Annotated in this window: 94 protein-coding genes (1 of these 94 running past the window's edge); 35 read left to right on the top strand and 59 right to left on the bottom strand. The window is 45.1% G+C overall.

Features of this window, described 5'->3' with window-relative positions:
* From BZA03_RS18350 to BZA03_RS18325, 6 genes are all read right to left on the bottom strand, one after another.
* Positions 1-1,636: the 5' portion of a cellulose biosynthesis cyclic di-GMP-binding regulatory protein BcsB gene (locus tag BZA03_RS18350; protein ID WP_049588724.1), read on the bottom strand. 641 nt of this gene lie to the left of the window's left edge; only the first 1,636 of its 2,277 coding nucleotides appear in the window; its start codon is at positions 1,634-1,636; its stop codon lies beyond the left edge, outside the window.
* Positions 1,633-3,858, bottom strand: coding sequence for a UDP-forming cellulose synthase catalytic subunit (bcsA, locus tag BZA03_RS18345; RefSeq protein WP_014950751.1), 2,226 nt, complete (start codon positions 3,856-3,858; stop codon positions 1,633-1,635). Before bcsA ends, BZA03_RS18350 begins: the two co-directional genes overlap by 4 nt.
* Positions 3,836-4,408 (bottom strand): hypothetical protein, encoded by a 573-nt coding sequence (locus BZA03_RS18340; protein ID WP_014950752.1) that lies wholly within the window; start codon positions 4,406-4,408, stop codon positions 3,836-3,838. The genes bcsA and BZA03_RS18340 overlap by 23 nt, the downstream gene beginning before the upstream one ends.
* Positions 4,409-4,702: 294 nt before the next feature.
* The gene (locus BZA03_RS18335; protein ID WP_014977436.1) at positions 4,703-5,191 is read right to left on the bottom strand and encodes a YgjV family protein; all 489 of its coding nucleotides are present in this window, start codon (positions 5,189-5,191) and stop codon (positions 4,703-4,705) included.
* 13 nt (positions 5,192-5,204) lie between these two features.
* Positions 5,205-6,023 carry a tRNA1(Val) (adenine(37)-N6)-methyltransferase gene (locus BZA03_RS18330; protein ID WP_110289523.1) on the bottom strand — a complete coding sequence of 273 codons (819 nt, stop codon included), beginning with the start codon at positions 6,021-6,023 and terminating at the stop codon, positions 5,205-5,207.
* A 140-nt stretch (positions 6,024-6,163) separates the two neighbouring features.
* Complete coding sequence (locus BZA03_RS18325) at positions 6,164-6,787, bottom strand: NAD(P)H-binding protein (protein ID WP_014950755.1); 624 nt, start codon at positions 6,785-6,787, stop codon at positions 6,164-6,166.
* Between the two features lie 70 nt (positions 6,788-6,857).
* Here BZA03_RS18325 and BZA03_RS18320 point away from each other — a divergent pair, with 70 nt between their 5' ends.
* Positions 6,858-9,071, top strand: a complete 2,214-nt coding sequence (locus tag BZA03_RS18320) for a S9 family peptidase (protein ID WP_110289522.1) — start codon at positions 6,858-6,860, stop codon at positions 9,069-9,071.
* A 231-nt stretch (positions 9,072-9,302) separates the two neighbouring features.
* On the opposite strand, the gene BZA03_RS18315 is transcribed toward BZA03_RS18320, so the two are convergent.
* On the bottom strand, positions 9,303-9,677 hold the full coding sequence (locus BZA03_RS18315; RefSeq protein ID WP_110289521.1) for a PH domain-containing protein: 375 nt from the start codon (positions 9,675-9,677) through the stop codon (positions 9,303-9,305).
* Positions 9,678-9,688: 11 nt separating this feature from the next.
* The gene (locus BZA03_RS18310; protein ID WP_110289520.1) at positions 9,689-12,667 is read right to left on the bottom strand and encodes a bifunctional diguanylate cyclase/phosphodiesterase; all 2,979 of its coding nucleotides are present in this window, start codon (positions 12,665-12,667) and stop codon (positions 9,689-9,691) included.
* Positions 12,668-12,861: 194 nt separating this feature from the next.
* Between BZA03_RS18310 and BZA03_RS18305 the strand changes: the two genes are divergently transcribed.
* From BZA03_RS18305 to BZA03_RS18290, 4 genes are all read left to right on the top strand, one after another.
* Positions 12,862-13,902, top strand: a complete 1,041-nt coding sequence (locus tag BZA03_RS18305; RefSeq protein ID WP_110289519.1) for a serine/threonine dehydratase — start codon at positions 12,862-12,864, stop codon at positions 13,900-13,902.
* A 97-nt stretch (positions 13,903-13,999) separates the two neighbouring features.
* Positions 14,000-15,700 (top strand): amidohydrolase, encoded by a 1,701-nt coding sequence (locus BZA03_RS18300; RefSeq protein WP_110289518.1) that lies wholly within the window; start codon positions 14,000-14,002, stop codon positions 15,698-15,700.
* Positions 15,697-17,094 carry an APC family permease gene (locus tag BZA03_RS18295; protein ID WP_110289517.1) on the top strand — a complete coding sequence of 466 codons (1,398 nt, stop codon included), beginning with the start codon at positions 15,697-15,699 and terminating at the stop codon, positions 17,092-17,094. The genes BZA03_RS18300 and BZA03_RS18295 overlap by 4 nt, the downstream gene beginning before the upstream one ends.
* Before the next feature lie 3 nt (positions 17,095-17,097).
* Complete coding sequence (locus BZA03_RS18290) at positions 17,098-17,739, top strand: MBL fold metallo-hydrolase (protein WP_110289516.1); 642 nt, start codon at positions 17,098-17,100, stop codon at positions 17,737-17,739.
* A 146-nt stretch (positions 17,740-17,885) separates the two neighbouring features.
* On the opposite strand, the gene BZA03_RS18285 is transcribed toward BZA03_RS18290, so the two are convergent.
* Positions 17,886-18,401 carry a lactoylglutathione lyase family protein gene (locus BZA03_RS18285; RefSeq protein WP_014950763.1) on the bottom strand — a complete coding sequence of 172 codons (516 nt, stop codon included), beginning with the start codon at positions 18,399-18,401 and terminating at the stop codon, positions 17,886-17,888.
* A gap of 166 nt (positions 18,402-18,567) precedes the next feature.
* Here BZA03_RS18285 and BZA03_RS18280 point away from each other — a divergent pair, with 166 nt between their 5' ends.
* Positions 18,568-19,632, top strand: a complete 1,065-nt coding sequence (locus BZA03_RS18280; RefSeq protein WP_110289515.1) for a LysR family transcriptional regulator — start codon at positions 18,568-18,570, stop codon at positions 19,630-19,632.
* 198 nt (positions 19,633-19,830) lie between these two features.
* On the opposite strand, the gene BZA03_RS18275 is transcribed toward BZA03_RS18280, so the two are convergent.
* Positions 19,831-20,664, bottom strand: a complete 834-nt coding sequence (locus tag BZA03_RS18275; RefSeq protein WP_069944984.1) for a class II glutamine amidotransferase — start codon at positions 20,662-20,664, stop codon at positions 19,831-19,833.
* A gap of 435 nt (positions 20,665-21,099) precedes the next feature.
* Between BZA03_RS18275 and BZA03_RS18270 the strand changes: the two genes are divergently transcribed.
* Complete coding sequence (locus BZA03_RS18270) at positions 21,100-21,960, top strand: hypothetical protein (protein ID WP_258364668.1); 861 nt, start codon at positions 21,100-21,102, stop codon at positions 21,958-21,960.
* A gap of 54 nt (positions 21,961-22,014) precedes the next feature.
* Here BZA03_RS18270 and BZA03_RS18265 read toward each other — a convergent pair whose 3' ends face one another.
* From BZA03_RS18265 to BZA03_RS18250, 4 genes are all read right to left on the bottom strand, one after another.
* Entirely contained in the window at positions 22,015-23,076 is a 1,062-nt protein-coding gene (locus tag BZA03_RS18265; protein ID WP_110289513.1) for a hypothetical protein, read from the bottom strand.
* A 173-nt stretch (positions 23,077-23,249) separates the two neighbouring features.
* Entirely contained in the window at positions 23,250-23,720 is a 471-nt protein-coding gene (gene yiaA / locus BZA03_RS18260; protein ID WP_110289512.1) for an inner membrane protein YiaA, read from the bottom strand.
* Entirely contained in the window at positions 23,704-24,540 is an 837-nt protein-coding gene (locus BZA03_RS18255; RefSeq protein WP_110289511.1) for a DUF2145 domain-containing protein, read from the bottom strand. The genes yiaA and BZA03_RS18255 overlap by 17 nt, the downstream gene beginning before the upstream one ends.
* Before the next feature lie 153 nt (positions 24,541-24,693).
* Positions 24,694-25,101 (bottom strand): hypothetical protein, encoded by a 408-nt coding sequence (locus tag BZA03_RS18250; protein ID WP_014950770.1) that lies wholly within the window; start codon positions 25,099-25,101, stop codon positions 24,694-24,696.
* Between the two features lie 131 nt (positions 25,102-25,232).
* Here BZA03_RS18250 and BZA03_RS18245 point away from each other — a divergent pair, with 131 nt between their 5' ends.
* On the top strand, positions 25,233-25,967 hold the full coding sequence (locus BZA03_RS18245; protein ID WP_110289510.1) for a helix-turn-helix transcriptional regulator: 735 nt from the start codon (positions 25,233-25,235) through the stop codon (positions 25,965-25,967).
* A gap of 126 nt (positions 25,968-26,093) precedes the next feature.
* Here BZA03_RS18245 and BZA03_RS18240 read toward each other — a convergent pair whose 3' ends face one another.
* From BZA03_RS18240 to rutA, 9 genes are all read right to left on the bottom strand, one after another.
* Positions 26,094-27,596, bottom strand: a complete 1,503-nt coding sequence (locus tag BZA03_RS18240; RefSeq protein WP_110289509.1) for an NCS1 family nucleobase:cation symporter-1 — start codon at positions 27,594-27,596, stop codon at positions 26,094-26,096.
* Between the two features lie 344 nt (positions 27,597-27,940).
* Positions 27,941-30,259 carry a TonB-dependent receptor gene (locus BZA03_RS18235; RefSeq protein WP_110289508.1) on the bottom strand — a complete coding sequence of 773 codons (2,319 nt, stop codon included), beginning with the start codon at positions 30,257-30,259 and terminating at the stop codon, positions 27,941-27,943.
* 311 nt (positions 30,260-30,570) lie between these two features.
* Positions 30,571-32,061 (bottom strand): CoA-acylating methylmalonate-semialdehyde dehydrogenase, encoded by a 1,491-nt coding sequence (locus BZA03_RS18230; protein ID WP_101565932.1) that lies wholly within the window; start codon positions 32,059-32,061, stop codon positions 30,571-30,573.
* Between the two features lie 19 nt (positions 32,062-32,080).
* Positions 32,081-32,611, bottom strand: coding sequence for a flavin reductase (locus BZA03_RS18225; RefSeq protein ID WP_110289507.1), 531 nt, complete (start codon positions 32,609-32,611; stop codon positions 32,081-32,083).
* A gap of 22 nt (positions 32,612-32,633) precedes the next feature.
* The gene (locus BZA03_RS18220) at positions 32,634-33,254 is read right to left on the bottom strand and encodes a malonic semialdehyde reductase (protein WP_110289506.1); all 621 of its coding nucleotides are present in this window, start codon (positions 33,252-33,254) and stop codon (positions 32,634-32,636) included.
* A 177-nt stretch (positions 33,255-33,431) separates the two neighbouring features.
* Positions 33,432-34,268: a pyrimidine utilization protein D gene (gene rutD, locus BZA03_RS18215; protein WP_110289505.1), complete on the bottom strand. Its 837-nt coding sequence runs from the start codon at positions 34,266-34,268 to the stop codon at positions 33,432-33,434.
* A gap of 58 nt (positions 34,269-34,326) precedes the next feature.
* Complete coding sequence (gene rutC / locus BZA03_RS18210; protein WP_014950778.1) at positions 34,327-34,710, bottom strand: pyrimidine utilization protein C; 384 nt, start codon at positions 34,708-34,710, stop codon at positions 34,327-34,329.
* Between the two features lie 132 nt (positions 34,711-34,842).
* Entirely contained in the window at positions 34,843-35,577 is a 735-nt protein-coding gene (rutB, locus tag BZA03_RS18205) for a pyrimidine utilization protein B (protein ID WP_014977454.1), read from the bottom strand.
* A complete protein-coding gene (gene rutA, locus BZA03_RS18200; RefSeq protein ID WP_110289504.1) occupies positions 35,577-36,665 on the bottom strand; it encodes a pyrimidine utilization protein A in 1,089 nt (362 codons plus the stop codon). Before rutA ends, rutB begins: the two co-directional genes overlap by 1 nt.
* Before the next feature lie 309 nt (positions 36,666-36,974).
* Between rutA and rutR the strand changes: the two genes are divergently transcribed.
* Positions 36,975-37,649, top strand: coding sequence for an HTH-type transcriptional regulator RutR (rutR, locus tag BZA03_RS18195; RefSeq protein WP_014950781.1), 675 nt, complete (start codon positions 36,975-36,977; stop codon positions 37,647-37,649).
* Between the two features lie 87 nt (positions 37,650-37,736).
* Here the strand turns inward: rutR and BZA03_RS18190 are convergent, their stop codons facing one another.
* Positions 37,737-38,408 (bottom strand): Crp/Fnr family transcriptional regulator, encoded by a 672-nt coding sequence (locus BZA03_RS18190; protein WP_014977456.1) that lies wholly within the window; start codon positions 38,406-38,408, stop codon positions 37,737-37,739.
* Positions 38,409-38,495: 87 nt separating this feature from the next.
* Here BZA03_RS18190 and BZA03_RS18185 point away from each other — a divergent pair, with 87 nt between their 5' ends.
* Both BZA03_RS18185 and BZA03_RS18180 read left to right on the top strand, forming a co-directional pair.
* Positions 38,496-39,401, top strand: a complete 906-nt coding sequence (locus BZA03_RS18185) for a sterol desaturase family protein (RefSeq protein WP_075177923.1) — start codon at positions 38,496-38,498, stop codon at positions 39,399-39,401.
* A gap of 69 nt (positions 39,402-39,470) precedes the next feature.
* A complete protein-coding gene (locus BZA03_RS18180; protein ID WP_014950784.1) occupies positions 39,471-39,710 on the top strand; it encodes a VF530 family DNA-binding protein in 240 nt (79 codons plus the stop codon).
* A gap of 74 nt (positions 39,711-39,784) precedes the next feature.
* On the opposite strand, the gene BZA03_RS18175 is transcribed toward BZA03_RS18180, so the two are convergent.
* Positions 39,785-41,125 carry a GntP family permease gene (locus BZA03_RS18175; RefSeq protein WP_110289503.1) on the bottom strand — a complete coding sequence of 447 codons (1,341 nt, stop codon included), beginning with the start codon at positions 41,123-41,125 and terminating at the stop codon, positions 39,785-39,787.
* 260 nt (positions 41,126-41,385) lie between these two features.
* On the opposite strand from BZA03_RS18175, the gene BZA03_RS18170 reads away from it, so the two are divergent.
* Both BZA03_RS18170 and BZA03_RS18165 read left to right on the top strand, forming a co-directional pair.
* The gene (locus tag BZA03_RS18170) at positions 41,386-41,904 is read left to right on the top strand and encodes a gluconokinase (protein ID WP_110289502.1); all 519 of its coding nucleotides are present in this window, start codon (positions 41,386-41,388) and stop codon (positions 41,902-41,904) included.
* Between the two features lie 68 nt (positions 41,905-41,972).
* Positions 41,973-42,980: a LacI family DNA-binding transcriptional regulator gene (locus tag BZA03_RS18165; RefSeq protein ID WP_014950787.1), complete on the top strand. Its 1,008-nt coding sequence runs from the start codon at positions 41,973-41,975 to the stop codon at positions 42,978-42,980.
* Positions 42,981-43,158: 178 nt separating this feature from the next.
* Here the strand turns inward: BZA03_RS18165 and BZA03_RS18160 are convergent, their stop codons facing one another.
* The 14 genes from BZA03_RS18160 to BZA03_RS18095 form a co-directional block, all read right to left on the bottom strand.
* A complete protein-coding gene (locus tag BZA03_RS18160; protein WP_014950788.1) occupies positions 43,159-44,049 on the bottom strand; it encodes an MBL fold metallo-hydrolase in 891 nt (296 codons plus the stop codon).
* A gap of 63 nt (positions 44,050-44,112) precedes the next feature.
* Positions 44,113-44,361, bottom strand: coding sequence for a DUF1653 domain-containing protein (locus tag BZA03_RS18155; RefSeq protein ID WP_014950789.1), 249 nt, complete (start codon positions 44,359-44,361; stop codon positions 44,113-44,115).
* A gap of 217 nt (positions 44,362-44,578) precedes the next feature.
* Positions 44,579-45,652: a DNA polymerase IV gene (gene dinB / locus BZA03_RS18150; protein WP_110289501.1), complete on the bottom strand. Its 1,074-nt coding sequence runs from the start codon at positions 45,650-45,652 to the stop codon at positions 44,579-44,581.
* A 278-nt stretch (positions 45,653-45,930) separates the two neighbouring features.
* Positions 45,931-49,521: a VCBS repeat-containing protein gene (locus tag BZA03_RS18145; RefSeq protein ID WP_110289500.1), complete on the bottom strand. Its 3,591-nt coding sequence runs from the start codon at positions 49,519-49,521 to the stop codon at positions 45,931-45,933.
* Between the two features lie 304 nt (positions 49,522-49,825).
* The gene (gene nqrM, locus BZA03_RS18140; protein WP_014950791.1) at positions 49,826-50,059 is read right to left on the bottom strand and encodes a (Na+)-NQR maturation NqrM; all 234 of its coding nucleotides are present in this window, start codon (positions 50,057-50,059) and stop codon (positions 49,826-49,828) included.
* 9 nt (positions 50,060-50,068) lie between these two features.
* Positions 50,069-51,094 carry an FAD:protein FMN transferase gene (locus tag BZA03_RS18135; protein WP_110289499.1) on the bottom strand — a complete coding sequence of 342 codons (1,026 nt, stop codon included), beginning with the start codon at positions 51,092-51,094 and terminating at the stop codon, positions 50,069-50,071.
* Between the two features lie 135 nt (positions 51,095-51,229).
* Positions 51,230-52,462: an NADH:ubiquinone reductase (Na(+)-transporting) subunit F gene (nqrF, locus tag BZA03_RS18130; protein ID WP_014950793.1), complete on the bottom strand. Its 1,233-nt coding sequence runs from the start codon at positions 52,460-52,462 to the stop codon at positions 51,230-51,232.
* Positions 52,463-52,482: 20 nt separating this feature from the next.
* The gene (gene nqrE / locus BZA03_RS18125; protein WP_014950794.1) at positions 52,483-53,091 is read right to left on the bottom strand and encodes an NADH:ubiquinone reductase (Na(+)-transporting) subunit E; all 609 of its coding nucleotides are present in this window, start codon (positions 53,089-53,091) and stop codon (positions 52,483-52,485) included.
* Between the two features lie 3 nt (positions 53,092-53,094).
* Positions 53,095-53,727 (bottom strand): NADH:ubiquinone reductase (Na(+)-transporting) subunit D, encoded by a 633-nt coding sequence (locus BZA03_RS18120; RefSeq protein ID WP_014950795.1) that lies wholly within the window; start codon positions 53,725-53,727, stop codon positions 53,095-53,097.
* 10 nt (positions 53,728-53,737) lie between these two features.
* Complete coding sequence (locus BZA03_RS18115) at positions 53,738-54,502, bottom strand: Na(+)-translocating NADH-quinone reductase subunit C (RefSeq protein ID WP_014950796.1); 765 nt, start codon at positions 54,500-54,502, stop codon at positions 53,738-53,740.
* Positions 54,492-55,694 carry an NADH:ubiquinone reductase (Na(+)-transporting) subunit B gene (locus BZA03_RS18110; RefSeq protein WP_014950797.1) on the bottom strand — a complete coding sequence of 401 codons (1,203 nt, stop codon included), beginning with the start codon at positions 55,692-55,694 and terminating at the stop codon, positions 54,492-54,494. The genes BZA03_RS18115 and BZA03_RS18110 overlap by 11 nt, the downstream gene beginning before the upstream one ends.
* Positions 55,695-55,697: 3 nt before the next feature.
* Positions 55,698-57,038, bottom strand: coding sequence for a Na(+)-translocating NADH-quinone reductase subunit A (locus BZA03_RS18105; RefSeq protein ID WP_110289562.1), 1,341 nt, complete (start codon positions 57,036-57,038; stop codon positions 55,698-55,700).
* A 512-nt stretch (positions 57,039-57,550) separates the two neighbouring features.
* Positions 57,551-58,729, bottom strand: coding sequence for an enoyl-ACP reductase FabV (fabV, locus tag BZA03_RS18100; RefSeq protein WP_110289498.1), 1,179 nt, complete (start codon positions 58,727-58,729; stop codon positions 57,551-57,553).
* Between the two features lie 304 nt (positions 58,730-59,033).
* Positions 59,034-59,654 carry an FKBP-type peptidyl-prolyl cis-trans isomerase gene (locus BZA03_RS18095; protein WP_014950800.1) on the bottom strand — a complete coding sequence of 207 codons (621 nt, stop codon included), beginning with the start codon at positions 59,652-59,654 and terminating at the stop codon, positions 59,034-59,036.
* Between the two features lie 233 nt (positions 59,655-59,887).
* Here BZA03_RS18095 and ppc point away from each other — a divergent pair, with 233 nt between their 5' ends.
* Positions 59,888-62,509 carry a phosphoenolpyruvate carboxylase gene (ppc, locus tag BZA03_RS18090; RefSeq protein ID WP_014977467.1) on the top strand — a complete coding sequence of 874 codons (2,622 nt, stop codon included), beginning with the start codon at positions 59,888-59,890 and terminating at the stop codon, positions 62,507-62,509.
* 146 nt (positions 62,510-62,655) lie between these two features.
* Here ppc and mdh read toward each other — a convergent pair whose 3' ends face one another.
* Positions 62,656-63,594 carry a malate dehydrogenase gene (gene mdh, locus BZA03_RS18085; protein WP_014950802.1) on the bottom strand — a complete coding sequence of 313 codons (939 nt, stop codon included), beginning with the start codon at positions 63,592-63,594 and terminating at the stop codon, positions 62,656-62,658.
* A gap of 237 nt (positions 63,595-63,831) precedes the next feature.
* On the opposite strand from mdh, the gene argR reads away from it, so the two are divergent.
* A complete protein-coding gene (argR, locus tag BZA03_RS18080) occupies positions 63,832-64,296 on the top strand; it encodes a transcriptional regulator ArgR (protein WP_014950803.1) in 465 nt (154 codons plus the stop codon).
* A gap of 65 nt (positions 64,297-64,361) precedes the next feature.
* On the opposite strand, the gene BZA03_RS18075 is transcribed toward argR, so the two are convergent.
* Together BZA03_RS18075 and BZA03_RS18070 are read right to left on the bottom strand one after the other, a co-directional pair.
* Positions 64,362-65,045, bottom strand: a complete 684-nt coding sequence (locus BZA03_RS18075; RefSeq protein ID WP_014950804.1) for a type 1 glutamine amidotransferase domain-containing protein — start codon at positions 65,043-65,045, stop codon at positions 64,362-64,364.
* Positions 65,046-65,239: 194 nt separating this feature from the next.
* Positions 65,240-68,260 (bottom strand): TonB-dependent receptor, encoded by a 3,021-nt coding sequence (locus BZA03_RS18070; protein ID WP_110289497.1) that lies wholly within the window; start codon positions 68,258-68,260, stop codon positions 65,240-65,242.
* A 376-nt stretch (positions 68,261-68,636) separates the two neighbouring features.
* Here BZA03_RS18070 and BZA03_RS18065 point away from each other — a divergent pair, with 376 nt between their 5' ends.
* From BZA03_RS18065 to BZA03_RS18045, 5 genes are all read left to right on the top strand, one after another.
* A complete protein-coding gene (locus BZA03_RS18065) occupies positions 68,637-69,533 on the top strand; it encodes an ABC transporter substrate-binding protein (protein WP_039231278.1) in 897 nt (298 codons plus the stop codon).
* On the top strand, positions 69,530-70,483 hold the full coding sequence (locus BZA03_RS18060; RefSeq protein WP_110289496.1) for a hypothetical protein: 954 nt from the start codon (positions 69,530-69,532) through the stop codon (positions 70,481-70,483). Before BZA03_RS18065 ends, BZA03_RS18060 begins: the two co-directional genes overlap by 4 nt.
* Positions 70,484-70,691: 208 nt before the next feature.
* Complete coding sequence (udk, locus tag BZA03_RS18055) at positions 70,692-71,315, top strand: uridine kinase (RefSeq protein WP_014950808.1); 624 nt, start codon at positions 70,692-70,694, stop codon at positions 71,313-71,315.
* Between the two features lie 12 nt (positions 71,316-71,327).
* On the top strand, positions 71,328-72,539 hold the full coding sequence (locus tag BZA03_RS18050; RefSeq protein ID WP_014950809.1) for a NupC/NupG family nucleoside CNT transporter: 1,212 nt from the start codon (positions 71,328-71,330) through the stop codon (positions 72,537-72,539).
* 169 nt (positions 72,540-72,708) lie between these two features.
* A complete protein-coding gene (locus BZA03_RS18045) occupies positions 72,709-73,548 on the top strand; it encodes an isopenicillin N synthase family oxygenase (protein WP_014950810.1) in 840 nt (279 codons plus the stop codon).
* A 93-nt stretch (positions 73,549-73,641) separates the two neighbouring features.
* Here BZA03_RS18045 and BZA03_RS18040 read toward each other — a convergent pair whose 3' ends face one another.
* Complete coding sequence (locus tag BZA03_RS18040; RefSeq protein ID WP_110289495.1) at positions 73,642-74,802, bottom strand: lipopolysaccharide assembly protein LapB; 1,161 nt, start codon at positions 74,800-74,802, stop codon at positions 73,642-73,644.
* A 285-nt stretch (positions 74,803-75,087) separates the two neighbouring features.
* On the opposite strand from BZA03_RS18040, the gene BZA03_RS18035 reads away from it, so the two are divergent.
* From BZA03_RS18035 to BZA03_RS18025, 3 genes are all read left to right on the top strand, one after another.
* On the top strand, positions 75,088-75,594 hold the full coding sequence (locus BZA03_RS18035) for a fasciclin domain-containing protein (RefSeq protein ID WP_039228607.1): 507 nt from the start codon (positions 75,088-75,090) through the stop codon (positions 75,592-75,594).
* A 207-nt stretch (positions 75,595-75,801) separates the two neighbouring features.
* On the top strand, positions 75,802-76,221 hold the full coding sequence (locus BZA03_RS18030) for an MAPEG family protein (protein ID WP_014950813.1): 420 nt from the start codon (positions 75,802-75,804) through the stop codon (positions 76,219-76,221).
* Positions 76,222-76,355: 134 nt separating this feature from the next.
* Entirely contained in the window at positions 76,356-77,336 is a 981-nt protein-coding gene (locus tag BZA03_RS18025) for a diguanylate cyclase domain-containing protein (RefSeq protein ID WP_069944997.1), read from the top strand.
* Positions 77,337-77,368: 32 nt separating this feature from the next.
* Here BZA03_RS18025 and BZA03_RS18020 read toward each other — a convergent pair whose 3' ends face one another.
* The 4 genes from BZA03_RS18020 to BZA03_RS18005 form a co-directional block, all read right to left on the bottom strand.
* The gene (locus tag BZA03_RS18020; protein ID WP_110289494.1) at positions 77,369-78,058 is read right to left on the bottom strand and encodes a 3'-5' exonuclease; all 690 of its coding nucleotides are present in this window, start codon (positions 78,056-78,058) and stop codon (positions 77,369-77,371) included.
* Positions 78,059-78,062: 4 nt separating this feature from the next.
* Positions 78,063-79,892 (bottom strand): putative nucleotidyltransferase substrate binding domain-containing protein, encoded by a 1,830-nt coding sequence (locus tag BZA03_RS18015; RefSeq protein ID WP_110289493.1) that lies wholly within the window; start codon positions 79,890-79,892, stop codon positions 78,063-78,065.
* Between the two features lie 98 nt (positions 79,893-79,990).
* On the bottom strand, positions 79,991-81,697 hold the full coding sequence (locus BZA03_RS18010; RefSeq protein ID WP_014980378.1) for a sodium:solute symporter family protein: 1,707 nt from the start codon (positions 81,695-81,697) through the stop codon (positions 79,991-79,993).
* Positions 81,698-81,700: 3 nt separating this feature from the next.
* Positions 81,701-81,967, bottom strand: a complete 267-nt coding sequence (locus BZA03_RS18005; protein ID WP_014950817.1) for a DUF4212 domain-containing protein — start codon at positions 81,965-81,967, stop codon at positions 81,701-81,703.
* Between the two features lie 257 nt (positions 81,968-82,224).
* On the opposite strand from BZA03_RS18005, the gene BZA03_RS18000 reads away from it, so the two are divergent.
* A complete protein-coding gene (locus tag BZA03_RS18000; protein ID WP_039228591.1) occupies positions 82,225-85,668 on the top strand; it encodes a PAS-domain containing protein in 3,444 nt (1,147 codons plus the stop codon).
* Positions 85,669-85,717: 49 nt separating this feature from the next.
* Here BZA03_RS18000 and BZA03_RS17995 read toward each other — a convergent pair whose 3' ends face one another.
* Positions 85,718-86,341 (bottom strand): mechanosensitive ion channel family protein, encoded by a 624-nt coding sequence (locus BZA03_RS17995; protein ID WP_110289492.1) that lies wholly within the window; start codon positions 86,339-86,341, stop codon positions 85,718-85,720.
* Positions 86,342-86,617: 276 nt separating this feature from the next.
* Here BZA03_RS17995 and rimK point away from each other — a divergent pair, with 276 nt between their 5' ends.
* From rimK to BZA03_RS17975, 4 genes are all read left to right on the top strand, one after another.
* The gene (gene rimK, locus BZA03_RS17990) at positions 86,618-87,523 is read left to right on the top strand and encodes a 30S ribosomal protein S6--L-glutamate ligase (RefSeq protein ID WP_061095924.1); all 906 of its coding nucleotides are present in this window, start codon (positions 86,618-86,620) and stop codon (positions 87,521-87,523) included.
* Positions 87,524-87,571: 48 nt separating this feature from the next.
* Positions 87,572-88,603, top strand: a complete 1,032-nt coding sequence (locus BZA03_RS17985) for a succinylglutamate desuccinylase/aspartoacylase family protein (RefSeq protein ID WP_061486590.1) — start codon at positions 87,572-87,574, stop codon at positions 88,601-88,603.
* A 17-nt stretch (positions 88,604-88,620) separates the two neighbouring features.
* The gene (locus BZA03_RS17980; protein WP_014977481.1) at positions 88,621-89,055 is read left to right on the top strand and encodes a RimK/LysX family protein; all 435 of its coding nucleotides are present in this window, start codon (positions 88,621-88,623) and stop codon (positions 89,053-89,055) included.
* A gap of 68 nt (positions 89,056-89,123) precedes the next feature.
* Positions 89,124-90,113, top strand: coding sequence for a hypothetical protein (locus BZA03_RS17975; RefSeq protein ID WP_014977482.1), 990 nt, complete (start codon positions 89,124-89,126; stop codon positions 90,111-90,113).
* On the opposite strand, the gene BZA03_RS17970 is transcribed toward BZA03_RS17975, so the two are convergent.
* Together BZA03_RS17970 and acs are read right to left on the bottom strand one after the other, a co-directional pair.
* Complete coding sequence (locus tag BZA03_RS17970) at positions 90,073-90,717, bottom strand: response regulator transcription factor (protein ID WP_014977483.1); 645 nt, start codon at positions 90,715-90,717, stop codon at positions 90,073-90,075. The two genes, BZA03_RS17975 and BZA03_RS17970, sit on opposite strands and share 41 nt — an antisense overlap.
* A gap of 18 nt (positions 90,718-90,735) precedes the next feature.
* On the bottom strand, positions 90,736-92,682 hold the full coding sequence (gene acs, locus BZA03_RS17965) for an acetate--CoA ligase (protein WP_110289491.1): 1,947 nt from the start codon (positions 92,680-92,682) through the stop codon (positions 90,736-90,738).
* Between the two features lie 244 nt (positions 92,683-92,926).
* Here acs and BZA03_RS17960 point away from each other — a divergent pair, with 244 nt between their 5' ends.
* Entirely contained in the window at positions 92,927-94,090 is a 1,164-nt protein-coding gene (locus tag BZA03_RS17960; protein ID WP_110289490.1) for a DcaP family trimeric outer membrane transporter, read from the top strand.
* Positions 94,091-94,183: 93 nt separating this feature from the next.
* On the opposite strand, the gene BZA03_RS17955 is transcribed toward BZA03_RS17960, so the two are convergent.
* The 3 genes from BZA03_RS17955 to BZA03_RS17945 form a co-directional block, all read right to left on the bottom strand.
* Positions 94,184-95,338 (bottom strand): Na/Pi symporter, encoded by a 1,155-nt coding sequence (locus BZA03_RS17955; protein WP_014977486.1) that lies wholly within the window; start codon positions 95,336-95,338, stop codon positions 94,184-94,186.
* 110 nt (positions 95,339-95,448) lie between these two features.
* Positions 95,449-96,501: an aldo/keto reductase gene (locus tag BZA03_RS17950; protein ID WP_014950828.1), complete on the bottom strand. Its 1,053-nt coding sequence runs from the start codon at positions 96,499-96,501 to the stop codon at positions 95,449-95,451.
* Between the two features lie 82 nt (positions 96,502-96,583).
* A complete protein-coding gene (locus BZA03_RS17945; RefSeq protein ID WP_110289489.1) occupies positions 96,584-97,642 on the bottom strand; it encodes a chemotaxis protein in 1,059 nt (352 codons plus the stop codon).
* 393 nt (positions 97,643-98,035) lie between these two features.
* Between BZA03_RS17945 and BZA03_RS17940 the strand changes: the two genes are divergently transcribed.
* The 6 genes from BZA03_RS17940 (at position 98,036) to BZA03_RS17915 (ending at position 106,991) form a co-directional block, all read left to right on the top strand.
* Positions 98,036-100,513 (top strand): S8 family serine peptidase, encoded by a 2,478-nt coding sequence (locus BZA03_RS17940; RefSeq protein WP_110289488.1) that lies wholly within the window; start codon positions 98,036-98,038, stop codon positions 100,511-100,513.
* A 92-nt stretch (positions 100,514-100,605) separates the two neighbouring features.
* The gene (locus BZA03_RS17935) at positions 100,606-101,451 is read left to right on the top strand and encodes a DUF6689 family protein (protein WP_014977490.1); all 846 of its coding nucleotides are present in this window, start codon (positions 100,606-100,608) and stop codon (positions 101,449-101,451) included.
* Between the two features lie 154 nt (positions 101,452-101,605).
* Complete coding sequence (locus BZA03_RS17930; protein ID WP_110289487.1) at positions 101,606-102,445, top strand: GAF domain-containing protein; 840 nt, start codon at positions 101,606-101,608, stop codon at positions 102,443-102,445.
* 79 nt (positions 102,446-102,524) lie between these two features.
* A complete protein-coding gene (locus BZA03_RS17925; protein WP_110289486.1) occupies positions 102,525-105,683 on the top strand; it encodes a serine/threonine-protein kinase in 3,159 nt (1,052 codons plus the stop codon).
* Positions 105,676-106,365, top strand: coding sequence for a sensor histidine kinase (locus BZA03_RS17920; RefSeq protein ID WP_110289485.1), 690 nt, complete (start codon positions 105,676-105,678; stop codon positions 106,363-106,365). Before BZA03_RS17925 ends, BZA03_RS17920 begins: the two co-directional genes overlap by 8 nt.
* Positions 106,362-106,991: a response regulator transcription factor gene (locus BZA03_RS17915; RefSeq protein ID WP_014977493.1), complete on the top strand. Its 630-nt coding sequence runs from the start codon at positions 106,362-106,364 to the stop codon at positions 106,989-106,991. The genes BZA03_RS17920 and BZA03_RS17915 overlap by 4 nt, the downstream gene beginning before the upstream one ends.
* Positions 106,992-107,246: 255 nt before the next feature.
* Here BZA03_RS17915 and BZA03_RS17910 read toward each other — a convergent pair whose 3' ends face one another.
* The 6 genes from BZA03_RS17910 to BZA03_RS17890 form a co-directional block, all read right to left on the bottom strand.
* Positions 107,247-109,694 (bottom strand): S8 family serine peptidase, encoded by a 2,448-nt coding sequence (locus tag BZA03_RS17910; RefSeq protein WP_110289484.1) that lies wholly within the window; start codon positions 109,692-109,694, stop codon positions 107,247-107,249.
* 223 nt (positions 109,695-109,917) lie between these two features.
* Positions 109,918-110,460, bottom strand: coding sequence for a hypothetical protein (locus BZA03_RS17905; RefSeq protein WP_014977495.1), 543 nt, complete (start codon positions 110,458-110,460; stop codon positions 109,918-109,920).
* Positions 110,461-110,568: 108 nt separating this feature from the next.
* The gene (locus BZA03_RS17900) at positions 110,569-111,186 is read right to left on the bottom strand and encodes an ankyrin repeat domain-containing protein (protein ID WP_014950839.1); all 618 of its coding nucleotides are present in this window, start codon (positions 111,184-111,186) and stop codon (positions 110,569-110,571) included.
* Between the two features lie 150 nt (positions 111,187-111,336).
* Positions 111,337-112,893: a catalase gene (locus tag BZA03_RS17895; RefSeq protein WP_110289561.1), complete on the bottom strand. Its 1,557-nt coding sequence runs from the start codon at positions 112,891-112,893 to the stop codon at positions 111,337-111,339.
* A 56-nt stretch (positions 112,894-112,949) separates the two neighbouring features.
* Positions 112,950-113,126, bottom strand: a complete 177-nt coding sequence (locus BZA03_RS20435; RefSeq protein ID WP_155279885.1) for a hypothetical protein — start codon at positions 113,124-113,126, stop codon at positions 112,950-112,952.
* Between the two features lie 273 nt (positions 113,127-113,399).
* Positions 113,400-114,752 carry an alkaline phosphatase PhoX gene (locus BZA03_RS17890; protein WP_110289483.1) on the bottom strand — a complete coding sequence of 451 codons (1,353 nt, stop codon included), beginning with the start codon at positions 114,750-114,752 and terminating at the stop codon, positions 113,400-113,402.
* Between the last annotated feature and the right edge of the window lie 591 nt (positions 114,753-115,343).

The following is a 115,343-nucleotide window of genomic DNA, read 5'->3' as shown; positions in this document are numbered from 1 at the left end:
TCGCTGAAAGAGTTAACGCTGTATCTAAATAGTCATCTGACGGAATAGCAATGGTTGACGATGGTGCTGACTTAAAGCGCGCAAACGGGTAAGCCGTTTCTGAAAGCAAGACGAGATTAGGTTGAACTGCCACGTTTCCTGCATCAGGTAGCTTTATTGCCGAAGAATCATCAAGCTGGAACACGAGGTGGGAACCAGGAATATCATCACAAGGCACACCTGCTAATGGCGCTCTCATGGTTACCGCAAAGTCTAAATTATTCGTCCCGCCTTTGAAGAACCGTGCAGGTATTCTTAGCTGATAGTCTCGGTAGGATTGTCCGTTAATATTATTAAGAGACAAACCGTGTACAAGTTCGTCATTCACGCTTACATTCATAACCGAACCTGGCCCAAAACCTGCGCCATATCCAAAGTCTAAGAGCAAGCTCACGCTCGCGTTTTCAGGTACATAAAAATCTGCAGGCAATCTGAATGACACCCGTTTGGTGAAGTTCCCCTCATCCCTAAACTGAGTGGTCGCCACACCAAAGTCTTGGAATGTGTAGTGATTGTCTGGGTTCAGAATGCGATGACGCTGCAGCGTTTCCGCCTGCATTTGTGACTGTGAAAGTACGGTAACTTGTGAAATAGGGTTAATCGCATCGTCCATTACCGCCAAGGCTTTCGCTGCCTCAAGTACTTCATCTTGCGTAGTACCGCTGACAATAAGGCGGTAACTAGCCGGTACAATAACGTTGCTGTCCTTAACAAACGCAGGTGTGCGCTGTGCTTTTAGAAACGCGCCATCAATGTCGTTAATCACTTCGTCAGATAACACAGGTGATAATGCGTCGACTGTACCAACTAGAATATGAACAGGCTGTTTTTGCTTGGCTTTGAGATACCATGCAGCACGCTCGTAGCGAGCAACATTTTGGTCGTTCCAAAAACTATTTTCTGTGTCTTCTAGCTGGGGCAAAACGTAACCATCATCAAAGCTGTCATGCTCGATAATAAGCGGCTGATATTGATTCCTAAGAGACAGTGCTTGAGCAACAATGGGAAGTGTCTGATATTTAATTTGATCATCAGCTTCTCGCGCCGTGTAAAGCTGAACGTTTCGCTGTCCGCCAATTCCTGGATTAAAGAATCCGCTCAGCTCATCTAACGTGAAGCGCTTTTCATTCACCGACGTCGCAATTTTTAGCGTTGAGTTGTATGCATTAATTTCGCTCCACAATTCAGGCGCACTGCCGTCAACACATTGCTCGGCATAGTGCTGGCTTACCGCTAGTGTCAGAGAGTTAAACCCGGCTCGCCACAATGAAGTAGGGATCGCAATTTCAGATACAAGAGAAGGTCTGTCTGGGTCGAACGCAATCTGTCCAATGGTCGCATTATTGAATCTCACATACAGCTGAGAACGTTTTTTGATTAACGCCTGCGAGCTGACCACTTCTAATGTAAGTAGCGCGCTGTCCACATCAGTTACTGAACTAAGGGGAATTGGAATATCAATGGAGGCAGATTTTCCCTGCAAGCGCACGGTACTTTCACCGCCAAAAAAGTCGGTTAATCGATACGTGTCAGTTTGCGCCGCTAGGGTAAAAGGCATGCACAAACATACGATGAACATAAGGTATTTTTTTATCATTGATTTTCCTTTGCCGGTTTAGCAAGCAAACCTAATTTCCCGGCGAATTTCCCCATTAATACAAGCATATGCAATAAAACAGGCTTTAACCCAACTTTCAACACATGTTTTGCGCCGAACCAGTATGAGATAGCCCTTGTTCTTCTTCGTTGAAACGACATCCAGCGCAGACTATCACACAGTGAATAGGCGACGACTTCGTTTTCTTGTTCTTCGGTTTGAGGCATAAAGCGAACTCGAAGAATTTTTGACCTATTGTCGTAATGCAGAACGCTAATTGGCAAATGAACGTTCTTATTCAATGCGTGACTCCACGATGTGAGCGTGGCATTTTCAGGTACTAACGCTCCCTCACCTTTCAAGCGTAACCGAGCTCCACCTAGCGAAAGATCGACCAAATCTCCAACCCATGCTTCATCGCTTGTAGTCTTAATAACGACACTGTTGGTAGCTGGTAGGCGTGCCTGACTACGCACCTGTTTCCGCTCTAATAACACACTAAGAACAGACAACAATAGAATCAAATTAAATACATTCCACAACATGACCACCACAGTAAGTTCCCGTGTAAGAGGCTCTGTTATGAACTTATAGACACCGCTCCCTAATGCGAATGTGATTACCAATATTAGCCAGTAAAACACGCTCGATAGTGGCGATACAAAGGTTCTGTCAAGACTCTCTCCTTTTGGTGTTACAACAAATGAAGGTGCCCGCGGCTTTAAGAAAACCTTGATTAATGCGTTTAGCGTAAATGCGCACTGTAGTATTTCATATAACTCTGACACTAAGGGCCATCGGGTTCGCCCAAAGAGCATGGTGGATATCATGTATGTGGCAATAACGTGAGGCAGGGTGAAGGCAAAAATTTCCAGCATCGATGCATGGTAAACCTGAAGCCCAAAGACCAAATACGCCAGTGGCATAAGCAAAAAGATGATGCGAGCAAACGGGAACAGCCAAAACATGATTGAACTCATGTAGCCCACTCGCTGATACCATTTTAGTCCTTGCGCTTTAAAAGGCTTTTTAAGTAGTAAAATCTGCGTCATGCCTTGTGCCCAGCGCATACGCTGCTGAATAAACGCATCAAAAGTTTCTGGCGCAAGGCCGCTTACCATAGGTCTGTCCACATATACAGACTCGTAGCCCATTTTGTGAAGATCTAACGCGGTTTCTGCATCTTCAGTGATAGAGTCGCCGGAAATACCCCCAACCAAATCGAGGTGCTTTCTTCTCATCAATGCGGCTGATCCACAGAAGAAGGAACTCCCCCAGTAGTCTAAGCCTTTCTGTATAGTGCCGTAAAACATGTCGTTTTCTGAAGGCATGCGAGTAAACGCAGAGAAGTAGTTACGCTCAACAGGATCTGGGTTAGCCATAAAATGAGGGGTTTGAACGAGAAAGACCTTCTCGTTTTTAAGCATCCACGGCACGGTTCTATCAAGAAAATCCGAAGTAGGAACATGATCAGCATCCAAGATAACAATCAAATCACCCGTGGTATTTTGTATTGCACTGTTCACATTACCCGCCTTGGCAAACTCATTTTTTGCTCGAGTGTGATAGGTAATATCCAAGCGTTTGCACAGTGCTTGCAAATCTTGTCGCCGCTGTTTTGCAGTGGCCGCTGACACAGGGTTTTCAGCGTTAATTTTCTGGTCGGTTCCGCCATCGTCAAGCAAATGAATACGAAGCTTTTCTTTAGGGTAATCGAGCATTTTTGCAGCGCGGATAGTAACTTCTAATATCCCTTCATCTTCGTTATAACTCGGGATCATGACGTCTACACTGGGCAGAGTTGATTTATCTACCCCTTCCAGGGACAAAAGCGGTCGACTGAGCGGAAACGCGTTAACGATCGCCCCTAACACTGAAGTGATCCCCGCATAAATTTCAGCGCCAAATAATAGCCAGACGGCAATCATTGAAAGAAAATCTGAGTAGGTTAGCGTGTAAATACCACGCCACAGCAAATACCTGACGCTAAGCGCAATGGCTAGCACCAGAGCTAAAATGCGGAATAAATGCTGGTATTTTTGCGTGTGCCGCGCTTCTTTGCTGCACAAGGATATTGCAATGAGGATAACGATTGAAGAGAGAAGCTGGCCCAATGCATCCATGGGTGCCAGCAGTAGCACCCCAAGAATAAAGGATGCTACTAACAGAACAATAATGAACTGAGAGGTGTAGTGTTGTCTACGAGTTTGCGAATAGTCCAAGTTTGCGATCCAATACGTGTATTTGCGTTACACTTGCATAGTTCGCCCTGTTAATTAACGTAATTTTACCGTCCGACATTTCAATCTCGTGATTACTTTTATAAAACAAACGAGAAATGTCATCTCTCTGCTTTTTATTGCTTTTAGACGCTAACAACCACGCCGGATACGTTGCCATTCCAAATGCAGCTACAACAATAAGGCCATAGAACAATACTGGCGACATTGTTGGCGCTATGTACAGGGAAAATAAAAACATAGCCATACTTGCAACGGTAAATATACCAGTAATTTTGCGAAAACGTATAACTTTCATAAGTTTATTTTCTGCATCAAGCAGCATCGAAAGACGCTTCTTCCACAGCTGCTCTGTCTCTAAACTCGTGCGTTCTTCAACCAGTTGAGGTTTTTTAAAAGCAGGGTTGGTATTTTTAAACTGTTGAGCAAGCTCAAACACGTTTACCGCAGCGCCTTCATTAATAGCGCTCTGAAACGATTGTTCAAGCGTAGGTGATTGGTCAAATTGTTGTGAGTTATCTACTAATTTCACTGCGCACACTCCCCTCATTACTACACACTGAGTCTACTTCCGTACATTCAGAGGAAAAATTGCTGAAACCATACTTACTGATTAATAATGATACGCTTACATACGCAAATTGATATTGAACTTTAGCTCATTGAACTTTGGTATAAGTCATGTAGGGCAAGGCCTACAAGGGTGTGTAGACTATATGAAAAGCCATATAGCAGGTAGCGTAAGTCGCAGAAAAGCAGCCCGACTAAACGGGATTAAAGTGGGCAAATTAGACTAATTGATAAGGTGAGTTTTATTGCTAAAGCGTTAGGGCTTGCGCAGCTTACTTAAAATACTGATCAAGTTACTTACATTGAATACCGTTCCAAAAATACTGCCCACGGAAATGGCATATAACAGCCCCAAAGTTTCAGCAACAAGAAAAACCTTTCTAATAGTGTGCGTATTGCGGATAACCAAAGATCCCACTGTAAAAATAAGTGATGACGCATAGGCAATGAAGATTATCCAGCTGTGCTCTAGCACAAACCACTCATAAGCGAGGAAGCCTAGATTCACCGCAACAAAGAAAAATAAAATGGCATTGCTTCTATGTTTAATGGCAATAAAGTTACGAACGCTGGCAAGCAGTGTTCCAATGCCTGCGGCCATGGCATCTAGCATAAAAAAATGCACGCTAAGTGCACTTAAGGCAAACGCAGAAATAAGCAAATACTTGTCTACGTTAGTTTGGCGATACCCAATAAAATTTAAAACAACGGCTATTGCGCCAAAGCCTTCTGCAACTATGTTCATTAATATAAGCTCATTAAAATTTAAGGTAGAAAGGCTGACAAAGGGCTTTGTATTCACTGGTATATTCGCCCTTTTGATCCCTAATTATCAGCTCATTTTTGATTGCATTTTTCGCTATTAAGCTCGGCCATTCCCGATGTGCAGTAACGTTTTTAAGATTATCACTTGCGCCCTCCATTACTTTTTTAAAGTGGAACGCGCAAAGATAAGGCGATTTGTTAGATGTATGCTTTACATAAAGAATATCTGCCAGCGATAGGCCATAACCTTCAGCAGTTTCGATAACCGAGGCTTCCATCGACGCTGGGTACACACAGTACATTTGCCCTTGTTCTATTAACAACTTGCTGCTTGCACTAAAAAGTTCATCTGGGCCCAATGCAGACGTTTGCCTTGCCACCAAGCGAGATTGGCTTTGCTTGCTGTACGCATTTGAAAGTGTAGCTGGCGTGTCAAAGTAAGGTGGATTAGAAATCACTAGGTCATACAAGTGGGGGGAGGTGTAGCCAGTTACATCACAGCAGTAAATAAACAGCTGTTTGGCCCATTTTGCATTTTTAAAGTTGGTAGCGGCCTGCGCTGCGGCTTGCTCATCTATTTCTATCGCGTCAATTCTGGCTGCGCCATTATCGAACGAGCTGATGTCAATTGAACTGCTTTGAACATTCTGCTCTTCACCGTTCGGATTGCAAAAGTGCGCTGCTTTTTGGGCCATCATCAACGCTAAAATGCCACTGCCGGTGCCGATATCCAAGATACGTGGGGCATGGCTGAGGTTTGCGCGAAACTGTGCCCAACTTCCTAAAATCAGACTGTCGGTATTCACTTTCATCGCGCATTTGTCCTGTGCTACGGTGAATTGTTTACAGCGGAACATAAGGAAGTCGTATTACCTAGTGCGTTAAAAGGCGCGCATTCTATATCAAGTCGGGTTGTGCTTCACGTTAAGGTTGTGACATTTACTGTGAGCGCTTATTTCCAGCGCTGCAGCGACATCATATTTCTGGCCACGTCAACGGCATGAACGGGTCGGTATTTCTTTAACGGGCCTTTCATTATGCTTTGCCATATGGGCGCCGTTTTCTGCGCTATATCTTCTAGCGTCCGCGACTCGTCGCGATTGCCCAACAATAACGAAGGGCGTACGGCAGAGGCATGGGGTAACTGAGGCATTCGCATAATCGCGTTTTCTAGCTCGCCTTTTACTCGTAAATAAAAGTTACTGCTTTTAGCATCAGCGCCTACCGATGATATCCATACAAAACTATCTGCTCTTTGAGCTCGGGTAAGCTGCGCAGCAACGTGAACATACTCAAAATCGACACGGCGAAAGGCTTGTTTAGACCCGGCCTTTTTAAGCGTGGTACCCAAGCAGCAATAAACATGATTTACGCTAAAGTAGCCTTGATAGTCCTGTAGATTGTCGAAGTCGATAACCACGGGCTTTAGGCGATTGTGAGGGTCGTTAAACATACTGGAGGAGAGCGGTTTTCTGACTAAGCAGGTTACTTCATTGTACCGTCTATCCTGTAACAGCATATTTACAAGCGTTCGTCCCACTAAACCTGTCGCTCCTAGCACCATTGCGGATTTCATATGTCGCACCTTGTATCATAAATTGATATAACTACAATCAAACCTTCGACAGTCAAATATGCAGATAAAAATGAAAAAAGCCCTTTTAATTGGAGCCGCTATGCTCTCTACTGCTTTAAACGCTGAAACGCTCACAATTGAGCGTATTTTCTCTTCTCCTTCACTCGATGGCAACGCACCCCGTTCGTTAAAAGTATCACCTGACGGTCAACGGGTAACATTTCTTAAAGGTAAGCAAACCGACTACGAGCGCCTAGATCTATGGGAATACCATATTGAAAGTGGCCAAACTCGCATGCTTTTCGACTCAAACGACCTACAAAGCGGCGAAGAAGTGCTTTCTGATGAAGAGAAAGCGCGACGCGAGCGTATGCGTTTATCTGGCAGCGGTATTGTAAGCTACCAGTGGTCGGACGATGGTAAAGCATTACTTTTCCCATTAGGTGGCGATGTGTTTTATCACAAGCTGGGTGAAAAAGGGGCGAAGCAACTTTTAGATACTGACGCTTTTGAAACTGATATTAAATTATCGCCAAAAGGTAACTACATCTCTTTTATTCGCGACCAGAACCTTTATGTAAAACACATTGAATCGGGTAAAGAAACGGCAATTACCAAAGAAGGTGGCGACAACATTAAATTTGGTATGGCCGAATTTGTGGCGCAAGAAGAAATGGGCCGTATGACCGGATACTGGTGGTCGCCAGATGAAACTAAAATCGCTTTTACCAAAGTTGATGAAAGCCCGGTAGATGTGATCACGCGTTCTGAAATCTATGCTGACGACATCAAACTTATCGAACAAAAATACCCGAAAGCGGGTACGCCAAACGTATTGGTGGAACTTGCTGTTCAAGACATCAACTCTGGCGATCGCACCTGGGTTGATTTAGGTAAAGACAAAGACATTTATTTTGCCCGCGGTAAGTGGATGCCAAATAGCACCACCTTTACCTACCAGTGGCAGACTCGCGACCAACAAACACTGGAGCTTCGCGCGTTCGACCTTAACAGTAAAAAAGAAAACGTGCTGCTTACAGAATCAAGCAACACGTGGGTAAACCTGCACAACGACCTTTACTTCCTAAAAGACAAAGGCCAATTTATTTGGGCGTCTGAGCGTGACGGTTTTAAACACCTTTACCTATTTAACAACAGCGGCAAGCTGGTTAAGCAATTAACCAAAGGCGACTGGGTAGTGGACAGCGTTGAAGCTATTGATACTGCAAACAACCGTTTGTATTTCTCTGGCCGCAAAGACACGCCACTAGAAAGCCATGTTTACAGCGTGCCTCTAGATGGCGGCGAAATTTCGCGTATCACTGAACTAGGCGCGTATCACAGCGCGGCATTTAGCAAAGATGCCTCTATCTTTATTGACCGTTTCTCAACGATTAACTCTCCTGCACAAGTTAGCCTAAATAGTGCTACCGGCGAGCGAATTACCTGGCTTGAAGAAAATAAAGTTGAAGAAGGTCACCCTTTGCACGCTTATATGGGTAGCTGGACGGCACCTGAGTTTGGTGACATCACCACAAAGGATGGCGCAACCCTTAAGTATCGAATTTATACGCCTGACAGTGCTAAAAAGAATCCTAAACAGAAGCACCCTGTTATTGTTTACCTTTACGGCGGCCCGCACGCACAAGTGGTAACAAACAGCTGGGCGGGTAACCGTGGTTTGCTATTCCAACACTGGGTTGACCAAGGTTATGTGGTATTTACGTTAGATAACCGCGGCTCTAACTATCGCGGTAAAGGCTTTGAAGATCCTATTTATAAAAAAATGGGCTTTATTGAGGTGGACGATCAGGTTGCTGGCGTAGAGTTCTTACGCACACTTCCTTTCGTTGATGCTGAGCGTATTGGTGTTCATGGCCACAGCTATGGCGGCTACATGACGCTGATGACCATGTTCAAAGCGGGCGATTATTTTGCAGCGGGTGTGTCAGGTGCGCCGGTAACTGACTGGCGCCTATACGATACCCACTACACTGAACGCTACATGGGCAACCCAAATACAGATGATGATGCTTACACTGCGTCTTCAGTATTCCCTTACGCAAAAGACCTGAAGGGCGACCTTTTGATTTACCACGGCATGGCAGATGACAACGTGTTGTTTACCCACTCGACCATGCTATACAAGCATCTTCAAGACTTGGCAATTCCATTTGAAACTATGGATTACCCGGGCAAGAAGCACAGCATTCGTGGCAAGCAAACGGGCATTCATTTATACAAAACTATTACTAACTTCTTTAACCGTAACTTGAAAGACTAATACGGTTAGAGCCTGGGGCCTGTTGATCTCTGTACATCTAAGCTCAACAAGCCCTAGAAAGCAGTAAAAAGCAAAAAGCGATGCTTATGAAGGCATCGCTTTTTTTTGGTCAGTTTAATTAACGCTTATTTTGTGCATGTTTGCGTTGTAGCGCTTTGTGCACTTGTAGGGTGATTAGACTTTCTTTACTTGCTACTTCAAAGCATCTATCAAGTATTACAAATGCAGAAACTAGCTAAACATCTGGGTTGCTAGGTTTTGCTGTACCGCCTGAGCAGACGATGCACTTAGTTCAATCTCAATAGGATCGGCTTTGCCCGACAGCCAAATTTTAAGCTCGGCGTCAGTATCAAAATGCCCTGCTGTCTCAACGATAAACTGAGTAATAGATTTGTAAGGAATGGAGTGATAGTTCACTTTACGCCCGGTAAGGCCTTGCTTATCAATAAGGATTAGGCGCTTGTTCGTGAATACACTTAAATCGCGCACTAGCTTAAACGCAGAGGTAACAGTTTCGTTAGTAGCAAGTATAGGCGTAAGCTCTTCTTGAACGTCTGAAGCGCTAGTCTCGCTTGCATTACCCATGATGGTATCAAATAAACCCATGACATTTCCTTTTAGGCAGAGGCAAGTTTAACTCGCCATTGAACTCTATGCGCCAGCGGCTTGGGTTTATCTAAAGCAAAGCCTTGACCGAAATCTACTTTAAGCTCTCGTAACACTTCGGCGGTCGCGTTATCGACCACAAACTCGGCTACGGTCTGTTTACCCATACTGTGCGCAATATTATTTATCGCTGTTACTGTAGCATGATCGATAGGATCGTGAACGATATTTCGCACAAAGGAGCCGTCAATCTTAACGTAATCAACATCAAGGTTTTTAAGATAAGTGAATGAAGACATACCTGCACCAAAGTCATCTAGAGCAAAGCTGCACCCCAAATCACGTAACGTAGAAATAAAGTGTTTAGCAGCGCTTAAGTTTGTTACCGCTGTTGTTTCTGTAATCTCAAAACAAATTTTCTCAGCAGGTACAGAGGTACTTTGCATGCGCTTGGCAATGTTGTGCAGCGCCATTTCATCTCCCAGTGTAATACCTGATAAATTAATTGCGACTTTGCCTACGTTATCGATATGAGCGGGGTTACGTTCAAGGGTTTTAAGGGTGTTATCTATTACCCACATATCCACTTTGTTCATTAAACCGTGACGCTCTGCTAACGGGATGAAAAGCCCCGGGCTTATAAGGCCACTGTCTTTTGCATTTAGACGAAGCAAAATCTCGTAATGCTGAAGTTGGGCGGTCTTTTCTTGATTGGGCACGTTAAGCGGCATGATTGCTTGGCTATACAACTCAAACCCGTCGTTTTGTAGTGCGTGGTGCAAGGCATGTAACACCTGGTTTTCACTGTCATCAATGGCCATCTGCGAGTCGTTATCATGAAATACAAAGTAACGGTTTCGACCCAGGTGTTTAGCTTTGTAACATGCGTTGTCGGCCGCTTTAATTAACGCTTCTGCGCTTTGTGTACTCTCGTTTATTTCGATAACGCCAATGCTTGCCCCCACAAAGAACAACTTGTCGTCATAAACAAATCGGTAGTTTGAAATTGCCACTAAAAGTTTATCTAATCGCTTCGTGACTTCATCTAGGCTCTGGTTGCGAAATATAATACAAAACTCATCTCCCCCTATTCGGGCAAGCAAGTCTTGCCCATTCACGTATTGCCTAAATATGGTGGAGATCTCTTTTAGTAGCTTATCACCTGCTGGGTGACCACAGCTGTCGTTAACTAATTTGAACCTATCCATATCGATAAAGCACATTACGCTTTGCTTGTGATAAGCGCGAGGCGAATAGATGTTTGCCGCTTTTTTAAAACCAACTTGGCTCAAAGTTGCGTTATTACCTTGCGGAACAACGTCTTTATGTGTTTCATCAAGGATCTCTCGCAGTTTTTCATCAAATGCATAGCGATTAAACAGCCCGGTTAACTGGTCATGGTTAGCTTGAAAATACACTTCTTCCTGCAGCGCCAGCTCCTTGGTCACATCGCGCGCTATGCCTTCGATAGCCACCAGTACGCCTTGTTCGTCAACAATGGGGGTGTCTGAAAACTCAATCGCTAACGGTGTACCGACTTTGCCTTGATAATGCACAATATAAGGCTCGGGCTTTTCACCACGGGCAATGGTTTGACGTATCTCAAACGTCTCGTCAGGTACTTGGCGAACGTACCTCGACTCGTTCGCACAGAAGTCTTCTGCGCTAAAACCCAGGATCTTTTCAATCCCAGCACTCACATACATAAAGTTGTGATCGACGGTCTTGGTGTAAACAAAGTGACGGTGCATGCCATCAACTAACCGACGATACTTTTCTTCGCTACGCTTTAAATCATGCTGGGCGCGAAAACGTTCCGTCACGTCCCTTACGGTCACCGCAATATTGTCACCAGCTTTTACCACCTGAACTTTTATCCATTGAGGCGCAATCTTATCACTATGAATGGCGAGGTGGGCTTCATAAGGCACGCCAAGTTCAGCAACGTTTTTGGCGTTTTTAAATTCACTGCTTAAGCCTAAAAAGCGCGTTTGCTCAGCTAAGCTCATAGGCTGCAAGACGTCACATGCACCGCGAAACAAATAGCGACTGTATGAATTTGCTTCCACTAGAAAAAAATCATCGTCTGTGGGCTGATAAATAAGAAGCGCGTCTAGGGATGCTTCGCTAGCAGTAAGGTAACGCTGCTGACTTAAAGATAAATTAACCGCGCCTTTAAGCTGCTTATGCAGTACGTAGCTCACCAGAGCCGACATCAACAGACCAATCATCATGATCAAAAAGCCAGCATTATAAGGACTTAACTGGGATTGCATGGAAAGGGAAAAATCCCGTTCTAAAAACGTGAACGGCAAAAGCGACACAATAGTGCCATCATTGATTAACTCACCACTTTGAAACAGCGTTGCTTTGTCGGCTTTAAGCTTAAAGTTAAACTGCGGGCCAACTAACTCGCCTAACATCACGGTTAATATGGTTTGTATGTTGAAACCCGCCACTAAAAACCCATGTTCAGGCTCTTGAGGGCTTATAGCCCTACCTACAATAATAAAATGGTGTTTAGCGGCATCTGAATATAAGAGTGTGCTTTCCAATTCTTCGGACAAATGCGACACGTTTAAGCCTAACGCTTCCATAGGCTCGCCAATCAAACTGTTGTCTATACGGGTTTTAATACCGGAAGATGGTGTTGTCACCCACGCTATCTCACCGCTCGCATCGACAAATACCAACGATGAAAAGCCTCGCTGCATACCCATTAATGACAAGGCTTGCGCATTAAACCAGTCTACTTGGTTTGGCTCAAAGGTAGGCCAATTTTGCATTAAATTGTGCAGCGCTTGAATACGTTCGCTTGAGAAAACTTCAAGACTAATTTTTACCTGCTCGGCAACCGACTGCGCTTTAGAAATACGTGCTGCGCGTTCATCGTTTTGAATAAAAACACCAGCTGAAACAAATAAAAAGGTGAGAAAAAGAAACAAAACCGTAGGTAAGGCGTAAATACGATGGTTGTGTTTGCTTAACATGTGCCTGTCTCCGGTAACCAGCGCCGGTATACTAAAGTAGAATTATTAAATAAATATGAATTGTCTTATGTGGTATAGGCTCTAGCGTTATCTCATAGTATCTGGCACTGTAAGGCTTCCGATTTCCTTTTAGTGCGTAAAGGCCCTTGTCGGCGCTACCCCATAAAAAACCAAAATGAAAAGAGCGTTACTTAATGAGTATTTCCCCAAATTTCGAAGACATTAAACAAGCCTATGAACGTATAAAAGACGACGTAAAGAAAACGCCGATTGTTGAATCTTCGTTGCTCAACAAATGGATGGGCAACCGCATTCTGTTTAAAGCGGAGTGCTTACAGACCATCGGGGCATTCAAAATTCGCGGGGCTATGAATTTTTTAGCCCGCTTGAAAGAGGAAGGTCGTTTACCGAAGCATGTGGTCGCCAATAGTTCTGGAAATCATGCTCAGGCAGTAGCCTATGCAGCGTCTCACTTTGGTATTAAGGCCACTATTTTTGCGAGCGAGACCATTTCGCCGATTAAAGCTGCCGCTACGCAAAGCTATGGTGCTGAATTAAAACTATTTCCTACCCGTCCAGAAGCAGATGCGGCTGTCGAGCAAGCGTCAAAAGCACCAGACACGGTCTGGATACCGCCGTTTAACCACAAAGATATTGTGGCAGGACAAGGCACGGCAACGTTAGAAGCGCTTAACGAAATTGGTGAGGTGGATGCTGTTTTTGCGCCGTGTGGTGGCGGAGGGTTATTGTCGGGCTCATTACTGGCAACTCGCGCACTACAGCCAAATGCATTGGTCATTGGCGCTGAGCCCGCCGAAGCGAATGATGCCTCTATGTCGTTGCAAGCTGGTGAGATCATTGCTTTAGACTATGCTCCAAATACCTTAGCAGACGGTGCAGCCACGCCTTCTGTTGGCGATGTAACGTTTCCTATACTGCAAGAAATAGATGATTTCTACGAAGTAGATGAGCTGCAAATTGCTTATTGGACCCAATGGCTACATCATTTACTAAAGCTTCATATTGAGCCCACGTGCGCGATGACCATGGCTGCAGTAGCGGCTTGGGCTGCCAACACTCCACCTGGGCAAACCGCTCTTGTTATATTGAGTGGTGGCAACATTAGCCAGTCGAGTATGGCTAAAATTTGGGAGAGAGATTTTTTGCTGCAGCCTCCCATTCTTGACCTTGATGACGAAGATGAACTTGAAGAAACTGAGCGTGTTGAGGCATAGCGTTTTGTTAGCACACAGCTATTGAAACTCGAGCAGCTCGGTATACAAACTAAAAAAACAAAGAATAAAACAGAAATAAAAAAGGCAGAAACTCACTATGAACTCTACATTGTCGGCACTGACATTTAAAAAGCACTCGCTTTCAAAATTCCTAAGCGCAATGTTTGCAACAGCGGCAACGTTAGGCGCTATAACCACCACGCTTACGGTGGATGCTGCAACGCTTGTTGAGAACGTAAAAGGCTATACGTTAAATGAAACTGGCAAACTCATTACGTTTAAAAACCTTGTCATTGATGAAGGCAAAGTAGTTGCATTAGATATCGACAAAGGCAACACGCCTGTCGATAGCACTATTGATGGCAAAGGCAAAGTCATGCTACCCGGGCTTATCGACGCTCACGGGCATTTGCTTGGCTTAGGCGCAAACTTGTTGGAAGTCGATTTGCGAGAAAGTAGCAGTGCACAAGACGCGGCCAAGACAGTTGCCGAATACGCATTTGCGAATGGACAACAAGCTTGGATTACCGGGCGCGGTTGGAACCAGGAATTGTGGTCTGACAGAGCGTTTCCAACAGCGGCTGACCTAGATAAAGTCATTTCTGACCGACCTGTGGCACTAGCTCGTGTAGACAGCCACGCTACCTGGGTGAACAGTAAAGCGATGGAAATTGCGGGTATAACTAAAGACACCCCATCGCCTGCAGGGGGCGAAATCATTAAAGACGCTGACGGTAATCCTACCGGTGTTTTCATTGATAATGCATCGCAGTTAATTGAAGCGCACTTGCCTAAAGCAAGCAACGCTATTTACGAGCAGCAATTACATGCAGCAGGTGAGCACTTACTAGCAAATGGCGTTACGTCAATGCACGATGCTGGCGTAGGCAGAGACGTTTACGATTTCTATTTAAAAGAAGCAGTAGAAGGTGACTTGCCTGTGCGCATTTATGCCATGGTGAGTGCGACAGACCCTGACCTCAGCACCATGTTAGGCAATGGCGCTATCCGCGATAAAGACGACTTTTTATATATTCGTTCGGTAAAAGCCTATGGCGATGGTGCACTTGGTAGCCGAGGCGCAGCATTGCTTGAACCTTATTCAGATGCACCGCATCAACATGGTTTGCTGTTAACTCAACCAGAAGATATGACCCAACTGTTTACTACGGTAATTGGTGCGGGCTTCCAGCTTAACTACCATGCCATTGGTGATAGGGCTAACCATGTTGCACTGAACGAGTTTGAAACCACGTTTAAGAGTATTGGCGGCAGCGAACTGCGCAACCGCATTGAGCATGCACAGGTGATTGCGCCTGACGACCTAGCCCGCTTTGCTTCGTTGAAGGTCTTACCTTCCATGCAGCCTACTCACGCCACCAGCGATAAGAACATGGCGGAAGATCGCCTTGGCAAAGATCGTATGAAAGGCGCTTACGCGTGGAAAACGCTACTCGATTCGGGCATTGCACTACCCTTAGGCTCTGATTTCCCTGTAGAGCTTGCTAACCCATTTTACGGGCTTCACGCTGCGGTTACGCGACAAGACAGAAACAATCAACCCGTAAAAGGTTGGTATGCCCACGAAGCGTTAACCATTGAACAAGCCTTTAAAGGGTTTACTTTAGATGCTGCCTACGCAGGGCACATGGAAGATACCTTGGGCACACTGACGCCAGGAAAATGGGCAGACTTTATCTTGGTCGACCAAGATATTTTTACCATTGATGCCAAAGACATTTGGAAAACCGAAGTACACGCAACTTATGTGGCTGGAGAAGAAGTTTTTTCTAAATGAGTAGCGAAAACAAAAGCCTGTTAACCAAAGGGATTGGCGGCATTGGCGCTGGCCTTTTGGTGTTAAATGGCCTTATTGGGGCGGGCATTTTTGCTCTGCCCGCTAAAATGGCCGCTGAGCTCGGCGCTTTCAGCCCTTACATCTTTTTGATTTTTGGCGCGCTAATGCTGGCCATTGTGTGGTGTTTTGGGCAGCTAGCGGCGCTGTACCAAGAAACCGGCGGACCTGTGGTGTACGCCCAGAAAGGCTTCGGCGACGCAGCGGCGTTTCAAACTGGCTTTATTTACTATTTAGCTCGCGCAACCGCGATTGCAGCCAACATGCACGTGTTATTGCTATACGCCGGCTATGTGTGGCCCGAACTAAATGCGGGAATAGGCAAGTCACTCGCTATTATCGCGCTTACCACAGCACTAATCGTAGTGAATATTGTCGGCCTTAAGGCCGCCATGCGTTCACTTGATACTATCTCGGTGCTAAAACTGCTGCCTTTTGTGGCGCTTATTGCGGTTGGTTACTGGCAGCTCGATTTTTCTACTGCGCTAGTACGTTCTTCGGAAACCGTTGTGCCTGCATTTGACACCATTTCTGCCGGTGCCCTACTTACGCTTTACGCTTTTATTGGTTTTGAAACGGTAGTAGTCACGAGCGGCGAGACCAGTTCGCCGAAAAAGACCATACCTCGGGCTTTAATGCTTACAGTTTCAGGTATCGCCATATTTTACTTTTGCGTGCAGTGGCTTTATTGGCACACTGTAGGGCCTGCAAAGCCGGATAGCGCACCACTTATTGCACTCGCCAATATGATATTTGGCGAAACTGGGGCGCTGATAATGACGCTAACCGCCGTGGTGTCGGTTGCCGGTAACTTGTTAGCGAATATGATATCTACGTCTCGGCTGACTTTTTCAATGGCAAGACAGTCACTTATTCCAGGTAAGCTCGGACAGAAGTTAGGCGAGATTCATGCGTCCTTTGCTACCCCAGCGGTTTCCATATCAATACTGGGAATATTTGCAGGAGCTATGGCACTTAGCGGTAGCTTTGTGTGGCTGGCTATTTCAAGCGTGCTTGCCCGGCTAGTGGTTTACGCCGTGTGTGTAGTGGTGCTGATGAAAGCTCAGCGGGCTTCCTTGCAGAGCGCTTCTTCACAAAGCAGCATACAGCAAGATACTTCTGAGAAAGACGCTTACCTTAAAGGCTCTGCAGGCGCATTCGTCAGCCCTGTAAACCTGTTTCGACGTCTGATACCCTTTGTCGCACTAGGGGTTTGCGCATGGTCTATTGCACAGTCGTCAACCAACGCGTGGCTATTTTTACTGGGTGAATTAGTGGTTGGCGCACTGCTTTATTTTTTTTATTTCGCTCCAAGCAACAAAGAATCAAAAGGTTAAACCGTGGAAATTCAAGTTATACCCGTCACGCCCTTTGCCCAAAACTGTTCATTAATTTGGGACTCATCCACTAACAAAGGCGCGTTTGTCGACCCAGGCGGCGACGTTGAAAAGTTGATTGAAGCTGCATCGAATAAAGGCGTGAGTATAGAAAAAATCATACTCACTCATGGGCACTTAGATCATGTAGGTGGCACTGTTGCCATCGCAGAGCATTACGGTGTACCTATTGTAGGGCCGCATATTGGCGATAAATTCTGGTTAGATGCGCTTATGCAGCAAAGCCAGATGTTTGGCTTTCCACCGGCCCAACCTTTTGCTCCCAATGAGTGGTTAAACGACAACGATACAATTTCAGTAGGCAATTTAACGCTAGAAGTGCTGCATTGCCCGGGTCATACGCCTGGTCATGTGGTGTTGGTAGAACGCTTAAGTAATCGGGTTATTGTTGGGGATGTCATTTTCGCAGGCTCTATTGGTAGAACTGATTTTCCGCAAGGTAACCATCAGCAATTAATCGACTCGATCAAGCAGAAGATTATGGTGCTGCCGGATGATATGACGATTTACCCGGGTCATGGACCAACCACTACGGTTGCCACCGAAAAGACCTCGAACCCTTATGTTTCGAGTCAATTCGGATAAAACCTCACGTTTTATAAGCAGTGAAAGAACAAAAAGGCGAGGTGCGTTGAACAAGCTTTTGCTTGTTTCGCCCTCGCCTTTCGCTTATTTAAAGCTTGCTATGCATTCGCTTAGCGCAATGTCTATAAAGCGTTATTAACTAACGCTTATTCGTATGCACCGCTAGCATAATGCAACTCATAGCTGTGGCTATAAATTTCAAGGATGTTGCCAAACGGGTCTTCCATGTAAATCATGCGGTAAGGCTTTTCACCCGGATAGTAATAACGCGGCGCCTTCATTCGCTTTTTACCACCAGCAGCGACAATTTTTTCAGCCAAGCCTTCTACATCTGGGTCTTGAACACAGAAATGAAAGATACCGGTTTTCCAATATTCAAAGTTGTTTTCTGGGTTCTCTTGGTTGCTGAACTCAAAAATTTCAACGCCGACACGATCACCTGTTGAAAGGTGCGCAATGCGGAATTTCCCCCAACCTGGACCAAATACATCGGTACACATTTCGCCAATGGCCGAGTCATCTTCAACAATCTCGGTTGGCTTCATGATGAGGTACCAGCCAAGTACTTCAGTATAAAATTTCACGGCAGCTTCTAAGTCAGGTACCGAAATTCCAATATGAGAAAACGTACGTGGATATGGTGTTTTTACTGCTTCAGTCATCACATACTCCTATGTAGTGCAAGTTATCGAAATGGCTTAAGCGGCCGCCTCTTCAAGAAGGCCAACTCGAACACCGCTTAAGTGAATGTGCATACATAGTAGCTAGACAAAGATGAAACATGAAATTATGATATTTTCTAAATTTAATAAATTTAAATTATAGAAAATGATAAACCCTATTTGGCTAGACACCTTCATCACGTTAGTAGAAACGGGGAACTTTACGCGTACTGCAGAGCAACGTTTTATGACGCAGCCGGGTGTAAGTCAGCACCTTAAGAAACTGGAAGAGGCATGTCAGTGTGAATTAGTCGTCCGTTTAGGCAAGGGCATTCAGTTAACTGAGCAGGGCCAGCGTGTGTACCGCTATGCCAAGGAGCAGCAGGAAAAAGAGCAAGATTTTATTGCCAGCTTAAAGTTTGACGCCCCTTTTGAAGGTAAGTGCGTAGTGGCCTGCTCGGGTGCGATTGCTCAGCGTATTTACCCAGCCTTACTGGCACTGCAAAAACAGCATAGCGCGCTTAATATTCACGTGGAAGTCGCACCTCGTCGTACTATTTTGTCAGGCATTGCGAACAATACGCTGGAGCTTGGCATTGTGACAAACCAGCCAGAGAGTGAAGATATACATAGTGAGTATTTAGGCGAAGAAGCATTGGGGCTTATTCTACCGCGAAGCCTACCTGACGCGCTTGCTGCGCAGGTACCTGGGTTATCTGAAAACGCGCAGGGTTTTATTTCGAGTTCGGGTTCGGGTTCGGGTTCGGGTTCGGGTTCGGGTTCGGGTTCGGGTTCGGGTTCGGGTTCGGGTTCGGTAGCAAAAGTAGCAAGCGTATCTGGAAAAGCAAAGAGTAAAACTGATGGTGGTAGAACATTAAAAGCCGTCATCAAGCATCTAGGGCTTATTAATCACCCTGATGCCATGCACTACTTGCAGCGCTATTTTAACGATTGCGGAGAAGCTGAGTTAGCCAACATAAATCCGAATAAGCTACCTCATACCGGCTACATCAACCAACTTTCGCAAATTCTACTGCCGGTAAGCGAAGGGTTGGGTTACACCGTGCTGCCCACCAGCACACTAGACTTTGTGTCTTTTGCCGACAAACTTACCGTCTACAAAGCTAAAAATGAAGTAACCGAGCCCCTATACAGTGTTCAAACACCCCACAGCGCTCTACCCGCCCGCTACCAAGTAGTGAAACAAGCCATCACCCAAGTATTGGGTTAAAAATTGGGGTCAGAGTACATTATTACGCTGGGTTACTAACTCAGCACCGAGCTTTTTGAGAGTGGGGCAATTAAAGTTACCCTGACCCCATAGTTCGAGTTATGGGGTCAGAGTACATTATTACGCTGGGTTACTAACTCAGCGCCGAGCTTTTTGAGAGCGGGGCCATTTAAGTTACTCTGACCCCACCATTCGTGATTAGTCGTGAAGCGATGGATCTGGTGCAACCATTTCGGCTTCTTTTTTGTGTTCAGGGACATCCACTTTACCCGAGGCTATGACTTCGCCTTCCTGCCATAGCTTCCACTCACCCCGTTCGTAGATATCCCACTGTTCATCGTTTGTTAGCGGTTCAGTAGCAATAATGCTCACTACATCTTTTGGCGTGGTTTCAGCTGCAAAATCAATTTCCACCTCTACATCACTCAAACAAGCGGGGCCAAAAGGTGCTCTGCGGGTAATGCTAGCTAACTTTGTACTACAGAAGGTAAATAACCAGTCGCCATTGCTCAGTAAGCAATTGAATACACCTTGCTGAGCGTACTCCTTTGCAAGTGAAACTAACGTTTCAGCTAACTGCTCAGGCATAGCGTCTCGAGGGAGGTTTTGCCTAACGTTATTCATAATATCGCAGAAAAGCTCTTCGCTATCGGTATCCCCAACTGCTTCGTAAACACCCGTCCGGCGCGAGAAATTAGGTAGTTGTCCGTTGTGCGCAAACACCCAGTATCGCCCCCACAGTTCGCGAGTAAAGGGATGCGTGTTAGCTAAGTTAATGTTACCCACATTAGCCTGACGAATATGGCAAATCGCATTCTTGCTTTTTATAGGCAACTTCGAAACAAAGTCTGCGATGGGTGATGTGGCGCAAGGCTCGGGATCGTGAAACATACGCACGCCCTTCCCTTCATAAAAAGCAACTCCCCAGCCGTCTTTATGCGGCCCTGTTTCACCACCGCGGCGAGTCAGCCCGGTAAAACTAAAACATAGGTCAGTAGGAGTGTTCGCACTCATGCCTAAAAGTTCACACACAACGTTTGTTACCTATAGCAGTTATTTCATTAAGTATGTCGAGAATACGCAAGCACTCGAGCCGAATCAATTCGACATTGGTCCGTAATAAAGGAGAAGCGGCAGACTTTACAACTCATTCACCTTTTTAAACCCAATGACCTTCATACCACTTTATTTTAATTGAATTGCGTAAAAACGTCCGTTTTATGTTTACCTCCCCTTTCATTTACAATAAATAATAATGATAATCAATTACAAACAAACTATTCTTTCATATATATGATGCGCTACCACTCTTTCTCGATTTATTCGCTTTTCGTCATTGCTATGTGTTCGGTGTTATTACCCTACACTTCTTTTGCTAACGAGGTTTCGCCTTCAACTCATATCGCTAATACTGGGAACTACGAGGTAAATCAAACCTTTAAGCATTTATTAAGCGAACATCAAATCGTGGCAATTGGTGATATACACGGCTCCGCAGCACCGACAGAGCTCTTAATCAACGCTCTGGCTGATCGTGATATCTTTGAGAGTGTCGACGTTATTGTGACTGAGTTTGGTAATAGCCATTACCAAGCTGAGTTGGATGATTATTTGCTTAATCCCAATACAAAGGTTTCACTGCAAGAATTAGAGCCTTTGTGGCAGGACAGTATTTATTTTATGGCGTGGCAATATGAGCATTACCGCCATTTTGTGCAGACACTAAGATTACTCAATGCATCGTCAAACCATAAAGTTCGCATAGCTCTAGCCGAACCAGAGTTTAAATGGGAAGGATTGAGCAAAGAGCAATGGCAGTCTCTCACCAAAACACGCATTGTGAACTATGAGAAAACTGTGAAGCAGGTAGCTGAACAAAACTATAAAGCGATTCTTCTGTTTGGCGCAATGCATACATTAAAGCAGCCGGTGTCGTTAAAGCGGGGTGAAGCAATCAATGAGTTTGTGCCCTTTACTTCTAAGCTTAAGGACCTAAATATTGCGACAGTATGGACCCACTTTTCCACATCGACAATACCTGACATTTCTCCTCCTACGCTTGTTTTGCTTAACGAAAAGAGTGAATTGAACTCCCCTTTATCCAGCGTTTCAGCACGATTTGCAGACGGCACGAATCAAAAGCTTTCAGACGTTGCTGACGCATACTATTACCCAGGCCCTTTGGACCGACATGCGCCAGTGCCTTCACATATTAAACGAGACAGCCAGTGGCACCACGAGATGAGTCGACGCGCCGCAATAGTTGACGAACGAGTCTCAGCACAAATCGCTAAGCAATTAGCTGAATGGCAAGCCGAAACCGACTAGCAATACGAAATTATGGGGTCAGAGTACTTTTTCAGTAATGTACTCTGACCCCATTTATTCGGCGTGTTGTTGGGGCTGACAAATCTCATGTAGTGCTGAAGGGGCGTCGACGCTGAGATAGAGTGTGTCTATCGGCTCAATAAAAGTCGCTAAACCCGAGTAATACTTTTGTTGTGACACAAAAGTAAGCTTAACGTTTGCGTTGCCTCTACCGAAATGGAACTGTTCTTGTGTTGAAGCTGCTGTCCAACTGCCTGTTTCAACTTGTTGAATATTTGAAAGTGGAATAACAGTCATTCCCCACCACGAATTATTCACCATAAGCTTATCTTTTATAAGGTAAACAGAGTAATGCTTGCTGACTCTGTAGTTAGCAATGAACATCACTATGAGGTAAAAAACCAAAGTTGCCACGACAATGGCAACCGTTTCACTCCAAAGTGCAATGGCGAGATAGCTTGCATACGTCGCAACTACAAGCGCTACACAAACCAATAACACATGCCACCACTGTGCAGACCATAAACGCAGATTGGCTATGGCGGGAACATGGTTTCTACTAAAACGAGGTATGGCGTAGTACCAACTGGCGGGCTCATGAGCAAACATAAGTGCCAACTCTAACTTCTTTGCTTCCTTTGATCCTTTTTCATAAATGTTATCGCCTTCATATTGTTCCAGCATATGAACTCGCGGGTCGCCAGAGAGCTTTCGAGCCCCCCACAACGCTTTAACTATCGTTACCAGAAGGAGAATTTCTATCACCATCAATACGGCAATAACCGGGTATTTAAGGTAGGTAATGAATTCAAAGTAATAGGCTAACTTCTCTGGATAGTTATAGCGTGCGACCAAACTACTTAAAGAAAAAACTAACAATAATTTCCACAGAGCCTGATTGCCAATTTGAATAATCCAGAAATAGTAAAGTACAGGCAAAAAGACAAAATATGCCAACGTAACAAGCAAGGTATTTCGCCAATGTGCGCTAGCCCAAATACTTTCAAAGGAGAAGGTTATTTCAGGAAGGGTTTCAGGTAAAAATAATGTGCCCACATAAAAGCAGGCAGCAGCAACTATTAGAAAAGCTATCCGGTATTTAACGGGTTTGCGCATAATTCATCCCTGATGCGTTAAACAAGCTGGCTGAATGCCGAACCAGCGTTACACCTACCATACTGAAAATGCGCTGAAACCAAAAGCGTAAATCGTAAAACTAATGGGGTCGGAGTACATTACTCAGAAATGTACTCCGCCCCCATTAATTTAATGTACTCTGACCACATTTTTTAAGCAGCTTTCACTTTGGGAGAGTCTTCGTGCTCGGTAGCGCGGCTTTGAGTATCGCTTTTTGTGTTGCGTGACTCGTCGGTAGTTTGGCTATCGCGTACGTTCTTCTGCACCGTAATAGCGGCAAAGAGGCTTAGAGTGAAGGCCATGCCGAAGAAGCCTTTTTCACTTAATAAAAGCTCAGCATTTAATAAGCCAATTACCAACAATACGATGGCTGATGCAATAGCTACAGCTGATGCAAGGAAATACGCTTTGGTAGTTGGCACACCTTCCATTTTATCGCGTACCGTTTTTTGTAAGCTCACTACAGAAAACAAGCCGAATAACATAATAGTGAAGTAATAACCTTTTTCATTAAGCGCCATTGGGGCATTATAAAGGCCGATAAAATAAGCGCCTACACCCACAATTAGGGCTGCCAGTGAAGCTATTCGAAATGCTTTCGTTGGTTTATTCTGAGTCTGCATTGTTAAATTCCTCGATAATAGTTGTCTCACCGTTGCTCGCAAAAATAACTGCCTTTTCCGATAAATCGTATTTCTGCATGTAACGAGCAAGGCTTCCAAATGTAGTTGTTTCCACCTTACGACCGTGATCGGACAACGTCACGCCGTCGCTGAACATACTCGCCAAGCCAAGTTTGGCGCGGCTCATGTTTACTTTTTGCGGCGTAAAATATGCCTTTGCATTAGCTTTTAGCTGGGCTATATCTGTGGTGGAGTACACCGCAGCATTGAGCACATCTAGGGTGTACTCGGTACAGTTTTGTCGTTCACTGTTAAATGGGTTAGCAACGACTGAATAGCGTGGGTTATGCAACAATTTTGCTTTATCTTCGCTGTACATACTTAGAAGCGCTTGCTGCACGGCAACCGATGGGATAATCAGGCCAGCCTCGAGCGCATAAGCACTCCAGAAAAAATCTACAGGATAATCTGTAACTAAATGACTCACGTCTTGTTCATCAGCATCTTGATACAAATTATGGATTGCATAGCCTTTAGCAGTCTCTCCATTATCTAGCTGAATGCTTGAGTAGATAGCAATAGCAGTGTGCGTGAAGCGAATGCCCTCCGGCATGTCTTCAATCGGTCTGCCTCGCCTTGCAATAATGAAGGCACGAGCTCCTTGGCTTGCCGCATACTTTTCTACTTCTTTAGAAAAAATGGCAATGGCTTCAGATGAAAATGAAGGCTTTCCATGCTGCTGACTACCTGCCAAAGCGTGATTAGCGTTGGCAGTAAGTAGTACCAAAGCCACAGCTATTGAATACAAAAATGTTTTCATACTCTTCCCTGCTTAAATTCTCTCGACTTGCACTGAATAAGAGCCACCTAAAGCGCTAGATGCACAACACTTCGCTGTAGCAGTTTTTTACCAAACTATAGCCACTTTTATAGCGTCCAATCGCGCTTCAAAGTTCGAGCAATTAATTTACCGTTAGCGTTTAGTTGTGGTAGTGGTAGTAGTCGTTGTTGTGTTAGTGGTCGCAACGACTTTGTTTGGCGCAGGGTCTGCGGTAATGATCGTTTCGGTAACCACTAACGGCTGGTTATTATTAACGGAGGACTGATGGCTAGCTCCGTGAATACTGCGGCTACTCTCGTCAATCACACTTTCAGCAACTGCGCTACCTGCCACTACAGCACTGCCGGTTAGTATCACCGGAACAGCAACTACTGCACTCGCTACTGACGCCGTCGTTGCTAGGCCTTCAGATGCAGCAAGCGCGCTATGTTTACTGGCTTTGCCACTGTGGTCGATGGAATCATCTGCCATTACAGAATGGGTAAGAAGCGCACTACTTAATAGTGCAGTTAACATCAATGTTGAACGCGAATTTTTCATATCACTTGCTCCTAGTATGTAAAGGCGAGATGTGCCTGAACATGTTCTACACTAGAACCAAGAATAAATTTCGTAAACCGCAATCGCTGATGTAGTATTAAATTACACCACAAGTATAAATATTTAATACCATGAGCCAAATTAACCTTGTTTACGACACGCTTAAACAATGTTTACGAGAGCAGCGATTTACCTACAAACAGATCGCACAGAAACTGAACGTAAGCGAGGCCAGCGTAAAACGAAATTTCTCTTTACAGGCTTTTAGCCTCGATAAACTGGAACAGATTTGTGAATGTCTAAATTTGTCATTAAGCGACCTTTTTAGCCTGTCGCAAAAGCAGCAGGAAAAAATATCACAGCTGTCTGAGAAGCAAGAAATGGAGCTACTTGCCAATCCCAAACTACTGCTCGCAGCAGTTTGCGTACGCGATGGTTGGCGATTCTCGGAAATAATCAAGCACTACGATATTTCTGAGGTAGAGGGCATTAAGCTAATGACAACCTTAGATAAACTTAAGCTTATAGAGCTGTTACCGAACAACCGCTACAAGCTACTTATTGCGCAAAACTTTCGCTGGATCCCTGGCGGCCCGCTAGAGAAATTTATGGAACAGGAAGTAATGGTGAAGTTTATGGATCCAAAGAAAAACGAGCCATGGATGTTCCGTTTCTATTTACGCGGCCGCTATTCTCAGACCTCGGTTTCGATTATTCAGCGCCGTCTTGAACAACTGCGACAAGAGGCAGCAAAACTCAGCAGCGAAGATAATGCCCTACCAATTGAAGAACGCCAGCACATTGGTCTTTTAATGGCGATGCGGCCTTGGGAGCCTTCACTTTTTGAAAATATGAAGCGAAAATAACCCTGTCGAAGTATATTTGGGGGTCAGAGTACATTTCGTAGAAAAGTACTCTGACCCCATTAGTTTACTACTCAAAAAAGTACTCTGACCCCATTTTTTGCTACTCAGAAATGTACTCTGACCCCATTATTGGGTGGCGCTTTTTGCCCGCATGGTGACGGGTGCTCTGTTGGAGAGCAGCAGGTAAACCATGCTGGCGATGATTAACCCTACAAACCATGCGTAGGCGTAAAGCGTATCGAAAATAGCTGGCACATTTTCTACGAAGCCTGCGGCATGAAGAAAACCTGGGATATTGGGTAAAATGCCTATAACAAGCGCAGTCACACCCGCCATGTTCCAACCGTTGTTCGCGCCATATTCGCCAGCGTGTTGAAATAGCGCATCTATGTTTAAGGTCGATTTTCTTAAGATAAAATAGTCGGCAATTAGAATACCCGCGATAGGGCCAAGCAGCGCAGAATATCCCGTAAGCCACGTAAATAAATAGCCACCCGCGGTTTCAAGCAGCTTCCAGGGGAAAATAGCGACGCCGATACCAGCGGTTATATAGCCGCCCATTTTGAAGCTTATTTTCGAAGGCGCCATATTCGAAAAGCCATAAGCTGGGGCTACCATGTTAGCGGCTAGATTTGTGGTTAACGTTGCGAGTGCTAATGCAGCAAGTGCCAACACAACACCCATGCCGCCCATTCGACCGGCTAGTGCAACAGGGTCCCATATGGCCTCACCATAAATGGTGACCGTTGCTGACGTTACCGCTACACCGATAAAGGCAAATAGCGCCATGGGTAATGGCAAGCCGATAGCTTGGCCTAACATTTGGTCTTTTTGTGATTTTGCAAAACGCGTGAAATCGGGAATGTTCAACGCCATGGTTGCCCAGAAGCCCACCATAGAGGTTAAGCCCGCGAAGAAGGCTGTCCAAAACTGCCCTTCTTTGGCTCCACCTTCAACAAACTGAGACGGCGTTGACAACATTTCGCCAAACCCACCAGCATTAACGTATGCCCAACCAAGAAGCGCTAAGCCCATTAAGATCAAAAATGGTGCAGCAAAAGTTTCAAGCCAACGAATAGATTCGGTGCCGTGTTTTATAAAAACCAAGTGCATCGCCCAGAAAGCGAAGAAGCACAGAGTTTGTGTGATATCGATACCTAAAAATGGTAGTGCCTGCCCCACAAAAGCGTCGCCGCTCACGCTATTTAAAATAACGTAAATGGCACTGCCGCCTACCCATGTGTTAATTCCAAACCAACCACATGCAACAAGCCCACGGGCCAAAGCAGGAATTTTCGCGCCTTTGGTGCCAAATGCGCTACGTAATAATACGGGAAAAGGTAAGCCGTATTTTGCACCTGCATGACCAATTAGCATCATAGGTACAAGCACGATGATGTTGCCCAACAGTACGGTGATAACCGCTTGATACCAATTCATGCCTTCTGATACCAGGCCCGCAGATAAGAGGTAAGTAGGTACACAAACCACCATCGCAACCCATAATGCCGCATAGTCTTTCCACACCCAGGTTCTGGTTTCCGCGTTGGTTGGCGCTAAATCTTCATTCCATAAATCGACATCGTAATGGGAAGGTTTTGTCATGGTCTGATTGTTGGTGTTATCCACGATCTATTTCCTTATTGGGTTTGCTATTACTTGTTGCTTCTTTTTACACAGCGTCATGCTCGGCAAAGCGGTAGGTTAAAAAATGCATCAGCACTCTCAACGGCGTAACGATTAGATTAGAGGCTCGCTGCTAACCTTTATTGGGCCTGCTGATCTTTGGTGTACAACAAAGGTCAAAAGGCCTTGGCAAAAAAGAAAAGCAAAAATACTGCCGCTTCGCGCGCTTTGTTAACGCAAAACCTAAATACCGTTTTGCTACGTCGGTATTTAGGTTAGCGACGCACGTTTCTTTTTAGAAGTAGGTGATACGCTTTATTTTGTTAAACAAAGCGCAACTACGCTAATTAGAAATTACGTCTTACCGTTACGCCATACGTCCTAGGCTTCGCATAGGAAATCTGGCTGGTTCCATAAAAACCAGTTACGTCAAAGCCAATAAGTTCATGGTCTGAGTCAAACAGGTTATCTACATAAGCCGCTATTAGCCATTTGTCCTCAGCGTCTACCCAGGTTAAACGAGTATCAGCCGTGGCATAGCTATCAATTTCATGAGCGGTAAAATTCCGCGCATTGTGAAAGGTTTCCGACTGATAATTGGCTGACAGTTGGGCTGCCATATTGCCGTCGAAGGCGTCCCAGTTATAGCGAAGCATGGCAGACGCTTGATACTCTGGGGTAAATGGCGGTGTTGTATCAGCAAAGTACCCCGAGGCCACTTCTAAGTCTTCAACCACTGCATCGGTATATGAAAAGTTAACCATAACATCTAAGCTGTCTGTCGGGGTTAAGAACACTTCTAATTCAACGCCGCTAAATGAGGCTTCTTCGTTTGACACCACCCCCGCATTATTCACCCACGAAAACGACTGGTAATCGCTGTAGTCATAATAAAAAACATTGGCATTAAAAACGCCGCTTCCCTGCATAAAACTGTGCTTTAAACCCGCTTCATACGCAGTAAGTTCTTCAGGTTCGTATAAGCTGAAACCTCCTTGAAGCGGGGCATTGAAACTCCCCGCTTTTACGCCCCGATTGATGCCTGCATAGTACAAGCTATTACCCACACTGTATTCCAGCTGTAGCTTGGCCGACCACAGGTTTTGATCGTTAGAATCAACCAAAGTTTCTAAAGACGTCGTAGTGGTATCAATTTCGATAACACGGTCGTTAGTATTCTCGTTCTGATACACATTACCCACAAAGTCTTTGTCTTCACGGGTGTAACGTAACCCCCCAACCAGAACAAGGTTGTCACTCAGGCTATAGTCTATTTGCCCAAATACAGAATAAGACTCGGTTTCAAGAGACACCAGGGTGTTATTTTCTTCACCACCTAAGAAAAAGGTGGTGGGTGAACCCGCCAAGCCTTGGCTATAGTCCGTATCGATAGAAAGGTAATAAAGCCCCCCAACCCACTTTAAGTCTGCGGATTCACCTGAGAATCGAAATTCTTGGCTAAACTGCTCTATGGTGCTGTTAGATTGAAAAATAAGTTCGGGTGACGCGGTTTGGTCGGAGTCGAGGCCAACGGTACGTTTAAACTCTTTGTAATCAGACATGGCGAAGAAATCGAAGCTTTCAAATGCATAGTCTAATGTTGCCGCGAGGCCTTTCGATTTGATTTTGTTTTGATCGTCAAAGGCAAAGTCTTTATTTACTTTATTGCCCGATCCATCAGGGTCGAAGTTACCATTGAAATCGCCGCCTTGAACGGGACGGAAAGGATCGCCATTGAAGTTGCCGTCTACGCACACGCCTGCCTGAATAGTGTCGCAGCCAAGCGGGTCGTCAGCAGCATAAATAACGTCAATCACATTGCCGTCGGCATCTTTTATCTCGGTGGTGTTCACCACCTGATACGGGCCTTCACTTTTGGTTGTATCTGACCAGTTACCGCTTAGTAGCAGCGAGCCTTCTTCGCCAATGTCAAACAGCAACTGAGCACGAAACGCTTTAGTATCATCGTTGTACCCATCTTCACCGCCTCCCACAGAGCCTAAACGGGTATCGGGCGCGGCACCGTCTTCATAAATATTCTCTAGTATCTCACCTTGCTGGTTGGTAAACCCAGAAAAGCGACCATAAATGCCGTCTGCTAGTTCGCCTGATATCGCTCCTTCAAAGCGGTATTGCTCGAAACGTGCGGCAGTAAATTCCGCGTAGCCTTCTGTATCTGCAGTGGGCTTAGCGGTAACCGTATTAACCAGCCCGCCCGTGGCATTTCTTCCGAATAGTGTTCCCTGTGGGCCTTTGAGAATTTCGATGCGAGCTACATCGAATAAACCAAAGGTTTGTGCTTGGGTACTGGCTAAATATCCGCCGTCGACGTAGACCGCCACTGGCGCTTCCGCCAAGTCAGCGTAGTCGTTTTGCACCACGCCTCGAATATTGAAAATAGCACGCTGACCACCGATATCACCGGCCAACGATACGCCAGGGGTAAACGCGATAAGCTCAGTACTGCTTTCAAGGCCAAGTGCCTCTAATTGTTCACCAGAAAACGCAGTAATAGCGATCCCTACATCGCTTATATTCTCGTTGCGCTTTTGCGCGGTAACTTCAATACTTTCCCAAACATTCTCTGCAGCAAAGGCCGCTGGCGTACTTAACGCTATAGCTACGGTTAACGCCAGCAGACGCTTGTGTGTGTTTAACGTATGCATGTTTTACTCTCGTTTATAGTTCTTTTTAACAAGCCTTGCGGCGGTGTTGTCCCGATATTTTTATAAGAGTAACGGTCGACGTGAACTGCATATCGATTGCCACTGGGGTGCAAACCTAAGGCAGGACTGGAGAGGAACTGCCAAAGGCTTGCGGTTTTAAATTGTTATTATTGATGGCTCATGGCTGAGCCTAAATCTCTGTTCTTTTACCTGCTGCGAGCAACTATTTGCCATACAGGCTTAATAGTTACCGTGCGTGGGCAAAGTTCTTATGGTCATTTATGGTTAGTCAAGGTCAGTACGCCATGACATTAACTTGGAAATGAAAAGCTCACTCCTTCTCGAATGCCGCTTGAAGGCCAACGTTGAGTAATGGTTTTGCGTTTGGTGTAAAAGCGTACGCCATCCGGGCCGTATGCGTGAAGGTCACCAAAGAGTGAGCGCTTCCAACCACCAAAGCTGTGATAAGACACAGGCACTGGCAGCGGTACGTTTATGCCTACCATGCCTACTTGGATATTGTCTGAGAAGTAGCGAGCAGCCTCGCCATCTCGGGTGAAAATACACGTACCATTGCCGTATTCATGGCTGTCAATGAGCTGCATAGCTTGTTCCATGCTTTTAACGCGCATAACTTGTAGTACAGGGCCAAAAATCTCAGCTTTGTAGCTGGCCATTTCCGGCGTAACCTTGTCGATAAGCGTTGCACCTAAGAAGAACCCCGTTTCGTAGCCTTTTACGCTAGGGTCTCTGCCATCAACGACCACATCAGCCCCTTGCTCAGCCGCGCTGGTTATGTAGCCTTCTACTTTCTCTTTGTGCTGAAGTGTAATCAGTGGGCCGAAATCGTTAGTCGCATCGTCAAAAGCTCCTACTTTTAAGCTTTTCATGGCTGATTGCATTTTATCTACAATTTCATCTGCCACTTTGTCGCCTACGGCAACCACAACTGATAACGCCATGCAGCGCTCGCCTGACGAGCCAAAAGCAGCACCTAAAAGCTGATTCACTGCGTTGTCGATGTCGGCATCGGGCATCACAATAGCGTGGTTTTTAGCGCCACCTAATGCTTGGCAGCGCTTGCCATTAGCATTGGCTTTCGAATAGATGTATTCGGCGATGGGCGTTGAACCCACAAAACTCACTGCTTTAATGCGCTCGTCATCTAGTATTTGATCAACCGCTTCTTTGTCGCCATTTATAACGTTAAAAACGCCGTCGGGTAGCCCTGCTTCTTTGAGTAGCTTGGCTAGGAAAATAGCGCAGCTTGGATCGCGCTCAGAGGGTTTTAAAACAAAGGTGTTGCCGCATACAATGGCAAGCGGAAACATCCAAAGGGGCACCATGGCCGGAAAGTTAAACGGTGTAATTCCCGCCACCACGCCAAGAGGCTGAAACTCGCTCCAAGAGTCTATGCTTGGCCCAACATTTTTACTGTGCTCGCCCTTTAACAACTGGGGTGCACCACAGGCAAACTCAACATTTTCGATACCGCGCTGTAATTCGCCTGCCGCGTCGTGGCTTATCTTGCCGTGCTCCGCACCAATTAACGCAATAATTTCATCGGCATGCTCTTCAAGTAAGCTTTTAAATTTGAACATAACGCGAGCGCGCTTACTTACTGGCGTATTACGCCACTCAACAAACGCATTTTGCGCGCTGACGATAGCGTCGTTTACCGTCGCTTTTGACGCCAGTAAAACCAGTTTTTCTGCCTCGCCCGTCGCTGGGTTATAAACATCTTGCATACGCCCTTTAGGCGTACAGGTTTCACCATTAATAAAGTGGCCTACTACTTTCATTATTTGTCTAATCCTCTAGTTATGCGTCTTTACATGCGCTGTGATAGCCGCGCTGATAATATAAAAGGGCGTCGGCTTCAGGGTCTTGCTTGATATCCACCACCTGGCAAAAAATAACGTCGTGAGTGGCCACACTTTTCACGTCTGTAATAATACAATCGAAGCTTACTGCAGCATCGGCAAGCCTTGGGCTGCCGGTAGTAGATTCAACCCAATCACCAATTTCAAAGCGTTCGTTCATGGGCGCTTTACCACCGAATGTGTTGGAAATTAACTGATGCTGTGAAGTAAGGGTGTTGATAACCAAATGCGTGCTGTTTTTAAAAACTTGATGTACAGACGCACCGCGATTTAAACAAACCAGCAGCGTTGCAGGGTTATCGCTTACGCTACATACGGCGGTCGCCGTAAAGCCTGCATGTCCTTCTGGGCCAGTGGTTGTAACGACGTTTACCGCTGCCGCTAAACTCGACATACCTTCTCGATAAGCTTCGGGAGTTACCGGGGGTAGCACTTCTGTTACTGCGTTTTTTATTGCTGTAATAGTCATACAAATATCCTTTAAGTTGGCGTTACACGATGTGGCAGGCTTGCTCGAAACTTAAGCGAGGTAAGCGTTTATGTACTTTCTCTTTATCGCCGTAGCCAATGTTCAGTAAGAAATTCACCTTCCACGTGCTATCTGAAAAGAAAGTTTCGTTAAGTAATGTGGGGTTGAAACCAGACATGGCGCCAGCGTCAAGGCCTAGGGCGCGAACGGCGCTTATTAAGTAAGCCCCTTGCATAGAGCTATTGCGCATGGCGGTCTCATAGGCCGCTTCTGGACTTGAAGTAAACCAGCTTTTCGCATCTGCATAAGGGAATAACGTAGGAAGCTCTTCGTAGAACTCTTCGTCGTAGGCCACTATAACCGTACAGGGTGCGGTCATGGTTTGCTCAACATTACCGCTTGAAAGGCAAGGTTTGAGCTTTTCTCTCCCTTCATCTGAGGTAATGAAAACAAATCGCGCTGGGCTGCAATTTGCCGATGTTGAACCTACTTTTACTAAATCGTACAGCTGTTTCAACACGGCTTCTGAAATAGGTTTGTTGTGCCATTTGGTGTGGGTATGCGCATCGGTAAAGAGTTGGGCTAGTCCAGCCTCGTCAAGCGGGCTAGTTGTTTTAAACTCTGTATTTTGTGTATCAGTCATTTTAAATTCATTCCAGTTTTATCAAATCTTTTAAACACTGCACTATGTTCTCGGTTTTTGCGCTTAGCCCATTTTTTAGCTGCTTTAGCGTTGACGCTGTACTTGCAGCTTGCTTAGAAAGTTTTCGCCTTTTTAGCTGAAAAACACCCCAAAGCCCGCTGCAGTGTCATGTTCACGTTAGGTCACTTGCCTTAAATAGCTGCGCAGCAGTTCATTAAACGCAATTGGGTTTGTAATACTTGATGCATGCCCGCCGTATTCCATGACCGACAATTCGGCCTTGGGCATAGCTTCAGCCAACATCTGTGAACGCTGCCACGGCACCAAGGTGTCGTCTTTGTTGGCAAGCGCTAACGTTGGTGTGGTGATGGCGTGCAAACTCTCATCAATATTGAACGTACTAAGGGCACCAATGCGGGCGAGCAGGTTTTCCTCGCTAGGGAAATGGTTGAGTAAGTGCGCCTCTTCCTCTTCCAAGTGGGCAGCATTTGCGGCTATCCAATCAGGCGGAAACAGCAGCAGCGCCTGAAGTTGCAGATACATGTCCTTTCTGCCTGCCGCCAATAACGCTTTGCGTATGTTAAAGCAGCGCAAAGTGTGCGGATTTGCATTGCTCCATGCGTTTACCAGCACTAAACTTTGTAAAAGCTTAGGTTTAGACAAAGCAAGCTCAAGCCCCACCAAACCACCCAGCGCGTGACCGACGAAATGGCACGCTTGCACTTCAAGTTTTCTAAGAAGTGCAGCGAGTTCATCCGCCATATTTGAAATGCTGTAATTCGCTGGCAAGTCACCCACACTTTTGTTGGTGCCATAGTGATCGTAAGTGATCACTCTGTAGTCTTGGGCAAAGTCTCCCAGTTGCGGCTGCCAAAATTTAGCTGCCCCGCCCAGCCCTGAGCTAAACACAATCGTAGGTGCGTCGGGCGACGTCAGACCGTGTATTTCGTAATGTAACTTGTTACGCATTTCGCCGTTCATGTGGTCGTAGCTTGCCTGCACTTCAGAATGCATAAAGCTCACCTATATAAAACCAGTGGGCGCAGTTCGCGGGAAGTCCAAACATAATCGCCTACCCAATGTGTGCTACAGACGCAATTTCAATTAAGGCTTCAGGCTTTACCAGCCCAACTTTAATGCAGTAGCGCGCTGGCTTTTCACCTGGAAAGTACTCGGCGTATACCTTGTTTACCGCGGCGTAGTCATCCCAATCGGTAATGAAAATTGAGTTGAAGGTGACGTCATCCATAGTGCCGCCCGCTTCTTCGATAACACTTTTAATGGTTTCTAGAACGTGGCGCGTTTGTGCTTCGGCGTCGCCGACGTGGACTACGTCGTTGTTTTCGTCAAACGGTAAGGTACCTGACACATATAAAATATTGTCAGCCATAGAGCCTGGAACAAAAGGAGCTATTGGCGTTGATGTACCTGCTGGAATAATGGCTTTCTTTGGCATGTTCTTATCCTTTTCGTTGCGCTTTCTATGCATTGCTGCCTAGCGCCTATAAATGATTTACTTCAAGTCGTGCTAACTGATTTATCGTGTTGTTTCTGTCTGCGTGGCTAGTAGATGCTAAGAAGAAAGCACCTAACTCGTCCCTTCAAATACTTCACAGAACTGCGCGGTGGTAGACACCCACCCGAAAAACGTCTGAATGTTGAAAAGTGAGGCCTCGTGAATGTCTGGCGGGCCAGCTTGATATGCCGCATCGGCCAGCACCACACCAAAATATTCTAGGTGGAAGCCATCGCGCAACGTAGATTCCACACAGACATTGGTTGCAATGCCTGTAAACACTAAGTTGCGAATACCGCGTGCGCGCAGCATGCTGTCTAAATTAGTATTGTAAAAACCGCTGTAACGGGTTTTAGGAATAATGATGTCGCCATCTTGAGGCTTTAGCGCATCTACAAGCGCGTAATCCCAAGTACCCTTGGCCAGCAAACTTCCCTTAAGCTCTGGTTGTTTGCGCATGGTTTTAAGGGCATTAGACTTATACCAGTTCGGCGAACCGGGGCCGCCGGCCTCCTTGTAGTCGGCATCCCATCCATTTTGTAAGAACACCACAGGCATGCCTGCAGCCCGCGCTGTTTCAAGCACTTTAATGGTATTTTGAATGACTGGCGCCGTAGTGGACACATCAAAACCCGCTTTGTCTAAGTAGCCGTTTTTACTGGCATAAGCGTTTTGCAAATCCACCACAATAACGGCAGTTTCCGCAGGGTTTAACGTCAACGGTTCAGGCTTAGCTGGCAGTACGGGCTGCCCCGTCTGGCGCGCTTGAAAGCACCCTGAGACCTCAAATATTTCACCTGCTGACATTAGGCGGCTCCCGATGTGCTAAGCAAATGCTGACGGGATTTCATTAGCGGCTGAATTTTAGTGCCGAAATCATCCATGCCTTTAAGGAAGTCATCGAAGGTCAGCAATACACCTTCACAGCCCGGCACTGTGGCTATTTCATCAAGCATAGAGGCCACCGACTCATAGGAACCCACCAGCGTCCCCATGTTCAGGTTTACTGCTGAGGTTGGGTTGGTCATATCGCGGATATTCGTGTCTTTACCCGATTTCTTATCAGCAGCTCCTTGCGTTGCCATCCAGTCCAACGCTGACTGATCTTTGCCGTCTTTATAGCTTTCCCATTTCGCCATGGCGGCTTCATCCGTCTCATCGGCAATAACCATGATAAGTACCGCTGAACCTACGCTGCGACCGTGTTTTTCAGCCGCTTCAGTTAAGCGCGCTGCGGTTGGTGCAAAAGCGGTAGGTGTATTTACGCCTTTACCAAAGCAGAAATTATAGTCGGCATGACGCGCCGAGAAATCCATGCCTGCTGCGCTTTGACCGGCACAGATAAGTGGAATTTTTCGCTGTGGCTTGGGCAACATTCGGCAATCATCCATGTGGAAATGCTCGCCTTTAAAATCGCTTTTTCCGGTTTCCCATAATTCTTTGACTACCTGAATGTATTCATCCAAATACTCATAGCGGTTACCGAAAAATTCATCGCCCGGCCACATACCCATTTGCGAGTATTCAGGGCGTTGCCAGCCAGTGACTAGGTTTACGCCAAAACGTCCGTTAGAGATAGAATCGATGGTACTGGCCATGCGCGCCATGATTGCAGGCGGCAAGACTAGTGTGGCAGCCGTGGCATATAGTTGAATTTTTGAGGTAACAGCAGCAAGGCCTGCCATTAACGTAAACGACTCTAAGTTGTAGTCCCAAAATTCGGTTTCACCGCCAAACCCTCGTAGCTTGATCATAGAGAGCGCAAAATCCATATCGTACTTTTCAGCCTTCATTACAATCTCTTTGTTGAGATCGAAGGAAGGTTTGAACTGAGGCGAATTTTTCGAAATTAGCCAGCCGTTGTTCCCAATCGGAATAAATACACCTATATCCATGTTGTACCTCTGCTTGTATGCGTTTTAAGCGGTTTACCCCGCTTTTTTTAAGGTTGCCGAATTCAAAACATTGAAGTGGCGGTATACATAGTGAGCAGCATAAAGCAGGCCAATTTATTTAATATATAAATTTCAGCAACTTACAAAATTCAGTAACCCAAATTGGACTTATTGGTTCAATTTGGAACACCAAGTCCAGTGCAATTGAACTTAATTGGTGCATATTTGTGCAAATGGGTTTATAGCGACGAGAACTCCACGTAAACTAAGCGCCTGATCACGGAAATTCCGGTAAAGAAGAGACAAGTAGTGAGTAAATCTGAAGGTCAAACAATTACGAAATCAGCGAGAGCATTTAGCCCGACCACGCAAAAGCGAAGAGAAAAAGCGTTATTAGAAAAGCGTACTCGCATTATGGATGCTGCCCTTTCCTTGTTCTCAAAGAACGGCGTGAGTGGCACCACTGTAGAGCAAGTATCGGAACTAGCGAATGTCTCAAAAAGTAATTTACTGTATTACTTTAAAAGTAAAGAGGGTTTGTACTTATCGGTTATTACCCACCTTTTAGATGTGTGGTTAACGCCCCTTCAGAGCTTTTCAGCAGAACAAGACCCTATAGAAACCCTGAGCGACTACATTAAAGTAAAACTTGAAATGTCGAGGGACAATCCAGCTGAATCTAAGCTTTTTTGTATGGAAGTGGTACAAGGTGCCCCTCTTTTAATAAAGGAGTTAGAAACGCCGCTCAAAACACTGCTGGACGCGAAAAGCGCCGTCATTATCGAATGGATTGAAGCGGGTAAGCTAAAGCCTGTTGATCCTATACACTTGATATTCAGCATTTGGGCCATTACTCAGCATTACGCCGATTTCAGCGTGCAGATCAAAGCCGTAACCGGTAAAGATTTAAGCGATCCCGCTTTCTTCGAGAGCACGCTAAGCAACATTCAGCACATTATTTTAGGCGGGCTAAAGCCAGCGTAATACTTGATGCATGAGTTGCCATGGGCGTGGAATAAATTTGAGGGAGGGTCTTTTGGCGCTCTCGCATGTGGAGGACATTAACCACTCTTACAATGGTAATAGTGACGAACTTTCTTTCAAAAAACCTTCCAGTCGCTCGACCTGGGTAATTGCCACGCCCCCGTAGCGCTTTTCAATCAACTTTAAATCATACAGCTTCGTTAATGATTTATGTGCGGTAAGTACGGTAACGCCCAATCTTTCAGCATAATCGCTTTGCCTTAACGGTATAAAGACGTGCTTAGAGGTAAGATACGATTGATAAATTAGCTTAGCTAACTGGACGTGAGTGGGTAAGCGTCGAATATCATCCAACCTTTCCAGCGCCGAGTGAAGCTTTATTGCCAGTGACCGGGTGATGAATTCAGCAATCGCTGGATGTTGGCTTGTCAGAGAACGAAAAGCAGGTTCAGGTATTTGTAATACCTTACATTCCGTTAGCGCTTCAGCGTGATGCGTTCTTGCAAGTGATGCATACAATGTGAACTCGCCAAACGTATCTCCTCGTTGCAATACAGTAGTAATTTGATAACTGCCGTCCAGGCCATAATTACCAATCTTTACTTCTCCTGATACCACAACAGACAGCCCTTTGTTTTTACTTCCCCTATCGTGAATTGTCGAGGTAGCCGCATAGGTTCTTAGCGTTCCAAAAGGCAAACAAAGCTCGACGTAGTCGTCAGGCATAATGGTTTGCTGCTTGCCGTGAATGTAAGACATGACATTCAAATCTATACAAGTATATATTCTTACATGTTAACGCAATGTAAATTCACTCTCAACAATCTCTTGGTAGGAGTCATTACAATGGGTTATCAATGGGCAATTTTAGCGGTTTTTATCATGTTTGCTTTGCTGGAAGCGAAGAATGGTAAGCTATTTAAAAAAGCGACAGAAGTAAGCGATGATGGAAAAGTAGAGCTGATAGGTACGTTACTCTTATTTATTGTAACCCAGCCACTGGTTCTATTTTGTTCTGCAACAATGATGGCACTAGCATTTCCCCAATATCAGGGAATACTTGTAGATTCCCCTATTCTCTTGCACATAGCGCTACTTTTGATTTTCGATGACATGATGCAATATTGGTGGCATAGGCTCTCACATTCCACCCGATTTCTTTACAACTTACATAGAGCCCACCATAACGCTAAGTACATGAGCGTTCGCATTATTTACAGAAATAACTTTTTCTATTACCTGTTTATGCCTTCGCTATGGTTTTCCGGTGCACTAATTTACCTGGGTTTGGGTTGGACCTATGCCTTTTACTTGGTGGTTAAACTTACCGTTATCACCGGCGCCCACGCGGAGTGGAAATGGGACAAAACACTGTACAGTATTCGGTGGTTACATCCTGTGGCCTGGGTAATTGAACGCACGATATCAACGCCTTCTACACATAGTGCGCATCATGGGTTAAAAGCCGATGATGGCGTGACCAACTACAAAGGTAACTATGGAAACCTGTTGTTCTTCTGGGATGTACTATTTGGAACCGCTAAGATCACCAGGCAATATCCTGCACAATACGGTATTGAGGGTATGTTTTACGCCAACTGGAAAGAACAGCTTATTTGGCCGCTTTATAAAACGCCGCGAAAGCCTAAAGCAGTGCAAAGTCCATCGACGAAAGTGAACGATGCTAGCCAATCTTTGATACCGAACACAAAACAAATACCTACGGGTGAAACAATTGAAAGTAAAGCCTAGCGCATTGATACGCAGCAAGTGGGTTCGTGCTAGAATAGGGTCTTAATTTAGAACAAGCAGCGGCACTTTATGAATCAACAACCTAATAACCCCTTACATGGCTTAACGCTAGAGAAAATCGTCACACAACTTCACGAGCGTTACGGATGGGATGGATTGTATTACCGCATCAAAGTGAACTGCTTTAATAACGATCCTTCGATTAAATCGTCACTTAAGTTTCTTAGAAAAACCCAATGGGCGCGAGATAAAGTAGAGCAGCTTTATATACAGACGTTTAGTAATAATGCCTCAAATGGTGAATCTTAAAGCCATTTGAGCTGCAAAAGCTTGAAACCGGTTTCCACAAAAACGATTCAAGTGGGTCTGAGCCGCTTGGGACATTAGACAAATAAACCAAGCATTAGTACGAGAAAAAGCCCAATAAAACCTATTAGGGTTGCCATACACGTCCAAGACACAAACGTGTCTTTCACAGAAATATCAAAATAACGGTTTACGATCCAAAACCCCGTATCGTTCACGTGAGACATGGCCGTAGCGCCTGCCGCTATTGCAATTGTCATCAGGGCGAGTACTGATGGTGAAAACGCCAGTTCCTGCACTACAGGGCCCATTAAACCAGCAGCCGTTAACATGGCCACCGTAGCCGAGCCCTGAATAATTCTGACTGAAATTGCGATAAGAAACCCGGCTGCCAATGGTGGGAGCGGCGATAATGCGACAACATCAGCAAAAGCCTGCCCCGCCCCAGAATCGATGAGCACTTGTTTAAACATGCCACCCGCGCCTGTCACCAGTATGACTAAGGCAACCGGCTCTAACCCTCTTGATGCAATGTTTCTAATTTGTTCGCTTGATAAGCCTTGCTTCTTCCCTAGCACTTTAAAACAAGCAATGGTTGCAATGGTCAGGGCGATAAAGGGATGCCCAATAAATAGCAACGCCTCCTTCAAGACACCTTCTGAAAGCGTGAACTTTGCCAACGTACCCACCAGAATAGCCACTAGCGGAAATGTCAGTAGCGCCGCAACTGAACCAAAGCTGGGGAGTTCCTTTGGCTTTTTATGTGAAGCTTCAATGATATGGTTTGGGACAGGTACGTGCAGGCGTTTCGCTAAAAATGTTGCGTAAATTGGGCCGGCTAAACAGGCGCAAGGAATACCAACGATAAAGCCGAACAAAATGACTAAGCCGATATCCGCCCCTAAAATTGAAGCTACCGCTACAGGTCCTGGTGTTGGAGGAATAAAAGCGTGAGTGACAGCGAGCCCTGCTGTGAGCGGGATTCCGTAATAAATAAGCGACTTTCCTGATTTCTTTGCTAACGAGTAAATAAGAGGCATTAATATGATAAGCCCCACTTCAAAGAAGACAGGTATAGCAACAAGAAACCCCGTTAACACAACCGCCCACTGACTATTCTTATTACCAAATTTATTGTTGATAGTTTGCGAAAGCCTATCAATGCCGCCGGATTCTTCTAAGAATTGCCCGAACATAGCACCAAGGCCAACAATGGTCGCTACAAATCCCAACGTGTTGCCCATGCCTGACTGCATGGAAGCCAGTACGTCGGCCGCTTGCATTCCCGTACCCAGGCCAACAAACGCTGCTGCCACAAGAATAGCGATAAAAGCATGAACTTTTCTAACTACAACTAAATATGTGAGAAGCACAATGCTACAAATGGCGACAAAAAGAAGGGAAAAAGTATCGGTCATACGTGCTCTCTGGTACCTGTTAGTGACATTGTCTTCATGTTGACGAAGCCATAATACGGAAATCACCCGCTACCTTTACAAGCTAAGTTGAAAAACCCAGCCAATGTTAAATATTTATTAATACAAGATAGCTATCTGGTAACACTATTATAATCACCCCTTGAACGCAACCGGTTTCCAAACTAATATTTATGAGTAAAATAGAGACCAAATAACTCGCTTTTGATGTACTCCTGAACTTTAATGTGAGAGATAAGCTTATGACCCATTGCCATGTATTTTTCGTTTCGGGAGTTTCAGGAACGGGAAAATCGACATTGAGCCAGCATTTAGCCCAACGTTTTGACATGCCTTTCGAAGAAGGAGATCGTTACCATAGCGAGGCAAACGTAGAGAAAATGTCTTCAGGTATACCACTGCAGGATGCAGACAGATGGGAGTGGTTAATTACGTTAAACATGATTGCCAAGCAACACATTCACGCCGGCCGGAACGTGGTTATAAGCTGTTCAGCGCTGCGCTCAGCCTATCGAGACGTGCTAATCAAAGATATCGCGTCTCACTGCCACTTTATTTACCTTCATGCGTCACAGTCTGTGCTTAGTGCGCGATTAAAACAACGGGAGCATTTTTTTAACGGTGATGCTATGCTCGAAAGCCAGTTTGCAGCCTTAGAGCTGCCTTCTAAAGACAACGCATTCATTATTGATGTTACACAAACTTTTGAGTGTGTTTCTCAGCAGGCGGAAGACTTTATACGCCCTTTGATATCGAATTAAACATCACGACATTAACACTCACTTCCGCGCGGAATAGCGGACCTAGCAGCACATAAAAAGATCGAAAAATGAGTAAGGTAAAAAAGTCACGCACAAAAATATCAGACGTAGCCAATCATTTGGGCGTTCACAAAACTACCGTATCTCGTGCGCTTAATAATTCTAGTGGCATTTCTAAATCACTCGCCCTTAAGATCAAAAATGCAGCGCGAGAGCTAAACTATATTCCGAACCGCGCCGCCCAATCATTATGCTCAGACAATAATAGAACCATCGCTTTATTGCTTCCGTCTTTTGGAAACAACGTATTTAACGATGTGATGTTAGGCGTGAAGGCCGTTGCCGACAAAGCCAATTATGCGTTGATGATTGGCGACTCGACCTATACCGAGCTTGGCGAGGAGCGTACTGTAGAGTCTTATATCCAGCAGAACGTGAGTGGCTTTATTCTTACTTCCACGCGTCATACTGAAGAAACGAGAAAAATGCTGCTAGCCACAGGGACGCCTGTGGCCGAAATAATGGATATTTCTAGCGAGCCTTTTGATATTAACTACGGGGTAAATAACGAATTAGCAGCCCAGTCTATGACCCAGCATCTTATCGACAAAGGGCGCCGCAACATTGCTTTTTGCTCATTGTATTTAGATTGGCGTGCAATATTGAGAAAGCAGGGCTGGGCAACCGCACTGGACAATGCAGAGTTGTCCGCCGAGCGATATGTTTCCTCTAGAGCCGACGCCACATTTCAAGCTGGTGCTGAGCTTCTTTCAGAAACACTGCATAAATGGCCGGATACTGATGCGCTATTTTTTGTGAGTGACGAGCTTGCTGCTGGCGCGGTGATGGAATGTAATAGACGAGGTATCAAACCTGGCAAGGATATCGATATCTGCGGTTTCAACGACCTGAGTTTTGCGCGCTCAATATACCCTGCCCTAACCACCGTATCAGTCCCGCGCCGTAAGATGGCAGAAATGGCAGCTGAATCATTGATATCGCTAATAGAGGGCGAAGACGTTGAACAAGCGAGCCAAGTTCTACCCTTTGAGCTTAAAATACGAGAAACCGCTTAGTAGACGTTTGGCAGCTTTCGCCCCTAGACTTGGTGCTCGCAAACCTGCGTTTCCTAACCTATTGCCTTTGAAATTAGTCCTCAAAAACCCAGTGATAGTGCCATTTTAACGAAATTGCAGGGTCGTAAAGAAAACTCCCCTGCACACTCGCTCGATATTAAAGTGTAACCAATACTATTTAGGCGTCAGTATAGAGTGTAGTTATCCACTTCTCTTCATTGATGAAATTCCAGCTCCAGTCGGCCCACTTATCGTCTAAGCCCATCGCTTTAACTTCATCGAGGGTTTTGCCGTCTTGCTTAAGTGCCTTAACGTAGCTGAACGTTTCAGAGATCATAGCTAAAAATGCGCTGTATTCTTGCTTGTTACTGATGTCGCCGTGGCCAGGAATAATAACGGTTTCATCGTCTATTTTAGCAAGCAGCTGTTTTACTGAGTCCATATAGCCTTCCACATTACCGCCAGCACCTTGGTCGATGTAGGGAAAGCGACCATTAAAGAACAAGTCGCCGGTGTGCATAACGTTGGGTTGCTCGAACCACACTACGCTATCGCCGTCGGTGTGGCCTACCGCTAAGTGCATCACGTGAAGGGTTTCACCATTGAAGTAAATTTTTATTCCGTCTTCATAGGTGATAGTTGGCAGCGCTTCCGGTTTTATCTTTTCATCGTTAGCTAGGCGAACACGCACATTTTCGTGCGCCAGAATGGTCGCGCCTTTATGGCTGTGGAAAAACGCATTAGAGCCTGTGTGATCGCCGTGATAGTGCGTGTTTATCACATACTTTGGCTTGTCACTCCCGAGCTCACCAAGCTGGGCCGCTATCTTTTCTGCAAGCGGCGCAAATTGATCGTCGATGATCAAAACACCGTCTTCCCCAGCAGATACACCGATATTTCCACCTGCACCTGTAAGCATGTGCACTGATCCTTTTATCGCTGTCGCTTTAACTTCGACATCGGCAAATCTATCTTGTGCATTTGCGGGATTAATCGTTGAATAAACCAAAGGGCTCGCAGCAATAAACGCAGCCAAAATGTGTGCGCTAAAACGAGGTGCAGTTTTCATTATTATTTCCTTGTAAGAAGCCTGTTTATTAAAGACCTCTTACACTATGACCTAATTTCACAATTAGATCATTTTTTCATCATCGGGAATATTGCCAACATAAGCAAAACGGGGGAGTGTTTCTCCGTCTTTTTCAACCGACTCAACAAACATATCTAGGGGACGAACCCAAAGCGCTTTTTCGCCGTAGCATGGGCGGTATACCACTAGCTTACTTTCATCTTCTGAATGCGTCGCCACTTCGTATACATCGTATAAATTACCTTTGTAATGCTTGTAGCGACCTGGGGTTTTAAGTTCTTTCGAGTCCATAACGTCCTTCATTAAAGTGGGAAAAAAATAGTAAGGGTTAGCCAACCGCTTTCATTTGCCAAAGATTAAATGGTCTTAGAAACTAAACTCTGTGGGATTGGCCTTTAATCGGGTAATACAAAACCGTCAGTCTATCGCATAGTATCAGTGCGTTAAGTATAACAAGTGGTTAGATTGAGGCTACTGCATGTTAGTACTTAACAAGTGAGCTTATTGGCTAAATCGGTTCAAAAGGTAACACCAATTGCTGTGTTGATTGATCGGCAGCAAGACCTATATGCACGCCAACAAGACGAATACCCCGCCCTGTTGCTCGTTCGAAGGCTTCCTGCATTAACGTGCGAAAATACGCTTCATCAAGCGTGGCACAGCGGTGCTCTACCGTAGTTAGTTGGAAGTCGTTAAACTTAAGCTTAACGCCCTGCGTGCGAATACGTGCAGGCTTACCCGTTCGCTTCTTGTGATTTTCCATTCGCTCTTGAAGCTTTTCAAATAAATGTGGCAAGAAGTCAATGCACTGCTCGAAGGTGTGGATGTCTTCGCTTAACGTACGCTCCACACCAATAGACTTGCGTTCACGAGATACCGATAGTTCACGTTCATCAATACCGTGAGCACGCTCCCACAGCACACTGCCAAATTTACCCAGCTCTTTTTGAATGCGCTCAAAAGGGTATTGGCGAACATCGTCGCAGGTATTAAGCCCCATACGCTGAAGCTTTTGCATGGTGACTTTGCCTACGCCCGGTATTTTCTTTAGTGGCATTTCGCGTACAAACTCATCGAGCTTATCAGGAGTAATAACACAAATTCCATCGGGCTTATTTTCATCGCTCGCCACTTTTGCCACAAACTTACAAGGCGCAACACCTGCTGAAGCTGTAAGCCCAAGTTCATTTTTAATGCGTTCACGTATTTCTTCAGCAATTAACGTGGCGCTGCCACCGCAAAATTCACTGTTAGTCACGTCTAGGTAGGCTTCATCTAATGATAAAGGCTCAATGAGGTCGGTATAATCAGCAAATATCTTACGTATTTTTTGCGACTCGGCAGCGTACACATCCATGCGCCCTTTTACGAGGGTCAAGTTTGGGCATAGCTTTAAAGCATACGCTGTAGCCATAGCTGAGCGCACACCAAATTTTCGGGCGGGATAGTTACAGGTAGAAATAACCCCTCGACGGTCGGCACTGCCGCCTATCGCAATGGGAATATCGCGCAAGGCTGGGTTGTCGCGCATTTCAACTGCGGCGTAAAAACAATCCATGTCGACGTGGATAATTTTTCGCATTACCTGCCTTTGTTCTTTACGTGCTTACGCAAAACTGTATAAAAAGACAGTATATTATTAAAAGCGTTTAATTACACTACCTCGTTATGGAATATTGATAAGATTAACTGGTTCTTAGTGTCTTATTAAAGGCAGGCGTTAAAACGAATGCATTTTATAAGGGAGGTTGACAGAACGAGAGTAGTCAATAAAAAACGGCGACACTCCAATGTGGAAGTGTCGCCGCTCAATCATATAAACGCCTAGAAGAGTATCAAAATTGACTCATGCGGAGTTACCTACTTCGCTCGGCCCAACCAATACATTACCCGTGATGTCGCCATCATCACTTCCAGGCTTCCCTCAGCAGATTTTCTCGCATGTAAAGAGTGACTGCGGGCCGGACCAATCAACGCTGGGCTTTTCCAGATACCGATGCCTTCAACCGTCATTTCGCTGAGTTCAGTAGAACCGTAGTAACCCCAATCATCCTCACTCGCCGACGTCACAAGAAGTGTCTGTTCAGTAGCGGTTACTGGATTGGCTGCCATGTCGACAATACTCATGTTTACCGAAACGTCTGATGTTTTAGACAAACTGGAGTCAGTAACATCAAATATAACCAGAGATTGGTTCTGATCGTTGTAACAAGCTAACTCTGATTCAGCGTCACTATCAGCGTTTATAAAGGTAAGGCGCGCGCAAGAAATGTCGGCGCTTGCCTGGATAGAGAAACCTGATGCTGTCGGCTTAAGTAATTGCGTTATGTCGTTGCCTTGAGAAAGCGCCACATACACATTGCCATTCATCGCGACAATATCAAAATCACGAAAATATTGAGGCATGGTGTAAGTAGCCAACATAACTTGATTGTTCACGTCGACCGCTTTTAATGTGCGACCATCAACGTACACTGCATCATCGAAACCATCGTTATTGAAGTCGAATGCCTTGATAACTGAGACATCGTTCGAATAATCGCCTGTAATCTCGTATTGAATAGAGAAATCATTCAATCGCATTGCAGCGAATGCGCCGTCATAGGTTTCTGCACTAGGTAGGAATAAATCACCAGCACCATCATTGTTGTAATCGGTAGTTACAGCAATACTAGAGTTATCCCAGTTAGATGAAATCTCTTCACTCGTAATGTAATTCCCTGTGTTCTCCATTAGTAAGACTTTGGAGCCATCATAGCCGCTCCCCGTACTCGGTACGAAGAAAACAGCACGTTCGTCACCAGGATACAAATCTGCCCAGCCTGCCGCATTAAAGCTGTCTAGTTGATGTGTGGTTGCTGTCGTTTTTATTGTTGCAGAAGTGGCTGTGACATCTGCCGTTACAAGCAAATCTTCACCAGAATGTGTAGTACCAGTGCCCCATAACAGTTCGTTAAGGCCATCATTGTCGGCATCGCCAAGAGTTAGCGAAGTCGAACCATGATCAACCATATCAATGCTAAATACTGAAGTGAGCGTATTGTTAGACAGCTTCATGGCGTGGACATTGCCCCATTGGCAGTCCCCTACAAGCAATACAGGATTACTATCGTCAGTCAGTTTTCCTGCGCTAATGTCGCAAGTATTAAAATTCTCAACACTCGTAATTTGAGATTTGTTTTGTGCTGAGTACACATAGATGTAAGACCAACTGTCAGCGCCTACGATTTCATCAATACCGTCGCCATTTATATCGGCAACGGCAATGTGATGACTACCAAATCCTGAGTTCAAAAACCACTGGTTTTCACCAGTATCAAGGTCATAGACCAAACCTGAATTGGTAACCAGTTCTAACTGAGTGTCGGAATCCACATTACCCAGAGCAATTTCATAGGTATCTTCAGCGGTAAACGTAAATAAAGGTGTTTCGGGCGAACTAAGATCTACCACCACAATATCACTGGCTTCGCCGTAATCACGTGATGAATATAGGTAGGCCAGTTCATCGTCACCATCATTATCTATGTCACCGAGAACAGCACTATGTATGTAATTATCGGTGGTGAAAATCGTTGTTGCCGTTTCGTCAATGTCGGTAACAACGGATACGCCGTGCTCAGATATCACTAGAATATCGGGATAATCATCGTTATCAAAATCAGTACTGAGAACTTGTTTTACTGCTCCACCTTGCTCGATTTTGTAGGGGTACATCCAAGTTTGGTTGTAGCTGCCGTTTTGATAAGACAGCAAAAACACGCGATTTGCAGAATCGGTGGAGAGAACTTCATTGTCACCGTCGTGGTCGAAATCACCCACTACCATCGAATTGTTCATTTTAGGCACTTCAATACCCGAGCGAGCTAACTCTTGAACCTCATTATTAGTTACTGAGACATGAGTTTTGACTACTTCAGCACCTTCTTCGCCAGTAGAAAAACCAAACGCGTAAAGCTGGGTTTTAAACAACTGATTACTCGGCGCTTGCCAAGAAATCAATCCATCTTCATTAATGGTAGCACCTGAAGGTGCTGATACTAAGGTGGGTACCCCTTGGTTGTCACCAAGATCAGGGTCAGACACAATTGCTCTGAATTCGATGTATTCTCCAGGGGACACTGACTCTGGTAAATTCTCGAACGCTACTTGTGCTGGTGCATCCGACAAAGTGATTGAAGTGCGACCTGACTCTACAGCGTTAGCGCTATCTGAGACGACCATAGATACTTCTACTACATCGTTAAATACAGCGCGGTAGGCCGGTAAGGTATCCCCTGATATGTCCTCTACTAGGACACCGTTGATGTACCAGCGGAAACTGACAGATAAATCTTCGTAATCTGTATCGCTATCATTATAATAGCCGGGACTAACGGTAATAGGTGTCGTTGTATCGACTGTGTCCCAGGTGTAAAATTCAGGTGCATAGACAGTGGGTGGGATAGACATGTCAGCAATAGCGACAAGTGATCTGTCTGCAAGGTTACCACCAATTAAATCATAGGCATCAACTATAAATGTACCTACATCGTAGTTACCGTCGTTATCAGTATCTTCTAAATAACGAATAATGCCTTCTTCAAAAAGTAAGGTTGCAGTTTTATCACCCGCTACCACTACTTCACCCATATACATGTACGGCGATAAATACTCTGGGCCCTCTGCTTCAATCGCTAATTTACCTTTAGAGCCTACATAGAAGTCTAATTCAGCATGGTTAACGCTTTCACCGGGTGAATCAGATATGTTGTAATTCCCCACCAATTTATATTGCTCTGAGCCAATAGTGAACGCGACATGTTGGTTGGTATCTACGTGGAAGTGATAGTTACCGTTAGTTTCGTTGTAGCCTTCATCGATTGAGACAACGCCTGACAAAGTATAAGGTATACCTTCGATATTCCATGTAAGACTGTCGAAATACATACTGTATTTCGCAGCGCTATCTGACACACTTTCAATGGCAATAGCCGTCGACCCGGAAATAGCAACGCCATTGCTATGCAACCAACAGTTTTGGTAATTCATAGCGATGGTACCTGTTAAGGTATCGGATACTTTGCCGTCATAAGCAACACTACCGCCTAGATCACAGGCATACGTTTTCTTAATCGTGCCGTTGTTCACGTCATCAGAAAAATCCTGTTCTGCCAGTTCTGGCACTGTCATGACGGAATCATTAAATAATAAATTGAATGCTTCTTGGACCAGCTCTATGTCCACTTCCGCATTGACTGTTTCGCCTTTGTATTGGGCGTTAGAGATTGCTTTGGCAGCAGTGTTAAGTCGAGACTGGTTGTAGTCTTTTGCGTTCGAGATGATTGATGAGGATGAAACCGGCGAGGAACCTCCGTTATCCGGCACTTCAGAGTCTGAACCTCCGCCTCCACATGCGGCGAGGGATAATGCGATTATACTAAAGGTCCCGAGACGTACACTGCGTGTCATAGCTCTTCCTTGATGTTTTATTATTTGTATAGGTATTTTATGAGGCTTAAATTTAACCTAATTGCAAATGTAGAGCAACGAAATTGGGGTGACCGAAATTACGTTTCCGAGTTTAAAAGCCTGTCATAGGCGCGCTTGTGTAGATAACTATCCCTGTGATCATTAGCCTATTAAGCAAACCTAACGTAACATCGAATTAACTGACCAAGCTCAATGAAACATACTTGCCTGACGGATACAAAAAAGCGCTGTCGATTAGTATCAAACAGCGCTTTTAAACCTTAAGCCAACGATGGGTTAAGCATTACAAAATTTGGTTCTGCTTCCACTCGTTTAGTTTTTTCTGGCGGGCTTCTTCTTTTTCCATGCGCGACTTTTTACGGTCACACGGTTCTGGACAGTCACAGGCTTTTTCAATACCTAGTGCACCTAAGCCACCACAGCTTCCAGAGATTGATTTTTTCTGAAAAAGGTAACCTACGGCCATAGCCAGTACCATTGTTAGAAAGAAACCAAAAGCAAGAATGAATGTAGACATTGCTACCCCCTAATTATGAACTGTGACCAGTTTATCAAATTCTGGCGACGCATACTCTTCAAATCCGTCTTCTGTGCGACGAATGAGGAATACTGCAAGTTGCTCTTGCTCTGCAACCGCTATTGCTTGCTCCCATCCCATCACATTGAACGCCGTAGCCAAACCATCGGACGTCATAGATGAAGGGTGAACAACAGTAACCGACACCAAGTTGTGTGAGATAGGTTTACCCGTTGTGGGGTCGATTAGGTGCGAATAACGAACGCCGTCTTCTTCGTAGTAGTTTCGGTAGTCACCCGATGTAGCAACCGCGTTTTCCCCTATTGAGACAACTTTCTGAACAGCGCGTTCAGTGGTAACTGGCTTTTCAATGGCAATAAGCCATTCACTACCGTCGCCGCGTTCGCCTTTCACGCGCATTTCACCACCTATTTCTACAAGGTAGTTTTCAATACCGTGCTTTTCAAGGATCTCTGCCACTTCATCGACGCCAAAGCCTTTAGCAATAGTCGACAAGTCGACATAAAGCATTGGGTGACTTTTCTCTAATCCTGTAGGCGTGGTTGACAGCTTCTTATAACCCACATATTCGCGAATATCGTCGATGTCTGTCTGACTTGGTACTTTTTCAGGGCGTTTAGTTGGGCCAAACCCCCACAAATTAACCAATGGGCCAACGGTAACATCAAGAACTCCGCCACTAAGGTTAGCCAAGCGTAGTGCCTCGTTAACCACGGTTAGCGTATCTGGTGATACGGCGAAATTGTCTGTGTAGCGATATTGATTGAACCTTGATAGTTCTGACGTTGGGTCGTAAGTAGACATCATCTTGTTAACCTCAACAAGACGGGCATCTATTTCAGCTTGTAAGCCTTCTACCGGCGTCTCCGCTACAAGGTACTTAACATTGTAGGTTGTGCCCATTGTCTGCCCTTGCAGGTGCACTACAGGCGTTTTTTCGTCGCTACAGCTTGCGAGAAGTAGAATACCTACCGCAACAAAGGCGAGGAAAATTCGAATAGCAAATCGAATCACGATGTTGTCCTTAGCTAATATGCACATTACTCAATCGCTATTATGTGCATTATGCGTTTTGCTTCAACGAAAAAGGGGCTTACGCCCCTTTTAATATGCTTGAGTTTTTAAGCGAGTAGCTCTTAAATCAAACCCTTAGCCACCGAAGTCATCTAGCATGATGTTTTCGTCCTCAACACCCAAATCTTTAAGCATGTTGATTACGGCCGCGTTCATCATAGGTGGTCCACACATGTAGAACTCACAGTCTTCTGGTGCAGGGTGATCTTTCAAGTAGTTCTCAAGAAGTACTTGGTGGATGAACCCAGTGTAACCTTCCCAGTTGTCCTCTGGCTGAGGATCAGAAAGTGCTACATGCCACTCGAAGTTATCGTTTTCTGCTGCTAGCTCGTCGAAGTCTTCTGTATAGAACATTTCACGAAGTGAACGTGCACCGTACCAGAAGCTCATCTTACGCTTAGACTTAAGGCGACGAAGCTGATCGAAGATGTGAGAACGCATTGGGGCCATACCTGCACCACCACCTACGAATACCATTTCGTTTTCAGTTTCTTTCGCGAAGAATTCACCGAATGGACCAGAGATAGTCGCTTTGTCACCTTCTTTCAGGCTCCAAATGTACGATGACATTTTACCCGCAGGTAGGCTTAAGTTATTAGGTGGCGGCGTAGCGATACGCACGTTCAACATAATAATGCCTTCTTCTTCTGGGTAGTTCGCCATTGAGTAAGCACGAATAGTCTCTTCGTCTACTTTAGACTCGATGTCGAAGAAGCCAAAACGCTCCCAGTCACCGCGGTATTCTTCAGGAATATCGAACTCTTTGTACTTAACGTGGTGCGCTGGCGCTTCAATCTGAATATAACCACCTGCACGGAAAGGTACACTTTCACCGTTAGGAATTTTAAGCTTAAGTTCTTTGATGAAGGTTGCTTTATTATCGTTAGAGATAACTTCACAATCCCACTTCTTAACACCAAATACCGACTCTTCCAGCTCAATTTCCATGTCTTGCTTAATAGCAACCTGACATGAAAGACGGCAGCCTTCGCGCGCTTCACCTTTAGTGATGTGGTCTAGTTCAGTTGGAAGGATTTCACCACCACCTGAGTGTACATCTACACGACACTGGCCACATGAGCCACCGCCACCACACGCAGACGATACGAAGTAACCTGCGTCAGCTAGTGCACCAAGTAGTTTGCCACCCGGTGCAGTTTTGATTGCCTTGTCTGGGTCACCATTGATAGTGATAGTTACATCACCACTTGGTACCAATTTAGACTTGGCAAACATAATGATAAATACTAGCGCCAATACGATGGCAATAAACATGCCGACGCCAAGAAATATTTCTACGTTATTCATTTATATGCTCCCGAGCTCTATTACAGCTGAATACCAGTGAATGACTGGAAGCCAAGTGCCATTAGGCCAGCGATCATGAATACAGAACCAAGACCACGAACACCATCAGGCATATCAGCATACTTCAGCTTTTCACGTACTGCCGCTAGCAATACAATTGCTAGTGCCCAGCCCATACCACTACCAACGCCGTAAACGATGCTCTCAGTGAAGTTGTATTCACGCTGTACCGCAAACGCCACACCACCGAAGATTGCACAGTTAACGGTAATTAGCGGAAGGAAGATACCTAGTGCGTTGTAAAGCGCAGGGAAGAACTTGTCTAAGCTCATCTCTAGAATCTGTACCAACGCCGCGATAACACCGATAAACGTTAGGAAGTTAAGGAAGCTTAGGTCAGCTTCTGGGAAACCTGCCCATGCTAGTGCGCCTGGAGCAAGAATGTTTACATAAATAACTTGGTTAACGGGTACAGAGATACCTAGTACCACGATAACTGCAACACCAAGACCCATAGCAGTTTTAACTTTCTTAGATACCGCTAGGAATGTACACATACCTAAGAAAAGTGATAACGCCATGTTCTCAACGAAAATTGAGCGAACAAATAACGACAGATAATGTTCCATGACTTACTCCTTAGGCTCTACTTGCTCTGGACGGATAGTACGGATAAACCAAATCATACCGCCGATTAAGAAGAATGAGCTGAATGGTAGGATTAACAAACCGTTACCCTGATACCAGCCACCGTTTTGAACCAGTGGAAGGATTTCGAAACCTAAAATAGTACCGAAACCAAATAGCTCTTTAATTGTACCAATAACAATTAGAATGAAAGAGTAACCCAAGCCGTTACCAATACCATCAAGGAAGCTCATCAGAGGTGGGCTCTTCATGGCGTAAGCTTCAGCACGACCCATTACGATACAGTTAGTAATAATCAGACCAACGAATACCGACAGCTGCTTCGATATTTCATACGAATACGCTTTCAGAATTTGGTCAACAACGATTACCAACGACGCAATGATAGTCATCTGGATAATAATTCGAACGCTAGATGGGATCTGGTTACGAATTAGTGAAATAAACAAGTTTGAGAACGCTACAACGCTTGTAAGCGCAAGCGACATTACCAATGCTGTTTCCAGCTTAGTGGTAATTGCCAGTGCTGAACAGATACCCAATACCTGTAGGGCGATCGGGTTGTTGTCCAGGATTGGCCCAAAGAGGGCCTTTTTCATTTCTTTAGTATCTGCCATGAGACTTCCCTTATGAACGCCATGCTTGGTTCTTCAGGAACTGGCCGAAGCCTTGCTCGCCTACCCAGTAACGAATTGTGTTTTCAACACCGTTGCTGGTTAGGGTTGCACCTGAAAGCGCATCGATAGTGTGAGGATTGCTAGGGTTAGCATTTTTCACTACGCGAATAGCAACTTCGCCATTCTCGTAAAGCTCTTTGCCGTCCCATTTGTCCTGCCAAGCAGGGTTTTGCACTTCACCACCTAGTCCTGGCGTTTCTTTTTGCTGATAGTAAATAAGCTCGCGAACCGTTTGGCCGTCTGCGTCTACCGCTAAGAAACCGTACATAAGATCCCAAAGGCCGCTGCCGTGTACAGGAAGGATGATACGAGAAACATCACCTGCGTCGTCGCGAACTAAGTAAACACTTGCCACGTTAGGGCGGCGTTGGAAACCAACATTGCTGTTAGTTACCTTAGTGCTGTACTCAGTTTCTTTGGCTGCTTTATACATATCGTAATCTGGCTTAGGCGCTTCTACGAAAGTACCTTCGTCAAGATTAACAAAACGCTGTTCTACTCGCTCGCTGTACGTGCTTTCAATTGCGCTATTGCTCATGCCCATTTCATAAAGGCCTGCAGCATTAAGAATGTTGCTCTTTTTATCTAGAGCTGCGTTTGTTTGTTGTAGAGAGCGAAGGCCAACAGCCGCGCCAGAAACAACAATTGAACAAACTAAACATACGGCAACAACAATACCTACCGTTTTGCCTAAAGATTCTTTCTTAGCCGACACGTGCTACCCTCCGCTTGATATTGCTTTGTGCGACGAAATAGTCGAACAGTGGCGCCCACAAGTTAGCAAATAGAATTGCTAGCATTACACCTTCAGGGAAGGCTGGGTTTAGGACGCGGATTAGTACCGTCATGAAACCAATGAAGATACCGTAAGCCCACTTACCTTGGTTTGTAAACGACGCAGAAACTGGGTCTGTCGCCATAAAGAACATACCAAAAGCAAGACCACCAACAACAAAGTGCCAATGTGCAGGCATTGCAAACATAGGGTTGGTATCGCTGCCGATTAGGTTTAGCAAGGTTGCGAAGAACGCCACACCAATTGCTACACCAGCAACAATGCGCCAGCTTGCTATACGCATGTACATGATGAACAAGCCACCAAGAATAATAGCAAGGGTAGACACCTCACCCGCTGAACCTGAGATAGTACCGATGAAGCTGTTCATCCACTGATCCATGTTCGCGTAATCAAGGTTGCCAGAAGCCGCTTGGCTTAGAGACGTTGCACCAGAATAGCCATCTGCCGCTACCCATACTTGGTCACCTGAAATTTGTGCAGGATACGCAAAGTAAAGAAATGCACGACCAGATAGTGCTGGGTTAAGGAAGTTACGACCTGTACCACCGAATACTTCTTTAGCAATTACAACACCGAAGGTAATACCTAGTGCAACTTGCCATAGAGGAATAGTAGCTGGAAGTGTTAGTGCGAACAGTACCGATGTTACGAAGAAACCTTCGTTAACTTCGTGCTTGCGCACAGACGCGAATAATACTTCCCAGAAACCACCTACCGCGAACGTTACCGCGTAGATTGGCAACCAGAAACATGCGCCATAGAAGAATAGACCTAGTGTACCCGCATTTGCCAAGTCACCGCCAAGGGCAGCGAATAGGCCTGCTTGCCACGTATCAGGTAGTGTTCCTGCGCCAGCAGCAATAGCTTCTTGCGCTTGGAAACCAATGTTATACATACCAAAGAACATAGCTGGGAATGTTGCCATCCATACCATGATCATGATGCGCTTAAGGTCAATGCTGTCACGCACGTGTGTGTTAGCTTTATTTACTTTACCTGGGGTGTAGAAAATGGTCGCCGCAGCTTCGTAAAGCGCATACCACTTTTCATGCTTACCACCTGGTTCGAAGTTTGGTTCGATCTTTTCTAAATACGCTTTTAAACCCATGACTTAACCCTCTTTCTCTATCGTGGTCAAACAGTCGCGTAAGATAGGAGCGTAGTTGTATTTGCCAGGGCATACATAAGTACACAATGCCAAATCTTCTTCGTCCAACTCTAAGCAACCCAACGTCTGAGCACCGTCAGTATCACCAGAAATCAGGTCCCTAAGCAGAAGCGTAGGAATGATATCTAGGGGCATAACGCGTTCGTAATTACCAATTGGAACCATAGAACGTTCAGAACCATTGGTAGTTGTTGTCATATCAAATTTCTTGCCGCCACTTAGGTGACCTAAGTAAGCACGAGTCACTGAGTGTTGGTTTGAACCAGGTAGGATCCAACCGAACAATTTCTTCTCGCGACCTTCTTTTAGTAGTGAAACTTGGGTGTGGAAACGACCAAGGAAGCCGTGAACGCCCATCGCTGTCGTACCGCTAAGTACAGAACCAGAGATAACACGTACTTCACCGTCTACTTGCTCGCTAGCAGTAAGCTCGGTCAAGTCTGCGCCCATTACGGTGCGCACTAGGCGTGGGTTAGTTGCCGCAGGACCTGCAAGTGAAATAACACGACGGTTATCTAGTTCACCAGAGGTCAACAATGCACCAATTGCCATTACGTCTTGGTAGTTGATGTGCCAAACCGTTTTGTTCATGCCAGCAGAATCAAGGAAGTGGATGTGAGTACCCGGTAGGCCCGCAGGGTGAGGACCGCCAAATTCTTCAACATCAACTGCCGCATCGCCAGTAGCAACAGAAGCACCTGCCGCTTTACAAACGTAAGTCTTGCCGCCGCTCAATTGCGTTAACGCTTTAAGACCATTTACGAAATCGTCTTGGCGCTCAGCAATAATCACAGCAGGATCTGCTGCTAGTGGATTAGTATCCATTGCTGTAACAAAAATTGAACTTGGAACAGAGTCTAGCTTAGGAGATTTGCTAAATGGACGTGTACGGAACGCTGTCCACATGCCTGACTCTACAAGGATTGACTGAAGCTGCTCGCGTGAAGCGCTCGCGATCTGGTCAGCTGCAATTTTATCAAAAGTTACAGCATCGCTGCCGTTCACTTTGATAACTACAGACTGAAGAACACGTTTTGCACCACGGTTAACCTCTACCACTTCACCCGCTGCTGGGGCAGTGAATTTAACGCCAGGGTTCTTTTTGTCTTCAAAAAGCACCTGACCTTTCTTCACTACATCGCCAACTTGGACGTGCATGGTAGGGCGCATACCCACATATTCTTCTCCCAGAATGGCAACGCGCGTTGCAGCAGATGCATCAGCAATCTCCTGCTTTGGCGCTCCCTCAATTGGGAGGTCGAGACCTTTCTTGATTTTTATCATATGTAATCGCACTACTCTAATAGAAATACCCTTTTGCATGACCGCAGAAAACCTGCCTGTCAGCATGCAAAAGCGCACTATTAACAGGTGTAGAACACCTTTTCGTTGTTGATTGATGGAACTTGCTGCAATTGCTACGGTCAGCCTGTTATGAAGCCGTAACGCATAATTCCTTTTGCGGACGCTTAATTCGCCCTTTCTTTATAGACCACCAGCAGAAATTTACACTTATTATTGTTGTTGTGTAGCTGCAATCGCTACTGCTGTTTTGGTAGAGGCAGAAAAGACCCCTACTTAATTTCGGGATTTTAGCATTAACCCATACGTTTGTGCCACGCTATTTCAAGATAAAGGCAAATTTTTCTACAATTTAATGTAAACCTTTGGTCTTATTCATTTACATTTTGCGAATCCATACGCCGTATCAACTTGTAATCAGGTACAAAAAAGCCGTCAAATCAGACGGCTTTTGCGCATATAAGCATTAGGTTAATTAATGGTAAGTTTAGGTTTTACCAATTAACCATTGGGTCAACTTCACTGTCGTAATCAACACTTGAAATGTCAAAACCGAACAGTTTTAAGAACTCATGGTTGTAACCTTTGTAGTCACTTAAGTCATGAAAGTTCTCTTGTGTCACTTGATCCCATAGCGCCTTAATTTTTGCCTGTGTTGCATCGTTAGTTTCTTTGCCATCCATGCGATAGCGATTTGCTTCATCTAACGTTGGTGTATTGCCGAACAGGCACTGTGTGAACAAGCCGTGAATCTGCTCAATGCACCCTTCGTGGGTGCCTTCCTCTTTCATCACTTTGTAAATAAGTGAAATATACAGAGGCATTACAGGAATGGCTGAGCTTGCCTGCGTTACCAGTGCTTTCAACGAGCTCACATTGGCTTGCACAAGCAAATCACTGTTTTTACCAATAATGGCTGCGGCAGCGCGATCTAGGTCTTCTTTCGCTTTACCAATCGTCGCTTGACCATAAATAGGCCATGTTAGTTCTTTACCGATATAGGTATATGCGGTGGTTTTACAGCCTTCAGCAAGCACATCGGCTTCACGTAAAAAGTCCATCCAACGTTCCCAATCTTCACCGCCCATCACTTTGATGGTGTTAAGGATTTCTTCGTCGTTGGCTGGCTCTAGCGATACTTCATGCACTTTGTCTTTATCAGTATCGTAGGTTTTCGTAGTGTACGCCTGCCCTACAGGCTTAAGCGTAGATTTATACGTTACGCCTGTTTCTGGGTCGGTTCTACGCGGGGATGCAAGGCTATAAATGACCAAATCAACCTTGCCCATTTCAGCTTTGATTTTTTCGATGGTTTCATTTTTGATTTCATCGGAAAACGCATCGCCATTAATAGTTTCTGCATACAAGCCTTTTGCTTTGGCTTTTTCGTGGAATGCAGCGGTGTTGTACCAACCGGCAGTACCCGTTTTACGTTCCGTTGGTGCTTTTTCAAAACACACACCCAGCGTTTTAGCGCCATAGCCGAACGCAGAAGTAATGCGTGATGCTAGGCCGTATCCCGTAGAGCTACCAATAACCAACACATTTTTAGGGCCTTCGCCTAAGCCGCCTTTTGCTTCTACATAAGCAATTTGTTCGTCAACCGCCGTTGCACAGCCAACAGGGTGCGCGTTTGTACAAATGAAGCCTCTCACTTTAGGCTTGATAACCATAATAATTTTCCTTATTTGAGCGTGGGGCTATTGTAATGCCGAAGCCACTGATAACAACTCGGAGCAGATGAAACCTAGCATATCGCAAACGCAAGACGACACCAATGAAACAACGTGCCAAATTTAGGTTTGCTTTGTATTTACGAGAAAAGACAGAGAAGAGAAGAGAAGAGATAGGAAAAAGAAACATTAGGCCATATCGCTAAATTCAACGAAGTGCGGGCTAGTTTTTAAAACGTTATGAACTATGAATAAGAAAAGATGGAACACAGGTGTACAGAACTGCACACCTGTGAACAACACATTAACCTAGAACGTCTAGAAGCTCTACGTCAAAGATAAGCGTGCTGTATGGAGCAATAGCTGCACCCGCACCCTGCTCACCGTAAGCAAGATCATGTGGCACGTATAAACGGTATTTAGCACCTACTTTCATAAGTTGAAGTGCTTCAGTCCAACCTTTAATAACGCCGCCTACTGGGAATTCAGCTGGCTGGCCGCGCTCGTAAGAGCTGTCAAAAGTGGTACCGTTGATAAGTGTACCGTGGTAGTGAACACGTACAGTGCTAGCCGCAACTGGTGTTTCACCGTCACCTTCAGCGATAACTTCGTACTGAAGACCAGATTCAGTAACGGTTACTTCGTCACGCTTCGCATTTTCTTCAAGGTACTTTGTGCCTTCTTCAATAACCGCTTTGCTAGCTTCTTCTTTAGCCGCTTGCATACGCTTGTGAATTTCGCCGAACGCATCACGTAGTGTGTCGTTATCAACCTGAGGCGCTTGACCTGCGAAGGCGTCTTTTAGGCCAGCTACAACAGCGTCAATCGCTAGTCCGTCAAACGGATTTGATTGTAATTGTTGACCCATTTGAAAACCAATGCCGTAACTTGCTTGGGTTTCTACTGTATTGAATGTATCAGTCACAAGAACTCCTGAAATTAAATTACAAATGCAGTACAAATTTCAAACAAAACGCATAACGCGAGAATGTTTCTGCATTTTCCGGTGCAAGAGTGTATCACACCACAAAATATCTTGCTTTGAGCAATGTTAACTAGGGTGCAAAAGTATCAAAATGTTGTAAATTATAACCGAAAGTGGTTAGACAAGTCGCAAAGGACACAGTATGGTTAAGGCCATATATTTAGGAGGATAGCATGCAAACACACTACGATGCTGAACTGAAAGATACCGTTCGATACCTAGGTAAAACCTTAGGTGAAACAATCAAAAATCAATTGGGTCAAGAGTGGCTAGACCGTATTGAAAAGATTCGTAAAGGCGGCCGAGCTTCTTATCAGGGAGACGCTACATGCAGCGAAGAACTGAAAGAAACTTTCAAAACAATGTCTGACAGCGATTTGCTTACTGTTGGCCGTGCATTCGCACAATTCTTGAATTTGGGCAACATTGCTGAGCAAGAATACAATGCGGCAATGAATGTTGATGCGTCTATTGATGCACTATTTAAACACCTAGATAAAGCTGAATTAACAGCTGAAAAAGTGCAGGATGCGGTTGCAAAACTGAACATCGATCTTGTACTGACCGCGCACCCAACTGAGGTTACGCGCCGTACACTTATTCACAAACATAAAGAATTGGCGAACTGCCTTCAGGCTATTCACCAAGAGTCGCTTAATGATGTTGAGCGTAAGAAAATTGAAACCCGTATTGCTGACCTTATTGCACAGGCTTGGCACACTGAAGAAATTCGTTCAGTACGTCCAACACCTGTTGATGAGGCACGCTGGGGCTTCTCTGTTATTGAAAACTCATTATGGGAAGCAGTGCCAGACTTCATGCGCGAGCTTGATGGTCGCCTAAATGAAGATTACGAAGTATCACTGCCACTAGATGCGTCTCCCGTTCAGTTTAGCTCTTGGATGGGCGGCGACAGAGACGGCAACCCATTTGTAACGTCAAAAGTGACTGAGCAAGTATTATTACTTGCTAGAAAACGTGCGGCCAAGCTTTTCGCGATTGATCTTGATCGCTTGCAAGTTGAGCTTTCAATGTACGACTGCAACGACGCGTTACGCGAAAAAGTCGGTGACGCCAACGAGCCGTACCGCGCCCTTCTTCGTCCACTTGTGGACAAGTTCATCGCAACCCGCGATGGCATTAGCGACTACTTAGCAGGTAAAAACCCAGATACTTCAAACTGGGTTGAAAGTGATGATGAGCTAATTGAACCACTGATGCTTTGCTACCAGTCACTGTTAGACTGCGGAATGCAAGTTGTAGCAAACGGTCTGCTGCTAGACACTATTCGTCGTGCTCGTGTATTTGGCATTCACCTTCTGCGCCTTGACGTGCGTCAGGACTCTGAGCGTCATGCAGACGTTTTCAGCGAACTAACACGCTACCTTGGTCTTGGTGATTATGCTCAGTGGAGCGAAGCCGACAAGCAAGCGTTCTTATTGCGCGAGCTTGGCTCAAAACGCCCGCTATTCCCTGCTCAATGGGATGCGTCTGATGACGTGAAAGAAGTGCTTGATACCTGTAAGGTAATTGCGAAGCACAGCAAACACGGTTTTGGTATCTATATTATCTCTATGGCCAGTGAGCCATCGGACGTTATGGCCGTTCAGCTGCTACTTCAAGAAAGTGGTGTAGATTGGCCAATGCCAGTGGCGCCATTGTTCGAGACGCTAGACGATTTGAACAACTCGCCTGACGTAATGCGCAAACTTCTGTCTATCGACTGGTATCGCGGTTACGTTAAAGGTCGTCAATTCGTTATGATTGGTTATTCAGATTCAGCCAAAGACGCAGGTGCACTTGCTGCGGGCTGGGCTCAATACCAATCACAAGAAGCCTTGGTTGCGATTGCTGATGAGTTTGACGTAAGCCTGACGCTATTCCACGGCCGTGGCGGTACAATTGGTCGTGGTGGCTTGCCAGCACATGCTGCCATTTACTCTCAGCCTCCTGGCTCGCTAGACGGCGGCTTCCGTGTAACTGAGCAAGGCGAAACTATTCGCTATAAATTCGGTATGCCTAAGCTGGCTAAACGCAGCCTAGGTATTTACGCCAGCGCCATAATTGAAGCCATGTTATTCCCGCCTCCGGCACCAAAAGAAGAATGGCGAGAGCTTATAACTGCAATGGCAGCCCAAGGTCGCGATAACTACCGTGCAACCGTGCGTCACGATAAAGAGTTCGTACCTTACTTCCGTGTTGCAACGCCAGAGCAAGAGTTAGGCAAACTCCCACTAGGTAGTCGCCCAGCGAAGCGTAAGCCACAAGGTGGTATTGAGAGCCTACGTGCGATTCCATGGATATTTGCCTGGGCACAAACCCGTTTGGTACTGCCAAGCTGGTTAGGCGTTATGCGCGCTATCGATAGCGTGAAGACACCGGAAAATGAAAAAGTGGTTAACGAGATGTTCAGCGAATGGCCGTTCTATCGTTCACGTCTTTCAATGCTGGACATGGTGTTCCATAAAGCCGATCCGCGAATCAGTGAAGCTTATGATGAGCGCTTGGTACCCAAAGAGCTTAAACACTTTGGAGAAGCATTGCGTAGCGAGCTTAAAGAAAGCATCTCGTCGCTGTTGGCTATAACCGGTGACGGCGACATCATGAAGAACGACCCGCAGGGTAAAGAGTCTATGGAGATCCGTGCAGGATATCTTCAGCCCCTTCACTACCTGCAAATTGAGCTTCTGGATCGTATTCGTAAAGCCGGTGACGATGCACAAAACACCAGCCTAGAGCGTGCCATGATGGTTACCATCGCGGGTATTGCAATTGGTATGCGTAATACAGGCTAGAGCCCAATGAACGCGTAACGTTATAATGAAAAGCCTGCTCATTGAGCAGGCTTTTTTTGTAATGTCTTAAATGCAAAAAAGGCTGGGTACGTAGGAACGTATCCAGCCTTTTCTAGCGGATGCTAGTACATCCGCTTCAGGCGTTATTAGCCGTTTACGAAGTCTACGCCTAGCTTGATGTCGCCACGTAGGCCTTCAAGCATGTCGTTTTTCGCTTTTTCTTCAAATGCGCTTAGCTCGCCGTATGGCAAGATTTCTTCAACACCGTTTGCGCCTAGGCGAACTGGATGTGCAAAGAATGCTGCGTCGTCGCTGTCGTCAGTTTGTACATAAGTGTACTCAACCACGTTCTCGCCTTGCATTGCTGCAACTAGAGATAGACAGAAGCGTGCCGCTGCTTGACCCATTGATAGGGTTGCAGAACCGCCGCCCGCTTTAGCTTCAACAACTTCAGTACCCGCGTTTTGGATACGAGTAGTTAGGCTAGCAACTTCTTCGTCTGTGAACTCTACACCTTCAACTTGTGAAAGTAGAGGAAGGATAGTTGTACCAGAGTGACCACCGATTACCGGTACGTGCACAGAAGATACGTCCACACCTTTAAGTTCAGCAACAAACGTTTCAGCACGGATAACGTCTAGTGTCGTTACACCGAAAAGCTTGTTCTTGTCGTAAACGCCTTTTGCTTTAAGCGTTTCAGCTGCAATAGCAACAGTAGTGTTAACTGGGTTAGTGATGATACCAACACACGCGTTCGGGCAGTTATCAGCTACACCTTCGATTAGGTTTTTAACAATGCCGGCGTTGATGTTGAATAGATCAGAACGATCCATACCTGGCTTACGAGGCATACCAGCTGGAATTAGAACAACGTCTGCTCCAGTTAGTGCGTCAGCTAGGTCATCTTTACCGTGACCGGTTACTTTTACCGCAGTGGGGATGTGGCTTAAGTCAACGGCAACACCAGGAACAACTGGCGCTACGTCGTAAAGCGCTAAATCTGAACCTGCTGGCAATTGTGTTTTCAACAACAAAGACAGCGCCTGACCAATACCACCGGCAGCACCTAACACGGCTACTTTCATACCATTTCTCCTATGGGATTACTTCACGTATTTAAACGGAACGTCACACTAATGCAACGCGGGGGAAAACTCAATCACCGGATCGTCTTATTAACGTTATTTATGGCGATTTTATCTCGATATTCATTATCATGAATGATTATGCAAAGAAATTGCGCAAAGTCTACCTGTACGGCACAATATACGCATACTAAATATAATTCCTAACGATAACCCTCAAAAAAGAAAAGAGCGCTAATGGCAAACGCAAAACAAGAGCTACTCATCAAAGCTTTTAAAGAAATTCTTAAAGCAGAAAGTTACGGTTCACAGGGCGAAATTGTTGATGCATTAAAAGCACAAGGCTTCGACAACATCAGCCAATCTAAAATCTCTAGAATGCTAAGCAAGTTCGGTGCAGTAAGAACCCGCAATGCTAGAGGCGACATGGTGTATTGCTTGCCTCCAGAGCTAGGTATGCCTACGGCTAAAAGCCCTCTTAAACAGCTGGTACTGGATATCGTTCACAACAACGTAATGGTAATCATTAGAACCAGCCCTGGTGCTGCACAGCTTATTGCGCGCTTGCTTGACTCATTAAGTAAGAAAGACGGAGTTTTGGGCACCATTGCAGGTGACGACACTATTTTCATCGCGCCAGCGGATGTGTCTAGAATCGAAGAACTAAGACAGCGTGTTGAAGACCTGTTTGAGAACGTTTAGGTAGCCACACTTTTAAAACGGTGCCCTCTCATTGAGGGCACTATATATTCTGCCGTTCGCTGACGCTAGCTCAATAGCTTAATCAGCGCATCGGCTGCTGGTCGTGATGACGGCGGATTCTGTCCCGTCACCAGTAACCCGTCGGTACACACTTTTACAGCAAAATTGTCGGCGCTCTCATACTTGCCGCCTTTTTTAACCAGTTCATCTTCAACCAGATAAGGCACTACGTCTGTAAGTTCCATTGCAGCTTCTTCACTGTTTGAAAATCCGGTAACAGATTTTCCCTCTACCAGGTATTTGCCATCAGGCGTTTTAACGTCTTTAAGCACAATTGGCGCGTGACATACTGCCCCAACGGGTTTATTAGCTGCGATAGTGTCTTCGATTAGTTTTATCGAGTGCACATTGTCAGAAAGGTCCCACAACGGACCGTGTCCCCCTGGATAGAACACCGCGTCAAACTCTTCAGCTCTCACATCTTCAAGTGGAATAGTCGACGCTATAGCGCTACGCGCCAGCTCATCTTTCGTATATCGCATAGCGTCATCGGTCATTGCATCGTCAGCCAGACTATTGGGATCGATAGGCACTTGCCCTCCCATGGGTGAGGCCAAAGTTATCGTATATCCTTGGTCTTTAAATGCGTAGTACGGCGCAGCAAACTCTTCCAACCACATGCCTGTCTTTTTGCCGGTATCACCCATAATTTCGTGAGATGTCATTACCATTAGCATACGTTTTGACATAAGCCCTCCTTGCGAGCATTTAAAAATTTGTCGTCAATTACTTCGGCTAATGTACGTAGTTAGATCATTAAAAAAAGCGGAGGATCGTTTGATTGCATGGTTGTGAGATTAATGGCGGGCATAAAAAAGTGCCACTTCCTGTTAAGGAGAGTGGCACCTAACACTACAACTTGTAGCTAGTGTTTTTCTACAGCTTAGAAGCGGTAGTTAACACCTACACGCATTTCCCAAAGTGATGCATCACCTTGACGTGGAGTTGCGTTCGAAGAACCTAGCGTAACAGTATTAAACGAAGCTTCTTCAAGAATGCCCCAATCGTCATTCAGCATATTTGTGAAGTTATCGATTACGAATGATACTTGAGCAGTATGATCTTCATGGAACGCTGGGATATCTTGGCGAACCGCGATATCAACTTTTGCCCACCATGGACTTTCTTCGTCATTTCGCTCAGCGCCCATTGGAAGAACACTTCCGCTATCTAAGTAAGGAGTAAATCCAAAGATCGCGTTACCTTCGTTTCTAGAGTAAACAAGGCTGTAAGGTCTGCCAGATTGCGCAACTGCAAATGCTGAGAAAGTTGTGTTGTAACCATCAATCAGTTCAGTTGTGTAACGGAAGTCTAATGTAAAGCGGTGTGCGATATTCCAATCTGAAAGTGAAGATACCTCTTCATTCGGGTTAGTAAACGCTCTGTACTGGTAGTTAGAGAACGCTACCGAGCTAGTCATTGGCTGAACATCTTCAGCGTGGCTATAGTTATAACCCGCAACTACTGAGATTCCGTTATCCCATGCTTTGTTCATGGTCGCAGTTAATGAGTATGAAGTTGAAGATTCATCAGAATTAGTCAACTCAAGAGAACCATAACCAGTACGGTCGTAATCGATATAGCCTTCTTCAGTAACGCCAACAGCTTCGATTCCCTTGTATTTAATCATCGCTTGATTTTGCGTGATGCTCACCAATAGATCTAGGTTAAATACGTAGTCTTCGTCTGTGATATGCGTCATACCTGCAGAGATTTTCCACTCGCTAGGCATTTCGAAATCTGGGTCAAGGTTATTACTTTCGAAGTTGTCACCTTGGCCAGCATCCATCGCCGCATCTAAGTCTGAAGGTACTGAGTAACCAGGACCAGCTGTAACGCCGTCTTCAGTATTTACCCAGGTTACGCTACCATCTAGAAGGTTTGCGTATTCCCCCTCAACTTCACCGCCAGTTACGTTAGTGTTCTGGTAGTTGTTGGTCATCCAAACGTTAGGGTTACCGCCTGAGAATAGACCAAAGCCACCGCGTAGCTCCGTGCTATCACTTAGGGTGTAGTTAAGACCAACACGTGGTTGAAGTAGATCAACACCGTCTAGGTTTGCAGTATTACTGTAACCATAAGAATCAGTAAATTCGGTATTTTCTACTGGACGATCTGACGTTGTGATCCAGTCATAACGAAGACCAGCAACTACTTTCAGGTCATCAGTTAGGTAGAACTCGTCTTGTGCGTATGTAGAGTGAGCAGTATAGCCCCATTCTGCTGCACGGTCGTTCAAATCACCTGAATATGCATAACCATATTCTATCTCTGCGTTAGTTCCGTTCTGGAAGTCTTCGATGCTCTGGAATGTGATAGACGTTTCAGAGTGCTGAACGAATAAGTTATAAATGTCTAACTTATCGCTTTCATATCCGAAGGTAAGCGTATGTCCATTATCAAAGTAATAGTTACCGCGGAACATGATGCTAGTTGCATCCCAGTCTAGGTCGTTGGCTTGACGGCTGTCGTCTGAACCAAGGTAAACAGTGATATCGTCAGAATCAGGGTTAGTCAGTTCAATTTTAATCTCGCCGAAGTCATTGCCGCCTGGGTTTCCGTCACCGTACATAGAACGCTGAAGGTTATCTAGTTCCGTGCGTGCAATGCGGATTTCAGTTGAGAATTTGTCTGTCCAGTCAGAGTAAAGCACACCGATGAAAGACTGAAGCTCTGCGCCACGCTCATACAAGTGGCTTGAGAACTCAAACTCATCAGAATCACCGTCAGATTCTGCGAAGTTGTTGCCATCGTTGTAGTTATAAGTGAATGCTAAACGATGATGATCGTTGATATTCCAGTCTAATTTAACTAGAAGCTTTTCATCTTCGTTCGCCATGCTTGATGGAACTGTACCAGCGTCGAAGTTGTAAACACTTTGAGAGATAGACTGAATTTGCTCAACTTGTTCTTGTGTAATATTAATTTCGTTTATAGCACCAGAACCAATTGCGCCACGGTCGAAGGTATTTGCACCTTCAAGTTTTTCGTATGCTGCGAAAATAAATAACTTATCTTTGATAAGCGGTGCACCAACGGTAAAGCCGTAGCGTTTCTCAGTGTATCCACCAAGAGTGATATCATCACCTTCAAGTGAGTCACCACGTAAGCTGTCGCTACCGAAATCGTAGAATGCAGAACCGTGAACTTCGTTAGTACCGGTTTTACTTACGGCACTGATGTTACACGCAGAGAAACCACCGTAGATTACGTCGAAAGGTGCGATTTCAACTGAAACACCTGCGATAGCGTCGAAAGAAAAAGGCATTCTTTCTGTTGGATAGCCGTTTGAGTTAAGACCGAATAGGTCGTTCATGCGAACACCGTCAACAGTCAAGCTGTTGAAACGCGGGCTTTTACCCACACACTGGATACCGTTGCTGCCGCCTTCGTCTACGTAAATACGTGGGTCAATACGCACGATGTCAGTGATATCACGGTTAATAGCAGGTGCTTCTTGAAGAGTAGACAGGTCGAAGCTTGCTACTGGGCCAGTTTGACCGAAAGATAGGCTGCTAACCTGAGAACCAGTTACAACAATGTTTTCGTATTGAGCAGCTGGCTCAAGCATACGCTCGATAGATGCTGATTCACCAAGCTCTAGGTAAACATCGTTGATAGTTTGATCAGCGAATTCGTCAGAATCAATAACTACTGTGTATGGACCACCTACGCGAAGACCACGAAGACTAAACGTACCACCACTGTTTACTGTTACTGTTTTAACAGCACCAGTAGGAACGTGAGTAACTGTTACTACAGTACCTGCTGCAGGGTTACCTTGCGGGCCCATAATTTTACCGTTCAATTCAGATGACGTTACCTGCGCCATTGCAGTTGACGACAAACCGATTGACAGCGCAACCGCAGCCGCAATGCGACTGAACTTTGCTGATGTTCTCATGTGTGTTTCCCTTTTTGTTTAAATTTGTTTTTAGGTTCGCTAGTAGGGTATTTCCCGTAGTCGACCTTCAATTAATATGAACCGACGAAATTGTTATAGAGATTCATGTCAATTTTATTACAACTTTACATTTTTATTTAGCAGCAATCCCCCTAGGCCTTTGACTTTGCAAAAAATATCTTGACCAAATGGTCAGATTAATTTACTTGTTATTATTCTCGTCAATTCACGGCGATTAGCTGTTCCTATTCTTGCCATATCGAATACTAATAAACAGCGTTTAATAAAAATCAGGTTTACCCATAAAAATAACAAAAATAACAATGACTTACTATTTTAAAATAAATTTACCTATTGCAATAAGTAACCTTAACTGATGAAATCCGCATATAAATCGTTAATTCATTTGGTCGTTTTTTTGACAGATTTTAGAATTGTTACCTCTGTAAAGTGGATTGTCTTTGCTGTCGTTGCATTATTGTGTAGCGTAGCTAGCTATTTTAAAAATTCTATTTTTTATGATGACATTCTGCCACAAACCGGTCAAATATTAACCTGCGAAACGGGATTATCTGGAAATGAAGACATATTTTCTGCCTATATAACCGATGGTCGTATCGCAGAAATGGTTAATGAGCGCTTATGCTCGGACAGTACAATAAAACGTCAATATAGCGGCATAAAGGTAGTAGTTGGACAAAGCGATTACGACACCTTTAGATACATCAATCACGGCGTTGTTGATCTCGCTTTAGTGAAAAGTAATATAGTAGACGCTTTCGGCGCTGACAAAATATACGGTCTAACGAAGTTAGCCGCGCACCCCGACTATCCCGCATTCTTCATTTCTCTCAGAGAGAAGCCAACGTTAAGCAAAGAATATCTTCTAGGAAAACGCATAGGTCTTCTTGATTATCCAAGTAGTCGCTCTGGCCATATAGTGCCGAAAACCGTTCTCCATCATTTAGGCCTGAACAGTAGCAATATCGATATTATTTATTACAGTTCTCATAAAGAACTAAGGCGCGCACTCCTTGCAGGCGAGGTCGATATTATATCCACGTATTGGGCTGAAGAAGACGGTGAAACTTTCTCTAAAAACTATATATCTCCACTGCTAGAGAGCGTAAGCGGCATGCAATGGTATTTGAAGATGCAGACTCAAAATACCGACTTATTCTGCGCTGTGCAGTCGGTTGTTTACGAAATAGCGACAACCCACCCGAGACCATATTACAAAAATATTACGCTGGAAGAAGGGTGTAACAAATGAGTAAAATAAAGCTTCGCCCTAGGTCTCCTATTAAGCTCGCAATTACCTTCTCTTTATTGCTAATTTCATTGCAAATTGCATCTGTTGTAGGCCAGTATTTCGCGCATCAATCTTCTATTCACCGGGCTATTGACGTAGTTGAGAGAAGAATCAGTTTAGATAGCGCTTTCCTTGATGTGGGAAATGAAACGCTGAACACGCCAGAGAACAGATATGCTATAGGTCGTTACCTTGAACGCCTTAATCGAGTAGTCGAAGAAAAGGCACTTCCTGTTGTCGTTAGCGAAATCCAAGGAGTTCAGGTCAAGTCAGACTTATCTGAATATCCAGCACTACACCGCACCACCTTCGAGAATGCAGAGCAAACCATAAATATTTCTATCAATAGTAGAGCACCTATTAATGAGGTTGGTCTTAGTTGGCTTGGCATTTTACTCACGTTTCTTATTGCTCCCCTTTTCGCTTTTACGAGTAAGAAGAGACGAACACAGTCTTCACTTGAAGAATTAGTGCTTCCTCCTAAACCAAAGCTTGTTATCAACCTTCAGGAAAAAACGATTTCGAACGGTATTGATGACAAAGTAGTGACACTACAAAACAAACCTCTATGTTTCTATACCGCACTAGTTAAATACTGCATAGATAACCCAAATGAGTCTCTGCCTCCTCACAAAGATGTGCCACACGAGTTAATGGCATTGGCTAACAAGTGTTTTGGTCGATTGATCGAATTGGGCCACACCAAGCGAAAACGCCCAGATTTCAATGCAAATTTAGATAAAACCCTCAGCGAAATACGCGCTGCACTTGATGATGTATTCTCTGGTTATGTTGATGAAAAAGAAACCTACTACCCGCCCAGAGCGCAAGGTGAGGGCTCTCGCTCGAAGCAGCATTCGTATGCATTACCGAGTATTAAGGACGACGATATAGAGATAATTGGTAACTAGCGATATTTTGACTTGTTCAGTTAAAAACTGACCACTTGGAGAACTTTTTGGTATTTTTTGTAAGCTGACTAAACGCCCTGCAATACCTTGAAAATACGATAAAGTTCTAGCAAAGACCGATCCAAAAACCGAGAACTTGTGAATATAACATTGATTCGCGAGGCCTAAACGCGTATCTTTGCACCAACAAAATCAGCTTTATAGTACTATGCAATCGCCACTTATTATTGCCATTTCTGGAGCTTCTGGCTCTGGGAAGTCTCTTTTTACAAAAAATTTGTTTAACGGCTTCAGTGCTCAAGGCCGCCCTGTTCAAGTGCTGCGCGAGGATCACTACTACCGTGCGCAAGATCATCTTCCCATGGAGCAACGTGAGAAGAACAACTATGATCACCCGAATGCCTTTGAACATGAGCTTTTGAAAGCACACTTGCAAGCATTGCGCGATGGTCAGCCTATTGACTATCCACATTACTGCTATAAAACGCATACGCGTTTGCCTGAAACTGAGCGTCTAAATCCTGCGCCAGTCATTATTCTTGAAGGTATCATGCTACTAGCTCGTACTGATCTACTTCCTTTGTACGACGTGAAGATCTTCATTGATACTCCTCTTGATATTTGTTTGATGCGCAGAATGATGCGCGACCTAAAAGAACGCGGTCGTAGTATTGAATCTGTGGCAAAACAGTACGAAGAAACTGTTAAGCCTATGTATCATCAATTTATTGAACCTAGCCGCTTCACTGCCGACGTAGTAGTGACGCAAGGTGGCAAAAACCAAATTGCATTAGATGTGATCAAATCACACATTCAGCAAGCGCTTCTTTAAGGGAACATTACTATGGTGAGTTTACTGGGCATTGCAGTCCTTCTGGGTATTGCCTTCGCGTTATCATCGGCGAAACGCAATATAAATTGGCGCACCGTTGGTGGCGCATTTGCTATTCAAGCATCCGTTGGCGCGTTTGTCCTGTATTCTGAACCTGGTAAAGAAGTATTGTTGAGCGCGACGCGTTTTGTCGCCAACATCATTGCTTATAGCCAAGAAGGCATTAATTTCTTGTTCGGTCCTATTGGTGACAAGTCGATCGCGTTTATTTTTGCCTTTAACGTGCTTCCAGTTATCGTGTTTTTCTCGGCGCTTATTGCCGTTCTTTATCACCTCAAAGTAATGGGTTTGATCATCAAGGTTATCGGTGGCTTTTTACAGAAAGCGCTGGGAACTAGCCGACCTGAATCCATGTCTTCTGCTGCCAACATTTTTGTGGGCCAAACAGAAGCGCCTCTTGTGGTTCGCCCATTTATTCCACATATGACGAGCTCTGAGCTATTTGCCATTATGGTGGGTGGTTTGGCGTCAATTGCTGGTTCAGTAATGGCGGGCTATGCAGGCATGGGGGTAGATCTTAAGTATTTGCTAGCAGCCAGCTTTATGGCTGCGCCAGGTGGCTTACTTATGGCAAAAATCATGTTGCCAGAAACCAGTAAGCCAAATGAAGATTTACATGACGTAGATGCGGAAGATACCGGCTACGCCAATGTATTTGATGCAGCCGCCAGTGGCGCTGCATCAGGCATGCAACTTGCGTTAAACGTAGGTGCAATGCTACTCGCTTTCATAGCACTTATTGCCATGTTTAACGGCCTTATTGGCTGGACAGCAGGATTATTTGGCTATGAAAACGTGACGTTTGAAGGGATCCTGGGTTATGTGCTTCAACCTCTTGCATGGGCAATCGGCGTACCATGGGAGGAAGCGCAACTTGCAGGCAGCTTTATTGGTCAGAAAATGGTAGTTAACGAATTTGTTGCCTACCTAAACTTCCTAGAGAACCAATCACAGCTATCTGAAGCATCTCAGGCCATTATCACCTTTGCACTTTGTGGTTTTGCAAACTTCTCTTCTATCGCTATTTTGATGGGTGGAATTGGTGCCATGGCACCAACACGCAGAAAAGAAATTGCGAGACTGGGGTTAAAAGCTGTTATTGCTGCAACGTTATCTAACTTAATGAGTGCCGCGCTAGCGGGCTTTTACCTCTCTCTTGGTTAAATTTCATTAATTTGGACCAGTTGGTCAAGATTTTACTAGACTAACTGGTCAGGTTTCTGTAAATTACGCGCAAATTCCTCGCGGGGTTGATTTATGTCAATTTCTGCGACTTTTTTCTGTAGCCCGTCTACCTTTATAATGCCGCAGTCAAAATATACGGGATAAAGTTATGCAATTAGTTGCTGTTGATTACCAAGCGGAAAACGCACAAGAAGAATTCGTGAAGTCACTTCGCGAGACAGGGTTCGGTGTTTTAAAAAATCACCCTATCCAACAGTCATTAGTTCAAGGTATTTACGACAATTGGCAGGGCTTCTTCGACAGTGAAGAGAAGAACGATTACCTGTACAACAAGGGTAAACAAGACGGATTTTTCCCTCAGAGTGTCTCTGAGGTAGCCAAAGGCTTTACGAAAAAAGACATTAAAGAGTATTACCACTTCTATCCGTGGGGTCAGTGTCCAGAAGCGCTACACCCGCAGATTTCCCAGTACTATGGGGAAGCAAACACACTAGCGAAAGAGCTATTGGGTTGGATAGAAAAACATTCTCCTTCAGAGGTGAGCGATAAGTACAGTCAACCGCTGGGTGACATGATCAAAGATTCTGATCAAACCTTGCTACGTATACTGCACTACCCACCACTAAAAGGTGATGAAGAAGTAGACGCAATTCGCGCAGCTGCTCACGAAGATATTAATTTGATTACTATCTTGCCTGCAGCCAACGAGCCTGGATTGCAAGTACAAGCTAAAGACGGTAGTTGGATTGAAGTTCCTTGTGATTTCGGGAACTTGATTGTGAATATTGGCGACATGCTTCAAGAAGCGTCTGGCGGATACTTCCCATCAACTACGCATAGGGTTGTAAACCCAGATGGTGCTGACATGACGAAATCTCGTATTTCATTGCCACTGTTCTTACACCCTAGACCAGATGTTGTTCTTTCAGAACGTCATACCGCAGGGTCATACCTGCAAGAGCGCCTTCGTGAGCTGGGCGTTATATAAATTAAGTTCCTTTTGTAGTGTTATTCTTTTGCCGCAGCTAGTCTGCGGCTTTTTTTTGCCTGAATTATACCGCCTACCTTCTCAACACCCACTTCATTGATTATTCGCTAAAGCTGATAATTTGGACTGATAACGAGACTTGTCTTGCCTGTTATTTGCGTGCTTGATAGCGCGAGACAAGTATTGCTCAGCGTTGGTTATGTCTCCACTTTCAAAATACGTTTTCGCTAATCCAAACAGAATTTCATGACGGGTGTTATCAAGTTTTAGTCCCTTTAAATAATATGATATCGCTGCCTCGTACTCTTCATTATCGAAAGCTTGTTCACCCAATATATAGTGGTAAAAGGGATTGCTTTGGCGTTTAGTATCCACCATTTGGTTGATTGTTTTCGCCTCTTCAAACCTATCTTGATAACGATAAAGTATCGATAAATTTTCCCATGCTGTGAGGTTTTCACTATTCAAAGATAAAGCATGCTTGTAGGCCGCCTCTGCTTGTTCGTACGCATCGGCCATTCGATAGAGTACTCCAAGATTGACCCAACTTTGGGCCAGTTCCGGTGCGATGGTAGCAGCAGCCCTAAAATAGCTATAGGCCTTGGTATAACTGTTGGCAACAAGCGCATCAGCCCCCTTATTGTTGTAGAACATCGCTATAACTTTTTCCTCTGACACAGCGATTCTAGGAAAGTAACTTCTGAGGGTTTGGGGGTCGAAATCCACGTCCGCAAAACTTCCTCCAATAGAGACGACATTGGGATCTTCTGGAAGTTGAACTCGTAAGTTAATATGACCATTTAGTAAACTGTACCCTTCTCGACGAGTCCAGTATTCAGGGATTTCTACTTCGTAGAACGTGGCTTGTAGCCCTACATGTTTCGCTAACGCATACGTCATAATGGAAAGAGACAAACAATTCGCGGCTCTATTATTGAACGTAGTATTTGCTGTGGTGTTAGCACCGTTTCTGTAAAGCATTCCCTGATCAGAATGGTCAAATATGGCCTTCACTAACCCTTTTACATTTTTTTGCAGCGCGCTTTTTTCATAGACCGCTTGCTCAGCAAAAAACTGTGCGTCTTCGTCTAAGTAAAAAATTTCATCTGAAGACTCTACGGGAAATAACGTATAGGAAGGAAAGAGACTGTCATTTAACAAAGTGGGCGCAGCTTTTCCATGCTGATTATCAGTAGATTGGCAAGCGGCAAGCACTATGCATAACAACAAAGGAACAGCGAGTCGAGCATTCATAATAGGCACCTTTCTTATTTACTCGATAGATTAAGTATAGCAGTGCGCCTTGAATTTACATTTTATTTACAACTCACTTTAAAGCTCGTTCAACGCATAATTTTACTCGCTTACTTAGGTGCTCATAAATTGCGACTTGGCATTACACAAAGTTAATCATCAAATTTCCCTGAAGTGCCGTAACAATTCTCAATTCAGTAGCTTTCAGTGGCGTAGGTCAGTAGTTGGCGAAACGAAGGATGTTGAATTTCACTTAACGTAATTTAATAGATAAAAGGAAAGAGTATGAAAAAGTTAATTAGTGCGTTCTTCTTAGTTGTATTGAGTGCCTCAGCGGTTGCTGGCCATCATGCCAAGGATGGACATAAAGATATTGTCGACACCGCAGCAAGCAACGACATGTTCTCAACACTTGTCACCGCAGTTAAGTCTGCAGACTTGGTCACTACACTAAAGGGAGACGGGCCATTCACTGTTTTCGCTCCCACCGATGAAGCTTTTGCTGCACTCCCGGCAGGCACCATTGAAATGCTATTGAAACCTGAGAATAAGCAAACCCTTGTTAAAATTCTCACTTATCACGTAGTAACGGGTAAAGTCACAGCAAAAGATGTAGCTGGGCTATCTGATGCCACTACCGTCGAAGGAAGCAAGGTAATGGTCTCAACTGATATGAATAAGGTTATGATAAACGACGCAAATGTGATCAAAGCCGACATCATGACGAGTAACGGTGTTATTCACGTGATCGATACTGTGTTGCTTCCAAACGATGTTAAAGCGGCGCTGTAATCCCTCTTGCAACGAAAAGCGCTGAAAACGAAAGCACTAAAAATTAGTGCTTTCGTTCATCGATTTATACATGTGCTTCGATCTCTTCAACAGGTCTCGGCGTAGAAACGTTAAACAGTCAATTGGTCACGGGCATGTTTAAACAGGCCTTCGATGTCATCCAACCAGTCGTCTGAATCCATTCAAGGAATAAAGAAAGGAGTTCACGTGTTCACAGTCTACACATATAGTATTGCGGGCCTTTTGCTTATAAGCTTTACCGTTTTCGTGCAAAACATCGTTGCCGCTATCGCTCACAGAAAACAGTCTCGTTATATTCCAGGGAAAGTCAGCGAGGAATTGAGTCATGATAGTTTCGTATTCAGAAGCCACAGAACATTTCATAATTCGCTCGAAAATATTCATCAGTTTACGCTCCCAGCTCTTCTTTGCATTTTTCTTGGCGCATCAACCAGCATACTTGCAGCACTTGTTTGGATTTACGCGCTAAGTCGCATCATTCATATGGGACTGTATTACGCAATCGCTACAGAAAAAAATCCAAGCCCAAGAAGCTATTTTTATATGATAGGCACGCTGTGTACCTTTGGCGTATTTGGTCTTGCAGTGTTTAATTTGTTTTCGTAGAAACGATATAAAGTAAGAAGATAAGAGTGAAATTGAACCAAATGGTTAAATATTAAACTTTTGGTTAATCCACATTTTCTAAAATTAGGCGTACTCTTGAACCTGAACACTCACCTTTGTGTTTAGGAGTACTTGTGTATATTGAACAAGTTGGCGACCGAACTTTAGCAGATTGCAAAGTACTGATTGTCGACGACCAAGCCAGCAGCAGACTTGTTCTGGAAACTTTACTTGAAGACACAGTCGCCTGCGCCTCTGTGGGCTCAGGTAAAGAAGCAATTGAATATTGCAAGTACCATACGCCTGACCTAATCCTCATGGATGTTTCAATGCCCGAATTAGACGGGCATCAGACCACCGCATTGTTAAGAAAAAAGCCGTTGTGTGCTCACATTCCTATTATTTTCGTGACCTCTTCGTCAAGTGATGAAGAAGAGTCGAGATGTTGGGAATCAGGCTGCGTTGACTTTGTGGTGAAGCCGGTAAACGCTTGTACCCTACGCAACCGTGTAAAATCACACATCAATCACAAGCTTAGAAACGATTTGCTCGAAAAGCTTATCTATGTAGATAAGTTAACAGGTGCCTACAATCGCCACTATTTAGACGACTATTTACCCCGTTTAGTGAGAGATGGGTTGCGTAACGTTACTCCTCTCTCCTTGGTTATTTTTGATGTTGATCACTTTAAACTGTTCAATGATATGTATGGTCATATAGATGGCGATAGCTGTTTGTGGAAGGTCAGTAAAACGATCAACGACGCCCTACTTCGACCCATGGACAAATTAGTGAGAATTGGCGGTGAAGAGTTTTTGGTTATTCTGCCTAATACCGATGTAGACGGCGCGAAGGCTGTCACTGAGCGCTTATTGCGAACGGTTTATGACCTGAATATTCCTCATGCAGCATCTGAGTATGAACGCGTTACGCTAAGTGCTGGCTTAGCCGTCAAGCATGCTGATGACAATAAAACTATCGACTACGTCATGTTAGAAGCAGACAAAAATCTGTATGTGGCTAAAACCTCTGGACGGAATCAACTCGTAGCGCCGACAGCGGTAAGCGCTGGCAAAATAAATGCACCGAGTCATCCAACGAAACTTAAGGCCTAGGTACTATAATTAGCATCGCCTTGCTTTAGACGCTAATGCAGTACTCCCAGCCTAAAACGGCCAACAGCACTCGTATGAGCCAAAGACTCGAGTGAATTCTCCAAAGTAATTCCCAATTCATTTAGCTGGGCGTAAAACAACTGCATTGTCGCTAGCGCGTCATCTAGTGCGTTGTGTTCAGGAAACGCGGGTAAGTCTAATCGTTGCCTACAAACCGTTAGCGTTGCACTATTACTCGGTAACACCTGATGTTGTTTGTTTAACTGATAAAGTGCGAGCTGAAGCGTATCAATATAGAGCACTTCCATCTGCGGTAATCCACACCGTTTGAAGGCACTATCAAGCGCCATCAAATCTAATCGCGCATTGTGAAAAATTAGAACATGTGTCTTCAGTAGAGGTAGCAATGAGTTGATGGCGTCTGCTAAGCCTTCGCCTTGTTGCAAAATATCTAAGGTCAATCCGTGTATTACAGGGCTTTGTCCTAAGTCTGCTGACGTATTAATAACGTGATAGCCACTGGAGGAAAGCGTAATTTTTCCAGCTGAACCAGTTACATAACCAATCGATGTAATTTGAGTTGTCACAGGGTCTAACGATGTGAGTTCTAAATCAATAGACGCCAAAGGGGTGTCGCCCAACGTTTTATCACGTAACGACTTTCTGAATTGACGATTCCCAAACAGTACCGATGCACAGGCTTCGATTATTCGCGTTATCATGGCGTTAACTTACGCCGCCAGAGAACTTCATAACCATTGCTTGATTGGTTCGTTCTATAGCCTTGAATGCGGCTTTTAGCTGATGCTTTTCTATCGATGATAAACTTGAAACCGACACACGATTGTCCGTTACTTTATTTTCCAACTGATGACGCCAACGCAAACGATTTAAAAACAGCCAAATATCACGTAGGTTAGTCGCATCTCTTTTTGAGAGCTGTGAATTTTCCGATAGCGCGTCTAACCGGGCAAGTGTGTTAGGCAACGTCACACCATCAGCTAGCGCGTATATGCGGGCGATATTGTTAATTAAGGCCACGGCTCGGGTTTTAAGGTCGATCACGTCCTTCTCTCTACGGCCTTTTTCATAAATGAACTTTTGAAACATGGAAAGCGGAACCGATATTTCGTTACTATTTCTCGTAAGCGCTGCTAAGAACATATTTTGCTTCATCAAGGGGGCTCTTTGACGCTGCAACTGCTTAAATAAACTTATATCCCCGGCTGCGCAGCGAACATCAAGAAAAATATTAAAGTGCATAATCGCATCTTTAGTTGGTGCTTTTACCCATCTCTTAGCTTCTTCAATGGCTTCTTCAAGCGAGAGTCTAAGCTTAGGATTGCTCGCCATAATATTACCATCGCACAGTTTAATGCCGCATTTGGCCAAACCGTTACACACATAATCAGCCATTTTTGCGAAATATTCTGCTTGCGCTTCGCTTGGCCGCTCAGCAAGAAGCAGTCCATTATCTTGATCCGAACCCATCGTCTGATCTTCTCTTGCCTGTGAGCCATAAACAAGCCACGCAAACATCATGGGTGCTTTACCGTTAGCCTGTTGGAAAAAGCCAATAAGCTTTCTTGTCATAATATCGGTAGCTTGAGACAAAATTTTGCCAGCAATGTCATAGTCCCCCGCTTTTTTCGCATGAGCAGAGAAATAATGCGGCAATTGCCAGGATAGCCGTGTTAATTCGTAAAGGTTTTCCGCTTTGCTTAGCTCTCCAATTATAAAAAGAACGTTACCACGCTGATGACGAATAATATCGCTGGCTGTCACCATACCCAATGGCACAAGGGTTTGCTGGTCGATAACCGGTAGGTGATGGATGTTCCTTTCGGTCATAAGCGCCAAGGCATCAAATAGCGTTCTATTTCCCATTATCTGCGCAGGATTAGGCGTCATTATATGGCTGACTGGAAGATGAATATCGAGAGAGGCGGCAACCACTCTTGAACGTAAGTCTCGGTCGGTGATAATGCCAATAAGCTTATCTTCTCGTGTAACCAGTAATGACGATACCTTTTGAGTTGTCATAAGCTGCGCCGCAGCTGTAATTGAGGTTTCTACGTCCACCGACACGGGAGACTTATTAATAACATCCTCAAGCCCTTTATAAAGCCACATGGAGTTGCTATCGGAAATAGCATGGTTTTGAAGGGCATTATTGCGCAGCCCATCAAAAAAATTTCGAATTGCTGGCAGTTCAAATAACGGGGTAACAGCAGACGCTTCAAAACAGTAAACCAGACCTGGACTGTCTACACTGATGCTTAATGAAAAATTACGTTTTTCCATTATATTGGTGTAGCCGAAATAGTCGCCCTCACTTAAATGGCGTAAAGGGGCATCTGAATCTTGGACGGAAAACTGTCCATTTTGAATAAGAAAAAGTGACGCTTTTCCCTTTTGCAGGTCGCCCACATTATCCGCTGTCAGGTAAACCAATTCAGTATGTTTTACTAGCTCAAGCTTTTGCTCTTTATCCAGTATGTCAAAAGGTGCTGAAGTGTTGAGAAAGTCTTCAACTTGTTTAGCCATCGCAGTCATAGGGAATGTCCAGTTCACAAAAAGAAAAAACCAACCTACTCACTTTCGCCAGTAGATTGGTTTTATTTTGCTAAAGCCTATCTTAAGGCAACATTAGTTTAGTGCGCTGATGCTTCACCCGCACCCTTAGGATAACGAATGCTTTCAACCAGTTCTTGGATTTCTTCTGGCGCTTCATCTGTTGCTTTGAACACAAGGAAAGCCACAATGAAGTTCACCATCATACCTAAGGTACCAATACCTTCAGGAGAAATACCAAACCACCAGTTGTCAGGCGTATTGGCCGCTGGGTTTACAAATTTGAAGTAAATAATGTAAGCCGCAGTGAAGGCAATACCTGAAATCATACCAGCAATAGCACCTTTATCGTTCATGCGCTTGCTGAAGATACCCATAATAATTGCCGGGAAGAAACTCGACGCCGCTAAGCCGAAGGCAAATGCCACCACCTGTGCAACAAAGCCTGGCGGATTGATACCGAAGTAACCTGCTATGACAATGGCCACCCCAGCAGCAAGTCGCGCATACATGAGCTCGGCTTTATCGGTTATGTTTGGCATAAAGTTTCGTTTCAGTAAATCATGGGAAACAGAGGTTGAAATAACCAGCAGCAAGCCTGCAGACGTTGACAGTGCGGCTGCCACACCACCCGCTGCAACGAGTGCAATAACCCACGCAGGTAAGTTCGCAATTTCAGGGTTAGCCAATACCATGATATCGCGGTCGACTTTCATTTCGTTGCGCTCGTCACCCGAATAGAACATCTTGCCATCACCGTTCTTATCTTCATATGAGATAAGGCCAGTTTGTTCCCAGTTTTTAATCCACGACGGCGCTTCTTCATAGCTTGTTCCCGTCATTTCAGGCCCATTAATGGTTTCGATCATATTCACACGGGCAAACGCTGCTAGTGACGGTGCTGTGGTATATAGAATTGCGATAAACGCTAGTGCATAGCCTGCAGATTTACGCGCATCGTGAACTTTAGGCACGGTGAAGAAGCGAACGATTACGTGTGGAAGACCCGCTGTACCTACCATTAACGCAAAGGTGATAAAGAATACATCAATGGTACTTTTTGTTCCTGAGGTGTATTCGTTAAAGCCTAACTCGACAGACAAATTATCGAGTTTCTGCAGCATATGCACCCCCGAACCGTCTGCTAAGGTTGCACCAAAGCCGGTTTGCGGCAGGATATGTCCTGTTACCATCATTGAGATAAATACCGCTGGTACAATGTAGGCGAAAATCATTACACAATACTGTGCAACTTGCGTGTAAGTAATGCCTTTCATACCGCCAAGTACCGTGTAGAAGAACACGATAACCATACCGATAACCACGCCAGACACAATATCAACCTCTAAGAAGCGGCTGAATACCACACCTACGCCACGCATTTGACCTGCAACGTATGTAAAGCAAACGAAGATTGCACAAAATACAGCAACCGTACGCGCGGTTTGTGAGTAATAACGATCCCCAATAAAGTCAGGTACCGTGAATTTGCCAAATTTACGTAAATAGGGAGCTAAACAAAGCGCAAGTAGAACATAACCACCTGTCCACCCCATTAGATATACTGCACCGTCATACCCCATAAATGAGATAAGACCCGCCATTGAAATGAACGAGGCTGCCGACATCCAATCTGCTGCCGTTGCCATCCCATTCATAACGGGAGGTACACCGCCACCTGCAACGTAAAAATCGTTAGTTGAGCCTGCGCGAGCCCAAATAGCGATAGCGATATAAAGCGCAAACGATGCGCCAACGATGATAAACGTTAAAGTTTGAACGTCCATGATTTACTCCTCATCTACGCCGTAGCGTTTGTCCATGGCGTTCATCTTCGCCATGTAGACAAAGATCAATGCAACAAATACGTAAATTGCGCCCTGCTGCGCAAACCAGAAGCCTAATTTAAAGCCAAAGAATTGGATTTCATTTAAGATATCGACAAAAATAATGCCGGCACCGAATGATACGATAAACCAAACGACTAAAAGCTTGGCGAGAAGAGCGAGATTCTCCCTCCAATACGCTTTTTTGTCCTCTTCGTTTCTAAATGCCATTGTTTCACCCTCATGTCAGGTTAATTGATTGTTATGATTTTACATATTCCTAACGCCCGGCTTTGTTAACGTTATTGCTGCGTGTTACGTGGTTGAGGAAAGACAATCACAAGCAGCAAAGTCAAGCATTTAGGAGCTCGCGTATTACTCTAGACCTGCCTTGAAAAATTCAAAATGAGACCATGGTCGTAGGTAGACCATGGTCGAAATGATTATAATAGCGACAGCATTGTTAAAACTAAGTTAAAAGGAACGTTATGGTTTTTGGTTGGGTAACACTTGCAGTACTGTACCTCTTCTTGCTGTTTTCACTGGCGAGTTGGGGTGAAAAGAACTCGCCCACCGCTAGAGCACTAACGTCACATCCCGCTATATATTCGCTGGCCCTCGCTATTTATTGTACCGCATGGACTTTTTTCGGCATGGTAGGCCAAGCAAGTAGAGACACCTGGATTTACCTGCCAATCATGCTTGGGCCTATTCTCGTTTACGTCTTGGGTTATAAGTTTATTTACAAGTTAACCCTCGTCAGCAAGAAGCAACACATCACTACCATTTCCGACTTCATCGCGTCGCGCTATGGAAAGCGCCAAACCGTAGCTTTGGTAGTTACGCTTATCGCGCTCCTTGCCACTATTCCTTATATCGCGCTTCAATTAAAAGCAGTGGGCGCTACTTTCCAACTTCTTACTCAGCAGCCTAACAGCAACGGCATTATTATTGCCGCCACTGGCTTCATCGCGGCATTCGCAATATATTTCGGTACCCGGCAAACGGACGTCACCGAATACCGACGGGGTTTGATGCTGGCTATCGCCTTCGAGTCGACCATTAAATTGCTGGCGTTAGTGCTGGTTGCCATTGTTGGTTATAGTGCGTGGAAGCGCACCCAGTCTGGTCCATTCTTCGAAAGTTTCACCAATGAAATAGCCTTGGCGCAGTTTGGTTCGTTTACTTTCATCGCTCAAACTATCATGGCGGCAGCGGCCATTGTTTGTTTGCCTAGGCAGTTTCACGTTGCCATTATTGATAACCTAAGCCTAGGTCATCTGCGCACGGCAAGGTGGTTATTCCCTCTCTACCTGACCATTATTTCAGCGGTAATTCCTATTATCGCCATTGCAGGCAAAGCCATTTTTGCTGGCGCTAATATCGAGCCCGACTCTTACGTACTGTCGCTGGCTGTATTTTCAGAGTCAGTTCTTCTTCAAGTGATTGTTTTTGTAGGCGGGCTCTCTGCCGCAACAGCTATGATCATTGTGGCAACACTCACACTGAGTACTATGCTCACCAACGATGTGATTCTGCCGCGTATTCTTGCATTTACAGGCAATACCGATGACAAACAGGACGTGTCGAGCAAAATCAGGCTTATTCGCCGTATCGTCATCGCGTTTATCTTGCTTATGGCGTTTTTGTACCACCAGCAAATGACCAGCAGCCGCTCGCTTCATTCAATTGGGCTTATTGCGTTCTCGTTAGTTATCCAGCTTATGCCAGCCATTGTTGGCGGACTTTACTGGAAGCGCGCGCATGCGCACGGGGTTTACGCAGGGCTAATGGTGGGACTAGTGATTTGGGTGTTGTGGCTTGTACTTCCCATCGTGAGCGAGCAAGTTTCACAAATGGAACAAAACGAACTCATTAGCCAAGGCGCTATGATTAGCTTAGCGGCAAACAGCTTTGTTTACATACTCTTTTCACACTTTGCACCGCAGCGTCTTATCGACAGAATGCAAGCTGAAGCCTTTGTGTCTCCTGCCATTTCCACTAACAATACCGTTAAAGCGCAGGCAACTAACGTGACCGTCTCCGATCTTATAACGCTATTGTCGACCTTTATGGGATCCGGTCGTTGTGAACAATTGTTGGAACAATATCAGCAACTCAATAATTGCCAATTAAAGCACGACGATACGCCAAATGAGTCGTTTTTATCATTTTGCGAACGCGCCTTGGGTGGCGTTATTGGCGCGTCGAGTGCCAAAGTACTACTAGACAGCGCATTGCGTGGTAAGAAGATGGACTTTACCGAGGTTATCAACTTCTTCGATGACACAACGCAAGCCATGCAATTTAATATGACTGCACTACTCACGTCACTTGAAAACATGGACCAAGGCATTAGCGTAGTCGACAAACACTTAAATTTAGTAGCGTGGAATAAACGCTATGCCAACCTCTACCCTTACCCAGATAACTTGTTGGCAGTAGGTACGCCCATAGAAAAGCTTATTCGGTATAACGCTTCACAAGGTGAGTTCGGCACAGATAACGTAGACGGTGAAGTAGAAAAAAGGCTGGCTCATTTGCGCTCTGGTATGCCCCATCGTTTCACGCGACAACGAATGGATGGACGGGTTATTGAGATGGTAGGTAATCCTTTACCTGGCGGAGGCTTCGTAACAAGCTTCAACGACATCACCGGACACGTGGAAATACAGCAAGCGCTTGAAGAATCAAACATTGATCTTGAGGCTCGTATTAAGAAGCGTACTGAAGAAGTACACTCCATAAACGCCGAGCTTCGACTTGAAATAGAACGGCGCTCTGATGCCGAGAAAGAACTGATAAGGGCACGAAAGGCTGCAGAAGATGCCAATGCCAGTAAAACCCGCTTCTTGGCGCTCGCAAGCCATGATGTTTTGCAGCCGCTAAATGCGGCCAAGCTCTACGTGAGCGCCCTTGAAGAACAAGAACTGACTGAGTCAGCGCTAGCCATTATTCAAAAGCTTAGCCATAGCGTGACGTCTAGCGAAACACTCATTGGCACTTTGCTGGATATTGCACGCTTAGATCAAGGTGAAATGAAACCCGATATTGAGCCTATTGATGTAAGGACCCTGCTGTCACCACTTGTGGACGAAATGGCAATGCGCGCGCGGGAAAAAGGACTTGGTTTTAAAGCGATTATACGCCCGTGCTGGGTAAAAGCTGACAAAACGTACTTATATCGAATAACGCAAAACTTGCTTTCAAATGCGGTGAAATACACGGAAAATGGCCGCGTCTTGTTCATTATCAAGCCTGTCAAAGACACCGTTTATTTCAAAGTTATCGACACGGGCATTGGCATATCTACCGATAAAAAAGACAGCATTTTTGGTGACTTTTTCCGCGCAAACGAAAGTAAGGAACACGGTATTGGTCTTGGCTTGGGGGTTGTTCGACGTTTAAGTCTGCAGTTGAACAGCGATATTAGTGTTACCTCGAAAATAGGCAAAGGCAGCTGCTTTGCGTTTAGCTTGGATAAAGCTGAGCCAAAACAGGTATCCAACGTTACAGCAAAGCCCCGCAGTACAACATTTACAGGCATGGACGTGCTTTGCGTGGACGATCAAAGAGAGAACTTAGATGCCATGCAGACCCTATTACAGAAATGGGGAATCAATGTGGTGCTTGCGAACAATTGGGATGACGCGTTGAAAGTCTGTGAGACTATTCAGCCTCAAATCTTACTTATGGATTATCAGCTCAGTCACGACAGCGAAAAAAATGGGCTGGCTTTGATTGAAGAGATAAGACATCGACTTAACATTGTGGTGCCAGCAGCGCTTATAACGGCGACACCAGATGAAAGCTTAGTTACACAGTGTAAAGCCCAAGGCGTAAACTTCTTAGCCAAACCGCTAAAACCAGCGAAACTGCGTGCACTACTTCAAAGTATGACGCGCTACATCAGGGAGGCGAAAAACGTGTAGCTATTAGCTCGCTGCAGGTTTTTCGCTATATGGAAGCAAAGAAAGACGTCTAGAGTAATTCGTCGTGTGGTTTACTTTCTTCAATTTTAACCACCTGCGTTTCTACGCTCGACTTCGCCACCACTTTTCCCATTGCTCCCCACTTCTCTTTAGGGTTGAGCAAAACAGGACGGGTTAAAATCAGGTTATTAGGATACATGAGGGTTTCACGCTCAGCGGTAAGCAAGCGCGTGCTAAACGGCCCTACATCGGCAATCACACCTTCAATGAAGTTATCGCCGTCGAGAATGCGCACATAATTACCTCTGCGATACGCTACGTTTGTGAGCAAAATAAAATACGCAGTGATGTTACTGATGAGTGACCAACTAGCAAAAAGCGCAACACCGGTTACCGTGATGATAGAAGTGGAAAGCACTAAGAGCCCAGAAAAATCGATCCCCCATGCTAGCAACAACAAGGCTAACGATACTGTAGCGACAATAACCCGTGCAGCAAAAAGTCCTTTAATAGCACTATTTGATTTTAGCTTTGACTTTACGATGTTGGTTTCTAATTTTGGTAGCAACTTACGAGACATCGCCAAATAAATTAGTAAAACCAAACCACTCCACACGACATTTGACTGGTACTGAGTTAACCACGCCAAAAACCCATGCCACCACTCATTCATTAACCCAAATCCTTACATTTTTTCGTTAAGCAGACTGACCTTAAATTCTGATTTTACGTTAGAAAGGCCAACGCGCTCTAATGCTAACGTGAAAAACACTCAAGTTCATGCATTAAAAGCAATCGACACAACAAGAATTATTCGTAAGACACCCCCGAACACTTACATTAGTATGCGCGCAAAAATGACTTGTCTATTTAACAATCACGTTCTAACGTGGTAATAGATTGGTCGATAAAACGACAAAATAAAACACAAACTACAGGCTTTTTTATAATGCGCATTGCAATTCTTTCTAGAAATCCTCGTCTTTACTCTACTTCACGCTTAGTCGAAGCTGGGCAGGCTCGCGGGCATCAGGTTGACGTTATCGATACCATGCACTGCTACATGGATATCACCAGTGCGCGACCGTCCGTTCGCTATAACGGTAAGCGACTACCCTATTACGATGCAGTGATCCCGCGAATTGGCGCATCGGTTAGCTTTTACGGCACATCGGTCGTTCGCCAATTTGAAATGGTGGGCACATACAGCCTTAACGAGTCGGTTGCTATCAGCCGCTCTCGAGATAAATTGCGTTCATTGCAGCTTTTATCACGTAAAGGCATAGGTATGCCTAGAACAGGCTTTGCACACCACCCTGACAAAATCGACGATGTTATTAAAACGGTTGGCGGCGCCCCAGTGGTTATTAAGTTACTTGAAGGCACGCAAGGTATTGGCGTGGTATTGGCCGACACGCAAAAAGCGGCAGAGTCGATCATTGAAGCCTTTATGGGCCTTAACGCCAGTATTTTAGTGCAAGAGTTCATTAAAGAAGCGGGCGGTGCAGATATTCGTTGCTTCGTGGTAGGTGGAAAAGTTGTAGCAGCGATGAAGCGCCAAGCAGCACCTGGGGAATTCCGCTCTAACCTTCACCGTGGCGGTCATGCAAGTTTAGTTCGCCTAAGTCCAGCGGAACGCAAAACAGCGGTAGATGCGGCTAAAACGATGGGACTAAATTGTTGTGGCGTAGATATTCTTCGTTCGAACAACGGTCCAGTCGTTATGGAAGTAAACTCTTCGCCGGGCCTTGAAGGCATTGAGAAGGCGACCAATAAAGATGTCGCCAGTATGATCATTGAGTTCATTGAAAAAAGTGCAGAGCCGCACAAAACAAAAACCCGTGGAAAGGGCTAGCGCCCTTTACCCTTTGCTATGCAATAACGTAAATATAGGAAAACGTTAGTGGTAAATGATGTTTTAAGAATTGGGGGTGAAAACATTGCTCCTGGCGAAACAAAAAAGATTGAGTTAGAAATGCCGCCGCTGTACACGGCCACCAATATGAGCATTCCGGTTTACGTTAAACGAGGAAAGCGACCAGGTCCCATTATGTTCGTCAGCGCAGCCATTCACGGTGACGAATTAAATGGCATCGAAATAGTAGGCAGACTTATCCGCTCAAAAGCGATTGAGCGGATAAGAGGAACCCTTATCGCGGTGCCTATGGTTAATGTGTACGGCGTACTAAACCAGTCTCGTTATTTACCCGATAGACGCGATTTGAACCGCAGTTTTCCAGGGAGTAAAAAAGGTTCGCTTGCCGGTAGGTTAGCCAACTTGTTTTTCAAAGAAGTGGTAAGTAAGTGCGATGTCGGCATTGACCTTCACACCGGCGCTATACACCGTAGTAACTTGCCACAGATTCGCGCTGACTTAGACGACCCAGAAGTACTGGAAATGGCAAAAGCGTTTGGCGTACCTGTACTACTTAACGCAGAGTTACGCGATGGCTCTTTGCGCGAAGCGGCCAGTGAAAGTGGCGTTAAAATTCTGCTTTACGAAGCAGGCCAAGCGTTACGTTATGACGAGTTTTCTATTCGTGCCGGCGTAAGAGGCATTATTAATACCATGCGTCATTTGGGCATGCTGAATAAAAGCCGCAGTAAGGGCCACAGTATCGAGCGTTTTATAGCGCGCCAAAGTGGATGGGTTCGCGCGCCAGAAAGTGGATTTGTGACGCATTTAGCACAGCTAGGTGACCATGTTGAAAAAGGTGACAAACTGGCCATTATTGCTGATCCGTTTGGCAATTATTTAGATAGCCTTGAAAGCCCTGCAGAAGGTGTTGTAATTGGTAAACAAAATATTCCACTTACCCAAGAAGGTGAAGCGGTATACCACATTGCATACTTTTCAGAGCCTGATACTGTTGCAGAACACGTAGAATTATTACAAGACAATTTATTGCCACCAGAACAGGGTCCTGTTTTATAAAATTGGTAGAAAAACTGATGAACAATAAAAAAATTGTTGGTGCGGTAGAGCTGTGCGATTTACCAAAACTCGCCATCTCTGATTTGAACGTACGCGTTGATACAGGGGCGGCAACGTCTTCACTTCATGTTGACAACATTGAAGAGTTTGATCAAGACGGTGAATTATGGATTAAATTTGATATCCATCCCGACATTCACAACGTTGAACGCGTGGTTCGCAGAGAAGCACGTGTAGAAGGACAAAAACGCGTAAAAAGCTCAACGGCTACACTTGAGAAGCGCTATGTTATAATTACGCCTATAATAATGGACGGGTACCAGTGGGATATTCAGTTAACCCTAACGGACCGCTCTGAAATGACCTATTTGATGCTGCTCGGAAGAGAAGCGATGAGGGGTCAATTTATTGTAGACCCCGAGCACGACTTTTTGCTGACGGGAAAAGACTAGCAATACAAGTTTGCCAATGGATATTCAGCGTTAAAACCTGCGGCAACTTGCAGTAAGGCATGCGTTTAGTGCATGAAATACAAAATATGGACGTTACGAAAAAAGCCCTAAGTGTTGCCTCTCTGCTGTTGAGTGTATTTACACTATTGAGTGCTAATGCTCAGCAGCAAAACACAAACGAGGTAAGTACTGACTTACCTCACACCGTTCTCCGCCTGCCAAATATTCACCCTGGGCGAGACGCCGTATACGCCTACGCTAAACGTCTTCTCACAGAATCACTGCGCGTTACTGAACCTCAATACGGCTCTTTTGAACTGATTGTCAGCGACCAAGAAACGGCGCAAGAGCGTCAACTACGCAGCCTTGAACACCACATGCTAGACGTGACGTGGAGCGTTACCTCGACAGAGCGTGAACGTCAGTTCCTGCCCATTCGCATTCCCATTATGGCGGGTCTTTTTGGTAAGCGTGCACTGCTGGTCAGAGAAGGCGATACGCGACTTAAAGAAGTAAAGTCATTAAACGCGTTACGAGCATACCGAGCGGTTTTGGGCTACGACTGGCCCGATACGAAGATATTTCGCGCAAACGATATCCCGGTGTTGGAAACGACCTACCGGGCGTCATTTCGCATTGTTTCGGAAGGCTTCGCTGATATGTTTCCAAGAAGTGTTATGGAAATTAAAGAAGAACTCGCTGACAAGGCGCTCTCACGCGGTCTGACTATCGACGATCACCTTATCATTTCATACCCAAGCCCCATCTTTTTCTTTGTAGGAAGCGACAATCAGGCATTAGCAGGGCGGATAGCTGAGGGTCTGTTAAGGCTCTTCGAAACGGGTAAGTTTCAGGAGCTACTGTTAGCTCATGATAACTTTAGAGAAGGTATGGCACTTACCGAAGGGCGAACGGTTATTGAAATTGACAATCCTTTGCTAAGTGAACAAAGCCGCTTGGCATTGGAAAAGTTCTTACCGGAATTTGCTACCTCAGAAGCCGTGCTTAAGTTCGACGCTACTGAGCTGGCGGCTCCAACTCAAGTTGTGAAGCAATAAGTACCGCTTGTGTGCGGTTGTTTATGCCCAACTTTTTAAAGATAGCAGTGACATGCGCTTTAACCGTGGCCTCTGCGATATCTAAATTAAAGCCAATTTGCTTGTTCAGCAAGCCGTCTCGCATGTAACAAAGCACCTTGTATTGCGAGGGCGTTAGCGAGGCAACTTTATCCGCTAATTCAGAGAACTCTTCATTCACCTCATCAACGTCTTCACTTAAGTTATCAGGTAGCCATACATCGCCATCCAGAATTGCTTCTACGGCGTTTGCAATATCTTGCGCACTGGCAGTTTTGGGGATGAACCCTAGCGCGCCCACGCTAATAATCTTTGAAATAAGTGTGGTGTCTTCTGTGCCAGAGACTACGGCAACAGGAAGTTCGGGAAAGAGTTTTCGAATATGCAGCAAGCCAAACAAATCATTGCTACCCGGCATGTGCAAATCAAGCAACAATAAGTCGATATCCTCATTGTTGAGAATATCGACTGTAGTGTTAAGGTCTCCCGCCTCTTTGAGGGTTAAGGCTGGAAGTGACAACGACAACGCGCCTCTTAGTGCATCGCGATACAGCGGATGATCATCAGCGATTAGAAGGGTTATCATTGTCTATATCCTTAGTTTCTACTTATTTAGACGTTCCTCTATCAGTGTATCAACAACCGATGGATCCGCCAACGTTGATGTGTCACCTAATTGCTCATGCTCATTGGCGGCAATCTTACGCAAAATACGGCGCATAATTTTACCAGAGCGGGTTTTAGGTAATCCACGAGACCATTGGATCATATCAGGTGTAGCAATCGGGCTTAGCTCTTGACGCACCCACGCCTTAAGCTCTTTAGTAAGGGCTTCATTTGCTTCAACCCCTTCATTTGGTGTTACGTAAACGTAGATACCCTGCCCTTTGATATCATGTGGGAAGCCAACAACGGCAGCCTCAGCTACTTTAGGATGGGCAACAAGTGCGCTTTCGATTTCAGCGGTGCCCAAACGGTGACCAGAAACGTTTAGCACGTCATCTACACGACCAGTGATCCAGTAAAAGCCATCTTCATCGCAACGAGCACCATCACCGGTGAAGTACACACCTTTGTATGCGCTAAAGTAGGTGTTGATAAAGCGCTGATGATCGCCATAAACCGTTCGAGCTTGGCTCGGCCAGCTGTCTTTAATAACAAGATTACCTTCTGCTGCCCCTTCAAGCTCATTACCGTCAGCATCAAATAGCGCTGGCTGAATCCCGAAGAATGGGCGAGTCGCTGAGCCAGGCTTTAACTCCGTAGCGCCAGGCAAAGGCAGGATCATGTGTCCACCTGTTTCTGTCTGCCACCATGTATCGATAATAGGACAACGGCTCATACCAATTACGCGGTGGTACCATTCCCATGCTTCAGGATTAATAGGCTCACCTACTGTCCCCAAAAGGCGAAGCGATGAGACATCACACCCTTCAGTTGGAACATCTCCGTGCGCCATTAATGCGCGGATAGCAGTTGGTGCGGTATATAAACTATTTACTTTGTATTTTTCTACTACTTGAGCAATACGTTTAACGTCTGGATAAGTTGGTACGCCTTCAAAGAACACTTGTGATGCGGCGTTCACCATTGGGCCATAAACCATGTAGCTGTGGCCTGTGATCCAGCCTACATCAGCGGTACACCAATAAACATCGTCTTCTTTGTAGTCAAAAGCATATTTAAAGGTCATCGCAGAATATAAGAGATACCCGCCCGTAGTGTGTACTACACCCTTTGGCGTTCCAGTAGAGCCTGATGTATAGAGGATAAACAGTGGGTCTTCCGCGTTCATTACCTCTGGTTCACACTGCGCTGACACGCCATCAACAGCGTCATGCCACCACACATCGTGCTTAGCATTCCAGTCTACGTCTCCTCCTGTTAGCTTATGAACTAAAACATGAGTAATAGACGGACACGCATCACCAGCCAGTGCTTTATCCACATTCGCTTTCAGTGGAATACTTCTTCCAGCACGACGGCCTTCATCTGCAGTAATCACGACTTTGGCGTTGCTGTCGTTGATACGATCGGCAATAGCGTTAGGTGAAAATCCACCGAAAATCACTGAGTGAACTGCACCTATTCGGGCACACGCTAACATGGCGTAGGCAGCCTCGGGTACCATCGGCATGTAAATCGCAACACGATCACCTTTTGCTACGCCCATTTCTTTAAGTGCATTCGCTAATTTACAAACTTCATAGTGCACTTGTTGATACGTGATATCTTGGCTATCTTCTGGTGAGTCGCCTTCCCAGTGAAAGGCAACTTTTGTGGCATTGTTAGCCAGATGGCGGTCAATACAATTATAGCTGGCATTTAGCTCACCATCTTCAAACCATTTTATCGACACATCGTTTTCGCCAAACATCGTGTTTTTAATTTTGGTTGGCTTTTGATACCACTCAAGCATGGATGCGTGCTCAGCCCAGAACGCTTCAGGTTGCTCTACAGATTGCTTGTACATCTCGTCGTATTGAGATGCGGTTAAATGGGTAGACTGAAGAATGTTCTCAGGCACAGGATAAGTTTTGCTGGCGGTCATATAGATTGCCTCCAATATCAATGATGTAAATTCTTGTTGTATGGTGAAACACTCTAGCCATTCACCCACAAAGCAAAATGAGACTTTGGTCTTAGCAGCATACAACTAAGGTTCTACTAGAAAAGTATTACGACTATAGTCTTATGCGACCATTGGCTTATTTAATTTTGAGATAATAAGTACACAATCAGCAATGTTAACGTTGAATTTACATTTATTTAACCACTTTTTTGGAACAGACACGATGAAAGCTAAAATAAAAAATACGGCTACAGCAGTAGCGCTGTGCCTAGCAGCATCTACCGGTGCAGCGCAAGCAGCAACAATCGGCGACACAAGTGTGAAATTCACAGGCTACATTAAAGTCGACGCTATGGTCAGTGACTACTCAGATGGCACCATTGCATCGGGTAGCGTAGGTCGCGATTTCTATATTCCTTCACTAACACCTGTTGGTGGCGTTGACGAAGATCCACAATTTGATGCTCACATTAGAACATCGCGATTCCGCTTTGCTACTTCAACACCAACCGCTGAAGGCGATACCATTAACGGTGTTTTCGAGCTCGACTTTTTAGTGACCGATGGCGGCGATGAGCGCATCAGTAACTCTTACGTTCCTCGTGTTCGTCACGCATACCTGACCTACAAAAATTGGTTGGTAGGTCAAACATGGACAACTTTCATGGACGTAGGTTCTTTACCTGAATCTTTAGACTTTGTTGGTACGACTGACGGCATTACCTTTGGTCGTCAAGTTATGGTGAGATATACCAACGGCGGCCTTCAGCTTGCCCTTGAAAACCCAGAATCAACCATTACGCCTTTTGGTGGCGGCGGCCGAATCACAAGTGATGACAACAGCGTTCCAGACTTTGTAGCTGCCTATACGTCAAAGTATGACTGGGGTTATGTAAAAGTAGCGGGCTTATTAAGACAGTTGTCTTACGATAATGCCGCTGGCATTGATGCGGACGAAACCAGCTTTGGTGTATCGGTAACCGGTAAATACAATTTGTCTAATGGCGACGATATTCGCTTCACGTTCAACACGGGTAAAGGTTTAGGCAGATACTCTGCGCTAAACGCAGTTAATGGTGCAGTACTTACCGAAAGCGGCGACCTTGAAGCCATAGACTCAACAGGTTACGGCGTTGCGTATCGTCACAAGTGGAGCGAAAAAGCGCGCAGTAGCATCATGTTCTCGGCGTTTGAAGCAGACAATGACGTATCATTAACGGGTTTAGCTACCACTGAAAGCACTTATAGCACACGTGTAAACTACTTGTACTCGCCAACTAAAGCGCTAACCGTTGGCGCTGAATACGCTTTCGCAAAGCGTGAAATTGAAGCCGGCCTTGAAGGCGACATGAACCGCTTCCAAGTTTCAGCAAAATACGCATTCTAATACATGCACTAAGTTAAAAAAGAGAAACGGCACTGCGCTCATCAGCGCCGTTTTTTTGTGCATACAGAAAAATAGAATGGCGCGCTACATTAGCTACATAGTAGTGAAGATAATACCCAAAGGCATAATAAAGAATAAGCCACCGATATAAGCTGCGCCGTACATTTTCCGCTCTGCCGCTATCACTGATAATTGATAAGACAAATTGAGCGGAATATTGCGCAATAAAGGCAGCCCGTAAATAAGCGTAACGCCCAGAACGTTATAAATCAGGTGCACAAGCGCTATTTGTAGTGCAAATCCACTATTAACCCCCACTACACCCAACGCTGCGATAAGCGCAGTGATACATGTGCCTATATTTGCGCCCAATGTGAACGGATAGATATCCTTAGCTTTTAAAATTCCACTGCCAACCAAAGGAACCATGAGCGATGTGGTGGTTGACGAGGATTGCACTAGCACTGTCATCACAGCACCCGACGTTATTCCAGAGAGTGGCCCTTTTCCTATGCTGGTATGCAATAACGCCTTTGCCTTGCCTACCATAAGTGATTTCATAATTTTACCCATGTAGGTAATTGAAAACATAATAAGGCCGATACCAAGAATTATTTTCGCTACGCCCGGATAAATAGAAGGTAAAAAGGAGAATGCTTGTGTAACTATGTCTGTTACCGGTTGCGTCATCGCTTTAATAGGATTAACACCAGACACACCGATGGCTTCACCTGTATGGATAAGCGCAACCAATTGGGCACTTAAGAACTCCAAAATACCAAACGCCATTTCAAGAGGTAAGAAAATTAGTACCGACAGTACATTGAAGAAGTCATGAATAGTGGCCGCATTGAAGGCTCGTTGAAACTCATCTTTTTTTGCAACATGACCAAGGCTCACCAAGGTATTGGTAATACTGGTCCCAATGTTGGCACCCATCATCATGGGTATAGCGATAGTTATGGGTAAACCACCCGCTACCATTCCGACAATAATAGAGGTAACCGTACTTGAAGACTGAATAAGTGCGGTACACACCATACCAATAATCAATCCCATGACAGGATTAGAAGCAAAACTAAAAAGAGATTTCGCGTGGTCGCCAGTAGCAAATTTGAATCCGCTGCCAATCATGCTGACAGCTAATAACATCACATAGACTAACAAGGCTAAAAGAAGCCACTTACGCCAGTTATGTGCTTTTTCTAGCACGCTGTTCTGGGCTAGTTGAGGGTCAATCATTGACATAATACGCACAACTTCATACTTGAAAAACTCATAATATGACGTGCGTATTACACAAAAATGACGGGGAGTGAAGTGCTACCCCGCCATTCTTAGGAAGAAAATAAATTCGCTTAGAAGCCTAAAGGATACTGCCTTAGTACACTGTGAATGTCGTCCAATGTTTCCTTCGAAAGTGAAATATCAAACGCGTCTATATTTTCTTTAAGTTGAGGCACAGTGGTAGCACCAATAATTGTTGAGGTAACACCAGGCACTTGCTTACACCACGCCAAAGCGAGCTGCGAAGGTGTTATTCCTGCGTTTTCTGCAATCTTCATATATTCTGCTGTAGCTGCCTGCGCTGGCGCTTTATCTCTAAATAACCCCATACGCTGAGCTAGTGTCCAACGACTACCTTCCGGTCTGGCTCCATCCTGATACTTACCACTTAACATACCCGTTGCTAACGGCGACCACGGAAGGTAAGCAATGTTCTCTAGTTCACACATTTCAATTAAATAAGGCCAGTCTTTCGCATGAAGTAAACTGAACTCATTTTGGATAGAAACTGGAAGCGGCATATCCAGCTCTTTGCAAAGTGTAAGAAAGGCGTGAATGCCCCAAGGCGTGTCATCTGACAGCCCCCAGTGTCTAATTTTCCCTTCATCCAGCGCGCGCTTAATGCCTAAAAGGATATCACGCATACCATCCAGTTCTTTTTCTCGATTGGTTTTGGTTGGATCAGCACCATCCGGCCAATGCTTACCGAAATGAGGTGTAACTCTATTCGGCCAATGAAGCTGGTAAACGTCGATATAATCGGTTTTTAAGCGCTCTAATGAATAGGTGAGTGCGTTTGCGATAGCGTCAGCTGTAATGGGCCCTGCGTTGCGAATGTACTTCAAACCGCTGCCAGCAATTTTAGTCATTAAAACAATGTCAGAGCGCTTTGATTCGTTCCGCGAAATCCAATTACCGATAATGCGCTCTGTATCGCCATAGGTATCTACATTTGGGGGAACAGGATACATTTCGGCCGTATCGACAAAGTTCACGCCTTTATCCAGGGCAAACGCCATTTGCTCGTCTGCATCTTGCTGGGTGTTTTGAATGCCCCATGTCATTGTGCCCAAACACACATCCGACACCTGTAAGTCGCTATTTCCTAAGCGGTTAAACTTCATTTTTGCTTCTACCTTGCTTGGCTTATACCTTATTGATGCAATAATGAGTCGACCGCTTAAGAAATAAAAGTGCCCTCTGTGGTTATGAGGCTTTCTTAGTGGCCAACTCGGCTTCTACACTTGCTAGCCGCGCCTCAATATCTCTTTTGGACTCGACCATTTCATTCGCCAATTCTGCGAGTGATTTTAACTCTGCAAACCCTAACTTTCTCGTATCAATCATTTGATACTGACGCTTACAGCGATAAAAGAAAGTAAGAAAGTTAACAAAAGCGCGGTGAAATGTCGCAAAACTCTTGATCAATACCAGAATTAACACGATAGACGTGAGCGCAGCAATACTTAGACTGTAAATACGCACTTGGCCTTCTTGTTGTTCAATCATAGGTTTCAATGCGGTATCGACACCCTTTAGCTGTGTCTCCACATTATGTGCGCTTTGTCTGAACTCTCCGCGAAGGCCTTCATTGTGAGTTACACCAAACGTTGTGAACGCATCAACTAATTGCAACAGCGCTTCTCTATATTGTATCAATGACTCATCAAGCGCAGAACTATTGCGGTAATCAGCAACTAAACGCTCAGTCATTTCGTTCATCAACTTCGCATAATACCCTTCTTGGGTTATTTGATAATTTCGCGTGGCGAGTTGAATATTGGTTAACAACTCTCTTGATAATGGGTTTTGAGAAAGTGCCCCTTCGTTGAGTACCTTTTCTAGCTCGGAAATACGCCCTCTCAGCCCGTCATTTTGCGTGAGCCCAATTCGCTCTTGAAGCGAGACAACTTGTTGGAATACCCCACTGTAGGCCTCCATTGAGGCAGACAGGCTTTCGACATCGGCCACAGGAAGACGGTATTCATTGAACATGGGGACAAGGGTAGTAAGTCGCCCCTTGAACGAATACGACTGCTGAAGAAACTTGTCAAAGTAATCGGTGTCGTGGCGAAGTAAAAAATCCTTTTCGTGTCGTCTCATCTGAAGCAAATCTTGCCCCATTCTCAGTAGCGCATCTCGCTGCTGATTTAAGCCAATTAAACGCTGAGTGAAATAATGCTGACTTATCACCAGCATAGCCATTCCAATCACACAGATAAGGGTCATTAAAACCAATCGAGACTTAATTGAATCAAACTTCATGACAAACTCCTCTTGGGAGAAAACAGAGCGAACAAGACATAAATAAAAACTAATAAATGTTTAAATTTCGCCAACATACGTCATTACTATAGGTGCTTAACGTGACATTTTTTATTAAACCTTTGTAGCAATTTTGCACATTATTACATCAAAAAAAGTCACACATTTAGGGTGAAACCCCTATGTTCGAACAAAATTCAAACGGCCACTATTAGTGCGTACTTTGCTGCGATGACGTTAATCCAAAAACGCCGCGTTTTAATTAAGTACATGGCACGAATGCCATGCGCTTCAGCAACATAAACGCGTTCGGTAATGCTAACGACACAACAAGTCAAACGATTGTCTTAAGCATCTATGAAAAAGCGCAGCCTCAAGAATTTGGAGAAGAATATGAAGAAGTTCGCCCTATCTACGTTAGCTGCAGCTATGCTAGCAAGCCCGTCAGCCCACACACTTGCCGATGCCTACATTGGCTCACAAATGGCAGAGAAACTTGTGTCGCTCTCCCCTGCTGAATCGCTGATGGCTGTTGTTACGTACGATCAAATGTCACCACTTGCCGAGTCACAAATTACGCAACTATTAAACTTGGGTATTACAGAAGGCGTGCAATTTAAGAACCTTCCAATTATTGGTGTGGTGGCAACGAAGGCGCAAATTGAGGCTATTGCTCAATTCGACGGTGTACGCTCAGTTTTTGCGAACCGTGAAATGAAGCTATACAACGCTGATGCACGTGAGATCACAGGCGTTGCTGATTTGCAGGGCGAAGGATTTGCTTCAAGAAACAACGTTGAGTTCACTGGTAAAGGCTCAACTATTTTAGTGATTGATTCGGGTATTGACGCTTCTCACCAAGACCACTTCTTTGGCGATACTGTGGTTGATAACGTGCAAGCAATATTGAATCCGGGTGCGCTTTCTATCGTTGGCGTAACGGGTCCAACACTATCAAACCAAGTGAATACCGACCTAAACTCAGGACACGGCACACACGTTGCCGGTACTATCGCGGGTAGCGGTGTAATGTCTGATGGCAAGCACCGTGGAGCAGCCCCAGATGCTGACATCATTGGCTATGGTTCAGGCGCAGCAGTGCTGCTTTTAGATACTATCGGCGGCTTCGACTACGCAATTAGCAAGCAATACACCTTCGACAACCCTATCAAAGTTATCAGCAACTCGTGGGGTTCTAGCGGCAAGTACGAACCACTCGGCCCTGTTTCGTTGGCAAGTTACAAAGCACATAACATGGGAATGATTAGTGTATTCGCAGCAGGTAACGATGGCCCTGGTGAAGACTCGCATAACCCATATGCACAAATTCCTTGGGGTATCTCTGTAGGTGCGGGTGACAAGTTCGGAAAACTCGCTGGCTTTTCATCTCGCGGATTAAAAGGCGAGACTGGCGACTTTACTATGCCTGACGGCACGCAATGGACATATAACAACGAAGTCTCTGTTGTCGCTCCAGGTGTGGACATTATCTCTACTCGCGCCGTACTGAACGCCGCCGCGAATGGTGGAGACGCAGACATAGATGCAATTGAACCTCAGAACCTTCCTTTCTACACCATGATTTCTGGCACATCTATGGCGACACCGCATGTTTCAGGCATTATCGCATTGATGCTGGAAGCGAACCCGAATCTTGATAACGCGACCATTAAGCGCTTGCTGCAAGAGACAGCCACTAACATGCCTGGTTATGAGCGCTGGGAAGTCGGAGCGGGTTACGTTAATGCACGTTCAGCAGTTGCTGCTGCCCTACTTGAAGATATGGACCATAAAGTCACGGTTAATAACTTAGATGGTAAAAGCTTTAAGGCAAATGCACTTGTAACCACCAGCGATCGAGTAGAAAACTTCGATGTTTTTTATTCACCGGTAGGAGAGCCTGAAGTTATTCCTTTTGAAGTAGGTTCAGAAGAGGTACTTATTAAAGCGTCTGCCGATAGTTTTGCAAACTTAACCAAGCTTGTTCTTGTAGCCCCTGACGGCACTGAATATCGCGGTAACTTAACTACGCCAGTACTTTCTACCACCATGCGTGTTGCTGCACCAGCCATGCCTGGTACGTGGGGCGTATATGTTTATGGTTTAACATCACTCTCTGGTGTAGAAGCTGACCCATTAGGTTTAACTAACGGCCCAGGTTTACCTGAAACATTTAACGTAACAGTGTCGTTCGAAAATAGCGGCGGCTTTGAAGGTATGGACGACGTAGAAGGTCACCCTCAACAAAACGCCATAGAGTTTGCGGTAAGTGAGCGCTTAATGGACGCCATCAATAGTCGAGGCTTCTCACCTGATGCGCGCCTTAAACGCAAGGACTTTGCGCGCTATGCGGTAATGGGTGGAGCCGTTAGACAGTACCGTGACCTTTTGAATGAAGAACGTCCTAATATTGGTTCAGTACCTGGTTTTGACAAAGCGTTCGTTGAATCAGTAATGGTTAAAGGTGGCGCACTTAAAGATAAGCTTCGTACACAGTCTCCTGTACTTCGCAGCGAAAATGGTAGTGCTGACCCGTTCGCTAGTGTTACTAAGCTAGATATCGCTTACTCACTGGTACAGATGCTTGGCTTGGAAGAAGCAGCACTTAGTTTTGACCCTAACGCCGACATCGTTGTTGACTATAACGGTGAGCAAATTGTGCTAGAAGATCAAGACAGTATTCCGGCTGATATGAAAGGCTACGTTCAGTTAGCACTTACCTTGTCGTTGATTAACGCAGAGTTTGGTGTAGAGCAAAGTCCATTCAGCATCACGCCTAGAATCACTGCGAGCTTCGCGCCAGATACGGTTATAACCAGAGCGCATTACGCTGTATTGGCTTCGCGCTTCTTTGCTCAGTATTTCGAATAAAATCGCAAACCACTGAAAACGGTGCCATTATATTAATTGATAATGGCACCATTTTAGGTTAAATTTTAACCAATACTGAAAGAGGTCATCCTATGATGTTTACTGCGATGAAATTCAGACAACTTACTACCGTTGTTGCCACCACAGCTCTACTTTTGTTTTCCACTGCACAAGCACAGGTAGTCACGCCTGCAACTCTCACTGTCGACGACAATAAGATTCAGGCCAAACTGACGCTAAGCAGCTTAATTGAAGTAGATTTAACTGTAGAGTTCGAAAACAGTATTGGCCTTAATGCTAACAACATTGACATTACCGCTGAGCTGCTTGATCCCACAGATTTGACCATTACAGACCGCCTGCCCTCAGCATTAACAAGCGCTGTTTCGGGTTTTCCGGTTCTTGTATCAATCTCTCCGAAAGCTGACGCCGGTTTTGGATTTGAAGGTTTAGCGATGGTTGAGCTTTACACTAAAGCTATTCACTACACGCCAACCATTCCATGGCGCTTGTTTACGTCTCACGACGGTGGCGAGTTTGAAGACATAACAACGTTAACGTCATCAGGCAGTTTTCGTGCACGCGGCAGCACAGGACAATTTTCAGATTTTATTATCTTATTAGATAATCGCCCATCAGGTTCTGTTATCAATGACAAAGTTGCTTCTTTAAGCACGATCGTAAATGGCAATCGCAATAAAATTGCTGCGCTATTAGAGGCAGCCATAGACAGCGGAATAAACGATGTCCAATCGGCATTGGCGGTAAACGATGACGATGCGGCACTGGCTGCTGTAGATAGCCTTATATCGCTTATTGATAATGCGTCTGGCAATGAAATTGCAGATGTATGGCGCTCAAGTGGTGACGTTGTGAACGTGAAAGGTTTACTACTTACTCAGCTACAAACATTACGCTTTAGCTTAAGAACATTGTAAATCAAGCTAGAGACTGAAACGTTTAATTGCGTCGAAACCAGAGCAATTAAACCGGCGTTTGGCGTCACTGATAAGCAAGAAACTCTCTTATTTGTGTAATTTTATACAAACAGATGGGAGGAGATGGCACCAGTGACGCGACGAGGAATATGCCATGCCGTTACAGATAGCCTTTACAGAAAATAACGGAAGCGTAAGTGAGCACTTGCTTTTTGAAGGTCGCGAGTATCAGGTCGGCCGCGCTGAAAGCGCGGACATCGTTATTCCCCATCCCCAAGTTTCTCGCTCTCATATTGTATTACGAGCAAACAAACAAGCTGACAACGATCACGTTTGGCAGCTAAATGACATGAGTTCTACAGGGTGCTTCAGTGCGGGAATTCAAATAAAGCACCTGACGCTAGACAAACCCCATGTATTACAGCTTGGTCCAGTACCCTGTGAATTTACTCCCCTTGCGTTCAATAATGTGGTCAAACTTGACAGCCAACGAGAGTGGAGAAAGCAACAACTAAAGCAGTACCAAACGCAGCTTCAACAGTGTAATAGCAGTACTGCTCTTATTAACCTTGCCAGAGAATGTTTAACCCAATCATTAGGGTGTGAACGGGCATCACTCATTTTGTTTGATAAGATAAATAACTATCAACTCGGGATAGGCTATGAAAGCTGGATGCAAGGTGAGGACTTTACCGGTAGCCGTACTATCATCAACCAGTGCATGCAAGCTAACGCTGTTCGTGCCATTGGCAATATTGTTTGCGACAAATCGTTAAACAAGCAGCATAGTATAATCAGTCACGGCATTCAGGCTGCCATCTGTGTACCTGTTTGTATTGATGAAAAGCCCGTTGGCGTATTGTACGCAGACTCGACGCTGGGACGCCGTTACTTTACCCAAACGGACATAGATTTTGCCACCTCTTTAGCGAATATGATTTCGATGCGTTTGTTATTCCACACAATTGAGCATAAACTTTCACTTATAAGCTAAAATAAAAATAACAATTTAGTGACGCAATTCGTCTATTCGATTGCGTCGCTGTAGTGGTTAGTGAAGTGTGGAGAAGGCTTTGAACAGGCCCGATGTATTCTCGTCGCAAAACAATTCTCTTAAAACTGAGGCGCTAGCTTTAGGGACTTCTATTGCGCCAAATTCCCGTCTAGCTAACCGGTTTCGAATTGTTGAACAACTTGGCTCAGGTGCTCAGGCCACCGTTTTCAGCGCCATCGATGAATTACTTGATGTGAAAGTTGCACTTAAGGTCATTGAGGGTGGCGCCAGCGACCCGGTTAAAATGCAAACCATCCGCAATGAAGTCAACATTGCTAGGCAACTACAGCATCCTAATATCATCCGTGTTCATGACGTTTTCTCTGATGGAGATACCGCCTTTTTTACAATGGCGTTTATTGAAGGCGATCCTCTGTATACACGCATTCAACAACCTATCAGCAAAGCCGATTTCGACAAGTGGCAGCAACAGCTCGTTGAGGCACTGTTGGCCTGTAAATCGATAGGCATTAAACATGGCGATATAAAGCCAGACAATATCCTTCTTGATCACAATGAAGACATTAAACTGATCGACTTTGGAATTGGGCAGAGCGCTGCATCTGGCGTTCAAACGAGCGGACACCAACGCTATACCGCTCCTGAAGTCATCCAGACTGGGAAAGCGAGCGAACACTCTGACACCTACAGCTTAGGAAGAGTGTTAGAAGATATGCTGGGCTGTGTACAAAAGGAAGGACTGGGCTTTTCTCAATACCTGTGGACGAAAAAACGCAAAGCTTGTATTGATCAATTAACACACCATTTGCCAGCGAAGAGACTCTCTTTGGAGCAAGCGCTTAACATTAGCTCATCAGGCGATAACGGCAGTGCTAATGTAACTTACAAAACCCTTGTCACCTTTTCCGCCATTGCCATATTGGTACTTGTGATTAGCGCCAGCATTTTTTCTTACTCTTGGTATCAAAAAACGCAACCCAGACTGCCCTCTGATACTCCTATTCAGCTACTCGTACTCAATGACCCTCAATATCCACTTTTAGATACGATAAACACGTTACTGCGCTATCCCCTGTCTACTCATCCTCACATTGTTTTAGATGATAAAGCGCAAACCCAAACATTGATGTCAAACTTAGCGTTATCCCCATTTAATAACGACAATGACAGAGTAGACTTAGCGGCTTCCACGTCGGTAAACAGCGTATTATTACTTGATGCTACGCCTACCAGTAGCGATAGTTACTTACTTCACGCCAGCGTACTTAGTATGCCCGCTAACAAACCTATTTTTACCGTGTCGCATAATGTAAATGCAAACACCCTGTCAGATGATTTAAGTGTATTTGCTAACAAGCTCATTCAATCGTTATTTGACGCCATCGAAACGCAATCGCCCCAACCACTTCCTGACTTACGCTACCTTGATGCCTTGGATACCGCTTGGCAAAAAGGAGAAGCGTTAAATAGCGCAGACACCGTTGAGGCGATTATAGCAACCACACCGGACTATCCGGGTGGATGGGTGGCAAAGGCTCGAAACGATTTAAATACGGGCGACTATGACGGTGCCAGGCAAGCGGTAGAAACTTTATTCCAACTCTCTGACTTGGCAGTGTATTGGCGTTTACAGGGCGAGCTATTAAGAGCAGAGCTAAACGAAGATCTGTCTCTTGCTCAACAATCAATAGATGCGCTTGTTTCTCAGTTCCCTGACAGACCAGACTTGCTGTCGATGCGTGCAGACATATATCAGTGGGCTGGCGAAGATGCCAAAGCAATGTCCGACTATAAAGCTGCTTTAGTCCTTCGCCCCAATAATGGACAACTTTGGTTTGAACTTGCTCGTCTGCAAATTATTAATGGGGACATTGAAACTGCCACCAGCGACTCATTAACTCGAGCACTCGTAGCGTTTCGTCAAGCAAAAGATCCCCGAGGCGAGAGTTTAGTACTTAACGCTTTTGGTATTGCTTACCTACGTACAGCTGACAATGCGGCTGCAGCGCAGTATTTTAAAGACGCACTGGCATTGCGTGATGCAAAAACGCAGCCCTCTCAGCGGGCTAAAACCTTAGCCAACCTCGCCATTGCCACATCTCTTACGGGCGACTATGCCACTGCAGAGGCGTCATTAGAAGAAGCGGTAAAACTACTCCACGATTTAGGTGACTTGGCACAAGAAGCCCATGTAAACGATACACTAGGTTTTATGTTTGAAGAGCGAGGCCAGTTCGCAAGAGCGTTAGAGTACTACAAACGCGGTCTTGATATTCGTGTGCAAACCGATGACAAGGTGCTTCAGCCGCAAAGTATGAGCAATGTGGCCTATATGCATTTTCTAATTGGAGATATCTCTCTTGCTGAGATTTACTGGCAGCAGGCGAAAATGCTATTTGAAAGAAATGGGGACGAGTCTCACTTACTTCGAACCCATCAAAATCTTGCACAGTTGAGTTTGGTAAAAGGGGACAAGAATACCGCCACCAATTATTTAACCACTGTCGAGCAACGACTCGGTACACAGCACAATCAAGAAAAGCTTTATAACCACCTGCTATTCAGCTACTTAAACTTTGCAAACGGAAATTTGACTGAAGCCACGCAGCACGCCGCTGACGCAAGGCGCTTAGCTCAGGCTTCTGAAGATGTCAGAGCCCAAACCGAGGTATTACTATGGCAGGGAGAGATGTGTTTACTTACCGCAAACTGGTTATGCCTAGAAAACAGTCTTGAAACCGTGACGCCTACCATTAGCGAAGAGCGCCACGAGCAATTTGCCGTTTATCAATGGTTAACATTGGGATTGAAGCATCATAAAGGCACACTAAATAACGAACGAGACGAGATCTACACTACACTTGTCGATAACACCAACGTGCCGGTCATCACTGAAATTAAAATTCTGCTCGACATACAGCAGCGACTTTCTTTGAATGAAAATAGCAGCGCCATGGAGAAGCTTAGCTCGCTCATTAAACCAACCTACTACCAGCCTTACCTGCAGTGGCTATACGTAAAGGCGTCACTAGGTGATGAAGAGTCCATCGAAAAGTTAAAGCAAAAATTAGCGTTATATCCTAACTACTGGCGTAACCACCTTTACTATCGCGCCATTCCAGGTAAAGAAGACACGGTGGATGACTTAACATCCAAATGGCTATCTCAATTACCTGAGCAACAGGTTGGAGAATACAGGAACGCCTATTTTGACTGACTTGGCCACCGAGATAGAGAACATTAAAGCGTTACAGGCGACACTTCAGGCTCGATTAGATGCCGATCAAGAGGTTTTGCAACAGCTCGCAAAACGATTGTGGGCTCAACAAGAATCAGAAAAAGCGAAGCTTTCTCGTGAATTACATGATGGGATTGGTCAGCTGCTCACAGGGCTGACACGAAGACTGCAAGCATTATCAACCTCTTCGCCTGAGCTTGAAGCACTACACGGCATCGCTGAAATGGCGTTAAATGATGTCAGACAATTATCGCGGCTAATGAGCCCAACAATCCTTGATGACTTAGGTCTTAAACCAGCACTTAACTGGCTTTGTAGAAATTTGCTTAGTGGTGAAGATATTGAATATCACACCGAGATTACCATACCACCTGATCTGCCCAAAGATATAAGCACATTATTATTTAGAATTGCGCAAGAAACGCTGGTTAATGCTATAAAACACAGTGAGGCCACCAACCTTACTTTATCAATTTCTTACCATCATCACGTTATTCGTTTGGATATTCTTGATAATGGTGTAGGGTTTGATAGTAAAGCCATAGAGCCCGGCATTGGCCTTTCTAGTATTCGCGACAGAGCAGAAGCGTTCAATGCGACACTGGAAATAGACTCTGCAGTAGGGCAAGGCACCAGAACAACAGTAACGGTACCCGTATGACAATTCGTGTAGTGCTTGCCGATGACCATGTGCTTATGCGTCAAGGCGTGTCTCAAATGCTAAATGCCAACCCAGATATCAGCGTAGTGGGAGAATGCGACGATGGTGTCGCGCTAATCGCTGCTGTGTTAAAGCTCTCGCCAGATGTTATTTTAATGGACATTTCGATGCCACGTATGAGTGGTCTGGTCGCTATTGATAAAATTCTATCTCAGCGCAGTGACGCGAAAATTCTTGTGCTGTCTATGCACAACGAAGTGGAATACATTGAAGCCATGCGCGACGCAGGCGCTAAAGGCTACATATTAAAAGAATCTTCCGGTGAAAGCTTGGTTGAAGCCATCAAGAAAGTGGCCGCAAACAAAACCTGTTTTCCCGATGAACTAACCCAGTCATCTAGCGATCAATGCCAAAAGCACGTATCGCCGCTAAGCGTATTAACTAGAAGAGAGCGAGAAGTTTTTTTCTTAGTTGCTGCAGGCAACACCAGTAAGAAGATTGCTGAGCTATTAGATATGAGCCTTAAAACTGCAGAAAATCACCGCAGTAATATTTATAAGAAGCTTAATTTAAGCAGTTCGGCAGAACTTATCAGAATGGCAGGAAAAGCAGGTTTGTTAGAATAGTTGGGATTTATTCTCAGCGTAGAACTCTTTTCCATTCCCCCTCTTTCCATATTCCATTTTCAGCGAATGCTGGTTGCGGTAATTAAAGCCCTAAACAAAAAAGAGGGGCCTTACTTCAGCCACCCCTCTCTAAAAAGTGTGTGAGGGCCGGTTGTGGCATTCAAAACCCTCAGCAGCAGGGATGCTGCTGTGGAGCGCCCATGGATGGGTTTACCGCGTGTTTTGAATGTTACAACCGGCCCTCGCCTCAAAGGACTAAAGTTCTGTGTATTGCGTTAGGATAAACGCGGCTTCGCCTCTTGATACCCCATTTTGTGGATTAAAGAAGGCTTTAAGCGTAGGCTGTAGGTCAAATGGGCCTTGCTCTACTTTTACTTCTACCTGCATTAGCCCTGCAGCCAGTGCTTGTTGAACATAGCCGCGATACTCAGGAGCAATCGCATCGGTGTCTTCAACTTCCACCGCTTCACCAAGAACAATTGCGATAACCTTCTGAGAGTCAAAGTTTTGCGCTGCATCTTCAAGACCCAACGCTTGAACCATTGAGTACGCCATTTCTTCTTTGCTCACCTGCATGTTGCTACCAAAGAAGTCACCATCAGCTTGCATTACGGGCTGCGTATTCATCTCTAAATCTCCCAACACCGCACCTGTCGCTGTGGCAGAGTTTACCGCTGCAGCATTTTCTGCACTCACATCGGTGTAGTTAACTGTGTTACCGTCGTTGGTTTGACGAAGGTTCGCACTAAGCGCTAGCGTATCAGCAAGCTCTACTCGAGTTAGTGGTGCGTCTGGCGCAAACCCACTTTCTTTTGCATCCATTAGCTCATTTGCTACTACGTATTCAATGAATGGTTTAGCTGGGTGACCTACTGCATCATCAATACCGGTATAGCCTGATGTGACTAACAAGCGAATATTCACATCGTTAGTGCCAGGGATACCCACACCGTTTGTAACACCTAGTGGGTCAACTGACACACCACTAATGCTGCCAATACCGCGGCTATATAGTTTCCATGTACCCGGCATACCCGGCGCAGCTGTGCCAACAGAAGAACCTAGAACAGGTAGGCCGATACCAGAGCCATAACGGTTGCCTGCCGGGTCTTCTAGTACGAACGCTGTTGCCGTTTCAATTGACGCGCTCGCCACCACCATAGATACGTCAGACGTTACTTCAAACTCTTCTACAGGTGACTCACCAACGGGTAGGTAAGTCGTAGGTAGCGTAAAGCTATCGCCTTCAGCAACATTAGCAAATGCGTTAAATTCGCGATTTTTCTTCACGGTATCGCCAAATACTTCTTCACCGTCAAGCACTGCAGTTACCGCAGCATAAGCGTTAACATAACCAGCGCCCACTTCCCACTCGTCCATACCAGCCATTGGTGTTGCGGTTTCCTGAAGAATACGCTTCACATCTTCCCACTGAAGGTTTGGATTCGCTTCTAGCATTAATGCAACAATACCTGACACGTGCGGCGCAGCCATTGAAGTACCGCTAGATACGGTATAAAACGGTAGGTGTTGCGGTTCAATCATTTCCGCGTCGTCAGCTGCGCTCAAACCGCCTAGGCTAGACAGTGATGCGCGAGCAGAAATAACGTCTACTCCTGGCGCCGTTACGGTAGGACGGTCTTCCCATGTGAACACTTCACCATCGACAACCGCTTGTCCGCCTTTTCCATCGACACCGCGAGAACTAAAGTCAGCTAGCTCCCCTTGCTTGTTGCCCGCAGCCACTGTAATTACCCAAGGTGCTTTTTTGAAGTTACCGGTAATTGTCGATTCGCCTGGGCCTGAGTTACCTGCCGAGAACACGGTAATAATACCGTTGTCTGCCAGTGCTTTAGTCACAACGTTTGTTGGATCATCTGGATTAAATTCTGTACCTACATCGCCAGTGTTACCGAACGAGTTAGAAATAACACGAATGTTATAATCGAACTGGTGTGTTAACGCGTAGTCGAAGCCACCGATCGTATCTAAAATAAATAGACCTGCGCCCGAGCCATAACCAATGATGTCTGCACCGGGTGCTACACCTGCATGCAAGCCACCGCTCTTGGCGCCATTACCGCCTACTGTGCCTGCCACATGCGTTCCGTGACCGCCTAAAATATCGGTGTTAGATACGTTTTCTTGATATGTAATCGGTAAAATGCCGCTGTAGCTGTTTAAGTTTACTTGCGCTAGGACGTTTTGAACTACGTGATCAGGGAATGCTAAATCACCGTGCGTGCCGTCAACACCCGAGTCGTTTACTACTACACCAATGCCTTTACCTGATACCGGCATGCCATTTATGCGAATGTCACGGTCAGCCTGTAGTGCCTGTACACCCGTAATTTGGGTAGACTCATGGTTTTCTAGTTCTAGTGGATCGTTGTTCCACACTGACACCACGTCATCGCGTTGATAAAGCGCTTCAACTTGCTGTTTGTTGGCTAACACACCAACAATAGGCACGTTACGAAGGCTAACACCTCCAGTGATACCTAACGATTCAAGTGCTGTAATTTGTTCTGTTGTGGCAGGTCCCTTACCTTCAAATGTAACAATAACTTGTTGTAGTTCTAGTGGCGAAGCCGCAAGCGCATCCGCCAATGTTTTATCGAAAGTTTTTGCATTCACCATGCTCGCTGGTAGGGCACAAGCAATAGCTACTGATAATACTGTTTTGTTATTAAGGAACTTCATAATACACCTCTCTTTGAGTACCCCTTGAGTATTTAACAACCAAAGAAGCAAAACTATGGGGAGTTCCCCCTATTCGATGTAATTTATAAAAGCGTTGAAAAAGCAGAAACTTAAAAAGAAAAAAGCCCTCACAAAAGGAGGGCTAAAAACACCAACTATCGAGAAACATAGATATGTTGGAGGGAACGAACGAGGTACCAGAAACACAATAACTTAAAAAGGATTACTGTTTGCGCTTTCTCATTGAAGTAAACGCAAACAGAATTAGCATCGCAGTGGCAAAAGAAGCAGGTTCACTCACTTGAGTTGAGCCATTATTAGATTCAACAGTTTTAACTACTTGAAACAAGCCACCCGCACAGCGGTCGCCACCGTCAAAGAAAACACAGGTGTCTGTTTCGCCTAGACCGGCTAAACCTGAGCTAATAGTGAATTCGTAGGGAACGCTTGAATCTTCAATGTAGAACTCAAATCCTTCACCGCTTTCATCACCAAACACACCATTATTTAAATCAACTACTGCAAATTCAGCGATGTCTTCTTCTAGAATGTTGTAAGAGACGTTATCGAACTTTAACTGAAAGAAAAACGATAGCCATGTATTCATATTGAACTGGGTTTCGTTTTCATCAAAGGTGATTTGCCCAATTAAGCTGGTTTGGTCAGCTTCGTCACCTAACACTAATCGTGTGAAATCATAGGTAATTACGCCAGCGAAAGAAGGCATAGAAAACAGAACGAACACAGCGGCAATTAATGACTTCATAGTAAACCCACTTCTAAATTCTTATGGGCTTAGTATTGAACTTAATGCATTGAATACAAATAGGGAGTTCCCCCTAGTTGTATTCAATGCTATCTAATATGACGTGGTTTAATTAGCGTTTTGTTCGCGTAGTACTTTTGCTAGTTCGTAATTACCTTGCGAAAGAGCGATGTCCGCTACCGAATTACCTGCTTTATCCATGTGAGCTGGGTTAGCCCCTTTATCGATAAGCGTATTGATAATTTCTTGTCTATCGAAAAGGCTTGCGAACATCAACGCCGTTTGGCCTTGCTCGTTTTCTTCATCTATATCGCAATCGGCAAAAACCAATTGCTTAGCTACACTGACGTGACCTTTAAATATGGCCCCCATAAGTGCGGTGTTTCCGCGGTTGTCTTCTTGACATGGGTTGGCATTAGCTTCGCTGATAAGAAAGTTCACGGTGTCGGTATGCCCATGGTACGCCGCAAGAATAAGTGCGGTGTAGCCTTTTTCATCGGCCACATTAACATCTAAACCGGCTTGATAAAACGCACTCAGCATGGCGCTATCACCTTCCCGCGCTGCATCAAAATAACGTGCTTTCAAGGTCTCCATATTAGGCCTAGTTGCACTTTGTTGAGTATCAGCTTGAGTGGTTGCGTCACTTACCGCACTAGTATAAAAACTGGTGAAGGTGGCAACGACGAACAGTGCTGCCGTAAGTGTTTGCTTTAAAAAAGACATTGTGCCCCCTTACTGGTAAATCTAAATTTGGTTACTACAAAACTGTTTTCAGTAAAGCTGTTACAGAAAGGTTGTTAAAGAAGAATTGTTTGAGAAAAATGGGAGTTACTCAACACTGTGATGTAACTCCCAACCCTATCGCTACTTAGCTTATTGCATTAGTGCGGTTAGGCTTTCAGCAACTTGCTTTGCTTTAGCGGCACGTGCAGCTTGCTGTTCCATTAAGTCTTTCGCCGTTTGACGAACTTTAGCCATTGGTGCTTTCGCTAATTTTGCTACACCTGCACCGTAGTCTTTATCTGCGTTGTACATATAAGCACTAATAATGACGCGGATTTCTTCTTCAGGTACCGATGCCAGTGCTCCACCTAAGTTATTAATCAGGTTTTGCTGGCCTTCTTTGGTTAGCTTTCTGAAAAACTCCCCTGCTTGTTTAAAGTTCTGCTCTTTGTAGAACGGAATTTGTTGCGTCATACCAGCAAGCGGTTTGCTTGAGTAACGGAACGCTGGATCTTCGTTAAGATCAAGACGTCGACTTGGCTGGTAGTTCACATCGCGATTAGTACTCGTTGTGCGTAGCTGACCATGCTGTTCGTGGTTATTAATAACCGCGTTTTTAGGCGCATTAACCGGAATGCGGTACGCGTTTACACCTAGGCGATAGCGCTGTGTATCAGCATACGAGAACAAACGACCTTGAAGCATTCTGTCTTCTGACGGCTCAATACCAGGAATTAAATTGCTTGGTGCAAATGCCGCTTGTTCAGTTTCTTCAAAGAAGTTATCTGGTACACGATTAAGCACTAGACGACCAATCTTTTTAGCCGGCACAAGCGATTCAGGCCAAATCTTAGTGGTATCAAGTGGGTTAAACTCAAAATCATCCAATTGCTCTGGCTCCAGCTCTTGTAAATAAAGATCCCAAGACGCTGTTTCACCTTTTTCACCAATTCGCGTGTAGATGTCGGTAGTATGCGGCTGCATATCCATTCCCTGCACTTTCATGGCTTCTTCATTGGTAAAGTTCTTTATTGGCTGGTTCGACTTCCATGTGAACTTCACGTACTTGTAATTACCTCCGTCATCAACAAACTTGAAAGCATGTACACCTGAACCATCCATATTTAGATAGCTTGCCGGTGTGCCGTAGTCAGAGAAAAGCATAGTTAACGTATGCGTTGACTCTGGTACGTGCGAGAAGAAATCAAAAATGCGCTTAGGCTCTTGCTTGTTCGTTACCGGCGATGGTTTAAATGCATGCACCATATCTGGGAACTTGATTGCATCGCGAATAAAGAAAACCGGGAAGTTGTTACCGACGAGATCCCAGTTACCTTGTTCGGTGTAAAACTTCACCGCAAAGCCACGCGGGTCACGCAGCGTCTCAGGTGACAGATGACCATGTACTACCGATGAAAAACGAACAAAAACGTCGGTCTTTTTACCCGCTGATTGAAACGGCGCAGCCAGTGTTTCATCTGAAAGGTCGACCAGGTTTTCATAATATCCGTAAACGCCTGTACCACGTGCGTGAACAACGCGCTCAGGAATACGCTCGCGGTCAAATGCCGCTAGCTTTTCAATAAGGTGCGAATCTTGTAGTAAAACCGGTCCCCATGGGCCTGCTGTTTGCGAGTTTTGATTATCGCCTACGGGGGCACCATTTTGACGGGTTAGTGTATCGGCGCTTACGCCTAAGGTAAGCATACTGGCAGCTACGCCGCCTAGGACAAACTTAGTTAACGTTGATTTCATTGAGGTTCTCACAGCTGTACTCCCACATGAAGGTTGGTACGAGGTTTAGGGGCTTTGACTTCTACGCAAACTTGGTCGCCATAATAGTTATCAGCGTAATTGCATTGCGTTCGAATGGGTTGATTAGTTGTGGAGGAAACACGGTGGCTATTCGCCGTTGTTAGCTTTTTTAATAGTGCGCTCATTTGGCTCTCCTTCTTAAGTTGAGAGCATTATCATTAATTGAACAAAACTATTAAAACGGGTTAAAACGATTCAAATAATTAATTTATTTGATTGTAAAGATGCTAGCTAATTGAGAAAAGGTATGAAAGTAAGTAAATGACGCGTGACGAAAGAAAGGTTGATAGAAATTTGCAGTTCACACTTGGGGGATAACGGCGCCATTTTAAAGTAATGAGAATAAATGACGCCAGTTTTCTAGATAACCGTAATATCTGGTCTCCAACCTCTGATCTCTAACCTTCAAGCCATGGCCCGGTTATAGCTAAGGTCTTCGTTGGAGAGTAAATATTCACGAAAAGCGTATTGCCGTCGGGCGAGAAACACGCGCCGGCAAGTTCAGTTTGCGCATGGAGCTTTGCAAAGTTATACACTTCTCCATTTGGTGTAACACCGCGTAAATGATTATCAACAATGTCGGTATATTGGTCTTCGCACACCAATAGATGCCCGTTTGGACATACGGTTAGGTTATCGCCAAAATTATATAAGTTCTTGTCTTCACTTTCTAAAAATAGCTGAAGCTTGTCCTGTTTACCATCTGCAGAAGGAACAAGTTTCATCACCTGACCGAGCTGCTTTTGGCCACCATTAGTACAGCAAAAATAAAGCTCATTTTCACCCCAATGTATACCTTCACCGCGAGCGAATAAGGCAGCACCTTTCTCATATCCTCTAGCGCGTAAGTCATCGTTCGGGCTTTCTGGGTTGTCTAATGCTATCCACTCAACGTCGAACCACGTCGCCAATGGCATAGTTGTGGAACTCCAGTTACGTGTATCAAACTGAGGTTTATTTTTTACTACCAGGGCTTCTAATTGGCCGCCAGCTGCCAAGTTAGCGTACTCGTTAGGTACAAAGCGATATAGCAAGCTGTCACCCTGATCTTCAGTCAGGTAAACAATGCCTGTTTTGGGGTCAACACATGCCGCTTCATGGTTAAAGCGCCCCATTGCTTTAAGTGGTTTAGCTTCAATGAGTGAGTCAGCATTTGCAGGTACTTCAAATATGTAGCCGTGATCTTTGCTTACCACATCGCCGTTCGGGCCATGAGGTCGGTCTACGGACTCTTCACACGTTAGCCACGTGCCCCAAGGTGTAATGCCGCCCGAGCAGTTTCTTACCGTTCCAACAAGACTGATAAACTCTCGCTCTACCGTTTGGGTGGTAAGGTTATACACCATGGTTGTGGTGCCGCCTGGTAAAGCAACCCCACTATGATAGTTGTCGTAGGCCAACTCGCTGGTATACTTTTGAATAGACTGTGGCTGAGCACTTAAGTGTTTGGGGTGCAGTTCGTGGTTACGTATTAGCGCAACTTTGTCGCTAGTACCTTCTATAGGAAGACACCCCATGCCATCCGCTCTGTCAGGTACATGCATACCATCAGACATGTTATTTCCAAGGCTTGATATAACCTTATAGCTAAAGCCTTTAGGTAAATCGAGCAGCTTTTGAGGGTCGGCGATTAGTGCACCATAGCCTTCACTAATCGGCATAGACGCCAAATCCAACTTTTTACCAAAAGCACTGCTAGCTAGGCCACCAAATGCCAAAGAACCCACTAAAAACTGGCGTCGTGTAATCATGAAAATCTCGCAAAACTGATAAACAGAGCATAGTACCCTCTAATTGTTACAGTATCACAACAAAGGCGTTAAATTTCCACTTCTTCGCTTCGTGCTTATCTTATACCGATAGAAGGGAGTGAATGCTGAGCCTTTTTAATTCCGACAACGCATGGTGCGATTCAGGAACTCTTACATAAAAGCGGGGATGGGTTCGCGGCGTGTTACTTCTTCTCCCCCTCAAATGTTTTGATATGCTTCGAGAAGGGAGTGATTGTTGTGCCCTCTGAAACCCTACACCGCAGGGACGCGGTGTCGGAGCTCTTACTTAAAAACAAGGATGGGTTTACGGCGAGCTCCCTCCTCTCTCCAAAGCTTTCTGGTATACAGATTGCGGAGGGAGTGAAGCCCCATCAAAAACTCTCAGCAGCAGGGATGCTGCTGCGAAGCCGCCATGGATGGCTTTACGGCGTGTTTTTGATGGGGCTTCACTTCCGATTTTTCAAATCGCAGGCATAAAAAAAGCGCACCTAAGTGCGCTTTTTTTGGCTTGTGTTGCTAAGTCTAGATTAGTCTAGGATCTTAGATACAACACCAGCACCTACTGTACGA

It is taken from the genome of Alteromonas sp. I10, from assembly GCF_003201515.1.
Lineage (GTDB): Bacteria > Pseudomonadota > Gammaproteobacteria > Enterobacterales > Alteromonadaceae > Alteromonas > Alteromonas macleodii.
The sequence above is the reverse complement of the archived record's forward strand: the minus strand, read 5'-3'. Positions and strand labels throughout refer to the sequence as shown.

Bases quoted from the DNA above. Each gene is read 5' to 3' on its own strand.
- BZA03_RS18255 (WP_110289511.1), bottom strand. From the start codon at position 24,540: ATGAAAACATTTTTGTATTCAATAGCTGTGGCTTTGGTACTACTTACT.
- BZA03_RS17945 (WP_110289489.1), bottom strand. From the start codon at position 97,642: ATGAAGTTTGATTCAATTAAGTCTCGATTGGTTTTAATGACCCTTATC.
- BZA03_RS17930 (WP_110289487.1), top strand. From the start codon at position 101,606: ATGCCGTTACAGATAGCCTTTACAGAAAATAACGGAAGCGTAAGTGAG.
- BZA03_RS18050 (WP_014950809.1), top strand. From the start codon at position 71,328: ATGGTGAGTTTACTGGGCATTGCAGTCCTTCTGGGTATTGCCTTCGCG.
- nqrM (WP_014950791.1), bottom strand. From the start codon at position 50,059: ATGTCTACATTCATTCTTGCTTTTGGTTTCTTTCTAACAATGGTACTG.
- BZA03_RS18185 (WP_075177923.1), top strand. From the start codon at position 38,496: ATGGGTTATCAATGGGCAATTTTAGCGGTTTTTATCATGTTTGCTTTG.
- BZA03_RS17980 (WP_014977481.1), top strand. From the start codon at position 88,621: ATGAACAATAAAAAAATTGTTGGTGCGGTAGAGCTGTGCGATTTACCA.
- BZA03_RS17960 (WP_110289490.1), top strand. From the start codon at position 92,927: ATGAAAGCTAAAATAAAAAATACGGCTACAGCAGTAGCGCTGTGCCTA.
- BZA03_RS17910 (WP_110289484.1), bottom strand. From the start codon at position 109,694: ATGAAGTTCCTTAATAACAAAACAGTATTATCAGTAGCTATTGCTTGT.
- BZA03_RS18020 (WP_110289494.1), bottom strand. From the start codon at position 78,058: ATGATAACGCGAATAATCGAAGCCTGTGCATCGGTACTGTTTGGGAAT.
- rutB (WP_014977454.1), bottom strand. From the start codon at position 35,577: ATGTCAGCAGGTGAAATATTTGAGGTCTCAGGGTGCTTTCAAGCGCGC.
- BZA03_RS17935 (WP_014977490.1), top strand. From the start codon at position 100,606: ATGATGTTTACTGCGATGAAATTCAGACAACTTACTACCGTTGTTGCC.
- acs (WP_110289491.1), bottom strand. From the start codon at position 92,682: ATGACCGCCAGCAAAACTTATCCTGTGCCTGAGAACATTCTTCAGTCT.
- BZA03_RS18155 (WP_014950789.1), bottom strand. From the start codon at position 44,361: ATGGACTCGAAAGAACTTAAAACCCCAGGTCGCTACAAGCATTACAAA.
- dinB (WP_110289501.1), bottom strand. From the start codon at position 45,652: ATGCGAAAAATTATCCACGTCGACATGGATTGTTTTTACGCCGCAGTT.
- BZA03_RS18145 (WP_110289500.1), bottom strand. From the start codon at position 49,521: ATGACACGCAGTGTACGTCTCGGGACCTTTAGTATAATCGCATTATCC.
- BZA03_RS18225 (WP_110289507.1), bottom strand. From the start codon at position 32,611: ATGACTATTACAGCAATAAAAAACGCAGTAACAGAAGTGCTACCCCCG.
- BZA03_RS18120 (WP_014950795.1), bottom strand. From the start codon at position 53,727: ATGGCAGATACTAAAGAAATGAAAAAGGCCCTCTTTGGGCCAATCCTG.
- BZA03_RS17905 (WP_014977495.1), bottom strand. From the start codon at position 110,460: ATGAAGTCATTAATTGCCGCTGTGTTCGTTCTGTTTTCTATGCCTTCT.
- BZA03_RS18060 (WP_110289496.1), top strand. From the start codon at position 69,530: ATGAGTAAAATAAAGCTTCGCCCTAGGTCTCCTATTAAGCTCGCAATT.
- BZA03_RS17915 (WP_014977493.1), top strand. From the start codon at position 106,362: ATGACAATTCGTGTAGTGCTTGCCGATGACCATGTGCTTATGCGTCAA.
- BZA03_RS17900 (WP_014950839.1), bottom strand. From the start codon at position 111,186: ATGTCTTTTTTAAAGCAAACACTTACGGCAGCACTGTTCGTCGTTGCC.
- nqrE (WP_014950794.1), bottom strand. From the start codon at position 53,091: ATGGAACATTATCTGTCGTTATTTGTTCGCTCAATTTTCGTTGAGAAC.
- udk (WP_014950808.1), top strand. From the start codon at position 70,692: ATGCAATCGCCACTTATTATTGCCATTTCTGGAGCTTCTGGCTCTGGG.
- BZA03_RS17950 (WP_014950828.1), bottom strand. From the start codon at position 96,501: ATGAAGTTTAACCGCTTAGGAAATAGCGACTTACAGGTGTCGGATGTG.
- BZA03_RS18315 (WP_110289521.1), bottom strand. From the start codon at position 9,677: ATGGGTTTATTTGATACCATCATGGGTAATGCAAGCGAGACTAGCGCT.
- BZA03_RS18190 (WP_014977456.1), bottom strand. From the start codon at position 38,408: ATGTCTTACATTCACGGCAAGCAGCAAACCATTATGCCTGACGACTAC.
- BZA03_RS18325 (WP_014950755.1), bottom strand. From the start codon at position 6,787: ATGAAATCCGCAATGGTGCTAGGAGCGACAGGTTTAGTGGGACGAACG.
- BZA03_RS18000 (WP_039228591.1), top strand. From the start codon at position 82,225: ATGGTTTTTGGTTGGGTAACACTTGCAGTACTGTACCTCTTCTTGCTG.
- BZA03_RS17895 (WP_110289561.1), bottom strand. From the start codon at position 112,893: ATGCTTACCTTAGGCGTAAGCGCCGATACACTAACCCGTCAAAATGGT.
- yiaA (WP_110289512.1), bottom strand. From the start codon at position 23,720: ATGCAGACTCAGAATAAACCAACGAAAGCATTTCGAATAGCTTCACTG.
- argR (WP_014950803.1), top strand. From the start codon at position 63,832: ATGGCAAACGCAAAACAAGAGCTACTCATCAAAGCTTTTAAAGAAATT.
- BZA03_RS17940 (WP_110289488.1), top strand. From the start codon at position 98,036: ATGAAGAAGTTCGCCCTATCTACGTTAGCTGCAGCTATGCTAGCAAGC.
- rimK (WP_061095924.1), top strand. From the start codon at position 86,618: ATGCGCATTGCAATTCTTTCTAGAAATCCTCGTCTTTACTCTACTTCA.
- BZA03_RS17995 (WP_110289492.1), bottom strand. From the start codon at position 86,341: ATGAATGAGTGGTGGCATGGGTTTTTGGCGTGGTTAACTCAGTACCAG.
- BZA03_RS18110 (WP_014950797.1), bottom strand. From the start codon at position 55,694: ATGGGTTTAAAAGCGTATTTAGAAAAGATCGAACCAAACTTCGAACCA.
- BZA03_RS18320 (WP_110289522.1), top strand. From the start codon at position 6,858: ATGAAAAAAGCCCTTTTAATTGGAGCCGCTATGCTCTCTACTGCTTTA.
- BZA03_RS17890 (WP_110289483.1), bottom strand. From the start codon at position 114,752: ATGATTACACGACGCCAGTTTTTAGTGGGTTCTTTGGCATTTGGTGGC.
- BZA03_RS18015 (WP_110289493.1), bottom strand. From the start codon at position 79,892: ATGACTGCGATGGCTAAACAAGTTGAAGACTTTCTCAACACTTCAGCA.
- BZA03_RS18265 (WP_110289513.1), bottom strand. From the start codon at position 23,076: ATGCGCAAACCCGTTAAATACCGGATAGCTTTTCTAATAGTTGCTGCT.
- BZA03_RS17955 (WP_014977486.1), bottom strand. From the start codon at position 95,338: ATGTCAATGATTGACCCTCAACTAGCCCAGAACAGCGTGCTAGAAAAA.
- BZA03_RS17970 (WP_014977483.1), bottom strand. From the start codon at position 90,717: ATGATAACCCTTCTAATCGCTGATGATCATCCGCTGTATCGCGATGCA.
- rutC (WP_014950778.1), bottom strand. From the start codon at position 34,710: ATGCCAAAGAAAGCCATTATTCCAGCAGGTACATCAACGCCAATAGCT.
- BZA03_RS18285 (WP_014950763.1), bottom strand. From the start codon at position 18,401: ATGACTGAAGCAGTAAAAACACCATATCCACGTACGTTTTCTCATATT.
- BZA03_RS18160 (WP_014950788.1), bottom strand. From the start codon at position 44,049: ATGAAAACTGCACCTCGTTTTAGCGCACACATTTTGGCTGCGTTTATT.
- BZA03_RS18180 (WP_014950784.1), top strand. From the start codon at position 39,471: ATGAATCAACAACCTAATAACCCCTTACATGGCTTAACGCTAGAGAAA.
- BZA03_RS20435 (WP_155279885.1), bottom strand. From the start codon at position 113,126: ATGAGCGCACTATTAAAAAAGCTAACAACGGCGAATAGCCACCGTGTT.
- BZA03_RS18040 (WP_110289495.1), bottom strand. From the start codon at position 74,802: ATGAATGCTCGACTCGCTGTTCCTTTGTTGTTATGCATAGTGCTTGCC.
- BZA03_RS18250 (WP_014950770.1), bottom strand. From the start codon at position 25,101: ATGAAAAATTCGCGTTCAACATTGATGTTAACTGCACTATTAAGTAGT.
- BZA03_RS18305 (WP_110289519.1), top strand. From the start codon at position 12,862: ATGAGTATTTCCCCAAATTTCGAAGACATTAAACAAGCCTATGAACGT.
- BZA03_RS18075 (WP_014950804.1), bottom strand. From the start codon at position 65,045: ATGTCAAAACGTATGCTAATGGTAATGACATCTCACGAAATTATGGGT.
- BZA03_RS18065 (WP_039231278.1), top strand. From the start codon at position 68,637: ATGAAATCCGCATATAAATCGTTAATTCATTTGGTCGTTTTTTTGACA.
- BZA03_RS18300 (WP_110289518.1), top strand. From the start codon at position 14,000: ATGAACTCTACATTGTCGGCACTGACATTTAAAAAGCACTCGCTTTCA.
- BZA03_RS18280 (WP_110289515.1), top strand. From the start codon at position 18,568: ATGATAAACCCTATTTGGCTAGACACCTTCATCACGTTAGTAGAAACG.
- BZA03_RS18105 (WP_110289562.1), bottom strand. From the start codon at position 57,038: ATGATAAAAATCAAGAAAGGTCTCGACCTCCCAATTGAGGGAGCGCCA.
- BZA03_RS18010 (WP_014980378.1), bottom strand. From the start codon at position 81,697: ATGGACGTTCAAACTTTAACGTTTATCATCGTTGGCGCATCGTTTGCG.
- BZA03_RS18310 (WP_110289520.1), bottom strand. From the start codon at position 12,667: ATGTTAAGCAAACACAACCATCGTATTTACGCCTTACCTACGGTTTTG.
- BZA03_RS18335 (WP_014977436.1), bottom strand. From the start codon at position 5,191: ATGAACATAGTTGCAGAAGGCTTTGGCGCAATAGCCGTTGTTTTAAAT.
- BZA03_RS18035 (WP_039228607.1), top strand. From the start codon at position 75,088: ATGAAAAAGTTAATTAGTGCGTTCTTCTTAGTTGTATTGAGTGCCTCA.
- BZA03_RS18045 (WP_014950810.1), top strand. From the start codon at position 72,709: ATGCAATTAGTTGCTGTTGATTACCAAGCGGAAAACGCACAAGAAGAA.
- BZA03_RS18295 (WP_110289517.1), top strand. From the start codon at position 15,697: ATGAGTAGCGAAAACAAAAGCCTGTTAACCAAAGGGATTGGCGGCATT.
- BZA03_RS18070 (WP_110289497.1), bottom strand. From the start codon at position 68,260: ATGAGAACATCAGCAAAGTTCAGTCGCATTGCGGCTGCGGTTGCGCTG.
- BZA03_RS18005 (WP_014950817.1), bottom strand. From the start codon at position 81,967: ATGGCATTTAGAAACGAAGAGGACAAAAAAGCGTATTGGAGGGAGAAT.
- rutD (WP_110289505.1), bottom strand. From the start codon at position 34,268: ATGCATTCTGAAGTGCAGGCAAGCTACGACCACATGAACGGCGAAATG.
- BZA03_RS18330 (WP_110289523.1), bottom strand. From the start codon at position 6,023: ATGAAAGTGAATACCGACAGTCTGATTTTAGGAAGTTGGGCACAGTTT.
- BZA03_RS18235 (WP_110289508.1), bottom strand. From the start codon at position 30,259: ATGCATACGTTAAACACACACAAGCGTCTGCTGGCGTTAACCGTAGCT.
- BZA03_RS18245 (WP_110289510.1), top strand. From the start codon at position 25,233: ATGAGCCAAATTAACCTTGTTTACGACACGCTTAAACAATGTTTACGA.
- BZA03_RS18175 (WP_110289503.1), bottom strand. From the start codon at position 41,125: ATGACCGATACTTTTTCCCTTCTTTTTGTCGCCATTTGTAGCATTGTG.
- BZA03_RS18170 (WP_110289502.1), top strand. From the start codon at position 41,386: ATGACCCATTGCCATGTATTTTTCGTTTCGGGAGTTTCAGGAACGGGA.
- ppc (WP_014977467.1), top strand. From the start codon at position 59,888: ATGCAAACACACTACGATGCTGAACTGAAAGATACCGTTCGATACCTA.
- BZA03_RS18165 (WP_014950787.1), top strand. From the start codon at position 41,973: ATGAGTAAGGTAAAAAAGTCACGCACAAAAATATCAGACGTAGCCAAT.
- mdh (WP_014950802.1), bottom strand. From the start codon at position 63,594: ATGAAAGTAGCCGTGTTAGGTGCTGCCGGTGGTATTGGTCAGGCGCTG.
- BZA03_RS18220 (WP_110289506.1), bottom strand. From the start codon at position 33,254: ATGACTGATACACAAAATACAGAGTTTAAAACAACTAGCCCGCTTGAC.
- BZA03_RS18230 (WP_101565932.1), bottom strand. From the start codon at position 32,061: ATGAAAGTAGTAGGCCACTTTATTAATGGTGAAACCTGTACGCCTAAA.
- rutA (WP_110289504.1), bottom strand. From the start codon at position 36,665: ATGGATATAGGTGTATTTATTCCGATTGGGAACAACGGCTGGCTAATT.
- nqrF (WP_014950793.1), bottom strand. From the start codon at position 52,462: ATGAATAACGTAGAAATATTTCTTGGCGTCGGCATGTTTATTGCCATC.
- fabV (WP_110289498.1), bottom strand. From the start codon at position 58,729: ATGGTTATCAAGCCTAAAGTGAGAGGCTTCATTTGTACAAACGCGCAC.